Origin of the sequence: Streptomyces sp. C36 (assembly GCF_040932295.1) — a bacterium.
GTDB lineage: Bacteria > Actinomycetota > Actinomycetes > Streptomycetales > Streptomycetaceae > Streptomyces > Streptomyces triculaminicus.
In genome coordinates this window covers 623940-738689 of the sequence record NZ_JBFQGI010000001.1, presented here as the reverse complement: position 1 = coordinate 738689, position 114750 = coordinate 623940, and the positions used below count along the sequence as shown (strand labels likewise).

Below are 114750 nucleotides of genomic sequence, written 5' to 3'. Positions count from 1 at the left end.
GTTGGTCGTCAGGGACGCCAGGGCGTTGGCGGCGGGCAGTTGTTCCTTGGGCAGCAGCCTGGGGATCATCGAGGTGCGGGCGGGGTTGTTCATGGCGAAGCACACCGACTGCAGGGCGACGACGGTGTAGAGCAGCCACACCTGCCGCAGGTCCAGCAGCGCCACCGTGGCCAGCACGACGGACAGGGCCGTCAGGCCCGCCGCGGTCGCCAGGCCCAGGGTCCGGCGGTCGACCGTGTCGGCGACCGCGCCTCCGAACAGGCCGGCGGCTATCAGCGGGAACAGCGAGAACAGGCCGACCAGGCCGACCGAGAACGTCGAGCCCGTGATCGCGTAGACCTGCAGGGAGACCGCGAGCGCGGTCATCTGCTGGCCCACCCACGACACCGTGTGCCCGCACCACAAACGGCGGAAGTCCGCCGAGTCGCGCAGGGGTGTCAGATCGGCGAGCAGGCGTAACCGCCGTGCGGGACGCGGCTGTCGGCGGCCGGGCCGCCGGCCAGGCTGCCGGCCGGGTTCTTGGCCGGGTTGCCGGCCGGAATCGACGGGGAGTGTGGTCACAGGACATCTCCGGTAGACAAGGCGGATGCCATTACGGCAATAGAACCGGTGTACTACCTGTCGCTCGCGGGTGGTGACGTCCAGTGATCATTTTCACGTGATGTTCGCAGCGGACCCGAGGGGACGGAGGCTCCGGGCCGGCTGTCCGCACGCCCGGACCTCCCCCGCCGAACCGCCGCTGTCACCGGACCGGGAGGCCCAGGTCCGCGGCGACCGCGCCGACCTTGGTGTAGACGGAGACCGGGTACGTGTCGTCGCAGAACTTGTTCCCGGTGGAGACCACACCGATCACCTTCCCGCCGGCGACCAGGGGGCCACCGGAGTCACCGCGGCAGACGCTGTCCCGGGTGCCGGCGGTCGGGGTTCCGCACACCCTCGTCGCGTCGGAGTCGCCGGGGTCGGTGAACGGCTCGCAGCCCTTGAGCGGCCCCAGGGTGAGAACGGCCGACTTCAGCCGCGTCGCGAGGGTGCCCGTGGCGGTCAGTCCCCAACCCACGGTCTTCGCGCTCTTCCCGAACGCGTAGAGGGCGGAGTCCTTGGGCCCCGCCACCGGCAGCGTGGCGTACGGCATCGGCGCGGAGAGCGTGATGACCGCGGCGTCGTACCTGAGCGAGCCCCGGTCGAACTTCGGGTGGACCTTGACGGAGGCGGTGTGCCGGACCGTCCCCTTGGTGCTCTTCACGTCCGTGCGCCCGCCGATGACCGTCAGGTCCAGGAGACCGGAGGCGTCGTCCAGGACGCAGTGTGCGGCGGTGAGCACCTTGGTGGGGGCCACGAGCGTGCCGCCGCAGGACTGCCGTCCGTCCGGCGTCTCGAGGAGCATGGCGTACGGGTGGTCCGCCACGGTGGCGCTCTGTCCGCCGTGGATGGCGGCGGCCGGCGCGGCGGTGGCGGCGATGCCGGCCGCGGCGAGAACGGACGTGGTGAGCACGGCAGTTATGGCACGTCTGGTGAACGAGAGCACGAGACCCCCCAGGGCATGGTGCGCGGCCCGGGCGGCCGTGCGTTCTGCCGTACAGGATGCGCGTATCGGGAGAAAGGTTCCCCATCGGGCGAACGACCGCGCGGTCGCGGACGGGGGTGCGCGAACACCTTCGGCGCTGGGTGGCACATGGCCGAGTCAAGCGGTCATCACCCGATGCCGGTGATGACCGCGTCCACCACCTTACGGACGGCTCCGCTCTCCGGCGGAGTGCCCTTCCGGTCGGCGAACAGCATGTGCACCGCCCCGATCAGCATGGGCGCGAGCATGTCGACGTCGGCGTCCGCCGCGACGCGGCCTCGTTCCCGCTCGGCGGTGAGGTAGGAGGCGATCGCGGCGGCGGCTTCCGTCAGCAGGGGGATGCCGGTCGGCGTGGTGCGGCGAAGCCGGGCGCGCAGCTCGTCCCGGGAGGTGACGAGACCGACGATCGCCACGGCCACGGAGCCGAACAGGGCCGTCAGCACGTCGGTGAGGTTGTCGGCGACGGTGCCGGTGCCGGCGGAGTCCCGCAAGGCGGCGCCCTGGTCGTCGAGCCGGGCGATGCGGTCCCGTACGAGGTCGGCGAGGAAGGCGTCGAAGTCGGCGAAGTGCCGGTGCAGGACCCCCTTGGCGCAGCCCGCCTCCGTGGTGACCGCCCGGCTGGTCAGCGCGCTCGGTCCGTCCCGGAGCAGGACACGCTCGGCGGCGTCGAACAGTTGCTCGCGAGCGTCACGCAGAGCCACTCCTGTAGGCACGTCGGGCGTCCCATCTTCCTTGTCGGTCCCGTCCGTTGACGAGTGGGCATGTGCCCACCATAGTGGGCACATGCCCACTGTACCGTCGGGGCCACCGGCCCCTTCCGAGAACGAGCCCCATCGAGACCGCCGGACGGCAGAATCCTTCGGCTCGGACGCCGAACGCTACGACCGGGCCCGCCCTCGCTACCCCGAAGCCATGATCGACCGCATCATCGCCGCCGGCCCCGGCCCCGGCGTCCTCGACGTTCTCGACGTCGGCTCCGGTACGGGCATAGCCGCCCGGCAGTTCCAGGCGGCCGGCTGCCGGGTGCTGGGAGTCGAGCCCGACGCACGGAGGGCCGACCTGGCGCGGCGGCACGGACTCAAGGTCGACGTGTCCACGTTCGAAGCCTGGGATCCGGCCGACCGACGATTCGACGCGATCGTCGCAGCTCAGGCCTGGCACTGGATAGACCCGCTCGCCGGCGCGGCCAAGGCCGCGCGGGTCCTGCGACCCGGTGGCCTGCTGGCCGCCTTCTGGAACGCGTTCCACCTTTCGGACGACGTGGCGGAAGCCTTCTCCACGGCGTATCAGCGGGTGACGCCCGGCTCGCCGTTCGCTCTTCAGGCGATGAAGCGGCCCATGGACGGGTACCAAGTCCTGTCCACCAAGGCCGCCGACGGGATCAGTACGGTGGGCGCGTTCACCGGCCCCGAGCAGTGGCGGTTCGAGTGGGACTGGACCTACACCAAGGAGGCGTGGCTGGACCAGCTGCCCACCTTCGGCCCCCTCACCCGGCTCTCGCCGGACCGGATGGCGGAGGTACAGGCGGGCGTCGGGGACACGATCGACGCGATGGGCGGCGACTTCACGATGCACTACACGACGATCGCGGTCACCGCGGCGCTGCGATAAACGTCGTTCCGCTACGCCGGCCGAACGCCCGGCGCCAGTCCGACCCAGGCGTCCTCGCTGTGCGGAATCACGTAGACCGGGTCGGTGGTGTGGTCCCAGTGGACAGGTACGACGTAATAGCCGTCCCGGCCTTCCACTACGAGCCGGAGGTTGCTGTAGCGGTAGCGATGGCGCAGCCCGGCTCCGAGGTCCTCTTCCCTCGTCGGCGAAGGCAGGCTCAAGCGCTTGCCGCTGAGGATGAGCACGCCCGTCCTTTCCGTGATCCGGCGGGCGTCCCGCTCGGCGTCGCGCACGCCGAGTTGCACGGTCACGAGGCTGAGGGACCAGAACAGGCAGAGCCCCGCGGCGAGAGCGGGCAGAGTCCTGCGGCGCAGGCCTTGCGGGCGGTTGCCCTGCGCGTCGCGGGTCTGGCCCATCAGGAGGCCGATCGCGATCACGAGAGGAATGACCCAGATATAGGGCCCGACCCGTCGAAAATTGATCAGCAGGACCAGCCCGGCCGCCACGACCACCAGATGGAAGCGCGCCAGCGTGTCGCCCACGGCGGACCAGGACCGGGCGAAGCGGTCGGGCAACGGTGAACCCGTCGGCCTGCGCGGAAGGCCGGCGACGATCAGCACGACGACGAAGACCGCCATGACCGGAGTCCTCAGTACCACCGTGCTGCGCATCACGAGATCGGCGAATCCCAGCCCGAGGGCGAACAGGGACAGGTGGAAATAACCGTAGTACTGACTGGTGTAGAGCGCTCCCAGGTAGAACAGGAGCGCCGCGACGAAAGAAGCCTGTGCGATCAGCGTTTTCGCAACCGTCGTCGGGCTTGCCTCGGTGAACCGGTTCGACGTCTTCTCACCGGGCGTGGGCTGCCGGTCCTCCATGGACCGCTCAGGTGTTGAGAGACGTCGGCCCTGGAGGGGTCGGCGTCTCCGGCGGAACGGGCACCAGGCTCCGACCGTCGGTGGGGCCGGTGGCCGTGGGCGGAGGTGGCGGCGGGGGCACGGGTGTGGTGTTTCCGTCGACAGGGGGCGCGGGCGGGACCGTCGAGGTTTCCGAGGGCGACGGGGAAGGCGACGAAGAAGTGGGCGCCGGTTCCGGTCCTTCGTCGTCGTCGGAACATGCTGAGGTGAGGGCCAGGCACACAAGGGTGAGCGAGCCGAGGGCGAGCGTCACGCGTCGTGTCTTCCTGCCCATGGAACCTCCTCGTCGCGCGCAACCCTAACGTCGGCCCGAATTCCTCGGCCGACACCACACGCTCGGGAATCCCGCAATTCACGCCCCTGGTGCCTACGGTCCCTACGGTTCCTTCAGTCGCTACGGAATGCGGAAGTCGTTCGACAGCGCGACGTCGAGCGACAGGTCGAGCTGGCGGTCCATGAAGTCGAAGACGGTTTCGATGATCTCGGCGGCCATGTCGCGCTGATCGGGCGTGACCGGGTCATGGGTGAAATGGGGCGCGGCGACCTGTCGGCGCCCGGCGAGGTAGTCGAGGCGCAGGCCGGTGGCGGCCTCGGCCTCCACCGCCAGGGGCCGGGTGCTGTCCAGGAGTACGTCGGCGGCCGCCGCCATGGCGCCGGTCAGCCAGAGGCGGAGCATCGGGTCGGAATGGGCGGTGGCGAGCTGCGTGGTCGTGACCCGGTGGTGGCGGTGGATGTCCATGGTCCGGCTGAGGTAGTAGAACTCGAGGGTGTCGCCGGCGTTCCAGCCGAGCAGCTCGTCGAGGCCGAGCTGTTTCCAGTCGTTGAGGAAGAGCGCGTTGCGGGCGGTCAGTTCGTCGGCCCAGGCGTTGACGGCGCGCTCCGGTGCGGAGGCGGGCTCGGCGTAGCCGATGGCGTAGCGGTTGAGGTCGCGGTAGCCCATGACGTCGATCGCCCACAGGGGCAGGAAGCGCTGGAGGGCCTGCAGTGCGGAGATCCTGCCGCCTCGGTGGCCGAGCCATGTGTGGAACGGGTGCGCGGCGTGCCGGGCCCTGCGCTCGTGCAACAGGTGGTGCAAGGGCTTCTGGGTGGGGTGGACGGGCCCGGTGGTGGGCGTGACACCGCCGGTGGGTTCGGCCGGCCGGGGGGCGGCGGGAGGGTGCGGGGGGAGGCCCGTCGCGACGTGCCGCAGCGCGTAGGCGTGGATCCCGTCGAGGATCTCTCCGAAGACGCCGACCATGACGTCGGCCAGCTCACGGGCCCGGCGTCGGCGCCCGTCGTCCAGCACCAGCGACTCGAAGACCCCTTCCGCACCCTCCCCCTCCGCCTCGATGTGGTGCGCACCGAAATAGCGCATGGTCAGGCCCGTCCGGTCCGACAGCCTCGAGGCGACGGCGGAGATGTGGGTGAAGAACAGGTCCCGTGCGCACAGCTCGCCGACCTGGGCGTGTGCGAAGCGCAGCAGCGGGTCCCCGCGGTCGGCGGCCGCGATCGACAGGAAGTACATGCAGTGGCCGCGGATCACCTCGTTGGTCTCGGCCTGGAACAGCCACCACAGGGTGTCGGAGGCGTCCCACCCCAGGCGGCGGTCGAGCCCGAGCCGCCTCCAGTCCTCGAGGAACAGCCGGGAGTGGGTCTGGTCCTCGAAGGTGTGGACGTTGATGCCGCGCTCCAGGTCGTCGGCGGCGTGCGGGTAGCGCAGGACCCACTTGTTCACGTCCCGGAAGCCCAGCGCCACGGTGGCCACGCTGGGCAGGATCATCAGGCGTTCCTTCAGCGGCGTCTCGTCCGAGGCCAGCCAGGAGAACAGCGGGTGGCCGTCGAGGGCCGCGACGCGCTGCTCGACGTACGCCAGGAGGTCTTTCACGGTGCCTCGCTCCTTCCGGTCACGTCGGCCGGGGCGGCCAGGTCTGCCGGGTCGGGCAGGCCGGTCACGGGATGTCGAACTTGTTCGACAAGGCGACGTCGAGGGAGATGTCGAGCTGCTCGTCCGCGGCGTCGAAGACAGTCTCGATCATCTCCGCCGCCACCTCGCGCCCGGCCGGGTCCATGGGCCGGTCCTTGAAGCCGGCCGCGAGTCCTGCGGGCGACGCCGGCGGCCGGTGCGCGATCTCGTGGCGGTCGCCGAGGTAGTCCAGGCGTACGTCCGTGCCGGCCTCCACCTCGTCGGCCAGCGCCTTGGTCTGCCGGAAGAACGGCTCGCCGCTGGTCTCCAGGGCGTGCATGAGCCACAGCCGCAGCAGCGGATCGTCGTGGCCGACGGCGAGCTCGGTGAACCGGACGATGTTGCGCCGGTGCACGTCGGTCTGCGGGTCCAGGTAGCAGAACTCCAGGGTCCGGCTGCTGTTCCACCCGAGGATCTCGTCGAGTCCGAGCTGCTTCCAGTCCTCGAGGTAGAGGCTGTTGTGGGTGGTGAGGTCGTCGACCCAGGCGTTGACCGTGCGGTGGAGGTCGCCGGCCGGTTCGGCGTAGCGCAGGGCGTAGCGGTTGAGGTCGCGGTAACCCATGACGTCCATCGCCCACATGGGGATGAAGCGCTGGAGGGCCTGGAGCGCGGAGATCCGGTCGCTTCGGTTCCTGAGCCATAAGTAGAAGGGATGCGTCTCGCTGCGCTTCCGGCGTTCCCTCAGGAGTTTCTCGAGGGATGCCTGGCTGGAATGGACGGGTCCGTCGGTGCGGGGGCGCAGAACCGGAATGTTGTTCGCGACCCGTGTGACCGGCGGGTGGACGGGAGGGCGTGGCGGGTTTCCCGTCGCGATGTGTTCCTTCGCGTAGAGCAGCCACATGTCGAGCTGGGCGGAGAAGATGTCGTATATCGCGTCGGCCAGTTCCAGGGCACGCGCCCGGTTCCGCTCGTCGAGCCGCTGCCGTGTGAAGAGCTCTTCGCAGTCCATATGGCCCGATTCGAGGACCAGGTGAAAGGGCCCCACATAGGGAAGCTCGATTCCGGTCCGCTCGGTGAACCGAATCGCGATCTTGGAGGCGTGCTGGAAGAAGACCGACCCGAGTGCCTCCATCATCTCCGACTGGGCGAAGCGCAGCAGGGGGTCCTTGGCGTCGGCGGTGGCCATCGACAGGAAGTAGACGCCGTGGCCGCGGGCCACCTCGTTGGCCTCGGAAAGGAACAGCCACCACAGGGTGTCGGAGGCCTTCCAGCCCAGGCGCTCGTCCAGGCCGAGCCGCTTCCAGTCCTCGAGGAACAGCCGGGAGTGGGTCTGGTCCTCGAAGGTGTGGACGTTGATGCCGCGTTCCAGGTCGTCGGCGGCCTCCGGATATCGGAACACCCACTTGTTCACGTCCCGGAATCCCATCGAGAACGTGGCCATGGCCGGCAGGATCAGTAGGGAATCCGGCATCGGCGTTTCGTCGGAGTTCATCCATGTGTACAGAGGGTGCCGATCGAGATCCGCTTGTCGTTTCGCCACCAGTCGTAGCACGCTCTCCACAGGAGGACCTTTCTTCTCCGGCCGGTGCGGGGCCTCACGAACTCCAGCCAATTCTCGGCACGTACTCAGGCGGGCGGCATCTTCGCATGTGCGCCCTTTTACCTCCTCTTCCCTCCTGGATCCGGCGCTCGATGGTGCGTATGAGCCGCCGCGTTCGCCCCCACCACGCCCGCCTCCCGTGCGCCGGGTGAGGTCCCTGGGCACGGCCGGCCTGTCCGAGCACCGAGTGCCTCGTTCACCGGACCCACCCGACCCGCCGCACGTGAGGAGATGCCTCCGGTGGGTGGGCCGGATTAACGTCCGGGGACATGCATCCCCGCTACAGGCACGCCGCGTCCATTTACGACAAGGCTTTTCCTGTCTTCTCCTTCGGCGCCGGTCCGAGGATCCACCGGATGGTCGCGCAGGCCGTTCCGGTTCGACCCGGGGCCACCGTCGTCGACATCGGGTGCGGGACGGGTCTGATGCTGGCGATGCTCCGCGAGCGCGTCGGCCCGCAGGGGAAGGTCATCGGAATCGACATGACCGAGCCCATGCTCGACCGGGCGCGGCGGCGCGTGGCCGAGGAGGGCTGGAAGAACGTCGAGCTGTACCGCGCGGACATGACCGGGTTCGATCCGGGCATCGCGGTCGATGCCGTCGTGTTCGCGCTCAGTCTCAGCGCCTCGCGGCCGGCGGAGGTCTTCCACCGCACGCTCCGCTATCTACGGCCCGGCGGGAGCATGGTGATAGCCGACGGTATTCCGGCGCACGGCCGCTGGTACCACCCGGCCGTCAACCTCTACGCGCGTTTCAGGGCCCCGTTGGTGGGGTCGGACCTGGGACGCGCCGCAGAGATCGCCCGGCTGGCGCACGAACACCTCGTGGACGTCCGTACGAACGTCATCTGGGCGGGCCTCTACACGATCGTCAGCGGCCGTGCGCCCAGTGAAGGAGACCGGCATGTCGGTTCATGAGCCGCCGGAGTTGTTCGGCCCAGAATTCACCCGCGATCCCTATCCGACGTACGCCTGGCTGCGCGAGCACAGTCCGGTGCACCGCTTCACGCTGCCGCAGGGCATGCCCGCCTGGCTGATCACCCGTCATGACGACGTGCGGAAGTGGCTCGCCGATCCTCGGCTGGCCAAGAACCTGGAGCGGTTCCTGCCGGAGGAGGCGCTGCCCAGCCGGAACCTGCGCGATGTGCTCACCCGGAACATGCTGGCCAGCGACCCTCCCGCGCACACCCGTCTGCGGCGGCTGGTCGCGAAGGTGTTCACCGCCCGCCGCGTCCAGTCGCTGCGCCCTCGCATCACGCAGGTCACCGACGAGGTCCTGGACCGGATGGGCACGGCCGGCGAGACGGACCTGATCGACACGTTGGGGGCGCTGCCGATCACGATCATCTACGAGCTGCTCGGCGTGCCGATGCGCGACTGGGAGACGTTCCGCAAGTGGTCCGTCCTCGGCTCCGACGAACAGTCCACCGGCAGCGAGGAGTTCGAGACGGCCACCGAGGCGCTGAAGTCCTACACCCAGGACCTCATCGCGGACAAGCGCGTCACGCCGGGCGAGGACCTGCTCTCCGACCTCATCGTCACCCGTGACAACGGCGAAGGCCTCTCCGACGACGAACTGGTCGCCATGGTGTTCCTGCTGCTCCTCGGCGGCCAGGAGACCACCATCAGCCTCATCGGCGCCACGGTCCACCACCTGCTCCGGAATCCGGACCAGCTCGACCTCCTGCGCAAGGAACCGGAGCGGCTGCCGGCGGCGATCGAGGAGGTACTGCGCTACGACGGCCCGGCCATGAACGCGAGCATGCGCTTCGCCGTCGAGGACATCGAGGTGGAGGGCGTGGCCATCCCGGCGGGCGGCGTCGTCTTCCTCGGGCTGGGATCGGCCGGGCACGACCCGGAGCAGGTGCCCGACGCCGAACGCTTCGACATCCGCCGATCCGGCGTCAAACACCTCGCGTTCGGCCACGGAATCCACACCTGCATCGGATCGGCCCTGGCCAGGCTGGAGGGCGAGATCGCGATCGGCCGCCTGCTGGACCGTTACGCCGAGTTGCGGCTGGCCGTACCGCCGGAGGAGCTGAACTGGCGGCCGGGCATGCATTTCCGGGGGCCCGCCGAGCTTCCCGTCGTCTACCGGGCGAAGCCTCGATGACGCTCGACATCACCGTGGCCCCCGAGCCACCGCGGGACGGCCGCCTCGATCGCGACCTGTCGGCCGTGCTCGGCTGGCTGCGCGACGACGTGGGCGAACCCTCGGAGCACATCGGCCGGGCCGGGCCCGTCTGCCCGTTCGTTCCCGGGGCGCTCCACGCCGACGCCGTCCGCTTCAGCTTCCACTACGGCGTCGACGCGTGCGACGTCGACGCGCTGCGGCGCCTGGTCTCCTCCGAACTGCGCGCGTTCCAGCGGACGACGGAACCGCCGAAGAAGTCGGGTATCTCGCTGCACAGCCTGCTGGTCGTCCTGCCGGACGCCACCGAGGAGGGCTGGCGGCGGATCGACGAGAGCTACGGCACGCTCAAGGACCTGGCCGTCGGTGCGGGCCTGATGATCGGCCAGTTCCATCCGGCCTGCGCCGAACCCTCCGTACGCAACCCGTCCTTCCCCGTCTCCCGGTCGCCGCGCGCCCTCTACGCCATCCGGCACATGGCGCCGCACGACGCGCTGTTCCTGCATGTCGAACAGCGATGGTTCCGGACGTACGCGGCACGATTCGCCTCGCACGCCCGGCAGCCACGGACGGACCCGCTCGTCCACGAGCTGTACCGGAGCGCCCGCGAACGCCACGGAAGGAGACAGGAATGAACGTGGAGGGTGAGCAGCCGGCGGCCGTGCTGATGCGGCAGATGATCTTCGGCCAGCTGCTGTCCCGCGCCGTGTGCACGGCCGCCGAGCTCGGTCTCTCCGACCTGCTCGCCGACGGCCCGCTGACGGTCGCCGAGCTCGCCGCGCGTACCGGCGCCGACCCCCGGCGGTTGTCCCAGCTCATGCGCGGCCTGGCGGCGTTCGAGGTCTGCTCCGCCCGCGCCGACGGCTCGTACGAGCTCACCCCGCTCGGAGCCACGCTGCGCACCGGTGTACCGGGATCGGCGCTTCCCACCGCCCTGCTGGCGGCGGGCGAGATCGGTGCCGCCTGGGCGGGCATGGCCGACACGGTGCGTACGGGCAGGACGGCGTTCGACGAGCTGCTGGGCGCGAGCTTCTTCCAGCATCTCGGCCGCGACGGCCGGCTCCGTGAGCTGTTCGACCGGTCGCAGACCCACGACCAGGAGCTCGAGACCGACCACCTGCTGGCGGCCGTCGACTTCTCCGGACACCGCCGGATCGTGGACGTCGGCGGCGGCGACGGCGCGTTGCTCGCCCGCCTGCTCCAGGCCCATCCCCGCGCCGAGGGCGTCCTGCTGGACAGCCCCGAGGTCGTCGCGACCGCGCGGGCCCGTATGGCCCGCATGGGCCTGGGCGATCGCTGCTCGACGGTCGCCGGGGACTTCTTCTCCTCCGTACCGTCCGGCGGCGACCTCTACGTGCTCCGCCAGATCCTGCACGACTGGGACGACGAACACTGCGTCGAGCTGCTGCGCGTCTGCCGGCGGGCCATGCCCGCCCATGCCCGCCTCGTGGTCGTCGAGCGGCTCGCCGAGGACGACGGCACGGGGCAGGACGCGCGCTTCGCCGCGCTCATGGACCTCTACATGATGACCGTGCTCGGCGGCGAGGAACGCTCCGGTCGCGCGTTCGGCGACCTGCTCGGCAAGGCGGGGTTCACCGTCCGGGCCGTCGACCGCCTGCCCACGGCGGTCGCCGTGATCGACGCCCGCCCTGCGTGATCATGCGTGATCCCGGTGTCGCGAGGGGCGAGGGACCGCGGACAGCGCGCGCCTGCCGTAGTACATGCCTTGGGGTGGATTAGGGCCCGCAACTCGGTTGCCGGGCCCCGCGGTGTGCTCTGCTGAGCCCCAGGGCGGCTGTCGTCGCCCTGCTCTCCTTGCCGGACGAAGTCATCGGAGAAAGGGGAAAGTCGTGCGCCGTAAGGGATCCCTCAAGAAGTGGGTCGCCGCCGCCGTCAGCGCCGCCGCGCTGGTGCTCGCACAGGCACCGGCCTCCGCCCAGGCCCCTCAGCGATTGGCAGGCAACTACCTCAACGTGCACCAGTGCGTGTACTACTCGAGCAGCGCCACCGACCACCTCACCACCGTGGTACCGAGCCAGGACGGGCGGTTCGCCACCGGGACGAACACCTCCGATACCGCCGACTCGGGCGCCTCGTGCGGCGCCGGAGACGGGAACTACACGCTCATTCCCCTGCTCTCGGGTGCCAAGGCCCTCGACCGGAGAGCCGGACGCTACCTGAACCTGCACCAGTGCGTGTACTACTCCAGCAGTGCCAACAACCACTTCACCACCGTCGTGCCGAGCCAGGACGGGCGGTTCGCCACCGGGACGAACACCTCCGGCACCGCCGACTCGGGCCCCTCGTGCGGCGCCGGCGACGGGAACTACTCACTCATCCCCCTGCTGTCGAGCGTCAAGACGCTCGACCTGACCACAGGGCGCTATGTGAACCTGCACCAGTGCATGTACTACTCGAGCAGCGCCACCGACCACTTCACCACCGTCGCGCCGAGCCGCGACGGCCGGTTCGCGACCGGCACGAACATCGCCAACACCGCCGACACGTCGCCGTCGTGCGGCGCCGGAGACGGGAACTTCACGGTCGTCCCCATCCTGTCGGGCGCCAAGGCCCTCGATCTGGCCTAGCCCGCCCGCTCTCCCTCCGCACACGGCCGGCCGGGCATCGCGCCCGGCCGGCCGTTCGCGTGCTCGCGTCGTGCACTCCCCGACCACGACGCTGGCTCGAAGTGATCGAACGTCGCGTTGCGGCTGTTGTACTGCGCGCATGAGAGATCAAAAGCAGTGCACGGTCGTCCGTACCGGAGAGTACGAGGGGGTCCAGGGCGGCACGTTCGGTGCGGGCATCAGCGCCCAGTCGGCAGGGGCGGAGCGGCTGTGTCTCCACCGTCTCGTGATGCCCGCCGGCACCCGCGGCCGCCCTCACCTGCACGAGGGCCACGAATCGGCCATCTTCGTCCAGTCCGGGACGGTCGAGGTGTGGCACGGCGAGGGCCTGGCCGAGCATGTGGTCCTGCACGCGGGCGACTACATCCACATCCCCGCCGACACCCCGCACATGCCGGTGAACAGCGGCACGGAGGACATGGTGTGCGTGGTCGCCCGGACGGACCCGAACGAGCAGGAGGGCGTCCGGCTGCTGGAACTCCCGGCCTGGCTGGAATCCCAGCTCGGCCCGCTGCTCGTCGGAGCCGGCTGAGCCACCCGGCTGGGAGGTCGGGGGTCAGGAGCGGATTTCCAGCTGTGCCCGCCCGGTGCTTCCCCGCAAGCCCGAGGTGAGGCATTCCGTGGGCGGCTGCTCGGGGAGCGCGGACACGACCCGCCGCGCGGCCTGCCCCGCGCCCCGTCCTCCGGCGACCCGGCCCGACAGCTCGACGAGGAGGGCGCCAGCGACGCGGGAGGTCGTCACCCGGTCGTAGACGATCGACGACTTGCGGCCGTCGGCGTACTTGACTGTTTCCGTCGCACGGGTGCTGGCCACTGTGAGGCAGGAGGCACCCGGCGACACCGCGTCCAGCGAGCCGGTGGCCGGCAGGTTCACCCCGGTGGCGAGGTTGCACAGGTACCGTGCGTCCGTATGGACGCGGGCCACCCGGGGTTGGAGGGTCAGGGGCGGGTCGTAGGTGCTGTCGCTCCTCCCCACGCAGGTGATGGTTCCTCTTCTGCCCTCGTGGGCCCCGGTGGCCGGGGCCGCCGTCCAGGACGAGCCCACCAGGACCAGGGCACTCAACGCCACCGCCGCACCGCGCCTGCCGGACATACGACCTCCAAGAATCCCGAACCGCTACCGGCCACTACCGGCTCCTCACTACCCCCCGTTCATCCCTGAACGCCCTCGCCGTCCCGGCTTCCGCAGCGCCCCGGCCGCGCGGGCATCGCCCCGCGCGCCGTCGCAGACGGCGCCGGCACCCCCCTCGCGCCACTGGCGACGCAGCGCTCAGCGCACGGCGCCTTGGTCGCAGCCGCATGGAACCGGAAGTTCCGGGTAGGGACAGCCCGCGTTTCCCCTCCCCCGATGTCAGAGCAGGAGAGAACTCCGGTGAACCACTCGACCGCAAAGGGCCGCGTCTTCGTCATGCTGGACGCGGACGGCGACGGGGTCATCTCCCAGCAGGATTACCTCTCCCGGACCGAGCGGGTCGCTCTGGCGACGGGACGCGAGGCCGACGACCCCCTCGTCGTCACCGCCCGGGCGTCCGGGGAGCGGGCCTGGGCGTCGATGGACGCGAACGGCGACGGAAGGGTGACCTTCGAGGAGTACGCGGCATGGGCGGGCGCCGAGGCGTTCGAGAGCGTCTGCAGGGGCACGCTCGCGGCGCTGTTCGACCTCGCCGACGCCGACGAGGACGGCGCGCTGGACCGGTCGGAGTTCACCGCGCTGCGCGAGGCACTGGGCAACCCGGCCGGCAACGCCGACGCGGCCTTCGACGCGCTGGACAGCGACGGCGACGGCCGCGTCGGTCGTGACGACTACCTGGCGTCCATCCGGGCCCATGTCATCGGTGAGGGCTCGCCCATGGGTGACGCCTTGTACGGCGCCGGGAGTTGAGGGCGGCGCCGGGAGTCGAGAACGGCGACACCCCCGGGGCCCCCGGCTCAGGCCTCGCCGCCCGGCATCAGATCCAGCGCGCCGAAGGCGTCCGCGACCCGGGAGCGCTCGCCCGCGTCCAGGGCCGTGCTCAGGCTGTCGCCGCTGTCCAGCCTGCGCAGCCGGTCGACGGCCTCCTCGAGGTGGTAGGCGCCGCCGCCGAGCACGACCCACTTGCCGACCTCCGGGTGCATGACCAGGGCGGCGTCGCGGTTCTCGGCGCCGGTCGTGGGGCGGTCCACCCAGACGTCGCAGGTGCCGGTCACCGCGACCGGCAGGCCGCCGGCCGACCACGCGACCGTCACGGTCACGGTGTGCCGGCCCGGTCGTTCGAGCGGGAATCCGTCGGAGCTCCAGAAGACGCGGTAGTCGGCGGACAGGGAGGCGCCGGGCTCCAGCGGGGCCAGCTTCGCGCCCTCACAGCTGATGACGAACGGGCGGACCGGCCTGTCCTCCCCGCTCTCGTCGACGCTCGACATGGTGGTGAACAGCGCCTCCATGCGCAGGTCGTTGGGGACCGTCAGGGCGGCGCCGGAGGTGTTGGTCAGCTTCCAGGAGACGGTGACGGGTGCGCCCAGCGGGGCGTGGTCGGTCTCGGCGCCGACCTCGAACCGCAGCTCGTTCGGGTAGAAGAGGTTGCGGTCGGATGCCTGCGGGGCGCCGGAGGGGAACCAGGCGCCGAACGGCCAGCCGCCGGGGCGTATCACCGGGTCGGGCATGTGCGCCAGGTGGTTGCGCACGGTGGTGTTGAAGCCGAGGTTGATCTGGTCGGGGAACACCCCGGGTGCGCCGGTCGTGGGTCCCCCCAGGACGTCGGCCACGCTCGGTGTGGTGGTCATGATCGAGTTGTCCGCCGCGGTCTCGGACTCCTGGTGGATCTGGTTGAAGGCGTGGGTCACCTCATGCATGGCCGAGCGCAGGTAGGCGCGCGGGGTGTTGCGCTGCTGCTGGTTCTCCGCGGCCCCGAAGTTCGAGGAGTCGGAGCTGGGGTAGCCGTCGTCGCTGAAGCTGGCGGCCCCCTCGCGCGGCACGCCGATCTGGTCGTACATGACGCCGCGCGAGCAGCCCATGGTCGCCGGGACGACGACGAGGTGGGTGCGCCATTCGGCGTCCAGGTCGGTGCCGGCCTTGCGTACGCTCGTCATGAGCGCGTGCAGGTTGGCGGGCGTCCAGCAGACGTTGGGGTTGACGCCGGCGGGCGCCGGGATGTCCACCTGGTCCTCGGCGCGGTCGATGGTCAGTTGCCAGCCGGCCGTCGCGTAGAGGGTCTCGAAGAACTCCGTACCGGTGCCGGCCGCGTCGGGGACCGGCTGGGGGGCGACGGCTCCCCTGAGGGTGTCGATCTCGAGCACGGCACGGCGCAGGAAGCTCGAGACCCACGTCAGGGTGACGGACCCCCGGTCGGTGCCGCCCTCGAGGACGCGGCCTTCGAACCTCGGCCCCGAGGGGATCGGCGTGGGGAAGGTGCCCGGGACCTGCTGGAGGACGAACGTCAGGGACCGGCTGGGCGAGTCCGGGAAGGAGCCCTGGAACGAACCCGCCGACGGCTGGGTGTAGTCGAACTCGTCCACGTCGACGGTGACCGTGCACGGCCGCCCCGGCACGGTGAACGGCGGCACCACCAGGCGCGTGCCCTTGAGGTAGGAGCGGTACCGGTCACGGGGGAAGACCGGTACCTGTCGCAGGAGGGGGAACGACGAGTCCCCTCGGCTGGCCGCCGCGGCGGCGGATTCGCCGGCGGCGCCGGGGATCACGGGGCTGTCCTGGTCGGGTACGGCACCGGGGGGCGAGGCCGCGCCCGGGCCGCCCGCGAGCGGGTTCGCCACGGTCGGCGGCTGCCGGTACAGGTCACCGCTGACGATCACCCCGTCGGGCCCGGCGGACGGCGCCGCGCGGTCGACGCGCAGGGTGCCGACGGTGCTCTGGAGGGAGGCGGGGCTCGGGCGGATCGTCACCTGGTAGCAGCCGTCGCGGAAGTCCAGGCGGCAGGGCAGGAGGGGTGGGATCGGAGGGAGCGGGGGCGTGGCGGGGGTGTCGGCGTTCACGCCGTGTGCGCCCGGAGGGCCCGGCAGCTCGTTCTCGACCGTGATCGGCGCGGCGACGGGCGCTCCGGCCGGCGCGACGTCGGCACTGTTCGGCAGCAGGTGGGGGTCGACGTAAGGCTGCGGTTCCCGGTCACACATGGTGCCCTCCTGGATCCGATGCACGGGATGGCCCGCTGTACGGGATGGTCCGGTACGCGGGATGGACGTCCCCCCGCCTTTACCGACCCCCCGCAATCTCCCCCGGCCTCCCCCGACCGACCGCCGCGCCCCCGGTTATGCGGGCGGGATGCGCCGGGATCTTCCGCCCGTCCAGCCTGCGCCGGGTGAGGAAGCGCGGCAACATGGAGGGTGCGGGCACCGGGCAGGGGCGATCGGGCCACCTGCCCGACGGGGGCGAACCTGCCGATTGCCCGGCGAGGGCGAGCCTGCCGGTCGCCCAGCGGGGCGGACCTCGACCACCACCGACGATCGGCCTGACTTGACCATGACGGATCCGGGCGCATCGGAGCCCCGCCTCATCGCGGGCCGCTGGCGCCGCGTCTCGCGCTCCGAGTGCGCCCGCACGTACCCGGCCGAGCTCACCGTCGGTCCTGGTTCCCGCTACCTCGGGAGGCGCGACCCCGACCAGGGGTTGCCGGTGTGGGACGTGGGCACGGCCCGGATGCCGGACGAGACGACGTTGGTGATGAGCACCTCCAGCGACGAACTCGTCAGCTACGCGATCGAGGTCGCAGCCGACCGGTTCACGGTGACCGCTCCGGACGGCTGCGTGGTCGTCTTCGAGCGGCAGGCGTGAGCCCAGCCCACCCGCAGCGTTCCATGGTGAGGAAGCGACTCGTCCTTGACGATCTACAGTTGTAACTGAGATTGTTCTTTCAAGGGGGTGTCATGGCCGCGAACAGCAGGCTCACCGTCGCCGTCCACGTACTGGCGTGGATGGCGCTGGTGCACGGGCGAGGCAGGGACCTTGTCACGTCGGAGCAGGCGGCCGACAGCGTGAACACCAACCCGGTCGTCATCCGGCGCAGCCTCGGCGCGCTGCGCGAGGCCGGGCTGGTCGAGGTCCGCCACGGCGCCGGAGCCGGCTGGCGGCTGGCGCGCGAGCCGGAGTCGATCACCTTGCTGGACGTCTACCGGGCGGTCGAGGACGAGCCGTTGTTCGGTCTGCACCGCAGCGAGCCGAACCCCGAGTGCCCGGTGGGGGCGGGTATCCAGCCCGCGCTTCGGCAGGCCTACGGCGAGGTCGAGGAAGCGGCGCGCAGCGCCCTGGGCGGGACGACGATCGCCGACGTGCTGCGCGAGACGCTGTCGGCGTAGCTCCACCCGCGGACGCCCGCCACTCGCGTCGCCGAGGAACCACCCACCTCGTCACTTGCCACACGCTTTGCTGTAACAAGAATTGTTGTCTCAAATGGAGGGGGAACCCGGTGCACGCGATCCAGTACCGAGAGCACGGAGGCTACGACAGGCTCCGCCTGGTCGAGATGGAGGTTCCCGAACCGGCGCCCGGCCAGGCGCTGGTACGGGTGACCGTCGGCACGGTCAGCCCGCTGGACGACACCGTGCGCGCGGGCCGCATGTCACCGTCCCTGCGCAAGCCGCTGCCCATCATTCCGGGCGGAGCCGCCGTCGGCGTGGTGGCCGAGGCAGGAACGAGCGGCTTGGCCGAGGGCACCCGCGTGGCGATCCACGGACAGGGACGCGGTCTGAGCACGGACGGCACCTGGCGGGAGTACGTCGCGGAGTACCCCGAGGCGCTCACGCCGCTGCCCGACGAGGTCGACGACCGGCAGATGGCCGCGATGCTCGCCGGAGCCGGATACTCCACCGCCTATCTCGCGCTCACCGAACTGGTCGGCTTCCGGCCCGGACAGAGCATCCTCGCACCGGGTGTCGGCGGCGCGGTCGGGATGGGAGCCGCGCACGTCGCCGCGCGGCTGGGTGCCTCGACGGTGATCTCCACGGCCGGCCGCACCGAGAAGGCCGAGCAGGCCAGGGCGGCCGGATTCGCCTATGTCATCGACCTGTCGCGGGAGTCCCTGCGCGACGGCGTGGCGCGGCTCACCGACGGCAGGGGCGTCGACGTCGTCCTCGACGGCGTCGCCGGCCCGCTGCTCGGCGACGCCCTCGCCGCCCTGGCCCACGGCGGCGACTACATCGCCGTCGGCTACTCCGGAGGCACCCGCGGCACGGTCGACGTGACCGACCTGATCTGGAAGACCGCCCGCATGCACGGCTACAAGTTCGACATGTTCCCGGACGCGGCGGTGCGCGCCGCACGGCTGACCCTGCTCGACTGGCTGGCCGACAAGCGGCTCGAGCCCGTCGTCGCGAGGGAGTTCCCGCTGTCGCGGGCGGCCGAGGCGCAGCGCCACCTGATGGAGGACAGGCCCTTCGGGCGGGTGCTGCTGACCATGGACGGCGAGGACTGAAGCACCGGTCGGGAAAGGCGGCCCGCAGCGGGTGCGGAGCCGTGGACGCCCGAGCGGGCCGCGAAGCCCTCAGTCGGCCGCCAGCTCCTGCCAGAGGAAGGTGTACATCAGGGCCTCGTTGAACGCGGCCTGTTCGTGGTCGGACGCACCGCTGTGGCCGCCTCCGGGGTTCTCGTGGAAGAGCACCCGGTGGCCCATGTCCCGCAGGCGCGCGGCCGTTTTGCGTGCGTGGGCGGGGTGCACCCGGTCGTCCCGGGTGGACGTCAGGAGCAGGACCGGCGGGTAGAGGTGGTCCGCGCGGAGGTTGTGGTACGGCGAGAGGCGTGCCAGGTGCGCCCGGTCCTCGGGGTCGTCGGGGTCTCCGTACTCGGCGATCCAGCTGGCTCCGGCGAGCAGCCGGTGGAAGCGCAGGAGGTCGAGTATCGGCACCTGGGCGACGACGGCCCCGAAGAGGTGGGGGTAGCGGGTGAGCATGGCGCCCATCAGCAGTCCGCCGTTGCTGCCGCCGGTGACGCCCAGTTTCGAGGGGACGGTGATGCCCCGGTCGACGAGGTCGCGGGCGACGGCGGCGAAGTCCTGGAAGGACCGCTCCCGGCCGGCCTTGAGGGCGCTGCGGTGCCAGCGCGGCCCGTACTCTCCGCCGCCCCGGATGTTGGCGACGACGTAGGTGCCGCCCTGGGCGAGCCAGGCCCGTCCGGTGACGCCGCTGTAGTAGGGGGTCAGCGAGGTCTGGAAGCCGCCGTATCCGGTGAGCAGCGTGGGGCCTTCGGGGGCGTCCGGGCCGACCACGAAGTACGGGACGCGGGTGCCGTCCCGTGACGTCGCGAAGTGCTGGCGCACGGTCATCCCGGCGGTGTCGAACCACGCGGGGGCCCGCTTGACCTCCTCCCTGTCCCGCCCGATCTCGCCGCGGTAGAGGGTGGAGGGCCGCAGGTGGCCGGCGACGTCCAGGAAGTACTCGTCGCCCGTGTCGGGATCGGTGTCGGTGATCGTCACGGCGGTCAGGGGCGGGACGTCCGTCAGCGGCTCGTGGGACCAGTCGCCGTCGGGGCCCGGGGTGCACACGCGTACACGGGTGGCCACGTCCGTGAGGGTTTCGACGATCAGGTGGTTACGGGTCCAGGTGTACCCGACGAGCGAGGTGTGCGCGTCCGGCGTGAACAGGACGGTCGCGGTCCGGTCGCCGGCCATGAAGGAGTCGAAGGGGAAGGCGAGCAGGGATCCCGCCGGGTGCTCGAGCCAGGGCGACTCGGGCGTCACCAGCAGCCATGCGCGGTGGACGTCCTTGCCCGCGTCGTCCGGAACGTCGATCTTCACGGGAACGCCGTGGTCGGTGAGCAGGAACATCTCGTGGTGCCAGAAGTCCGCGTACCGGGCGACGAAGTCGCGTTCGAACCCTTCGGTGGGGTCGTGCCAGGCCGCGGCGCACAGATCCCGCTCCGACACCTCGTACACCGGCTCCGCGTCGGCCAGCGGAACGCCGCGCCGCCAGCGCCGGAACGTGCGCGGATACCCCGACGTCGTCATCGACGCCGGGCCGAAGTCCGTGCCCACGAAGACGTGATCGCGGTCGATCCAGCCGATCTGCGTCTTCGCCTCGGGCACGTGGAAGCCGTCGTCGACGAAGGCCTTGGTGTCCAGGTCGAACTCGCGCACCACGACGGCGTCCGCGCCGTCGCGCGAGAGCTTGACCAGCGCACGGCGGAAGTCCGGCCGGAGCAGCAGGCACCCGTCCCACACCCACGGCTCCCCCTCGGCCTCGGCCAGGGCGTCGAGGTCGAGCAGGACCTCCCACGCCGGCCGCTCCTCGCGGTACTCCTCCAGCGTCGTACGGCGCCACCGGCCCCGCACGGAGTCGGCGTCCTGCCAGAAGTTGTAGAGGTGGGGGCCTCGGCGGCCGGCGTAGGGAATCCGCGAGCTGTCGTCCATGACCTCCCGCAGCCGCGCCGTCAGTCCCGGGAATCCGGGGACGCCGGTCAGCCGCGCGGCGGTTTCCGCGTTGCGCTCCCGCACCCAGGCGAGCGCGTCTTCGCCCGTGACATCTTCCAGCCACTCATAGGGATCGTCTTCCCGCCCCGCGTAAGGATCGTCATCGGCCACGTCGACATTGTGCAGACCGGCGCGGCTCTGGCGGTAGCTCGCCCCCCCATCGCGCCGCGCTCGGGCGGGGCGCGGCGTCGTCAGTAGCGCAGGGCCGTGCCGATCTCGGCGCGGAGGTCGCCCGACACCTTGTGGGTGCCGGTGGCGGTGGCCTTGCCGTCCTGGCCCGCGGCGACGTCGGGGACGGTCACCACGGCCACGTCGAGGAGGTTGCCGTCCGTGTCCTTGAACTGGATCAGGACGGCGAAGGACTTGGCCGAGTCGGCGGTGTTGTGCGCGGTCACCTCGACGGTGGCCCGTCCGTCGCCGCCCGTCGACGGGGTGCCGAGCCTCACCTCGTCCTTGGCGTTGACGCCGTTGTGCACCTCGTCGAGTTTCCGCCGGGCCTCCGCGGTGGCCGATGCCAGTGCCGCCGCGCCCTGCGAGGCGAGGGAGGCGGCGGCGGACGAGGCCGCGGACGCGACCTTGCGCCCCTCGCCGGACGGTTTCCCGGCCTCGTCCGAGCAGCCGGACATGGCCGCGATCAGGACGCCGGTCAGTGCCATGCCCGCCGCGCTCCGCGTCCACCGCGCCGAGCGCTCCACCCGCACCGTCACGTGGTCTCCCTCGAGTTCTCCGGTCGTCACCGCTTTCAGTCAAGAGCCCTCGTGCCCCGTCGTGCGTCATCCCGGACGTGACAGGACGGCGGTTCACCCGGGCGGCCCAACCGCGGCCCGGTTCGCCGAGAGCCCTCCGCGCGGACGGGCGAAGGGGAAGAATCGGCGGCGGGACCATCGGACGGGGTGTGGGCCGGATCGCCCACCGGACCGGGGGAGGCGGCATGAGCGTCCCGGGCAGCGAGATCGTCGTGGCGGTGGTGGGCATCGCCGGCACCCTCCTGTCCGCGCTGCTCACTCAGCGCAGCGCGAACCGCATCAGGCTGCGGGAGCTGGAACAGACCGACCGCCAGCGCGCCGAGGAACGGGAACACACCCTGCTGCAGGCGCGGTTGGAGGCGCGCCGCGCGTGCTACGCCTCCCTCAACGCCGCCGCCCTCGACTACCTGACCGTGCTGTCCAACTTCGGCTACGCCCTGGAGGCGGGCAACGTCTCGGACGAGATGCGGTCGGAGCTCGATCAGGCTCGCCGCGATCACCGGGCACGTCACGCCGACGCGCAGATGGTCCTTTCGGACACGGTGATGGCGGCGGCGGACAAGGCGAGCAAGGCGGCGGGCCTGATCTACGGGACGCTCAAGCGCATGGACGGCGGCACCCCCGGGCCGGATGACACCATCCGGGCGATACGGGACGGCATCACGGTGCTGTGGGACCACCTGTGGGTCATGCGACGTGACATGCGACTGGACGTGGGCGTGGGGACGCCGGGCGAGGACTGAAAAACGGGTGCCGGGCGATGACGGGCCCTGCTCAGCCCACTGCGTGCACAGCCGCGAACAGGCCCCGGGCGCGGGTGCCGTCCGGCAGGTCCCACGAGCCCGCGACATGGCCCGTCGCGCCCGAGGGGAGGAGGGCCTCGCCGTCCGGGCCGGGGCTCAGAACGCGGTGCAGGCGGAGGGTCGCGCCGTGCCGGGCGGGCAGGTCGGTGCAGGTTCGGCCGTCGATGACGGAAGCGACGGCATCCGCCGGGGTCAGGACGTCACCGGTGAAGGAGCGGGTGACGTCCCGGTCGGGGGTGTCGCTGGTGTCCTGGTCCTGGGCCTGGACCCGACCCTCCGTCAGGGCGAACAACTGGGCCACCAGCACCGGGTCCTGGCAGCCGTCGTAGACCCAGCGCCGCCCCAGCACTCCGTGTCGCATCGTCCCGATGAGCGCGTGGTCCGCCCCGTCCAGCGCGGCACCGCGGTAGGTGAGCGGAACCAGATAGGCGGCCGGGCGGGCGGCGGAGCTGTCGGTGACGACCATGAACTCGATCCCGACCTCGCCCCGCGGATCGTCCAGCCGGAAGCCGCCGGCCTTGGCCAGGCGGGGTTCGCCCACGCCGCCGTACCACGGGCGGGAGGGAAGCCAGGAGGTGAGCAGCTCGAGCTTGGTCGGCTGGAGGGTGGTGCGGTGGATGACGGCCATGTGGTGTGTACTCCTTCGCCGCGCGGAGGGGGATGACCCTTCCCACTCTCGCATCCCGCACGTGCCAGGCACGCGAGCGGAATCCGGCGGCCCGACGAACCGCACATGGCTGAAAAACATCCACCCGATTTGGCCACTGAAACATGGCGGAAACACTGCCTCTTCACGGCCTCCCGGATGATCAATATATCCGGAATCCGGGACACCGATCTCTCAACGGGCTTGCGTCACAAGGGAGTGACGCTAACCACAGCGTGCACCACCCCTCATCAAAACTCGTGGTCAGGGGGCTGTTTCTCGAGGTACACCCGAACGCCGTACGGGCTCCGGCGCGGGGATCCGCCCGTCCGTCACTTAAACAGCGCGCTAACTTTCAGGTCATCCTCCCGGCCACCGTTGACCGGTTCATGGCCAGCCCCTACTGTCCTGATCACGTTCTTGATCTTGCACAGGGGGTGCAGGAGTCAAGGGGGTCCATGCCGCTATGCGCGGCAATGCCCTTGAGTCAGCGAATGATTCCGGACCGGCCCAAGTGGACCGGCCATGGAATCTCATGGGTAACCGGGGGATACATGTCTGCATTAATCACGGACGGCACCGATGGGACGTCGCACGCCGCGCCCGACCACGCATCGCTGCCCGACCTGCTCCGGGAGCAGGCGCGGAACAACCCCGACGGCACCGCGGTCTCGTACGGCCGTGATCGTCTGAGCCATCGCGAGCTGCTGGAAGCGGGCGAGGGACTGGCCGCCCACCTGCGGCGACTGGGCGTCGCACGGGACGACCGCGTGGGTCTCTTCGTCGAGCCCTCGCTCGATCTCATGGTGGGCGCCTGGGGAATCCTCTGTTCCGGTGGGGCCTATCTTCCGCTGTCGCCGGAGTATCCGGAAGAGCGACTGCGCTACATGATCGAGGATGCCGGAGTCGGCATCATCTTCTCCCAGGAGCATCTGAGAGGGAAACTGGCGGAGCTGGCTCCGTCGGGCACAAGAATCCTCACTCTGCGGGATGCGGAAGAAGCGCGAGCACAAGACACGCGAGCCTCCGCGGAATACGTTCCGGCCGGCCCCGGAAGCGGGCCTCGCCCCGATGATCTGGCCTATGTCATCTACACCTCGGGAAGCACCGGAAAACCCAAGGGTGTGATGATCGAGCACCGCAGCGTCGTCCATCAGATGCGCTGGCTGCGGACCGCGTACGGACTGGGCCCGGACAAGGTCGTTCTGCAGAAGACCCCGATGAGTTTCGACGCCGCGCAGTGGGAAATCCTCGCCCCGGCCTGCGGCAGCGGCGTGGTGATGGGAAGTCCCGGCGTGTACCGGGATCCCGAAGGGCTGATCGAGACGATCGTCGAGCACGGTGTCACCACGCTGCAATGCGTGCCGACCCTGCTCCAGGCGCTGGTGGAGACCGAGGAATTCGACCGCTGCGCGTCCCTGCGCCAGATCTTCAGCGGCGGCGAGGCCCTGTCGCGGAACCTCGCGACGCAGGTGCTGAACACCCTGCCGGGCTGTGACCTGGTCAATCTCTACGGGCCGACCGAGTGCACCATCAACGCGTCCGCGTTCACCGTCAGCCCCGAACGGATCGGCGAGGGGCCGGGGGCGGTCTCCATCGGCTCGCCCGCCACCGGCACCAGCTACCACATTCTGGACGCGTCGCTGTCCCCGGTCGGCGTCGGGGAGATCGGCGAGCTGTACATCGGCGGGGTCCAGCTGGCGCGGGGCTACCTCGACCGGCCGGAGATGACGGCGGAACGATTCGTCGATGGTTCGTTCGCGGGCGAGGACAGGCTCTACCGCACGGGCGACCTGGCCTCCTGGAACGACGACGGCACGGTCCAGTTCGCCGGCCGGGCCGACAGCCAGATCAAACTGCGCGGCTTCCGGGTGGAGCTGGACGAGATCAAGCTGGCGATCGAGGCCCACGACTGGGTCAAGAACGCGGCCGTACTCGTCAAGGACGATCCGCGCACCGGCTTCCAGAACCTCATCGCCTGCGTCGAGCTGAGCCCGAAGGAAGCGGCGCTGATGGACCAGGGCAACCACGGTGCCCACCATCAGTCGAAGGCGAGCAAGCTCCAGGTCCGCGCCCAGCTGTCGGACGCCGGCGCCCGGGGGGACGCGGAGCTGGCGGGCAAGGACGTGGTCGCTCTTCCGGGCGCGGAGGCGACCCCGGAGCAGCGGCGGCGCGTCTTCGCGCGCAAGACCTACCGGTTCTACGAGGGCGGCGACGTCTCCCGGGAGGACATCCTCCGCCTACTCGGGCGCACCGTGCGCGGCACGTTCTCGCGGGCGCCAGGGGATCTGGACATCGCTGAACTCGGTGCGATCCTGCGGTACTTCGGGCAGTACCGGAGCACCGAGCGGCTCCTGCCGAAGTACGGATACGCCTCGCCCGGCTCGCTCTACGCGACGCAGCTGTACCTGGAGCTCAGCGGAATCGCCGGGCTGCGCGCCGGGCAGTACTACTACCACCCCGCGCGGCACAGCCTGGTGCTGATCCGGGAACTGCCGGACGCGGGCGGCGCGCCCCGGATCCGGGCCCACTTCATGGGCAGGAAGAGCGCGATCGAGCCGGTCTACAAGAACAACATCCAGGAAGTCCTGGCCATCGAGACCGGCCACATGGTGGGCCTCTTCGACGAGATCCTGCCCGGATACGGGCTGGGCATCGGCGAGCTGGAGCTGCGTCCCGCCGTGCGCGGGGACCTGGAGTGCGCCGACGAGGACTACTACCTGGGCACGGCGGAGATCGTCGCCTTCGACCGGCGTGTGGCAGAGGAGCCGCTCGACGTGTGCGTCCAGGCCCACCCGGGGAAGGTCGCGGACCTGGCGGCCGGTCAGTACCGGTACACCGGCGGCGACCTGGAGCGAATATCGGACGACGTCGTCCGTAAGAAGGACGTCATCGCCATCAACCAGCGCGTCTACGACCGGTCGCAGTTCGGCATCACGGTGCTGAGCCGGCCCGAGCGCGGCTGGCTCGCCTACGCCGACCTCGGCCGGGCCCTCCAGCGGCTGCAGATGAACGACCTGGGCCTCGGGTTCATGGCGTCCGGCTACAGCTCCGAGACCGGCCACGACCTGCCCGCGGCCAAGCGCATCGGCGCCGTCCTGCGGGAGCGCGGCGACCGCGTCGGTCCTTCCTACTTCTTCCTCGGCGGCCGGGTGAGCCCCGCGCAGGTCCGCAGCAAGGGGATGAAGGAGGACATCGTCCATATGCAGGGACCGGCCGAAATGATCAAGGAGGACCTGGTCAACTTCCTTCCCGACTACATGGTGCCGAACAAGGTCGTCGTCCTGGACCGGCTGCCGCTCACCGCCAACGGGAAGATAGACGTCAACGCGCTGCGCGCCTCCGACCGCACCGACGTGGACTTCGCCGACCGTCCCTTCGTCCCGCCGAGGTCCCGGACCGAGAAGCGGATCGGGGACCTCTGGAAGAAGCTGATGCGGCGGGACGCCGTCTCGATCCGCGACGACTTCTTCGCCTCAGGTGGCAACTCGCTCATCGCGGTCTCCCTCATCAACCGGATCAACAAGTCCTTCTCGAGCGCGCTGCCGCTGCAGGCCCTCTTCGAGTCCCCGACCGTCGAGCAGCTGGCGCGACGCGTCGACGACCTCGGCGCGGGGGGCCGGGACGGCGCGGTCTCACGGCTGGTCCGGCTGCACGACGCCGGCTCGGGGCGTCCCGTCTTCTGCTGGCCCGGGCTCGGCGGCTACCCCATGAACCTGCGGCTGCTCGCGGGCCGGCTGGACGCCGACCGCCCCTTCTACGGCGTCCAGGCGCACGGCATCAACGAGGGCGAGGTGCCCTACGACACCATCGCGGAGATGGCCGCGGAGGACATCAAGGCCATCAAGCAGGTCCAGCCCACCGGCCCGTACACCCTGTGGGGCTACTCCTTCGGCGCGCGGGTGGCCTTCGAGACGGCGCACCGGCTCGAGCGGGCCGGCGAGACGGTGGAGAACCTCTTCCTCATCGCCCCGGGGTCGCCCGAGGTCAGGGCCGACGACGCGGCGGTGCACGGCGACGAGCCGGACTACCGCAACCCGGCGTTCGTGACGATCCTCTTCTCCGTCTTCACCGGCACGATCAGCGGTCCGCTGCTGGACGCGTGCCTGCGCCAGGCCACCGACGACGAGAGCTTCGCCGATTTCATCGGCACCGCCTACAGCGGCCTCGACACCGAACTCGTGAAGAGGATCGTCCGTATCGTCCGGCGGACCTACGAGTTCACCTACACCTTCCGCGAACTGCGGGAGCGCCGGATCAAGGCCCCCGTCACCATCTTCAAGGCGCGGGGCGACGACTACTCGTTCATCGAGAACAGCGACGGCTTCTCCGCACAGGCCCCCACGGTGGTCACGCTCGAGGCCGACCACTACAGCCTGCTGCGCGACCCGGACATCGACGAACTGCTGCGGGCGATCCGGCACGGGCTGCGGGACCGTGACGAGGCCCGAGGCGAGAACCGGAACAAGGAGCTGATCTTGCCCCACGTGAACATCAAGCACTTCCCCGTCGCGCTCAGCGAGGAACGCGAGTCCGAGCTGGTCGCCGCGGTGACCAAGGCCGTGCAGTCGGCCTTCGGATGCGACGAGGGAGTCGTGTCCATCGCGCTCGAGCCGGTCGAGCAGAGCGCCTGGGACGACGACGTCTACCGACCCGAGCTGGTGGGGCGCAGGGAACTGCTCCGTAAAACGCCCAACTACTGACAGCTCCTGCTGACGGCTCTCACTGACAGCTCCGAAGAACCACGACAAAGATCGGAACACGCATGACCACGCGCCGCCCTCAGCCCGGCGACATTCCCCTGGTGTACAGCGAAGAGGTCGCGGAGGCGGTCCGCTCCGGTGCACCGGTGGTGGCACTGGAGTCCAACGTCATCACCCACGGCCTCCCCTACCCGGACAACGCCGCCACCGCGCGGAAGGTGGAGGCTGCCGTCCGGGCGGGCGGCGCCGTTCCGGCCACGATCGGCGTGGAGGACGGGCGGATCCTCATCGGCATGACCGACGCGGACATCGAGCGCTTCGCCTCGACGCCCGGCATCCCCAAGGTCAGCAGCCGGGACCTGCCCGTCGTCCTGGCGCGGGGCGGCATGGGCGCCACCACCGTGGCCTCCTCCCTCGTGGCGGCGGAGCTCGCGGGCATCCCGTTCTTCGCCTCCGCCGGCATCGGCGGGGTGCACCGCGGCGCCGAGACCACCATGGACGTCTCCTCGGACCTCATCCAGTTCACGCGCTCCAAGGTGGCCGTGGTCTGCGCGGGTGCGAAGAGCATCCTGGACCTCGGTCTGACCATGGAGTTCCTCGAGACCCACTGCGTGCCCCTGGTCACCTATCGGTTCGACGAGTTCCCCGCCTTCTACTGCCGCACCAGCGGCATCCGCAGCCCCCACCGCCTGGACGACGAGGCCGTGATCGCCCGCGCCGTCGAGGCCCACTGGGCCCTCGGCGGCAACGGCTCCTTCCTGGTGGCCACGCCGATCGGCGAGGAGGACGCGATCGACAGCGCCGAGGTCGACGCCGCGATCGCCGACGCGATCGGCGCCGCCGAGCGCGAGGGGGTGCGGGGCAACGCCATCACCAAGTACCTGATGCGTGCCGTCGACAAGGTCACCGACGGCCGCTCGGCCCAGGCCAACATGTCCGTCCTCATCAGCACGGCGGAACTGGCCGGCCGGCTGGCCGTGGCCCACGCCGCTCTGCGCGCCGAGGGCTCCGAGGGCTCCGCGAACACGTCGGGCGGTGCCCGATGAGCACCCTGGCGGTCTTCGACCTCGACGGCACGCTCGTCGACACACCGCGCGGAATCGTCGAGACGTTCACCGCGGCCTTCGCCACCATGGGCCTCGAGGCCCCCCGACCCGAGGAGATACGGGCCACCATCGGCCTTCCGCTGGAGCGGGCCTTCGGCTCGCTCATGGGCGTCGCGGACGACGACCCGCGCGTCGCCGAGGGCGTACGGCAGTACCTGTCCGCCTTCCGCGAGATCGTCCTGCCGAAGGCGGCGGACCTTCTCTTCCCCGGCGTGGCGCGGGGCCTCGCCGCCCTGGAGGACGACGGCGTGATCCTGGCCGTGGCCACCAGCAAGTTCTCCGCGAGCGCCGACGCGCTGCTCACCTCGGCGGGCCTCAAGCACCACTTCCGCATGGTGGTCGGCGCCGACCAGGTCGCCCACCCCAAGCCGCACCCCGAGTCGGGGCAGGTGATCCTGCGCGAACTGGGCATGGACGGCGAGCGTGCCGTGATGGTCGGGGACACCACCCACGACCTGCTGATGGCCCGGGCCTGCGGCATGCGGTCGATCGGTGTGACCTACGGCGTGCACGGCGTGGAAGAGCTGCGTTCGGCGGAGCCGACCTGGCTGGTCGACACCTTCGACGACGTCCTCGACCGCATCACCACCGCCTCCGTGCGCGACTAGGGCGGCGATCGTGTTCGGACGTTCCACCGACTGGGTCCTGGGCATCGCGGCCGGTGCCCTGCTCGCCCTCATGATCCACTACAACAGCCTGCTGGCCGAGCACACCACACCCACCTTCGCCTCCTGGACGGCGCACGGCCTGGGCGCGGTGGTGGCGCTCCTCCTCGTCCTGCTGACCGGCGCCCGGCTGTCCCGGCGGCGACGCGCGGACGGGGAGGAGAGGAGCGCGCCGACGCGGGTGCCCCGCTGGGTCTACCTCGGCGGCATCCCCGGTGCCTTCACCGTCATTCTGGCCGCCGTCACGGTGAACGGAAGCCTGTCGCTGTCGGGCACGATCGCGATGATGCTCGTGGGCCAGATCGTCTTCGGGCTCGTCTCCGACCACTTCGGGCTCTTCAACAGCCCGAAGCGGCGGATCGTGCCCATGGACGGCCTCGTGGCGCTGTGCGTGCTCGCGGGCAGTGCCCTCATCATCTTCGGCGGGTCGTGACCGTGCTCCTCTATGTGTTTCTCGCGTTCCTCAACGGCGCCGTGATCGGCACCAGCCGCGCCCTCAACGGCCGGCTCAGCTCCGCGATCGGCCCCTTCAAGGCCTCCCTGTGGAACCACGTCGTGGGATTCGTCTTCCTCAGCGTGGCCCTGGTCGTGCTCGGCCAGTGGGAATGGGGGGCCTCCGTCCCCTGGGCCGCGTACCTGGGCGGCTTCTTCGGCGCCCTGTTCGTGGCGGTCAACAGCTATGTGTTCCCCCGGCTCGGGGCGATGCAGGCCGCGCTGCTGGTGATCAGCGGCCAGATGATCGCGGCCGTCCTCATCGACTGGCAGGCCGGGGGCGAGTCCCCCACCGGGCTGCGGTGCCTGGGGGTCGCGGTCGTGCTCCTCGGCATCTACCTGTCGCAGACCCGCGGCCGGAAGGAAGACCGGAAGTGAACCCGGAAGTGTCCTCGAACGTGCACCACTCGCCCCTCGTCGAGCAGTTGCTGGACGACCGGAGCCACCACATCGAGTTCAACGGCCACCTCAGCAACCACGTCAAGCACGCCGTGGTCGCCCTGGCCCGTCTCGGAGCGGCCCCGGAGCGCATCAAGGCCTACTACGACGGCTACGCGACCCTGACCACCTATGGCTGCGGCCTGGAGCCCGCCAGGCCGGCCGGGTCGCGGGTCACGGAGGACAACTGGAAGGACTACCTCGGCCGGCGCACCGACTTCACCGCCCTCTGCGAGTTCTTCGACCGCCAGGAACGCGAGCTCGGCATGGACGAAGTGCTGCGGCGCTACGTCCCGACGCTGCTGCCCGGCTGGGTCGGAGCCTTCACCCACGCCACCATCCACCTGGGGTGGGCGCTGGACGCGGGCAACCGGTGGATGACCGTCGAGGGGCTGGCGTACATGGTGTTCTCGTACGTCTCCTGCCACCCCGAGCGGGTCTCCGCGCCCGACGACGGACCGGCGGACGCCTCGCCCCTGGACTCCCTGTTCCGCGTCGCGGGCGCCTGGGACGACGACCGCGACGCGCTGCGCGACTGGGCGCGGGAGATCGGCACCGTCCCCGACGGGGAGCTGCCCGCCGGCATCCACCCCGAACTCGCCCGGTCGGGGCTTCAGTACCGCAACGCCAGGATGCTCGCCGAAGGGCACCCGCTGATCGACGACATCCCGGCATGGATCGCCGGGCAGCCCGTCGCCGCAAGCTGGGAGCAGCTGTACTACGCGGTGACGCTGCTGTACCTGTCCCGTCCGGGCGACTTCGTCCTGCTGCATCTGCTCACGTCGCTGCACGCGATGGAGCAGATCGCCGACCGGCTGCCCGAGGACCTGCGGCGGTACGCCGTCACCTGCTTCTGGACCGGCACGCTCGGCGTGGTCTTCGCCCTCGCGGACTTCCCCGAGGAGAGCAAGCTCAAGGCCCTGCACTCCGCGTTCGGCGAGGCGGTCGACGCGGGCGACCGCGACGTCTGGGCCACGGACTGGCGGCTGACGGTCGCCCGGTCCTTCGAAGAGGCGGAGGAGCACAACCCCAAGCTCGTGTACGTCATGCGGCTGCTGTGGGAGCGGACCTCGGGCAGGTCCGTCTACCGCCACGCGGCCGCGCAGTTCACGGCCACGCCCGCCCTGCCGCCGTCCTTCGAACAACCGCCCACCGAGTGACTCTTCGCGCAGACCCCTCGAGCCTTGGGAGACCGGCCTCCATGCCGACCATCGCACAGCCGTCCACCGACGAGCCGTCGATCGACCAGCCGTCCTTCGACGCGTCGTCCTTCGACATCGACGCCTACCTCGGCAGCAGTGTCCACCTGCTGCCCCAGACCCCGCGGCTGCGGGCCCTGCACACCGTCATGCGGGACCGCGGGGCACGCCGCGACGCGTTCCTCCACGCCTCCGACCTCGTCATCCGCATGCTGATCGAAGCGGGGCTCGACCTGCTGCCGTACGAGCGGCACGACGTCACCACGCCCGTCGGGGCGACGTACGAGGGCCTGCGCCCGGCCTCCCCCGTCTGCGGCGTGTCCGTGGTACGGGCCGGCGAGAGCATGGAGGGCGAGCTGCGCGCCGTCCTCCCGGACGTCCGCATCGGCAAGATCCTCATGCAGCGGGACAAGGAGACCAAGCAGCCCCACCTCTACTACACCTCGCTCCCGGCCGACATCACCGAGGGGCACGTCCTCCTGATGGAGCCGATGCTCGCCACCGGTGGCACGGCGGTCGCCACGATCCGCCTCCTCCTCGACAAGGGCGTCGCCGAGGAGAACATCGTCTTCGTCAACCTGATCACCGTTCCCGAGGGCATCGACGCCGTCTGCCGGCGCTTCCCGAAGGTGCGCATCGTGACCTCCTCCATCGAGGAGCGGCTCAACGAGAACGCCTACATGATTCCCGGCATCGGCGACTTCGGCGACCGGTACTTCGGCACCGACATAGGCCTGCGGTGATCGAGAAGGTCGCGTGGATCCGGCTGGACAACGGCCGGGTTCTCGCCGCGCGTTCACGGGGCAAGGACGCCTACTACCTGCCGGGCGGCAAGCCCGAGCCCGGGGAAAGCGCCCACCAGGCCCTGATCCGGGAGATCCGGGAGGAGCTCGGCGTCGATCTCCTGCCCGGGACGATCACCCCGGCGTTCACCGTCCAGGCCCCCGCCCACGGGGCGTCGGCCGGCACCCAGGTCCGTATGACCTGCTACACGGCCGACTACCGCGGCACCCCGGCCCCCCGGGCCGAAATCGCCGAGGTGGCCTGGCTGTCGCCGGCCGACCGGGCCCGCACGAGCCGGGCGACCCAGGCCGTACTGGACCAGGTCTGGCCCCACCGGGGGGAGTGAGGTCCCGCACAGGCGCCGTGCCCCGCCGCCGGGAACCGTGCCGGGGCCGGCCGTGTCCTGTAGGTCATGATCAATGCGACCGAACCGACCCCCGACCGCCTCGCCGAAGCCTGGCGGCGCGTCAGCGACACCTCCCCGGCGGACGAGGCGGACCCGCTCGTCCTGGACTGCGCCCGCGGGCTCGCCGCCGATCCCGGCGGCGAGCGTGCGCATGTGTGGGTCGCCGGGCTGGTGGCCATGTCGGGCTACCTCGCCTGGCGTCCCGGACGGGAGGCCGAGCGCACCGCCCTCGACGCCCTGCGCGCCGCGGTGCGGGAGCTGGGGGGCCGGCCGTGCCCGCACGACGACCACCCGTACGAGACCGGGATGCGCGCGCTGGAGGACGAGATCTGGCACGGCGACACCGGGCTGCTGACCGGCGAGCTCGCGGCGGGGGACGGTGACGTCGACGCCGAGCGGATACTGTGCCCCCGCAACGTCGCGGGGTGGGCCCGGCTCGCCGTGGACGTGATCGCCCCGTTCACCGTCCGTCGTGTCCCCATGGGAGCGCCGGAGCACCACCACAGCGCCATCAGCACGCTCTCGGGCATCGTGAACGACTACCCCTACGGCGATCCGGCCGAGGACCTGGTCGACGAGGCCGGCAGCCTGCCCGCCCGCCCCACCCGCGGGGTGCTGGCCGGCTACCTGGTGACCATGCACGCGACCTGCTGGTACGCGGCGTCGGAGCGGATCACGGACCGCTCGGTACCGGACGCGATGATCAAGGGGGTCGAGGCCGCCGTCGCGTTGCTGGGCGACGACGAGCCGTGTGCCCACGCTCCCGGCGAGCATCCCTCCACCAACGATCCGGACCACACGAGCCAGGTCGGCTACCTCCTGCGCAGCCCGGGCGGCCGGGCCGAGATCTCCGAGTACTACGGCTGGGACTCGGAGGACGAGGAGGATCAGGAGGACGAGCCCCTGGACGCGTGGGTGTGCCCCGCCTTCCTCCACGGACTGGCGGCGGAGACCCTCGTCGCCCTTGCCTGAGGCCCGGCGTCGCAGGGCCGGCGCAGGGGGCGGGTGACGTCCTGCGGTGTGCAACGGACGTATTCCTCCGCCATTCCCACCAGGTACCGACCGAAAAGACGGCCGACGCCCTCGGTCCACGGAAAGGAGAGCCGGCACAGGCGGGTGAACTGTTCGTTCGGAAGCCGCAGGATCTTTTTTGGGGATATGGAAGAGAATCGTTTTCCCCGGGGTGTCGTCGGCGAACGTGTCGAATGACCGGGAGCTGTCGAAGAAGCCCATGTCACCCCGCTTGAGCAGGCAACTCTGCCGGTACTGCTCGATGCCGCGCCCAGCGGCATCATTTCTGTCCGGGCCCCGAAGGTCGCCGTCTCGAGGAAGTCGACGCGCTGGGTCACCTGCCCGGCGCCATGGTCTCGGACCACGCTTCGGGCCGTTCGTTCACGGGAACTCGACGGTGTCGATGATTATCGAATGCGTCCCTGTTCCCGGCTGTCGACAATGCTGATTCAAGACAGTTGGCAAGGTGCAGGGGCGGCACCAACGCGAGGCCGGCAGGACGTGCGTCACGGCCTTGCGCCTCGACCGGCTCGCGGAAGGCCCCGGCCGGCGCCCGGCCGCCCGGGGACGACCCCGCAAGGCCCTTCGGAGCCAACTCCCGTACGGGCAACCGGATTTGCGCACCCGTCGCAAATAAGCCAACGCAATGTTCCGGCCAATCACGAAATGATCCAACACAATCCGCCTGGTGACAGCCCTATAGTCATGCCCGCAACGTTGTGATCACTTTCGGTCACCGGGCATCACTGGCATGACTTCGGGCCATGTGACGCGCTCTCGGCGGACCGCCAGGTTCCATTCAGCACCTCCATTCAGTGCACTTTTCGGCCTTCGCCTCCACATCAAGGGGATAAGCATGTCCGACCTGGCCCGTAACACCGACTTCGCCCTCCAGGACCTGGAGCTGGACCTCAGCGAGCTCACCGTCACCTCGATGCGCGACACCGCCGCGCTTCCCGAGGGCGGCGCGTCGTGGGGTTCCTGCTCCTGCCAGGCCTCCTCGTCCTGCGCACAGCCGCAGCTCGAGACCGGTATGCCCGACCTGGGCTGACCTCGGGCACACCACGGACGGCGTCCACCGGACGCCGTCCGTCCCTCACTCGTCCGTCAGCAGACCGGCAAGGGAGAACCCCATGTCCGACACCACGGGCGCCCTCGGCTTCGAGCTCGAGGACCTCGACCTCGGTGAGCTCACCGTCACCTCGATGCGCGACACGATCGCGCTCCCCGAGGGCGGCGCCTCCAACGGCGGCAGCTCCTGTTCCTGCGGTTCGTCGTCGTGCGCGACCCCGCAGCTGCCGCACCTTCCGCAGTAGTCCGGGTACGCGTCCTGTGACGCGTACCCGGAGGCACTCGATTCCATGACGCCCGCCGCGGGCCGCGCCCACCGCACCACGGGACGGCCCGCGGCAGGTACACGCCTTACGAAAGGGACGGCGACCCGAATGCCGTACTCCGCGGGCGCCGACCCCGTCGGCCACCTCGTGCGGTCCGCGCCGCACGCGCTCGCGCGCGCGACCGTCCTCGCGTACCCGGCGCAGAGTCCGGCCGCGGCGGAGTTCCGCGCGTCACTCGCCCGTCTGGCCACGCTGGACGGCGAGCTGCTGGAACTCACCGGCCCGCTCTGCGACGACCTGTACGCCGCCCGGGACAGCCACCCGGACGCCTTCCACCGGGACGTCGTCCTCCCCCTGCGCCGCGCCCTGCACAACGGCCGCGCCCCACGCCCCGCCGTACTCGACCGCCTCGGCGACCTTCCCCGGCGCGTGCCCCGGCTCGCGACCTGGCTCGCCCTGAGGGACCGCCGCGACGCGCTCCTCGTCGAGCTCGACCACGCCGCCGGCCGGGCCCTCGAAGCCGAGCGCGGCGCGCTCGCCGCCCTGTGCCGGGAGCCGGCCCTCGCCCGGGCCGTCGCGCTCACCAGCACCGACCTGCTCCGGGCCGTACGACGCGCCGGCACCGGCGCGGACGACCGCAGAGCGCGCAAGGAAGAACCCAACGTGCTGCGCTACGCCCTGCGGGCCAGCACCAAGACCAGCCCGCTGTCGTGGTTCACGGCGGTCGGCTGGGGCCCGCTGCACCAGCCCTCCGCCGCACACCGACACGTGCCGTCATGGGGTGAAGCCGACCTCGTCGACGGCCCGTTGACATCGACGGTCAAGGTCAACCGCACCCTGACGGCCGCGCTGACCGCCGCCCTCCTCGACGCTCCGCACCGCCGCGCCGGACTCCCCCACCGCATCACCAGCACCGCACGGATCGCCGACGGCCGGGCGGCGTACTCGCGCGGCCGGGTCGCCTTCGCCGGAGGCCGCTACCTCGTCGTCGACGAGGACCAGGCGGAGCTTGCCGCGAGCGGACCCCTGCGGCTGGTCACCGAGCGGGCCGAGAACCCGGTCGGACTCGACGAGCTGACGGACGCTCTCGCCGCCGCCCTGCCCGGCACGGACGACGGCCGCGCGGCGGCCCGGGCCTTCCTCGACCGCCTCGTCCAGGCGGGTCTGCTCGTACCCGTCGATCCGGTCCGGCCGCAGGAGGACGACCCGCTGGGCCGGCTCGCCGCATGGTTGCGCACGCTCGGCGGAGCGCACGACGAACGTCACGCCGACGACCAGGAGCAGGAGGCCGGTGGTGAACACGACCGGGCGCTGGCCGGGTGCCTCGACGCGATCGCCCACCTGACGGCCGGCTTCGCATCCGCCGCCGCCGACGAGCGCCCCGCCCTCCTCGCCGACCTCTCGCGGCGCTGGTCCACCCTGCTCGCCGACGCCGGCCGCGCGGTCCCGGCCGGCTCCGCCCCGCTCAACGTCCTGTCCGAGGACGTCGTCGCACCGCGCCCGCTGCGGCTCGACGGCTTCCTGGACGGCGCCGACCACGAGGCGCTCGGCGAGGTCACCGCGCTGGCCGAACTCTTCGACCTCGGCCATCTCATGCGCCGTGTCGTGCGCGACCGCTTCGTCGAGCGGTACGGCAGCGGGGGCCGCTGCCGCCATCCGTGGGAGTTCGGCGACGACATCGCCGAGGCATGGGAGAAGGCCGGCCGGCTCGCGGCCCTGGCCCCTGCGGACCGGGCCGACTTCCCCACCGGCACCGCGGAGCAGGCGGCTCTTCGCCGGGAGCTCGCCGACGCCGTCCGAGAAGGCGCCGCCCGGGAAGACGCCGTCCGGAAAGGCGCTGTCCGGGAAGCGGTCGCCTCCCACGAACCGACCGGCGCCGACGACGTCGTCCTGCCCCCGGACCTCGTCAAGGGCCTGGGCGAGCGGCTGCCGCGCTGGGCCCTGGAACGTCCGCTCTCCTACTCCTTCTTCCTCCAGCGCGACCCGGCCGGCGGCATGCTGTGTGTGAACCGCGTCTACAGCGGCTGGGGCCGGTTCACCAGCAGGTTCCTGGACACCCTCGACCCGCGGGCCGCCGACGAGGTGGCCCGGCAGATCCGCCGCGGTCTGGGCGCGGACGCGCGGGCCGCGCAGATCCGCCCGGTCGGCGGGTTCAACGCCAATCTCCACCCGCTGCTCGTCCCGGACGAGTTCGGACCCGACCGCCGCACCGCGTCGATCGGTGAGCCCGACGTGGAACTCGTCCACGACGAGGCCACCGACCAGGTGCGGTTGCGGCTGCGGTCCACCGGCGAAACGCTCGACGTGCTGTACCCGGGCTTCCTCGCGCCCATCATGCTGCCGCGCCGGATCGGCGCGGCTCTCGGCGACCAGCCCCATGGAGTCGTCGACTTCGGCTCGTTGGCGCCCCGGTACACCCTCCCGGCCCCGGGCGGCCAGGTGGTGCGTACGCCGAGGCTCCGCCACCGCCATGTCGTCCTGCGACGCCGCCGCTGGCTGCTGCCGCCCGGCGTCGCCGACGCGCTGCGTACGGAACTGGCCGCCGCCCAGGGAGTACCGGCCCAGGCCACGGCCCGCTGGCGCGCGCTGCTCGACCTGCCCGAACAGCTCTTCCTGCATCCCGTCGCCACCGCCCCGACCGGGCACGCGGCCGAGGACTTCCTGACCCACCTGCGCCGCCCCAAGCCGCAGTTCGTGGACCTCGGCAACGCACTCCACCTGCGCTGTCTGGCCAAGTGGCTGGCCCGCCACCCCGACGGCGTGGTGTTCGAGGAGGCGCTGCCCGCGCCCGGCGGGCTCACCGCGCCGGCCCGGGCGGTGGAGCTCGTCGTGGAGACCTACCGGGCCGGACGGCCCCGATGACCCGCAACCGGAGAGCCGAGGAACCCGCCGTGCCCGGAGTCGACCCCCACGACGCCATCGTCCGCGACGTGGTCGCGTACTACCACCAGCCGGTCAAGGCGCCGCTGCTGCGCGAGGCCCTGCTGCCGCTCGCCGCGTCGTGCACGGCGCAAGGCCTGGCCGCCCATGTCGAACGGCACTGGCTGCACGGTCCCCACCTGCGGCTCCGTCTCCACGGCCCGGCGGAACGGCTCGAGCCGGCCGCCGAGGACGCCGCCCGCGCGCTGCGCGACTGGATCGGTGCGCACCCTTCCGTCGGCGACCTCACCGAGGCCGAGTTGCTCGACCGGGCCGCCCAGGCCGGGCGCGCCGAGCTCATCGCCCCGCCCTACGGCCCGATCGTGGCGGACAACACGGTACGGATCGAACCGGCCGACCTCTCCTCGACGCTCGGCCTCCTCGGCGCCGACGGCCTGGCCCTGCGCGACGACCTGCTGCGCGCGGGTCTGAGCGCGCTGGGGGCGGGTGCCGGGTTCCTCGGCGCGCACGACGACAGCGCCCAGGCGCGGATGCAGCTCGCCGTGGCCGCGCTCGCCGCGCATGCCTCCGCCCACCCCGAAGGGCTCGCGGGCGGCCACTACTCGTACGTATCGCATCTCGAGGACTTCCTGGTCCACGACGACCCGGACGGACGGCTGCGCGAGGGCTTCGCACGCCGGTGGGACGGCGCGGGCGAGGCGGTGACCGGCCTCGTCGGCCGGATCGCCGACGGCGGTGCGCACGGCTGGGAGCGGGAGTGGGCCGAGTGGTCGGCCGGCGCCTGGCGGCTCGCGCGGAGTCGCTACGACGCCGGGGCCGATCTGCACGGTCTCCCGCTCGAATACCGCGAGCGGGCGGCCGCCACCGGGGACGCGGACGCGATGGAACGCTGGAACCAGGACATCCGCACCCGGTACAGCGAGTTCCACCGGCTCCTGCGCCGCTCCGACCCGCAGGGCACGATGTGGAACCGCCCCGACTACCTGGTGTACCGCGCCTGCACCAACGCCCTGTACCGGCTCTTCGCGATCTGCGACATCCGGCCGCTGGAACGCTATCTCGCCGCCTACCTGGTCGTCCGCACGGTCCCGCGCCTGACCGGCTGCGACTGGCGGGCGCAGGTGGGCGCGGTCATCGACGCGGTGGAGGGAAGATCATGACGTCGGACGCCCCCGAGCCCGGGTCCGAATCCGTGCCCGCGCCCGCGCCCGGGCCGGTGACCGCCTGGCGGCTGCGCCCCGGAGTCGCCGTGACGCTCCTGCGCAACGGGCTTCACCTGCGAGGCAGGCGCGGCAGCGTCACCCTGGAGGGCAGCACCGCGCTGCCCGCCCTGTGGCGGCTGCTCGAAGAGCCGCTGCGCACGGGCGAGTCCACCGAGCTGCTGCGGCAGGCGGAGGCCGGGTCCTCCGTGCGGAAGGCGCTGGACACGCTGATCGCGCAGCTGCGGGCGCACGACCTGATCGTGGAGGCACCCGCCGATCCCACCCCGGACTGGGTGGCGGCGACGGCCGAGCGGCCCGTGGAGGCGGCGTCGGCGATCGCGGCGGCGCGGGTCCAGGTCCTGGCCGGCGCCGTCGGCGGTCCGCTGGCCGAGGCGGCGGGACGGGCGCTGTCACAGGGCGGCGCTTCTGTCTCGTACGCCGCCGGGAGGGCCTTGCCCGCCGGCGCGGTCCTCCTGTGCGCCGGGGAGGGTGAGCCGCGGTGGGCGGTCGCCGCCGGGGTGTGCGGCGACGCCGGATACGTCACGGCCCCGGGCGGCCCGGAACAGGTCCGGGCGGACGCGGCGGCGCTGGCCGCCCGGCTGACGCCCGCCGCACCCCCATCGCCCCCGTCACCCCCGTGGTCCTCGGCCGCCTTCGCCTCGCTACTCGCCGGATCCGCGGCCCACCGGCTGCTGTGCGCGGTCGGCGGGCTGCCGGACCCCGCGAGCGAGGGGGACGACCAGCGGCTGCTGCCCGGACTGCCCGCCGTGCTGGTGGCGGGCGTACGACCGCTGCGGGCCGACTACCACACGTGGCTCGGGCCCGACCGGCTCGACGCGGACCGCCGGGTGGCCCTCGATCCCGCACGCACCCTGGCCGAGGCGCTGGGGCGGGTGTCGGCGCTGGGCGACGAGCGGACCGGGGTGCTCCCCTCGCCGCTGCCGGGAGACCTGCGGCAGTTGCCCGTGCCGCTCGCCGCCTGCGACCTGCCGGACGGCACCGTGCTCGCCGGTGCGCCGCGTCTGGACCTGGCACGGCTCGACGCGTTCTGCCGGGCGGCCGAGGCCCGACTGGGCGGGGCGTGCCGGGCTGTGGGGGCGACCCCTTCGCACGCCTGGGGCCGGGCCCTGCGCCGGTCCGCCGCCCGTACGACCGCGCCCGCCCCGGGTGACACCCCACTGCCCTCGGCACTCTGGTTCGGCCACCCGCAGGCCCGTCACTGGTGGACGGCCCTGACCGTACGTCAGGGAGTCCGTGCCCGCCTGGAGGTGTTCCGGGTGCGTCCGGACGAGGACGCGTACCACGCCGTCGTCCACAACGCCGGGCAGGACGTCGGCCAGGACCTCGGACAGGTCCTCGGGCGGGCCGTCGAGGCGACCCCCGGGGACGCCGCCGCGTTCGCCGCGCTCTCGGCCGTCGCCGCCGTCAGCGCGGCGGGCGAGGAGCTGACCGTCCGGTATCCCTGCGGGTCGGACGGCTCCGCGGCCGCCCTGGCCACCGTGGACGCGCGCACGGCCGCCTGGGAGGACAACGGCTGGACCACCGGCTGGCTGGCGGACGTGGCCCGGCGCGAGCCCGCGCTGCACACCGCCCTGCACCGACTGACCGGGCTGACCGGGCTGACCGGGCCGACCGGGCTGCGCGCCGACGAGACGGCGACGCAGGACCATGAACTCGTCGCGCTGCTGCGCGCGTTCGGCTTCACCGTACTGACCGCCGAGGAGGGCGAACGATGACACCGGCCGTACCCCCTCTCCTCGGCTCCCTGCCCGTGCCCGTGCTCGACGCCGAGTCCGCGTCGGCGGCCACGGAGGGCCCGGCCGTCGTCCTGCTGACGCGATGGACGCTGGAGCTCGCCGAGCGGCTGAGCCGCCATGCGCTCGCGCACCCGGTGGACCTGGTTCCGGTGCGCTTCGACGGGGCGCTGGCCGTGGTCGGGCCCGTGCTGCGGGCGGGCGCGGCCGCCTGTCTGTCGTGTGCGGAGTACCAGCGCCTGGCCACGACCGGCGGCCGCGTGCCGTGGCGGAGCCCGGGGCTCGAGCTGGCCGGTGCACCGTCCCCCGCGCTGGGCGAGGCGATCGGCGCCCTCGCGATGGATCTCCTGGAAGCCGCCCGGACCGAGGCGGCCGGATCCGCTCCGGCGGAGACGGCCACGGTGTACGTCGTGCACACCGCACGTGCCACCTGGTCCACCCACCGCATCCGCCCGGTCGGTGGCTGTGCGGTGTGCCGGCCCCTGCCGCCGGACTCCGCGGAGGCGGTCGCGCCCTTGCCGTCCGGCCCCCGCCCGTTGCCCGACCCGACGCGGCTGCGCGGCGCCAATGCCCGTACCGGCAACGCAGATCTGCGCGCGGCCCTGCACGACGAGCGGTTCGGCCCGGTGCGCGGGCTGTTCCGGTCGGAGGACTCCGCCTTCTGCCTGACGACGGCGCTCGTGACCGACGGACGGCCGCTGGACGACGGCGGATACGGCCGCGCCGGCGACTTCGCCGACAGCGAGCGGGTGGCGCTCTTCGAGAGCGTCGAACGGTACGCGGGCATGCGCCCCGCCGGTCGGCGCACCGCGCTGCGCGCGTCCTTCGCCGCGCTGGGGCCCGACCGGGCGGTGGACCCGGAGCGGCTCGGCCTGCCCGACCCCGCCTACCACGGCCATCCGGCGTCGCGGTCCGTCCCGTACGCCCCCGACCTGGAACTGGACTGGGTGCACGGCTGGTCGCTGACCCGGGGCCGGGCGATCGCCGTGCCCGAGCACGCGGCGTACTGGGACGTGCCGGGCGAGGACCGGCCGCGCGTGGTGTACGAGTCCTCCAACGGCTGCGGGCTCGGCAACAGCCTCGAAGAGGCCGCGCTCTACGGCCTCTTCGAGGTCGCGGAGCGGGACGCGTTCCTGATGGCGTGGTACGCGGCCACACCGCTCCCCCGCGTCGTACCGCCGCCCGAGGACCTCGACACGGCTCTGCTCGCCGACCGGGCGGCCACGGCCGGCTACCGGCTCGTCCTCCTCGACGCGACGAACGACTTCGGCATCCCGGCGGTCGTGGCCGTCTGCCTCTACGAGGGCTCCCACCCGCGGGCGCCCCGGATGTTCCTGGCGGCCGGGGCCCACCACGACCCGCGCACGGCGATCCGTTCGGCGGTCGCCGAGGTCGTCACCAACGTCCTGGAGTCCGCGCACCGCGCCTTCGCCGACGGCCGCCCGCACGATCCCGAGCGGCTCCGCCCGATGCTGGACCGGCCGGAGCTCGTCCTGACCCTCGACGACCACGTGGGCCTGAGCACCCTCCCCGAGGCGGCCGGCCGGGTGGAGTTCCTGTTCGCCGACACGCCGCGTCGCACGGTCGCCGAGGCGTGGCCCGGGGCGCCGGAGCCCGTGGCCGACCTCGGCGCGCTGCTCGAGGCGACCGTGGGCCGCCTGGCGGACGAGGGGCTCGAGGTGATCGCCGTCGACCAGACCGAGCCGGGTGTGCGCGACCGGCTCGGCCTGCATTGCGCGAAGGTCGTCGTGCCCGGGTCGCTGCCGATGACCTTCGGCCACGTCAACCACCGCACCAGGGGCCTGCCCCGGCTGCTCGACGTCCCGTACCGGCTGGGCCGCACCGACCGGCCGCTGCGCTACGCCGACCTGGCGATCCACCCGCATCCCTTCCCCTGACGGCTTCCCCCGCCGACGGCTTCCCCGCCGACCCATCCGACGAACAAGGGCCGCACGTGACGACGACCGACACCTGGCACAGCTTCCACCTCTTCCTGCACTCCGGCACCGAGGACACCGACGGCTTCCTGACCGAGGACGTGGCTCCGCTCCTCGACGGGCTGGTGGCGTCCGGGGAAGCGGCGCGCTGGTTCTTCATCCGGTACGGGGAGGACGGCCCGCACCTGCGGATACGGGTCGCCGGGCTGGGCGCGGCGGCCGCGGCCGAACTGCCGGAGGCCCTGGCCCGGGCGGCGAAGGAGCAGCCGGCGGTGGCGGGTTCGTGGCCGTCGCACCACGGCGAGGTCCGTGCGGTGGCGTACGTCCCGGAGACCCGCCGCTACGGCGGGCCGCGCGCGCTGCCGACGGCCGAGCGGATCTTCGCCGTCTCCTCTCGGGTGGCGGTGGAGGCGCTGCGCGACCTCCGCCGGATGCCCGCCGGCGCGGGACGCCTCACGCTCGCCGCGGACCTGGCCCATGCCACGGCGTACGCGCTCGGCATGGACCGGCTCGCGGCGGCGCGGTGGCTGCGGCGGCAGGCGGCGGGCTGGCGCTGGGTGGCCGAGGTGCCGCTGCTGCCGGGAGCGGCGGTGCACATGCGCGTCAACTCCGTGTACGGCGTGCAGCACGCGGCGCTGGACCGGCGGGCGCGGACCCTGCGGGAGGGGTTGAAGGAGGACGCGGGGGCGCCCTGGCTGGTGGAGTGGGTGCGCCGGGTACGGGACGCCGACGAGGTGCTGCGGGGCGAGGCGGACGCGGGGCCGGAGGTGGAGGTGGAGGTGGAGGTGGCGTGGGTCTGGGCGTCACAGCTCCACATGCTCTTCAACCGGCTCGGCATCACCCCGGACGAGGAGCGCGCGGTGTGCCGGCTCGCCGCCCGGACGCTGCTGGACGCGGGCGAGCCGCCGTCGTTCTTCCCCGACGGGCACAGCGCGCCCGACCTTCGGTATCTGGAGCGCAGCAAGTTCCAGATCGGGCGCAACGAGGACACGGCGCTGCGGCCGTTGCCGGCGCCGACTGCCGCTGCCGCTGCCGCTGCTGCCGCTGTGGAGAGTCCGCCGGAGGTTCCCCTTCCGGCGGACCGCCTGCCGGACGTGTCATTGCACACCGTGCTGGCGAACCGGGCGTCCTTACGCGGTCCGCTCGACGGACCGCTGGACGCCGGCTCGCTCGGCACGCTCCTGTGGAGCGCGCTGTCCGAGAGCAGCCGCTCCGAGCAGCGCCTCGCGGACGGCTCGGCCCGGTCCCTGGTCCACCGCCCGTACCCGAGCGCGGGCGCGCTCTACACGGCCCGCGTGCGCCTGCTCGCCCTGGACGTGGCCGGCCTTCCGGCGGGCACCTACGACTGCGTGCCCGAACGCCGGACCTTGCGCCCCGTCGGCCCGGTGCCGCCCGTCGCGGAGATCAAGCCGCTCTCGACGTACTTCTCCCGCCCGGCGGAGGACCCCGACTGGATCGGCGTCGACCGGGCGCCGGTCGTGCTGGGCCTGTACATCGACCTGGGCCTGCTGCGGCGCCGCTACGGCCTGCGCGCCCTGCGCCTGGCCCTCCTGGAGACCGGCCACCTGGCCCAGACCCTCCTCCTCACGGCCACGGCCCTGGGCCTGGCCGGAACCCCGCTGGGCGGCTTCCACGACGACCTGGCCCACGAACTCTTCGGCCTGGAGGACCTGGACCAGCCCCTCCAGTACCTCCTGCCGCTCGGGCGCCGCGCGGATCGGGGCTGAACGAGGCGGCACCGAACCGTGAGGTGAGCACCGCTCCGGACGACGGAGCGCGGAGGGGCATCACGACGGCCGACGTGTCCGGAGGCTTCCCCGGCTCGTTCTTGTCGCGAGAGCCCCTCACGCCGACGTTCTTCGAAGGAGTCCCGATGCGACCGATGCGACGAGTCCTCACGACAGCCGCCCTGGCGGCCGCGGCCCTGGGCGCGGGTCCCGGCGGGCAGGGTGCCGCCGCGTACGCGGCGGACCTGCCGACGGTTCTCGACCTCGGCGGACTGAGGGCCGTCGATCCCGGCAGCCTGGGCTCGGCGGTGGACGGAGCCGCCCGGAAGGCGACCGCGCTGACCGGTGAGGCCGGGAGCAGAGCGGTCAAGAAGACCGTACCCACGGTGGGCCGGACGGGTGGTACGGCGGTGAAGAAGACGACCACCGCCGTCCAGCGGGTCGGCGGCCACGCGGCGGGGTCGGCCCGCGAGGCCGTCGGCGCGACGGCAAAGGCGGCCACCCGGGACGGCCTGCCCGTCGGCGACCTGCCGCCCCGTGGGCTGAGGCCCCCGCACCTGTCCTGACGAGGGCGCGAGAGGCCTACTTCTTCTCGTTCTGCTTCCCGTTCTCCTTCTCGCGGCGTTCCTTCTCCACCCGCCGCCAGGAGTTCCCGAACCACATCGCGAGCACCACCGGTACCGCGCCCACGAGGGCGATCGTCTGCTCGTACCCCCGGTCCGTCCACGGGACGAGCACCAGCACGACCGCGCACAGCGTGCCCCACAGCGCCTGCGCGACGGGCAGCCGCGAGGGCCAGTAGCGCCGCAGCAGCGACCACACGGTGTTCCGCGCGCCCTGCGGAAGCTTGCGGTAAGCGAAGAACCAGGCCCCCAGGACCCAGGTGACGCTCATCAGCACCAGGGACCACAACCGCGTGTCGAGCGGCACGGGCAGCTCCCTGGGATCGTCGCCCGTCGGGAAGGCCCGTGATGTCAGGGCGGCGATGACGAGGCAGACCAGGGCGAACCAGCGGGTGCGGCGCAGCAGACCGAGAACGACCAGGTTGAGCCGGTGCTCGATGTAACGGGAGTCCGGATTGGAGCCCAGTGCGGCGCTGTACTCACCGGCCAGTTCCGGCAGCTTCATCTGCTGCGCGTCGCGCAGCAGCTCCGCGAGCTGGGCGCGCGCGTCGGCGTGGTCCGGATCCAGGCGCAGGGCGTTGCGGAGCGCCTGCTCCCGGACGTCGAGCCGGCCGATCAACTCCGCGGGGTGGGCCAGGTTGAAGTGCGCCGTGGCGCTCTCGGGGTCGAGCTCGACCACCTTGCGGTGCGCCTCGTAGCAGCCTTGGTGGTCGCCGGCGAAGAGCAGGCACCTGGCGAGAACGCTGTGCGCGGACGCCTCTTCGGGACCGACCCGGACGGCCTCCCGGGCAGCCTCGAGCGCCTCGTCGACGCGCATGAGGAACGGCAGCAGGAAGGCCCGCCGCTCCCACGGGTACCAGCACTCGGGGTCGGCGGCGATGCCCTCGTCCGCCGCCTTCAGGGCGCCCTCGTGGTCACCGGCGTAGAAGCGGCAGTGGGCGAGGTGCGACCACGCCCAGGCGTCCCCGGGCGCGTCCACCAGGTACCGGGCCAGGAGCTCACCGGCCTGCTCGTACCGCCCGATGTCCATGAGGGCGCCGGCGCGTTCCTTCAGCTCCGTGCCGGTGCCCGTCCCCGTGTTCGTGCTCACAGCATCTTCCGCTTCTTGAGGTAGACCAGCAGTTCGTCGTACGCCCCGCCCTCGTTGGCGAACTGGGCGACGTTGCGGGCCGAGGCGAACCACGGGCCGGTGGACGGGCGCACCTGGCCGAGCGCGGCCGTGAAGTCGGCCATGCCGATCATCCGGGCCTCGCCGGTCCGTACGGAGTCCATCAGCGCGCGCTCGGCGGCCGACTCGCACAGGTGCTTGAGGTCGGCGCCGGAGAAGCCGTCGGTCCGCTTGGCCAGTTTGGCCAGGTCGATGCCGGCGACCGGGCGGTCCTTGAGGTGGTGGCGCAGGATCGCCTCGCGCGCGGGCTGGTCGGGCGGCAGCACGAGCAGCATCCGGTCCAGGCGGCCGGGGCGGCGCAGGGCGGTGTCCACGTCCCAGGGGTGGTTGGTGGCGGCGAGCACGAAGACGCCGTCGTCGGCCGAACCGCTCACGCCGTCGAGCTCGGTGAGGAGCTGGTTGACGGTCGTGCGCATGCCGGTGTGCCGTATCTGGCTGCGCTTGGCGCCCAGCGCGTCGAGCTCGTCGAGGAACAGCACGCAGGGTGCGTTGCGGCGGGCCGTCTCGAAGAGCTGGCGGAGGTTGCGTTCGGAGTTACCCATCCACATGTCGAGGACGTCGCTGATGCTGACGGACATGAAGCGGGCGCCGAGTTCGCCCGCCACGGCACGGGCGATGTACGTCTTGCCGCAGCCGGGCGGCCCGTACATCAGCAGCCCGCCGCCCAGGCTCTTGCCGTACAGCCTGCGCAGCTCGGGATTGCGCATGGGGGCGAGGAACGCGGCCTCCAGACGCTCCTTCACCTCGTGCATGCCGCCGACGTCGGCCAGGGCGAGGGTGCCGCTCTCGACGTCCCAAGGGGACGACGCGTCGTCGTCGTACGGACCGGTGGGGCGGTCCTGGGCGGGGAGCGGGCTCTGCGGGCTCGAGGGGCCCGGTGAGGTCTGCGGGCTCTGCGTGCTCTGCGTGCTCTGCTCCGTCCGGGCTTCGGTGGTCTCTTCCGTGACCGACCGTACGAAGCGGGGCGGGACGACGGCCGACAGCTCGTCCTCGGCGCGCTGCCAGTCGTACCTGCCGGAACCGCCGGGGGCGGGCGCCGGGGTGGGGTCCTGCGCCGGTTCCTGAGGCGCCGAAGGTTGCGGGAGCGTGGCCGGAGGCGCGACGGCGGGTGCGACGGCGCGCCCCATCAGGGCCTGCGCCTCGGCGTTGCCCGGCTCGCGCTGCAGGGCGGCGGCGAGCTGGGCGATGGCCTCCTGTTGTCGCCCGTGCCCGAGCAGGAGTTCGGCGAAGTGCAGCCGCAGGGGCACGTCGTCGGGAGCGGCGTCGACGGCGGCGCGCAGGCTTTTGAGGAGGGGGGACTCGTCGGGCATGCGCCAAAGAATAGTTCGGCGGCCACGGCCCACGGCGGGCGGCTTCGGGGCCGGCGGTCGCTACGGGCCGGCACGGTACGAGACGGATGGCGACGGCCCGTCTGTACGTGACGACTCACCAAACGCTTTAGGGTGTGCACCGGAAACCGCACGTCAGCCGATGCAGGGAGATTCCGCGTGGGAGTGTCCGGGATACCCGGGGCATCCGGGAACACGGCCGAAGCCGCGGCCTTCGCGCCGCGCAGGACGCTGAACTCCCTCCTGTGGGCCGTGCTGATTCCGGTGGTCGCCACGGCGGCCGGGTTCCTCGCCCAGTACCCCTACGGCATGCTGTGGGCCGGGATCGTCATCGTCCTCGGCGCGACCGCTGCCGCGGCGATCGTGGCGGGCGGCATGTGGAACCGGGCGGGCGCCGCGACCCTGGCGTCCTTCGCGACGCTGGCGCTCGCGCTCTTCGGCGGACCCACCGTGTACGAGACCTACGTCAAGACGTTCGGCGAGCGGGTCGACGCCCTGGTCGCCGACACCGGGCAGCGGGTCAACGCCAAGGGGACGAAGCTCGACGTCTGCCGTGTGGTCGACACGACGGGCCGGGTCCAGGACGTGTCCGAGCAGCAGAACTGCCACGGTCAGTTCAAGCCGAAACAACATGTGGTCCTGTTCAACGACCCGCTCGGTGGCCTCGACCCATGGGTGGAGGCCACCGGTGACCGCACCCTCGACCCCGTCGGCCCGGCCTGCACCGGCGGCCTCTTCGCCCTGACCGGTGGGGCCCTGTTCTACGCCGGGCAGCGGCGGCGGACGGACCGGCACATGGCACTGCGGCAGCGCCGCGGGTACGGGGCTCCGCGCCGCTCGGAGCCGTGACGGCCGCCCTGACCGACGCCTGGACCGGGCCTCCCGGTGCGCACGCATCTTTTGCCCCGGTTCGCAACGCGCATTAGCCTTTTAGTGAAAGGCTTTTCCCGCGCCTTTCTCCCAGCATGCCGACCGTCACCGGCATCAATTCCCTCACCGGTCACAGCCGCTTCGCGCGGCCGAACCCGGAGGTGCAGCGTGAGTACTCCGACACGCCGGGGCTGCGGCACGATGCCGGTTCACCACCGGCTGATGGCCGAGAACCCCGAATACGCCAGCGCTCGCGTCGAGATCGAGAACATGGCCTTCGCCTACGAGACCGGCGCCGCGACCAGCGACCGCGAAGGCCCGACCCGGATCCCGGTCGTCGTCCACGTGGTCTTCAACACCGCCTCGCAGAACATCAGTGACGCCCAGATCACCAGCCAGATCGACGTACTGAACAAGGACTATCGGGCGCAGAACACGGATATCGGCCAGGTGCCGCCGGTATGGAAACCGCGCGTGGCCGACAGCCGCGTCGAGTTCGAGCTCGCAACGAAGGACCCCGACGGGCAGCCCACCGACGGCATTACACGCACCCAGACCCAGAAACAGAAGTTCAGCACCCAGACCGACGACGTGAAATCCGCGTCCACCGGCGGCCACGACGCCTGGCCGGCCGACAAGTACCTCAATATCTGGGTCTGCCCACGGATCTTCGACCCCAAGGAGCCGACGAACGAGATCCTCGGCTACGCCCAGTTCCCCGGCGGCCCCGCCGAAACGGACGGAGTGGTCATCGGTCACCGTTTCTTCGGCACGACCGGCACCGCGGCGGCCCCCTTCAACCTCGGGCGCACCGCGACCCACGAGGTGGGCCACTGGCTCAACCTGCGGCACATCTGGGGCGACGACGGCGAAGGCTGCAGCGGCAGCGACCTCGTGGCCGACACCCCGAACGCCGGCGGCCCCAACTTCGGCACCCCCACCTTCCCAAAGGTGACATGCATGAACGGGCCGGACGGCGACATGTTCGTCAACTACATGGACTACACGGACGACAAGGGCATGTTCATGTTCACCAAGGGGCAGGTCGACCGCATGGCCGCGACCCTCGACTCCTTCCGCTCATCGTTCAACGGCAGCGGCCCCTGATGAGAACGCGCCCCCCTGAGAGCGCACGTCCGTGAAGCGGAGCCCGGCTCGGGAACCCGGCCGGGCCCCAGGGGGAGACGCTCACCGTAGCCACAAGATCAATTGTATTGATCTTACAGATTCCGGCCGTCGATTCGGTGGGCTGGGGAGAGCAAGGCCGCCCCCAACATGCTGGCAGTGTCACTTTCATGCCGTACGGATCAGGGCCGCGGGTCACCGCGGGCCTTGTTGGCTTTCTACTGACGCAGCAGGCATGGAGGGGCGGAGAATGAGGATGGGCGACGACCGCGAGGTGCTCGTGACCGGCCTGGGGGCGATCACGCCGCTGGGCGCCGGGGTCGCGGCGATGTGGGAGGGGATGCTCGCCGGGGAGTCCGGGGTGGGGCGGCTCGGGGAGGAGTGGCCGGCGGATCTGCCGGTGCGTGTGGCGGGGACGGTTCCTGTCGATCCGTTGTCCATGCTGGGGCGTGTGGAGGCCCGTAAGTGGGACCGGTGCGAGCAATTGGCCATGATCGGTTCGCGCGAGGCGTGGCAGGACGCGGGGCGGCCCGAGGTGGAGCCGGAGCGGCTCGCCGTCGTCATCGGTACGGGGACCGGCGGCATCCTCACCACGCTGGGGCAGGACGACGTCTACGAGCGGTCGGGGGCGCGCCGGCTCTCCCCGTACGCCGTGCCGATGCTGATGCCCAACGGGCCGGCCGCGTGGGTCAGCATGGAACTCGGTGCGCGGGGTGGTGCGAGGACCCCGGTGAGCGCCTGCGCCTCGGGGGCGGAGGCCATCGCCATGGGCCTGGACCTCATCCGGGCCGGACGGGCCGACGTGGTGGTGGCGGGTGGCGTCGAGGCGTCCCTGCATCCGTTCTGCATCGCCGCGTTCGCGCAGATGAAGGCCCTCTCCACGGACGAGGGCGACCCGCGGGCTGTCTCCCGTCCCTTCGACGCCGAGCGCAGCGGCTTCGTCATGGCCGAGGGCGCCGGGGTGGTGGTGCTCGAGCGTGCCGGGTTCGCCCGGGCCCGGGCGGCGCGGGCGTACGGGCGGCTGGCCGGGGCCGCCGTCTCCTCCAGCGCACACCACATCACGGCCTCGGACACGGACGGCCAGGTGCACGCCATCCGGACGGCGCTGCGTGACGCCGGCCTCGAGCCTCGTGACATCGACAACGTCCACGCGCACGCCACGTCCACCGAGCCGGGGGACCTCGCCGAGGCCCAGGCGATCGCGCAGGCCGTGGGCGGGCACGCGGCGGTCACGGCGACGAAGTCGATGACGGGCCACATGCTGGGTGCCTCCGGCGCCGTGGCGGCCGTGGCCGCCCTGCTCACCCTGCGGGACGGGATGCTGCCGTCGATCCGCAACCTCGACCGGCCCGGTCCCGGGATCGACCTGGACGTGGTCCGCGGCCGGAGCCGCGCCGGAAACTGGTCGGCCGGACTGGTCAACTCCTTCGGCTTCGGCGGTCACAACGCCAGTCTGGTCGTCACCCGCGAGGGCTGACATCACGGCAGGCGCTCCAGGAGGGTGCGGGCCGCGTCCAGCATCAGCCGGCACACCTTCTCCGGGTCCGCGCCGGCCAGGGGTTCCTGGCGCACCACGACGCGGGTGAGACCGATGCCGAGCAGCCAGGCGACGACGAGGGCGGCGCGCAGATCGGCGTCGTCGGCGCGGGTGAGGCCGGCCAGCACCTGGGAGTACTCCTCGGTCAGGCGCCGGTTCGTCCGTGCCGCCTCGTCGTCGCCGCCGACGGAGCGCAGGAAGACCTCGAGGGTACGGTCGGCCGACGCTCCGCCGGCGGGTTCGAGCAGGCCCCGCAGGGCGGTCTCCAGCAGTTGCCCGGCCGGGGTGTCCCGCAGCTGTTTGTGGCCGTTGCGCGCCACGACCTCGCCGAAGAGGGCGGTCTTCGAACCGAAGTAGCGGAAGAGCAGGGTCTGGTTGACGCCCGCGCGGGCCGCTATCGCGCGGACGGTCGTCCGGTCGTAGCCGCGTTCGGCGAACAGCTCGGCCGCCGCGTCGATCAGGGACCGGCGGGTCGCCTCGGCGTCCCGCCGGCGTACCGGCTTCTCTGTGGTCATCCCTTACTCCTCACCGGACCGGCCCATCGTGTCAAGGTGGCCGATCTCCGTGCGGACAGGCCCCGTTGACGTCCTTCCTACCCGGTCCTACGGTCGATGTAAGCAGCTGCTTACATCACTCGACCGCTCCGGGCGCGGGTTCCCGCCGCCCCGGCGAAGGGAGCAGAGGTCCGGATGTCCACCTCCCCCAGCGAGCCCACCGCCTATCCCTTCAACGAAGCCGCCGGACTGGCCCTGTCCGGGAAGTACGACACGGCGCGCCGCAGCGAGGGGCTGACGCGCGTGAGGCTGCCCTACGGCGAACCGGCCTGGCTCGTCACCCGCTACGCGGACGCGAAGCTGGTCCTGGGCGACCGGCGGTTCAGCCGCGCCGACGCCGCGGGGCACGACGAGCCCCGCCAGTCGCCCGGACGGGCCGACGGCGGCATCCTCTCCATGGACCCGCCCGACCACACCCGGCTGCGCACCCTGGTGACCAAGGCGTTCACCGTGCCGCGCGTGGAGCGGCTGCGGCCGGAGGTGCGCGCCCTGGCCGAGAGCCTGCTGGACGACATGGTGGCGGCGGGACCGCCGGCCGACCTCGTCGAGGCCTACGCCCTGCCGATCCCCGTCGCCGTGATCTGCCGTCTGCTCGGAGTGCCCGAGGCCGACCGGCCGCTCTTCCGCAAGTGGAGCGACGACGCGCTGTCCACCAGCTCCCTCACCGCCGAGGAGTCGGACGCCAGCCGCGAGGAGCTGCGCGCGTACATGGCGGAGCTGATCGCCGACCACCGGGCCCGGCCCGCCGACGACCTGATGACGGACCTGATCGGGGCCCGCGACAAGGACGACCGGCTGTCCGAGCGGGAGCTGATCGACCTGTGCGTGGCGGTCCTGGTCGCCGGCCACGAGACCACGGCCACGCAGGTCCCCAACTTCGTGCACATCCTCCTCGACCACCCCGGCGAGGTCGCACGGCTCCACGACCGTCCGGACCTGATCCCCGGCGCGGTCGAGGAACTGCTGCGCTTCGTGCCGTTGGGCATGGCGGCGAGCATGGCCCGCTACGCCACACAAGACGTCGAGGTGGGCGGCACCCTGGTGCGCTCGGGCGAGCCGGTCCTGGTGTCCGTGGGGGCCGCCAACCGCGACGCTCTGCGCTTCTCCGCGCCCGACACGCTCGACCTCGGGCGGGAGGGCAACCAGCACGTGGGCTTCGGGCACGGCGTCCACCACTGCCTGGGGGCGCCGCTGGCCCGGCTGGAGCTCCAGGAGGCGCTCCGGGCACTGGTCCTGCGGATGCCGGGCATTCATGTGGCCGGTGACATCGTGTGGAAGACGGAGATGCTGGTCCGCGGGCCGCGTTCGATGCCGGTGGGGTGGTGAGCGTGGCCTGGCGTGTGGCGGTGGACCGCTCGCGGTGCATGGGCTCGGGAATCTGTACGGCCCTGGCGCCCTCGGCGTTCGCGCTCGACGGCGAACGGTCCCGCCCGCTGTCCGAGGAGACCGCTCCGGACGATGCGCTGCTGGACGCCGCCGACTCCTGCCCGGCGGGGGCCGTCACCGTGACCGAGGACGGGCGGGTGCTCGGCCCTCGCGACTGACCCGTGAGCGGAAGGGTGCGGCGGAAGGGTGTGGCGGCCTTCCGGTTCATCGGTTCATCCGTTCCGCAGGGCCCCGGCACCGGCTCCGCGCGCCGCGCGAGGGGCCCTCCGGGGCCCCTCGCGAATGCTCGTCACCCCATTGAGTCGTGTCGTTGTGCGAATTGGCTCAACAGGCGTGTTTCTTATATCGTTTGACTCGCCATCACGAAAGGAATACGTCCAATGGCTGTCAAGTTTGAGCAGGTTGACGAATCGGTAAAGGACGAGCCGGGAGTAGAGCCCGTTCTCGTTCCGCTGGGCGAGCAGGAAATCACAACGTATTGGCGGAAAATGCGCCATGACGACCTGAACCCCGAAGTCACCGACGGTGTGTACACCGTTGAGATTCTGGTGCCGGTAATGAGCACCGAGGAGTACGAGACCGGGGAGGAGCTCGAGGACGGCAGCCAGGAGATCGCCACCCGTCCCTGCCTGACCCACGAGCGGCGGGAAGTCGATCTCGGCAAGGAATCCCTGGAGAAGTACTTCGAGGCGCTCGCGCCCTTCATCGCCGTCGCGCGCGAGGCGCAGGCCGTTCCGCAGCAGGGCCGCAAGCGCCGCGCCAAGGCGGGCAAGCCGGCCACGGACGGTCTCGCGTAAGGGCCTGGGCAATCCCGCGGGGCCCTCGGAACGCAGGGCCCTGACCACAGGGCCCTGAACTCAGGGGCCCGCGCACGACGCCGCAGGGGCGACTACCGAGACCGGTGGTCGCCCTTTTCACGCTCCCGGCGGCGATGCGAAAACGGAAAAACCGCACCCCGGACCCGTGATTCCCCTGATCTTCGGAGGAGATTTTCCGGCTTGCGGAGAATATCCGCCGGGCCGTCGGGACGCGCCCGGTCAGAGCGTCCGTTCCATGCCCCACAGGGGCAGGTGTTCGAAGAAGGCCACGGCCTCCTCGCGCCAGAACGGCCGCCATTCGGCCGCCGCGGCCGAGGCCGCCTCTGCATGGTGGCGCATGGCCGAGCGCAGCCCGTCCTCGACGCCCCGCCGGCGGGCGATGTCCCGGATCCGGTCGACGGTCTCCGGCGCGCAGCCGGGGTCGCCCAGGGCGCTCTCCACCACGGCCCGTTCCGGCCCGGTGGTCGCGGCCAGGACCGCGCTCACGGCGTAGCTGCGGCGGCCGGCGCGGATGTCGGAGCCCGACGGCTTGCCGACGACGCTCTCGTCGCCGAAGAGGTCGAGGTAGTCGTCGCGCATCTGCCCGAGAACGCCGACCGGTGTCGCGTACCGGCGCAACCGCTCGTCGTGGCGGGCCAGGTCCTCGCCTGCGGCCAGCAGTCCCAGGCGCAGGGGCGCGAGGATCGAGTACCGCGTGCTCTTGTACTCGGTGACGGTGTGCAGCAGGTCCTCGCCGGGCAGGGGTTCGAAGTCGCGTTCCAGGTCGACGACCTGACCGACGACCGTGTCCGTCGCGGCCCGCGTCTGCACCTCGAGCAGAGCCTGCCGCAGCTCGGCGGGGGCCTTCGCCTCCAGCAGCACCCGCAGGGACAGGAAGGCGGCGAGATCCCCGGCCAGCACGGCGAGGCCCAGGGCCGTCCGGTCACGGTCCGGGAACTCCTGGAGGTAGGCGTAGTACGTCGACGCCCCGCCGCGCCGCACGGGGGCGTCGTCGATGATGTCGTCGTGGACGAGCCCGTGCGTCTGGAGCAGTTCGAGGCTCAGCGCGGCTTCCTCCAGCCCCGGGACGTCCTCCGTCGTCACCAGCCGGGCCGCCTCGTACATCAGCGCGACCCGCAGCCGCTTCCCGCCCCGCAGGGAGAGGTCCCGCAGGAGTTCCAGGCAGCGGGGGGTGAAGCGGCTGAACGGTGGAGCGCCGAGGTCGCCCGCCAGCCCGTCGAAGTACGCCTCGAAGCGGGCGTCGAACCGGCGCCGGTGTCCGGCGACGCGTTCGATGGCGGCGGTGGCCAGGGCCTTGTCGTTCATGACGACCATTCTCCGGCAGCTACGGAAGACCCCGGACCCGCCCCTCCCCCACACCCAACGGCGCCATCGGACACGCCCTAGGCCGGGGTGCGGTGACAGGTCGTTCTCAGGCGATCCAGCGCGGTCGCCGGGCGGCGGGTGCGAGCGGCAGGCCGTCGGCGAGCGCGGCGGCCATGCGCTGCACGGCCTCGCGCAGCGCGTCGGGGGTCGCGGTGTAGGGGATGCGCATCCGCTGTTCGAAGATGCCGGGGTAGGCGCCGAAGTAGCCGCCGCCCTCGATGCGTACCCCGCACTCGCGCGCCTGCTCGGCCAGCGGCGAGGCGATGGGTTCGCCGAGGTCGACCCACAGGGACAGCCCGCCGGCCGGCGTGCGCCAGGTCCACCGCGGCATGTGCTCGGCCAGGGCTTCGCTCAGGGCGGCGCGCCGCGTGCGCAGCTGTTCCAGGCGGGTGGGCAGCAGCTCCTCGGCCCGGGTCAGCAGGTGCAGGGCCAGCAGCTGGTCGACCACCGAGCCGCCCATGTCGTTGGCCATGCGCTGGCCGGCGAGCTCGGTGACCACCTGCGAAGGGGCGCGCAGCCAGCCGATGCGCAGGCCGGCCCAGTGGGTCTTGCTCATGGAGCCGATCGTGACGATCTGGCCGCTGCCGCCGGGCCCTGCGTGGGAGGCGAAGGGCTGTGGGGCGGGAACGTCGAGGGCGAGGTCGGTCAGCGTCTCGTCGATGACCAGCCAGGTGCCGGTGCGTTCGGCGGCGCGCAGGACGCGCTCGCGATCGTGGCCGGGCATGAGGCAGCCGGTCGGGTTGTGGAAGTCGGGTATGAGGTAGGCCAGTTGGGGCACGACCTGGCTCAGCGTGGACTCGACGACCTCGATGTCCCAGCCGGTGTCGGTCACCGGGACGGACACCGGGCGGAGCCGGGCGCGGCGCAGTGCTTCCAGGGCGTTGGGGTAGGACGGGTTCTCGACCATGACCCGGTCGCCCGGTCCGCACAGCAGTCCCACGGTCAGCGTGAGCGCGTGCTGGGCGCCGGCGGTCACCAGGATCTGTTCGGGCACGGTGGCCAGGCCCCGCAGGGTGAAGCGTTCGGCGATGGCCGCCCGCAGGTCCGGGAGGCCGTAGGGGTGGTAGCCGGGTGTGTCCGCGTGCCGGGCCAGGTGGGGGGCGATGTGGACGAGCGCGTCGGCGAGTACGTGCTCCGACAGGCCGGGGGCGGCCCTGGCCAGGTCGATGGCGGCGTCGGGGGATTCGAGGGCCCGCGCGATGCGACGGGGGGTGCGGCCTTCCGGCATGGCCGTCCAGGTGCCGGAGCCCTGGCGGCTGTAGGCGTAGCCGTTCTCGCGCAGCAGGTCGTACACGGCGGTGACGGTGGCCCTGCTGGTGTTCAGGGCGGCCGCCAGTTCCCGCTCGGCGGGGAGGCGTACGTGCAGTGCGATGCGTCCGTCGAGGATCAGGTCGCCGATCTGGCGGGCCAGGTGGCGGAAGGCCGGCCTCATGCCCGTCGGGTCGGGCAGCATGGCGGCCAGTTGCCGGCTCCCCAGCGTCCGGTCGGAGCGGCCGGCCCTCTCCCCGCGCCGCAGCGGGTCCACCGCGTCCATTCCCACCACTTCCCCGAGATTGGCCATGTTTTCCAGGCCAATCACTGTACAGACTCACCGCCATTGGCCCGTGAGGGCGGATCAGCGCACAGAGACGGGTCGGAATGCGGCAGAAGATCATGGTTGATGACGAGCGCCGGCGGCGGCACTTCCCGGGGAGACGGCCTACGCCCCCGCCCGTGGGGCGCCCGTCCCCGCCGCCCCTCGCCTACCTCCCCCTCGGCGAGCATCCGCTCCGGCGCGTACCCCAGCTGTTCGCCGGTCTCACCCTCTACGGGTTCAGCCTCGCGGTCATGATCCGGGCCTCGCTGGGCGTCAGCCCCTGGAGCGTGCTGTACGAGGGGGTGACGCGGTACACGTCCCTGAGCTTCGGCATGGTCAACGGCCTCTTCGGTGCCGCGGTGCTCCTGCTCTGGATTCCGCTCCGGCAACGGCCCCGGTTCGGCACCGTCGCCAACATCGTCGTCCTGTCGTTCTCGTCGGACCTCGGCCTCTCGCTCGTCCCCGCGCACCTGGACCTGCCCGCGCGGGTGGGCCTCCTCGTCGGCGGTGTCCTCCTCAACGGGCTGGCTGGCGCCGTCTACATCGGCGCCCGCCTCGGCCCCGGCCCCCGCGACGGGCTGATGACGGGTGCGGCCGCGGGTACCGGCCGCTCCATCCGGTTCGTCCGCACGCTGATCGAGATCACCGTGCTCACCATCGGCTGGCTGCTCGGCGGGACGGTGGGCGTCGGAACGGTGCTGTACGCGGCCGCGGTCGGCCCGGTCACCCAGGCCTTCCTCCCCCGGTTCACCTACCGGAGCACCGCCGCCGATCATCCTGGCGGGCGGTAGCCGGGGCCCGGCCGGACCATAGCCGGAGGGGCCCGGTGGCCCGCCCCGCCGTGAGACGGAGAAGAAGCCATCGGGCCCTGGACGGAGGATCAGCTCTCGCAGTTGCTCTCGGTGCCGAGGAAGGGGATGTCCTCCTGACAGATGTCGTTGCCCGGGCCGCCGTCCACGGTGCCGGTGGCTTCGGCGCCTTCGTGGATGTTGTCGTTGCCGGCCCCGCCGGAGACCACGCAGGCGTTGGCGTCGGTGACGTCGATGGTGTCGTTGCCGTCTTCGCCGGCGACCGTGCTGGCGTTGCAGGTGGTGACGGTCAGTTCGTCGGCGCCGTCACCGCCGTGGATGCTGCCGCCGTCGACGCCGAGGGCGAGGACGTTGACGTTGGCGAAGTCGTTGCCGGTGCCGAGGAACGCGTCGTCGGCGAGCACCGTGCCGTGGACGATGAACCGGTCGGCGTTGGCCCCGGTGTTGACCAGGCCGGAGTTGTTGCCGGTGATCTCGACGGTGTCGTCGCCGTCGCCGGTGGATATCGACCGGCCCGCATGGTTGCCGAGGACGCGGACGGTGTCGTTGCCGGTGCCGGTGTCGAAATCGGCCAGGGTGTCGAGAGACCCTGCCGTGACGATGTCGTTGCCGGGGCCGGAGATCACGGTGCCGCCTGCGTCGGCGAGGATGGTGATGGTGTCGTTGCCGCCGAGGCTGTTGACGGTCTGGCCGGGCAGCAGGAACGGGCAGACGATGTTGTCGGCGCCGGCGGTCTCCGCTCCTGTGCACTGAAGCGGCAGGGCGGAGGCGCTGGTGGCCGTCAGGCCGACCACGCCGAGGGACATGAGCGACACGGCGGCCAGCCAGGCCAGGCCACGGCGCAGGGGGATCGCGTGCATGACGGGTCTCCTCTCGGCCCGTCCCCGCGGAGGGCGGGGCGGGCGAACCGGGGGTGTGTGACCGAAGGGGTTTCACCACGCGGACTCCACGACCCGGTGGACCTTGTGCGTCGGCACGAGGGGAGGTCTTCGCGGACTGGGGGCGCGCGGGGCGGGTGAAAGCGCTTTCGCGAGAGTCGGGCGCTGGGAGCGGGATGTTCCGCCGCTGCCGTGCTCCGGCGGCGCCTTCACCGGAGCTTGAAGTGTGCGCGCCGACTGGCCGAAAACAGGAGGCGCGCACAGGGGCGTGCCGTGGTGCGGATCAGCGCCCGGGCCGTCTGCGAGCGCCGGTCACCAGGTGGACTGGCGTGACGTGCGAGGGATGAGCGGGCCGTCCCGGTCGGGCCGGGCCTCTGTGAGCACGTAGGGGGATGGCTGCGAGGATCCGGTGGGGGTGGCGATGTGGGCCATGGGAGAGCCGGCGGAGCCGGAGCCTCACCACGCTGCCGATGCCGAGGAGTTCGTCGCCGCCCTGCGGCATCTCAAGAGACGCTCGGGGCTGACGTACCGGCAGCTGGAGGAGCGGGCGGCGGAGCGTGGTGACGTGCTGCCGCGCAGCACCCTCGCCGACGTCCTCGGCGGGAGGACCATGCCGCGCCCGGACTTGCCTGACCGCCTGCGCGCGAGCGCCGCCTCGCAGGGCAGCATGATTCGTACGCCCATGCTGCCGTCGCGGAACGCCCCTCGCCACGCGCAGGTCAGCGTCGCCTACCGCGAGCTGGAGGCGTACACGGGAAGCGACAACGTGACGAGGGTGAAGCCGTACCCCAGCCGGGACGCCCAGGCCGCCGGCTACGGGCCGCCGAACGGGCGCGCCGGCCGGTTACGCGGCGTGTTCGACCGGCTTCAGGAGGCCTGCTCGGCGTCCTTCTTCTCCTTGATGCGCGCCGCTTCCTTGCGGACCTCGGCCTGGGTGGCGCGCTCCCGGCGCAGCCACTCGGGCATCTCCTGCTTCAGCGCGTCGATCTGCTCCGTGGTGAGGGCGTCCGTGACGCCGCCACGGGCGAGGCCGGCGATGGAGACGCCCAGCTTCGCCGCGACCACGGGCCGGGGGTGGGGGCCGTTGCGTCGCAGCTCCTGCAGCCACTCGGGCGGATCGGCCTGCAGCGCGTTGAGCTCGTCGCGCGAGAGGACCCCCTCCTGGAACTCGGCGGGGGTGGCTTGGAGGTACACACCCAGCTTCTTCGCCGCGGTCGCGGGCTTCATCGTCTGGGTGGTCTTGTGCGACGTCATGGGGTCAAGGGTATTCGAGCATGTGCGCTACCTCTGACCACGACCGGTAATCTGGGCGGGTGACAGGCTCGGAAACACACCCTTCGTTCCGGCTCGCCTACGTCCCGGGAGTGATGCCCACGAAGTGGGTGCGGATCTGGAACGAGCGGCTGCCCGACATCCCGCTGGACCTCGTCTCGGTGCCGGCCGCCGCGGCGGGTGACCTGCTGCGCGACGGCGGTGCCGACGCGGGTCTCGTACGGCTGCCGGTGGACCGGACGGTTCTCAGCGCGATCCCTCTCTACACCGAGACGACCGTGGTCGTGATCCCGAAGGATCACCTCTTCGTGGCGGTCGAGGAGGTGTCCGCGGCGGATCTGGCCGACGACGTCGTCTTCCACCCGCTCGACGACACCCTCGACTGGGAGCACCCCCCGGGCCGGCCCGCCATCGAGCGCCCCGCCACGACGGCGGACGCCATCGAGCTGGTGGCGGCGGGAGTGGGCCTGCTCGTCGTGCCGCAGTCGCTCGCCCGCCTGCACCACCGCAAGGACCTCACGTACCGGCCGATCACGGACACCCCTCAGTCGAGCGTCGCCCTGTCCTGGCCCGAGGAGAAGACCACCGATCTGGTGGAGGACTTCATCGGGATCGTCCGCGGGCGGACCGTCAACAGCACCCGGGGCCGCTCCTCCGCCCAGGCCCCCGCGCAGCCGAAGAGCAAGCGTCCCGACCGCAAGCCCTCGGGAGGCAAGTCCGCGGCGGGCAAGCCGGCCGGCAAGGGAGCCGGCAAGGCGGGCGGCGGCAAGGGCGTACGCGGCGGTTCCGGCGGTGGTTCCGGCGGCGGCCCCAAGGGTGCCAAGCGCGGCAAGCCGCGCCGCCGGCCTTAGCCCGGTCGCACGCCTCGCGGGGCGGTCGTAGACCGGCCGCCCCACCACTGTGACCTGCGAGCCTAGGTCCAAGGGCCGAGGCGAGTACCGACTCGGGGCAGAGGTGCGCGTACGGCCCGTCGCCTACGGTCGTGGTGAAACGATCGACAAGCGGGGGAAACACCATGCACACGGGCCGTACGCACGACTGGAACGGCGACCTGTTGGATCTCGACGCCTACCTGGACCGCATCGGGTACCGGGGGGAACGGGCGCCGACGCTGGAGGTGCTGCGCGCGCTGCACCGCGCGCATGTCACCTCGATACCGTTCGAGAACTTCGACGCCGTCCTCGACATCCCCATCCTCCTGGACATCCCGTCCGTCCAGGACAAGCTGGTGCGCGGGCGCCGTGGCGGCTACTGCTTCGAGCACGTCGTCCTGTTCGCCGCGGTCCTGCAGCGGCTGGGATTCGAGTTCACCGCGATGAACGGGCGGGTGACGCTCGGCGAGGAGAAGATCCTTCCCGCCACGCACGCGCTGCTGGCCGTGACCGCCGCCGACGACGAGCGGCTGTGGCTGTGCGACGTCGGGTTCGGCTGCGGGCCGCTGGAGCCGGTCGAGCTCGCGGACGGCGCCGAGGCCGACTTCGACAGCTGGCGGTTCCGGCTGGAGCGGCGCGAGGGGCCGTTCGGCATCGACGACTGGTGGCTGTACCAGTACGGCGCGGACGGCTGGCGGCACCGGCACACCTTCACGCTGAACCCTCAGTACACGATCGACTTCGTGGTGGGCAGCCACTTCGTCGCCACCCACCCGCGGTCCCCGTTCTCGGCGCGCCTGTTCGCCCAGCGGTTCAGCGCCACGCACCACCACCGGCTCGACATGACGGCCTGGACCACCTTCGGCCCCGACGGCTCGTCCACCGAGCGGAAGATCGAGCCGGCCGAGCTCGGGCGGGTACTGGAGGAGGAGTTCAACATCGTCGTGAGCGCCGAGGACCTCGCGCGGCTCGAGGAGGGGCTCGCCTCGGCCCCGTGATCCACCCGCGTTGCGGGCATATGTCCGCATATTTACTCTGCTAATGCCAGTGATTCATGCCATCAGGGGGCACGCAGAGGAGCACGCATGGGACAGCAGACGATCACTTCCGGCCGGGCGCTTCCCCGTTTCGAGGAAGCCGAGGGCCTGGGCCCTCAGGACAGCGCGTTCGTCCGTGACCTCGTGGCCGTGCTGGAGAAGCACGGCAACCTCGACCGGTTCGGCCTGTGCCTGCTGCACGACCACTTCCCCGTCGCCTCCGACGAGGTCATGGTCGAGACGCACGACATCAAGGCCCGTACGCTCCGCATCGAGGTCGAGAAGGCCGCGACCACTGGCCACACCCAGCCCTCCCAGTGGCGGTTCACGAAGACCGGCGGGAACGGCGACGAGGCCGAGAGTCACGTGTGCCAGGTGATTCTGCAGTGCACTCCCGTCAGTGGATGTCCGGGAAGCAAGAGCGCGACGTCGTGAGCGTGCGCCGGGGGCCCTGCCGCCCCGGCCCGGCCGGGGTCCGCCCCGGCCGCCGTACGCCCCCGTGACCGGCGGCGCGCGGGCGGGGCGGGACGGCGGCCCGGGGCCGTGGCGCCGCTGGGCCGTACTCCTGCTCCTGGGCCTGGCGGCATGGTGGGGCGTGTCCCCCGCTCCGGCGAACGCCGCCGGGCCCGTGGGCGCCGACGACTGCCACACCGCGCAGCTGACCGATGCCCACACCGATGTCGATCTACGGCTCGAGAACCACGCCCGCTCCGTCGCCGAGGCCTCGGGGCTGATGACGGTCCGGGTGCCGACCGCCTGGCTGTACGCCAGCGACCTGCTGCTGAGCGAGAGTTCCGAGCCCCACCGGCGGGCGATGCGCTGCCTGCTGCGGGCCCCGGACACCATGAACCGGCCCGAGGAGTGGCGCACGCACAGCCCACGGGTCAGTGCCCAGGCGTCCTGGGTGGAGGTCCGGTACGAGACGCAGTTCCGGTTCAACAACGGCGGGCATTTCAACGCCGGCCCGTGGGTGATGGACGTCCACACCAAGCAGTGGGGTCTGTCCCTCGCCCCGCCCCCGGCCCTGAGGGGCGCCCACTGGGACCGCGTCCGGATCGACCTGGGAGGGCTCGACGCCTCCCAAGTGACCCCGAGGCCCTCGGGGGCGGACGAAGGGCACCTGATGTGGTCCGGGCTCGGGCGGACCGGGGCGGCGGGCCCCAGGGTGACCGTGCAGGTCATCCCTCCTTGGCAACGCGCCTGGGCGGCGACCAGCGCCAGCAGCGAGCCATGGCTGGTCGCCAACGCCGCCGGCATGACCACCTGGTGGGTGGGCACGTCGATCGTCCTGATCCTGGCCGCCCTGCGCGCCCGGCGTCAGCCGGCCGGCCCCGAGCTCACCGAACTGGAGACGAGCAGCAGCACCGCCCTGTGGTGGTGGGGCGCGCTGAAGGCCGTCCTCGGCGTGATGATCCTGCTGTTCTACAAGGCGCTCATCAACACCGCCGATCTCCTCTCCGACAAGCCGCCGGCCTGGCTGGACTACAGCATGCGCTGGCCCGTGCTCATCGGCGTGGTGGCGGGCTGGCTGCTGGTCGTCTCCGCCCGGCCCAGAAGAACCGTGCTGATGGCCGCCACTCTCCTCGCGGCGGGTGCGGCCCTGGTGGCCGCGGACCCGTCCCTGTTCGGGCTCCCCGCGCCACTGGCCACACCCACCGGCCCGGCCGACGCGGGCTTCGCCGTGCTGGTGGCGGAGGTCTGGGCCCTGCAGTGGCTGTGGCTGGCGGGCACCGCCCTGTGGGCCTGGTCGCTCGCCCGCCAGGGCGGACTGCTCCGCCCCACGTCCACCCCCTGGCGGCTGCGCCGCCTCGGCCCCGCACTCGCCGCGCTCTCCCTCCTGCTCCTGGCGTGGGGCACATGGGCCATCGAACGCAAATGGGAGCGGATCAGCTGGCTGGCCGACCGTGAGATCGCCGCGTACCACACCCAGCACGTGGCCTCCCTGGCACGCGACATGGCCTCCTTCTCCTCCCAGATCCCCACGTGGTACTACACCCACACCTGGGTGCTGACCGGTCTCGCGATCGTCGCGCTGCTACGGGCCAGGGACCTCGCTCCCACCGTGCCGTACGCGAGCCCCACCCCCCTGGACCGCCTCCTGCTGGCCGTGTTCTTCGCCGTCGTGGTCGCCTGGCGCCAGGGGTCCTACGCCGGCAGCCAGGCACTCGCCGCCCTCTGGCTGGTGCTCGACATCGCCGCCCTCTACGGCCTGCTGGCCATCGGGCAGCGACGGGCCGTCCTCACCCAGCACCTCGAGGGCTGCGACGGCTCCCCCCAACTGTGCGAAACAATCACCGAGGCCGAGCGCAACGACCTGATCAATCGCGCCCGCCGCTACCGCGAGCTGACCACGAGCCTGCGCACCATGGATCAGGCGGGAGGCGAGAACGCCCTCAAGCGGCACGCGGTGGAGAAGGAACTGAGCCGGCTGCACCGCTGGCGCCCCGCGCCCGGGGCCGACGGCGCGCCACGGCCCTGGCTGCCGGCCCAGGTCACGGTCGTCGACGTGGCCCTCAGCTGGGGGCCGCACGCCAAGTGGTGGGACAACGCACGCCGCGCGGCCGTCCTGGCGGCCGCCTTCGGCCTTCCCGGCAGCATCCTGATGGTCTGGATGGCCTACTCGCCGCAGGGCGAATGGATGCGCCGGGGCGTGTACATGTTCGGCGCCCCGGAGATGCTGTTCATGTTCGTCTACTGGGAGCTGGTCTGGGCCGGCGCGGGCCTGGTGCTGGGGGCGCTGTGGCGCCTGCTGCCGGGCCGCCGCGGCCCGGCCCGCGCCCTGAGTCTGACGCTCGCATACGCCCTCCTGATCGGGCTTGGCCTCCTCGGCAACCTCATCACCGACCAGGAGATCGGCAACGTCGCCGTCGGCATCTCCCTGATGCTGCTGGTCCTCACCCTGACCAGCCTCGCGATGGACGCCGACACCTTCCGCTCGGAGCGGCGTTTCTGGCCCAACCGCATCGGGCTGCTGCTCTCCATCTACCAGATCCGCAGCTTCTCCGCGCAGGTCGCCTACATCCTGATGCAGCTGGTCGCGGTGCTGACCATCCTCAAGTTCTTCGCCGGCTCCGACACCCGGTGGAAGTAGCCCCCACCCTTGTTGCGCCATGTGGGTGACACCCAAGAGGAGGATCCGACCGGCACGTGCCCAGACTGGGAGGTAATGAGCGGTTCTGTCCCTTCCAAGTAAGGAGACAGCGCATGGCGACGATCGAGTACCTCCCCCGGACGGAGTTCCTGCGGCAGACGGAGCGGGCGACCGAGCGCTACGAGGCACGGACGCGGGAGCGCCAGGCCATCCGGAAGGCACTCGACGACCGCGGAGTGCTGCACGCGGACGCACCCGACCGGGTGACCAAACGGCTGGCGCGCCTGGGGGCGAGCTGGCCGCTGGCCACCGCGCTGGAGCGGACGCCGCGCGAGGCCACCACGGGACGGAGCCTGGCGGGCCTGGCGCCGGACAGCTTCGGCGCGGACGTGCTCGCGCTCGAGCGCCTGATGGGGCGCAATGACCTGGTCGACGTCGGCTTCCTCGAGGCCGGCTCCCTGGCCGCGCGATCCGTCGGGCGGGTGTTCGTCGGTGGCCGTGGGGCGCACTACGGCACGGGCTTTCTGGTGTCCGAGTCGTTGCTGCTGACCAACAACCATGTGCTCCGCGATCCCGAGCAGGCCGGGCGCGGCCTCGTCCGGTTCAACTACCAGGCCGGGGCCGACGGGCGGCCGCTGGAGCCGGTGGAGTTCGATCTCGAGCCCGCCCGGTTCTTCGTCACCGACCGGCACCTGGACTTCACCCTGGTCGCCGTGGCCGACCGGAGCCGCCACGGTGAACCGCTCGGCACCTTCGGCCGACTCGGGCTGAGCGAGGCCCAGGGCAAGGTGATCCTCGGGGAACTGGTGAACATCGTCCAGCACCCGGGCGGAGAGCCGAAACAACTCGCGCTGCGCGAGAACGAGGTGGTCGACCTGCTCGACGACTTCGTCCAGTACGGAGCCGACACCCGGCAGGGGTCCTCGGGAGCGCCGGTCTTCAACGACCAGTGGGAGGTCGTCGCCCTGCACCACGCCGGCGTGCCCGCGAAGGGTGCCGACGGCCGCTACCTCGCGGTGGACGGAAGCGTGTGGACCCCGGAGCAGGGCGAGGAACGGCTGGCCTGGAAGGCGAACGAGGGCGTACGGATCAGCCGGATCCTGCGGGCCGTGCGCGAGGCCGCCGTCTCCGGCTCGGCCCCGGAACTGCGCGCGCAGCTGCTCGAGACACCCACCGGCCTCCCCGGGCCCGTCGACCTGCCCCCGCCGCCGGCCGGCACGGCACCGGCACCGGCACCGGAGATATCCGGCCGGAGCGACTCCGGCGACGTCGTCCACCTGACGGTGCCCCTGCGGATCGCGGTCGGCATCGCCGGCGTCGGCCGTCCGTCGTGGGCCGGTCCGGCGCCCGACGGCGATCGCGGTGCCCCGTCGCCGCCCCTCCCGCTGGCCTACGGCCGGCCGGCGTACGGACCGCCGACGGACGGCCGCGTTCCGTACCCCGAAAGGGAGCTCCAGGCCGCCCTGGTCAACCTCGAGGCCGGCCGCGACCGCCCCTACTACGAGGCCGAGGCCGACCAGGCCGCGCGGCAGGAGTACTACGCCCCCCTCCCGGGCGTCACCGGCGCCCCACTGCGGCAAGCGCTGACCGACCTCCTGGAACGGACCCACGAGAGGCGCCCCGCCTACAAGCCGATCATGCTGCTGTACCCCTGGGTGGACCTGCACCCCGACCTCGAGCTGCGCGGCATCTACTCCGGCGAGAGCTTCAGTCCGGAGGAGTTCATCCGGGCCGACGCCGAGGCCGAGGCCGCCCGCTTCGAGCGCTGGCGGGAGCTTCTGGCCCGTGAGGCCGCGCTCGGGCCGGACGCGGTCGCCGCCGAGATGGACGCCCTGGAGGACGCCGTGCTCTTCAACTGCGAGCACGTCGTGCCGCAGTCGTGGTTCACCAAGCGTGAACCCATGCGCGGGGACCTCCACCATCTCTTCGCCTGCGGCACGAAGTGCAACAGCTTCCGCGGCAACATCCCCTATTTCGACTTCGCCGATGTCCAGGAGGTCATCAAGACCGCCTGCGGCCGCCGCGAGAGCCAGGGGTTCGAGCCCTCGGCCGGCAAGGGGCCCGTGGCCAGGGCGACGTTCTACTTCCTCCTGCGCTATCCCGGCCTCATCGGGGACGCCCCGGGCGAGCTGCGGCGCGAACGGCTGGAGATGCTGCTGACCTGGCACGAGTCGGAAGCCGTCGGCGAGTACGAACGGCACCGCAACGCCGCCATCGCCGAGATCCAGGGCGACCGCAACCCCCTCGTCGACCACCCCGAATGGGCGCGCGACCTGGACTTCGAGCACGCCTGGCCGACGGGCTGAGCGGGCCCCCCGGCCCTGGGCCGGGGGCGGGGGCGGGCCCGGCGTGGGTCAGCCGAGGAGGCGTACGGGTGAGCCCGCGAGGTACGCCTGGATGTCCTCGACGGCCTGGCCGTAGTACGTCCGGTAGTTCGCATCGGTGACGTAGCCGAGGTGCGGGGTGGCCAGGAGACGCGGCGCGGTGCGCATCGGGTGGTCGGCGGGGAGCGGCTCGATGTCGAAGACGTCGATGCCGGCGCCCGCGATGGTCCCGGCGTGCAGCGCGGCGAGGAGGGCGTCCTGGTCGACGATGGCGGCCCGGGAGGTGTTGATCAGGTAGCCGGTGGGTCGCATCAGGCCGAGCTCGGCGGCGCCGAGGAGGCCTCGGGTTCGGTCGCCGAGCGCGAGGTGCACGGAGACGAAGTCGCTGGTGGCCAGCAGTTCCTCCTTCGAGGCGGCCAGGGTCGCGCCGACCTCGTCGGCGCGTTCCCGGGTGAGGTTCCGGCTCCAGGCCACCACCTCCATGCCGAAGGCGAGGCCGACCTGGGCGACCCGGCCGCCGATCTTCCCGAGGCCGAGCAGGCCCAGTCGCCGGCCGTGCAGGTCGGCGCCGACGGTCGACTGCCAGGGGCCGCCCTCGCGCAGGGCGGTGGCCTCGGGCACGATGCCCCGGGCGAGGCCGAGCAGCAGCGCCCAGGTCAGTTCGACGGGCGGGGTGGAGGAGCTGGCGGTGCCGCATACGGTGACGCCGTGCCGCCGTGCGGCCTCGAAGTCGATGACCGAATTGCGCATGCCGGAGGCCACCAGCAGCTTCAGGCGGGGCAGCCGGGCGAGGAGGCCGGCCGGGAACGCGACGCGTTCGCGAAGGGTGACCACGATGTCGAAGTCCTCGAGCGCGGCGGCGAGTTCGTCCTCGGCGGCGAAGTGCCGGGGTATGGAGACGACGTCGACGTCACCGGCGATGGGCGACCAGTCGGCCACCGTCGTCGCGACCTGCTGGAAGTCGTCCAGAACGGCACAGCGAAGCTTCATCTCGGCTCTCCAGGGCTCGTGCGGGTTGCGGTCGTGGCGGCGCCAGGACTCCTGGCCACCATGATCATCCCGCAGCGGGCCGGAGCCGTCCCGCGGTCAGGCCGGCCGGGCCGCCGTGGCGGCCCGGGTGATGTTCTTCGCCATGCCGCCGAAGACGACGGCGTGGAAGGGCGAAACGCTCCACCAGTAGGCGTGACCGAGCAGCCCGCGGGGATGGAAGAGGGCGCGCTGCCGGTAGCGGGTACGGCCGTCGGGGTCGCGGTCGACGGACATCTCCAGCCAGGCCAGGCCCGGCAGCCGCATCTCGGCACGCAGCCGCAGCAGCCGGCCCGGTTCGATCTCCTCCACCCGCCAGAAGTCCAGCGAGTCCCCCACCCTCAGCCGGTGCGCGTCACGACGGCCGCGGCGCAGGCCGACGCCCCCGGCCAGGCGGTCCAGCCAGCCGCGGGCCGCCCAGGCGAGGGGGAAGGAGTACCAGCCGTGCTCGCCGCCGATTCCTTCGATCACCCGCCACAGCCGCTCGGGCGGGGCGTCCACCGCCTCCTCCCGGCAGTCGGTGTAGAGGCTGCCCCCGGCCCAGTCGGGGTCGGTGGGCAGCGAGTCGCTGGGCGCGCCCGGCACGGCGGCGGACGACCAGCGCGTGGCCACCTGGGCGTCCCTCACGCGCTGCTGGGCGAGCCGGAGGGCCTCCTCGACGCCGATGAGGCCGGCCGGCGGGTCGGGAACGTACCTCGCGATGTCGTGTTCGCGGCAGACCACTTCGTGGCGCAGCGATTCGGCGAGGGGGCGGGCGATGGCGCCGGGAACGGGGGTGACCAGGCCGATCCAGAGGCCGGACAGGCCCGGCGTCAGCACGGGTACGGGCAGGACGATCCGGCGGGGCAGGCCGGCGACGGCGGCGTAGGCCTGCATCATGTCGCGGTAGGTGAGGACGTCCGGGCCGCCGATGTCGAAGGCGCGATTGACCTCGGGCGGCAGCTGGGCGCTGCCGACGAGGTAGCGCAGGACGTCCCGCACGGCGACCGGCTGGATGCGGGTGCCCACCCAGCTGGGGGTGACCATGAGCGGCAGGCGTTCGGTGAGGTAGCGCAGGATCTCGTAGGAGGCGGAGCCGGAACCGATGATGACGGCGGCGCGCAGGACGGCGGTGGGCACTCCCGAGCCGAGCAGGATCCGGCCGACCTCGGTGCGTGAGCGCAGGTGGGGCGACAGGCGGCGTTCGTCGACACCGGCCGGGGTGAGGCCGCCGAGGTAGACGAGGCGGCCGACGGCCGCGGCACGGGCCTGCTCGCCGAAGAGCCGGGCGGCCCGCCGGTCGGTGTCCTCGAACGACGCGCCGGTGCCGAGCGCGTGGACGAGGTAGTACGCCACGTCGACGCCCCGCAGCGCCTCGCCCAGCGACTGCGCGTCCGTCACGTCCCCCCGCACCACCTCGACGCGGTCGGCCCAGGGGTGGTCGCGCAGCTTCTCGGGGGACCGCGCCAGGCAGCGGACACGGTGTCCGGCGTCCAGGAGCTCCGGCACCAGGCGGCCCCCGATGTATCCGCTCGCGCCGGTGACCAGGCAGAGCGATCCGCCTCGGGTGCCGTCGTCCTCGCTTCGCATGCGCCGCCTCTTCTTCGTCCACTCCCATGCGCCACATTCACGACGAAATGGATCCCTATTGGTACATGATACGAAAAATCAGGGAACACGGAGCTGGTTTGCGTCCAAAGGGGCAGGGCATGTCAACTTATCCTCATGAGCAACGTGTTCTTCGACATCACCATCAACGACGAGCCGGCCGGCCGCATCGTCTTCAAGCTGTTCGACGACGTGGTCCCCAAGACCGCCAAGAACTTCCGCGAGCTCGCCACCGGCCAGCACGGCTTCGGCTACGAGGGCTCCAGCTTCCACCGTGTCATCCCCCAGTTCATGCTGCAGGGCGGTGACTTCACCCGCGGTGACGGCACCGGCGGCAAGAGCATCTACGGCGACAAGTTCGCCGACGAGAACTTCCAGCTGAAGCACACCAAGCCCGGCCTGCTCTCCATGGCCAACGCAGGCCGCAACACCAACGGCTCGCAGTTCTTCATCACCACCATCGTCACCGACTGGCTGGACGGCAAGCACGTCGTCTTCGGCGAGGTCGTCGAGGGCATGGACCTCGTCAAGAAGATCGAGGGCCTCGGCTCCGGCAGCGGCACCACCAAGGCCAAGATCACCATCGCCAAGTCCGGCGTCGTCGAGGCCTGACCCATCCGATGACCGGCCGCCGGTGACGGCGGCCGGTCACGGCCCGGGCCCCGGCGGACATCAGCCGGAGCCGGGCATCACCCGGAGCCGGGCATCAGCCCGCGGCGGTGCCGACGGCGTAGAAGAAGGCGATGGGCCGGCGCCCTGGTCTCCATCGGGAAGACCTCGCCCGTCCCGACGGCCTCGAGCCCCGCGGCCCGGCCGGCGTTCCTCACTGCTTTCCTGCCAACTCGGGCGCATGCCCGGGGGCCGTGCCACCATCGGTACGGCATGCACAGGACAGGTCGAGTCAGCGTGGGCGTGCGCGCCCACCACGACCCCTCGAGGAGCGTCGTCATGAGCGACCGCACACCGTCACCGCGTCCACCGCACCCCCTCGACCCCACCGGCGCCGGCGCGCACACGGAGGCCGGCCGATTACGGGACGCCGGCGCGGCCGTTCCCGTAGCGCTGCCCGGTGGGGTGGGGGCCGTCGCCGTCACGCGCTACCAGGAGCTGAAGGAGGTCCTCGCCCACCCCGACGTCGCCAAGAACGCCCGCCACTTCACCGCGCTCACCCAGGGCGGGATACCGGACGGATGGCCGCTGACGACCTTCGCCACCGTCGAGGGCATGACGACCGCCGACGGCGACGACCACCGCCGGCTGCGCACCTTGGTGACCAAGGCGTTCACCGCGCGCAGGATCGAGGCGCTGCGCCCCCGCGTCGAGGAGCTCACCGCCGCGCTGCTGGACCGGCTCGGTGAGCGGGCCGACGCCGCGGGCGTGGTCGACCTGCGCCGGCACTTCGCCTACCCGCTGCCGATGGGCGTCATCTGCGAACTGCTCGGCGTGGCACCCGGCATGCGGGACGACCTGCACCGTCTCTCGCAGACGATCGTGCGCACCAGCGCCACTCCGCAGGAGACCCGGCACGCCAACCGCGACATGGCCGCCGTCCTCCAGCGCGTCGTCGCCCAGCGCCGTGCCGCGCCCGGCGACGACCTCACCAGCGCGTTGATCGCCGCCCAGGAGGAGGGCGGGGACCGCCTCAGCGAGGGCGAACTCCTCGGCACCCTCCTGCTGTTGATCGTGGCGGGCCACGAGACGACGCTCAACCTGATCACGAACGCCGTACGGGCCCTGTGCGGCCACCCGGACCAGCTCGAGCTCGTCCGGGGCGGGCGGGCCGGCTGGGACGACGTCGTGGAGGAGACGCTCCGCTACGACAGTCCCATCGCCTTCTTCCCCTTCCGTTACCCCACGAAGGACCTGACCGTCGACGGCACGCTCATCGAGCGCGGCACCGCCGTCCTCGCCTCGTACACCGCCGCCGGCCGGGACGAGCGCGCGTACGGCCCGTCCGCCGCGCGCTTCGACGTGACCCGGCGCCCCGAGCCGCGCCACCTCTCCTTCGGACACGGCCCGCACTACTGTCTCGGCGCCCCGCTCGCCCGGATGGAGGCGACGATCGCGCTGAGGGCCTTGTTCGAGCGCTATCCGGGTCTCGCCCTCGCCGTGCCCGCCGACGAGCTTCCCCCGCACCCGAGCTTCGTCGGCAACAGCACGGACACGCTGCCCGTCCGGCTCGCGGCGGACACGACGCACTGACCTCCGGCGCCCTCCGCCTTGGTGCGTTTGGACGATTTTCCGCGCGATGACGTCCCGACGGTGTGGTGACGCCCGCTCACGGACGGCCCGTATCCCACAGTGAGAGCACAGTGAGAGCCCGGAACACCGACGGGAGAGCAGAGATGTCGCGCAGTGTCGTGGTGACGGGGGCGAGCAGTGGGATCGGACAGGCTACCGCCCTGCAGTTGGCGGGCGCCGGGTACGAGGTGTTCGCGACCGTCCGCAGCGAGGAGAAGGCCGACAAGCTGCGCGCCCGGGCCGAGGAGGAGGGTACGCGGCTGAGGACCATGGTCCTCGACGTCACCGACGGCGCGCGGTGCGCCGACGTCTTCGCCGAGATCGCCGGGCTGACCGGCGGAGGCCCGTGGGCGGTGGTGAACAACGCGGGCACGGCGCTGCCGGGGGCGATCGAGGACGTGGACGAGGACCAGGCGCGCCGGCTGATGGAGGTCAATCTCCACGCGCCGGCCCGTATCGCCCGGCTGGTGCTGCCCGCCATGCGCCATCGCGGCGACGGCCGCATCGTCAACGTCTCCTCGGTCGCCGCCCGGGCGGTCATGCCGTTCGCGGGCTGGTACAGCACCAGCAAGGCCGGGCTGAGCGCGCTCAGCCACGCCCTGCGCATGGAGGCGGCGCCATGGGGCGTACGGGTCGTGCTGGTCGAACCGGGCTTCCACGCCAGCCCCATGCTGGAGAACGCCGCGGACTCCTTCGAGCGGCGCGCCTCGGTCTCCTCCCGGTACGCCGACTGCTACCGGGTGGCCTCCCGGTCGCTGCGGGACTCGTCCCGCTATCCCGGGCCGGAGCGGGTGGCCCGGGCCATCCACCGCGTGCTGGCCACCCCGCGCCCCAGGGCCCGTTATGTGCTGGGGACGGACGCGCGGGTGGGCGGGCGGCTCGACGCCCTGGTGCCCTACGCGCTCAGCGACCGCGTGAAGTCGGCGGCCACGGGGCTGAGCTCCGCCGCCAGGCTCGAGGGGCTGCTGGCACGGGCCGGCGGCGTGCACCGCCGCCCCTGACGGCGGTGCGCGAGGCGGTCGCCGCCGCCGGGCCGGTTCCCCGGGCGTGACCCGGGTGTCCCGGACGCGGCGGCTCCTTCGCGTTCGTGCCGGCGCGTTTGTGCCGGGCCCCAGGGGCAAGCCGGTCACTGTCACGCCTCCGACTCTCGGCAGCGCCGGAAGGAGCCCCCGTGGTCGCAGTCGCCCTGCTCATGCCTCCTCTGCTCCTGTGCCTGGTGCTCGCCCTCGGGCGGTACGAGGAGTGCCTGTTGAAGAGCGGTTCCGCCGAGCAGCCGCGCCAGGGGCTGCCCGGCCGGCCGCTGCGCGTCGTGCCCGATCCGCCCTCGTACGAGCCGCCCTCCGTCCCGGGCGAGGGCGGGCAGGCCGCCTGAGCACGGCACGGCACCACGTCGGCTTCTCGACGACATCGGCGTCGGAGCCGGACGAAACGCACGGAAGACGTACGGAAGGGGACTCCATGTCAACTCACGCACTGATCGCCGTAGCCGTCACGACGGCCGTCATCTTCCTCGGTGTCTCCGTGGCCGTCTGGGCCGTCGGACGCGGCGCGCGTACCGGCGGCGGCACTCTGCGGCGGCGCTTCGGGCCCGAGTACGACGCCGCCCTCGCCCGGCACGGCGGCGAACGCGAGGCGGCCGAGCGGGAACTGTCCGAGCGGCTGGGACGCTACGAACACCTGCGGGTCTCGCCGCTTCCGGCGGCGGCCCGGGAACAGTACGTCGCACGGTGGACCGGCATCCAGGAGCGGTTCGTGGACGCCCCGGCGCGGTCCGTGGCCGACGCGGAACTCCTCGTCGGCGAACTCGCCCGCGACCGCGGCTTCCCCTCGACCACCTGGGACGACATGGCCGACGCGCTGTCGGTCCACGCGCCCCGGAGCGTCCACGGCCTGCGCGAGCTCCACACGGCCTCGGTGGGCGGCCGCTCCCGGGAGGTCCCGACCGAGGAACTGCGCGAGGCGCTCGTCCGGGCGCGCGACCTCTTCGAGGACCTGGTCAGGGCCCGGCCGGAGGACCACCGCCCGCAGCGGCACGCGCGGCGCGGCGGGCCCCGGCCGGCGGTGAACCGGCTGCGGCGCCCGTGACCGTACGCACCACACGAGGCGCCCATCCGCGGCCCGCACGGGCGGGCCGCGGACGCCCTCTCGCGCCGCTCCCCCGCTCCAGGGCACGATTCCGGCAGTGAACGTCGGCTTCGTCGGAGGAGGCCCGTGTGACCGGTCGCGCGGAACGTCTGGAGCAGACGGAGAACCACCTGTTCTCCCTCGTCGACCGGGCCCGGGCCCTCGCCGGACAGGACGGCGTGGCGCCCATCCCGCTCGGGGTGGGCGACTGCGACCTGCCCGCCCCGCCGCATATTGTGCGGGCCATGCGCCAGGCCGTCCGCGACCCGGGCACCCACCGCTACCCGCCCTCCGCCGGCACCCCGGCACTGCGCGAGGCCGCCGCCCGGCACCTGGGCCGCCGGTTCGGACTGCGCGTCGATCCCGCCACCGGCGTCGTGGTCACGCTCGGCAGCAAGGAGGCGATGGCACACCTCACCATGGCGTACGCAGAGGCGGGCGACGTGGTGCTGGTCCCGGACCCGGCCTATCCGGTGTACGCGACCTGGGCCCGGTGGTGCGGGGCGGAGGTGGTCCGCGTGCCCCTGCGGGAGGAGAACGGCTTCCTGCCCGACCTGTCCGCGATACCCGCGGACGTGGCACGGCGGGCCAAGCTGTTCTGGGTCTGCTACCCCAACAACCCCACGGCGGCCCTCGCCACCGAGGAGTTCTACGCGCGTCTGGCGGAGTTCGCGCTCCGGCACGACATCGTGGTCGCCTCCGACGCCGCGTACAGCGACATCTACTACGACTGCGCGCCCCCGCCGTCCTTCCTCCAGGCGCCGGGCGCGATGGAATGCGGCATCGAGTTCCACTCGCTGTCCAAGGCGTACAACATGCCCGGCTGGCGGGTGGGCTTCGCCGTCGGCAACGCGGCGGTCGTGGACGCGCTGCGCACCGTCAAGGCCCATACCGACTCCGGCACGTTCGGCGCGGTCCAGCACGCCGCCGTCACCGCGCTCAACGACACCACGGGCTACCCGGCCCACCTCCGCTCCGTCTACCGCGAGCGCATGCGGCTGCTCTGCGACGGGCTCGAACAGGCCGGCCTGAGGGTGCTGCGGCCCCGGGCCACCTTCTCCTGCCTCGTACGCTGCCCGGAGGGCGACGACAGCGAGGCGTTCTCCAAGCGCCTCCTGCGGGACGCCCGCGTGCTGTCGATCCCGGGCAGCGGATTCGGTCCCGGGGGCGAGGGCTACGTGCGCCTGACCGTGTGCGCCGGCACCGACCTGATCCGCGAGGCGGTGCGCCGCATAGGGGCTTGCCACTGGGGTTAGGGTGCACGTGCACATTGCCGATCGTCGAGGGATGTTCCGTGGTCAACCCGCCGGGGCCGCCGCACCCGTACGCCAGCCCGCCCTACGGACAGCCGGCTTACGGCCAACCCTCGTACGGCCAACCCACGTACGGCCAACCCACGTACGGACAGCCGTCATACGGGCAGCCCTCCTACGGGCAGCCGCCCTTCGGCGGGCCGCCGCAGTGCGAGATATGCGGCGGCATGCCGGCCGTCCACGCCACCGTGCGCGGGCATCAGGGGATGGTCGTCATCATGCGCTTCCTGAAGCGCTCGGGGACGTTCTGCCGCCCGTGCGGAACGGCGCTGCACCGCCGGATGACCGCCGACACCCTCTGGCAGGGGTGGTGGGGCCCGCTCTCCATGGTGATCACCCCCTTCACCGTGCTCGCCAACGTGCTGGGCCCGCGAGGCACGTTCCGCCGCCTCGACCCTCCCTCCGGGGGTTGGCGGCCGCCGCTGGACCCGGGCAAGCGGGTGCTCCTGCGCCCGGCGGCCCTGCTGGTCACCCTCCCCGTCGCCCTCGTCGTCCTGGCGGTGCCGCTGCTGATCCTGATCGGCCTGCTGGTCGGGGACTCGAAGCCGGTGCATCTGTCCGTCGGCGACTGTGTCCGCAACAACGCCGAGTGGCCCCGACAGGACCTGGAAGCGGTCGTCTGCGGCTCCTCCCCCGACCAGTACCGGGTGTCGCAGGAACTCACCGGCCCGGGCGAGAACTGCGCAGCGGACGGCCCGGAGATCCCGTACATCGCCTACGCCGAGTACAGCGCGGAGGGCAACACGCTCTGCCTCGTCAGGGTGCGCTGACCCGCCTCGCGGAACACCGCGACCGGGTCGGCTCGCGGCTGCCGGCAACAGGCCCGCGCGTCACGGCCGGCTGCCGAACCGCAGCACTCGGTGCGCGAGCCGCAGGGACTTCCCGATGGTGCCGAACACCGGCCGGAGCGACCTCAAGCGGGCGGTGGCCCCTTCGACGGCGTTGGCGGCCACGGCGGCGCTCTGCACGATCGTGCGGGTCAACGCCTTGCTGCCGCGTTCGCCGGCGAATGTCTCCTGTGAGACGCGGCAGGCACCGAGCAGCGCGCGGACGTCTTCCGGCGGAACGGGTGCCCGGCCCGTCGGGCCTTGGGTCGCCGTCCTGTACGCGGCCAGGAAGTCGGCGGCGGTGCCGGCGTGTCCGTCCCGCTTGTCGTGTTCGGCCTGCTCGGCGACGCAGGGAAGTTCCTCCGCCGCGATGAGGCCCTGGAGTCCGCTCGCGACCCATTGTGAGGTGATGGGGAGGCTGGTGGGCAGGTCCGTCGCGTCGGGGTCGGAATCCCCGAGAAAGGCCAGTTCGGGTCGGGGGGCCTTGCCGGGAATCGGATCGAACACGCCCGGGGGTGGCGGGGAGCCGGCGATCTTCTCCAGTGCGGCCCTGATGTCCCCCGGTCCCCGGCGGTCCTCCACGACGAGCCGCTTCAGGTGACGCGGGGACAGCAGGACGTGGACGAGCCAGCCGGCACCGTCCAGGCGGCCCCACATCCAGTCGTTGGCGCGCCACGACCTCTTGTAGAACGCGCCGAAGTGGTTGAGCTGAAGGCCCGTGAGCTTCTCACCGGCCAGGCTGCGCGGGTCGAGGTCGGTCCTGGTGTCGGCGCTCATCTGGACGAGTTCCACCGCCTGCAAGGCGGCCGGCTCGTCCGGGAACATCACCTGCTGGGCGGCCTGCAGCTCGAACAGCCGCCGGGCCACCGACGCCGCGTCCGGCCCGGTGGCGGTCGTCGCGCCGGTCGTCCTGCCGGTCAGGTACTCCAGAACGTACCGAGCGTCCGCCGACGTCCTGTCACCCCCGCTCAGCAGGTCCGAGAGCAGCGGGCGAGCCTCCAGGACGACACCGGCGAGCTCACGCCAGCCGGCGCCCAGGTCCCCTGTGGCCTCCGCGGCCAGACGCCCGCGAACGGCGTCCCGCCATGCGTCGGACGCCGCCAGTCCGGCGATCGCACCGGGCGGCAGAGGGCCGGTGTCGGGAAGCCCCGCCTCGAGCCCCGTCGACGGGCTCTCCTCCGCGCGCCGGGGCACCGCGGCGTGAGCGGCGTCGAGGAGAGCGTTCAACGCGCTCCGGGCGTCCGGCACCCACCTGGCGAATCCCGCCCGGAGCAGCCGCACCACGGTGGCCTTCGCCCCGTCCAGAGGCAGCCGGCCGAAGGCCGCGAGCCGGCCGAAGACATCGGCGGAGGCGGAGGCCTCGGGGCTGTCGGGCATCATCCCGGTCAGTGCCTCGGCGGCCGCGGCCGTGAGGATCTCCAGGTCGCTGCCGAAGCCGACCGGGCGGCCGTCGGGCTCGCTGCGGCGGCCGTCGGCGATCAGCCCGCGCAGCGTCTCGTCGGCGGCGTCGCGTGCCAGAGCCCGGGCCCGTACGGCACGGTACTCGGCGTACAGACCGTCCCAGGCCAGGTCGCCTCCCTCGCCGGCGAGGAGAGCCAGGCGGCTCTCGAGGCTCCGTCGGCCGCGGGCCCGTTCGTTGTGGTCGGTGAGGGCGCGCAGCTCGGCGGTGATGGTCTGGGACCGGAGGGCGTTCACATCGGCCAGTAGGGCGGGTCCGAGGCCCGGGATGTCCTGCTGCCGGGGCTCCGCCGGGGCCGTCGGGGTGTCGCCGACGCCGGCGGAGGGCACGACGTAGGCCAGTACTCTGCGTACTTCCTTGTCCGCCCGCCGGTCGAAGATGGCCCGCAGGGCCGGCCCCAGCGGCCGGTTGGCCAGCAGTCCGCCGTCCGCGCAGAACTGCGTGCGGACGCCCTGCGTCATGAAGCCGGCCATGTCGGGGTGCTTCGTGTCACCCGATGTGCCGATCGGCACGTACGCCGGTTCGAAGGCGCCGGGGAAGGAGGCGCTGCTGCGCGCCGCCAGTGCGAGAGCGGGGAGGGCGGTGTCGTACTTCAGCTGGTCGGCCGTGAACGTGTACAGGCCCTGGTGGGTCGTGTCCCGGACAGCGGTCCCGTAGTCGTCCTTGAAGGTGCTCTCGAGGCCGGAGAGAAGAGTGGTGGTGATGAACACGTGCGTCGGGTCGCCCTCCTCGGGCTTGACGACCGGATCGCCACTGTCGAGGGTTTCCAGCGCCGAGCGGAGTCCGTTGAGCAGGACTTCGTCGCCGAGCAGCAGGGACGGCGGATTGCGCACGGAGGGGTCGCGCAGCAGTTTGCCGAGCGATCCCTCGTCGAGCCAGAGATCGCGCAGTTGGCCCAGATCGAGGCGGCGGGCGTTCGCCATGCCCAGGAACGCCGCGTTGATGCCCCCCGCGCTGGTGCCCGACAGCACGTCGATGCTGACGTCCAACCGCAGCAGCTCGAGCAGCCGCTGGTACTTCTCCACCTGGCGGCCCCGGACGGTATCGGTCCTCCGGTCGGACCAGCCGGCCGCCGCCAGGAGATTCATCTCCCGTGCGATGCCTCCCATCCACACGGCCAGGCTCACGCCGCCCGTGAACGTGGCGGCCAGCCGCAATTCGGACTGCGCCGGCCGCCTCGCCTCTTCTGTCCCTGTTTCCTCCACCCCACCATCGGAACGTCGATCGGCAAGGCCCGCATCCCGGGTCGTCCCGACGTGGAAGTCAGCCATCCCCGCTTGCTCCGGATGGCGGACACCCGGAGGCAGCAGGACCTCGCCGACCCATCGGACACGCCCTACGTCCCGAACCGGCGTCGGTACGCCGACGGGGTGAGGCCCGTCTCGCGCCGCATCAGCGCGCGCAGGGTGGCGGCCGTACCCAGGCCGCTGTGCCGCGCGACCACCTCGAGACGGGACTCGCCCCGCTCGATCAACCGGCGGGCGAGCGTGAGCCGTTCGCCCGTGAGCCAGGCCCAGGGCGTCGTACCCAGCTGCGCCCGGAACCGTCGGTGCAGGGTCGCGGAGCTGACCGCCGCGCGTGCCGCGAGGTCGGACACCGTCAGCGGGGTGTCCAGTCGCTCCTGGGCCCAGGCCAGTACGGGGGCCAGGGACTCGTCCGGCAGGTCGGGCACGGGCCGTTCGACGAACTGCCGCTGTCCGCCGTCCCGGTGCGCCGCGAAGACCAGTCTCCGGCTCACCGAGTTGGCGATCTCGGCTCCGTGGTCGCGGCGGACGACGTGCAGGCCCAGGTCGAGCGCGGCCGCGCTGCCGGCGGCGGTGAGGATGTCGCCGTCGTCGACGAACAGCACGTCGGGTTCGAGCCGGGCCGAGGGGAAGCGGGCCCGGAACGCGTCCGCCCACTGCCAGTGCGTCGTGGCCCGTCGTCCGTCGAGCACCCCTGCTTCGGCCAGCGTGAAGGCGCCGCTGCAGAAGCCGATCAGACGCGCGCCGCGCGCGTGCGCCCGCCGCACGGCCTCGAGCACCGCGGCCCGGCGGGGAACCTCGACGTCGGGCCGGTTCGGGACGATCAGCGTGTCCGCCGCGTCGGCGGCCTCCAGACCGGCGATTCCGGTGAGGGTGAAGAACCCGTCCCGCATCAGGGTGCTCGGGTCCGGCGAGCAGAGCCGGAAGTCGTAGAGGTCGCGCCCGAGCTCGGGCCTGCGCAGACCGAATATCTCGGTCGCGCAGCCGAGCTCGAAGGGGTTCGAGTTCTCGTCGACGATCACGACGACTCGATGCGGGCCGACGGCACGCTCCGCGTGCGAGGATCTTTGCGTCATGTGCGATTCCTAGCACTCACGCACGCCGTACGGAACACACGACGATGAGCCGCATGAACGACATGAACAGCACGAACGGCATGAACAACGAGCCCATCGCCCTGGCCGAGGCCCTGGCTTCCTTCGACTCCCTGTGGAGCCCCCGCATCCTCGCGCGGGTGAACGACTACGACGTCCGCATCACCAAGGTCCAGGGCGACCATCTGTGGCACGTCCACGACAACACCGACGAGTTCTTCCTGGTGCTCGACGGCGAGCTCCGTCTCTCCCTGCGCGAAGAGGGTGGGGAGCGTACGGTCGTGCTCCCCCAGGGAAGCGCCTTCACCGTCCCCCGTGGCGTCGAGCACAAGCCGTCCGCGCCGTCCGGCGCCGCGATCCTGCTCTTCGAGCCGGCCGGAACGCCGACCGTCGGCGACCGCCACGAAGAGATCCCGGATCACGTGGACGTGACGACCGGCCACGCCCTGCGGTGACGGCCTCACCTCACGACGACGTCCCCTCGCCCCGCCACCGCCGCAGGTCGGCGCGGACTCCGAGGGTCTCGATGTGGTCGGGCCCCAGCAGCCGCAGGTAGTCGCCGAGCAGTTCCTCGAGGGCGGCGGCCGCGCCCGCCGCGTCCCCCGCGAGCCCCTGGCACCGGGCCAGGCCGCGGCGGGCGTAAAGGGTGTTCGGGTGGTCGGGGCCCAGCAGTCGGAGGTCGTCGGCGAGCAGTGCGCTGTACGCGGCGGCGGAACCCGCCGCGTCGCCGGCCTCGCCCCGCCAGTGGGCGAGGTCGGAGCGGCCGGTGAGCAGAGTGGGGTGGTCGGGGCCCAGGATGCGCAGGTAGTCGGCGAGCAGGTGCTCGAAGGCGGCGGCGGCGCCCGCCGCGTCGCCGGCCGTCCCCCGCCACCACGCCAGCCCGTGGCGGACGTTCAGGGTGTCGGGGTGGTCGGGTCCGAGCACCCGCAGGTGGTCGGCCAGGAGCAGCTCGAAGCCGGCGGCCGCGCCCGCCGCGTCCCCCGCCTCGCCCCGCCAGTGGGTCAGGTTGCCACGGGTGACCAAGGTGTGGACGTGGTCGGGGCCCACCAGGCGCGTGTAGTCGGGCAGCAGTGCCTCGAAGCCCGCGGCCGCGCCCGCCGCGTCCCCGGCCATCCCCCGCCACCACGCCAGGGCGTGGCGGGTGTCCAGGGTGTCGGCGTGGTCGGCGCCCAGTACCCGCCGCGCGTCGCCGAGCAGCTCCTCGTACGCCCGTACCGCGCCGGCCGCGTCCCCGGTCGTGCCCCGCCACCAGGCCAGCCGGCCGCGGGCGCGCAGGGTTCCGGGGGCGTCGGGTCCGAGGGTGCGCAGGGCGGTGGAGCTCAGGTCCTGGAAGTGGGCCACGGCGTCCGCGACGAGACCGGCGTGGCCGAGGCTGTCGCCGGCGCGGAAGAGGACGTCGTGCGCGCCGGGCTGCCACAGGGCGGTGGGGGCGTGGGCGGTCAGCGCGGCGGTGTTGGCGCGAAGGGCCTGGGCGAGGGCGGTGTCGCGTTCGATGCCGGGCCAGACCGCGTCGAGCGCGTCGGCGCAGGTGCGGGCGAGTGCGTCCCGTGCGGCGTCGTCCGGCACGGCCTCCCGGGTGGCCCGTTGGACGAGCGCGTGGACGCGTACTTCCTGATGCGGCGTGCCGGGTGTGTGGTCGGCGAGGCTGAGCCGGTGCAGGCAGCGCAGCGCGGCCACCGCGTCCTCGGGGGTGACGTGGCGTCCGTCGCGGGCGAGGTGGGCCAGGGTCGGAGGCGCGGTCAGGACGACGCCGGGAATGCCGTTGGGGGCGAGCATGGCGACCAGCTCGAGCAGGGGCCGGGCCAGCCCGCGCGGGCGCAGCCGGTCGGCGTGTTCGACGGACAGGGACCAGGTGGCGGCCACGGTGGCACGGTGGGCGTCGGGCAGGCCGCTGTCCTCGGGGACCAGGTCGGGCAGGGTCCGTGCCCGGTCGGCCAGCAGGGCGCGGTAGGCGGCGCAGCCGAGGTGGAGGTCGACGAGGTACGTGGCGGCCTGCGCGAGCGCCAACGGCAGGTGGCCCAGGTCCCGGGCGAGCGCCACGATCTCGTGCGGGTCGTCCTCCCGTTCCCGGGCGGCGAGTTTCGCGGTCAGGTAGGCGGTGGCCTCGGCGGGAGTGAGGAGGCCGACGTCGATGCGGCGCCCGGGCAGGGCGGCGTCCCGGCGGCGGGTGGTGAGCACGGTACGGCCGTACGGGCGCGCCGGCGGCCACAGGCTCAACCGGCCGCCCACACCGCCGAGGTCGGCGGGGTCGGCGACGTCGTCCAGCACGATCAGCCACCGCCGATCGGTCGACTGCGTCCAGGTCAGGAAGCGTGCGGCGGCGCGTTCGGGGTCCTCGAGGCCGGCGCCCGGGGCTCCGTCGGCGCCGGTCACCGTGGCGACGGCCTCCGCGTAGGCGCCCAGGATCGCGTCCCTGCTGGTCGCGGTGACCCATACCAGCAGGTCCACGGCCCCGGCCTCCCACGTGGCGCGGGCGTACCGGGCGGCGAGCTGGGTCTTGCCGACCCCTCCGGTCCCGGACAGCGTCAGCGGCGGCGCGGCCGGGGCGTCCTCGACGACGGGCCGGTCCAGGGCGTCGACGAGGGCACGGTGCTGGAAGCAGTCCGCCTGAGGGGGAATCACCCCGACCGCCCGGGGCCACGCGACCTCCGGCGGTGGCGGGGCGTGGTACTCCAGGCGGCCGATGCTGTGGGCCGCGATGCTGTGGTTCTCGGCCCTGACCGCCGGAACGGCAGGGGCGGGGGCGACAAGCGGAAGCGTCGTGGTGCCGGGCGCGGTCAGCCCTGGTCCGGGCCCGGCTGCGGAGGGTTTCCCAGCGTCACGTCCCCCATGACGGCGGCGGCCGCCGAGCCGTGGTCGGCCCGGATGTCCACGTTCCCGCCGACGGCCAGTCCGCCGTCCCCCGCCGAGGGGCCGCGTGCCGTGCGCCGGGCCTCGGCGAGGAGTTCGCGCAACTGCCCGGCGATCTCCACGCGCCCGGCCTCGTCCAGGTTCTCCAGCAGGTCCTCGAACCGGGCCTGCCAGGACGCGCCGAGACGGAGGCGTATCCGGTCGGTCTCCGCGGGTCCGGCCTCCTCGAGCGCGGCCGCCGTCCGGTCGAGCCGCGCCACGACCGCCCCGGTCTCCGTCCCCGGCGCCCGGCCGAAGAGACGGGCCACCCGCTCGCGGAGCCCGTTCCAGGCGTCCGTTCCCGCCGCCGAAGCGACCGCCGTGCCCGCCGCCGAGGCCAGATCCATCAATGCCTGGTCCACCGCGTCCCCCTCGGCGTCGGCCCGCGCCCGAGCCGGGCGCGGCATTCGCGCCATCAGCGTATCGGCGCCGCACCGGAGTGCGCCCGTGGTTGCGGCGGGATGCGCTGGGCGCCGCACATGCCCGTGCCCTCCGGGATCACCCGGAGGGCACGGTGTGGAACAAGCCGTTCTTCAACGGTGGTAGTACAGGTGCCACTGGTAGTCGTACTGGCCGGGGTGCCGTTCCTCACGCTTGCAGCGGTACTCGCTCCACTTGTTGTCGTGCTTGCCCTTCTCTCCGGCCTCCTTGCAGGACTTCTCGTCGTCGTACCAGGCGCCCGGCTTCCAGTCCGCCTTCGCCTCCTCGCCCGCGGGGCTGCTCGTCGCGTTCGGAGTCTCCTCCGACGGAGCCGCGACGGCCGTCCCCGCCGTGCCGGCGAACAGCATCCCGACGGTGGCCGCCACCACCGCCGGGGCAAGGCGGAAGTTCCTCGATTTCACGGGGGTTCCCTCTCTCGTTCGAGCGTTTGCCCTGATAGTGGGCTCGGAACGGACCCCTCGGAAGCCGATGCCCCGGGCGCGTGGGAGTGGGGTTCCCGGCACGTCCCGCGCGGGCGGGTTCGAACCTCACGCGGCGTGAGGAGACGGGGGCGGAGGCCGAAACCCGGAGTGCGGCGGAGGGGCTGCCACCGGGAGCTACGGCCGGGCGGGCGCCGGCCGCCGGTAACGGGTTCGCCCACCGATGCGGCAGACTGCCCGCGTGACCACAGCACCCGCCCAGCCGCCCCGCGACCGCGCTCTCGGCCGGGGCCTCGAGGCCCTCATCCCGAGCACCGGCGTCTCCCCCGCGAACGTCGCCACCGCCCTGGTGGCACTGCTGCGCACCGTCGAAGTCCCCGCCGGGCTGCTCGAGGCCGCCGCGGCGGCCCTCGACGCGGCGGTCGCCGGCCCGCTGGACGATCGGGGCCGGGAGTCGGCGGCGGCCGTCACGGAGCTCCTGCGCAAGGCGGTGGACGAAGCGGCGGGCTGACGCTGCCGGAGACGTCCTAGCGGCGCAGGTCCTTGCTGCGTACGTACCGCAGCCCGCAGCCGTCCTCGTACGGTTCGCCGTCTTGGCCGAGCCAGTTCCAGATCGGCTGCATCGGGAGCCAGGTCAGGCCGAGAAGCCAGCGCTGCACCGCTCGCCAGAAGCGCGGCCGCCCCGCGTCGTCCGCGCGCACCACGCGTGTGAAGAGCAGGAACTTGCCCACGGTGGCCCGGAACAGCACGGCTCCCAGCACATGGTGGACGAAGGACACGCCGAAGAAGCAGATGGCGACGTAGGTCCAGTAGGTACCCGTGGTCTTGTCGTCCGCGAGCCGCATGGCGATGCCGAAACCACCGAAGACCGTGATCGCGGCGTCGATCCCGGCGGCGAGCATGCGGCGCTCGTCCCCGACCTCCTGAGGCACGGCGGGGGGCTGCGGCGCGTGAGGGTGCTGCTGAGGGTACGGATGCGGCTGAGCGTAGGGATGTGCCTGCGCATGCGGCTGGGCCTGCGCGTACGGATGTGCTGCCTGCGCGTACGGATCTCCCTGTGCCGGCGGGTAGGGCTGCGGGTACGGGGGCTGCGGAGCGTACGGTTGCTGCTGAGCGTACGGCTGCTGCGGCGCATAGGGCTGCTGTGGGGGGTACGGCTGTTGTTGGGCCTGGTACTGCTGAGGATCGATCACAGGGTGTCATCCTGCTGCACGCAGATGACAATTGATGCACAGAATGATCTACGAGCGGTAACTCGCGAGCGTCCCCCTCCGACCCGGTGCCGAAGGCCGGTCACGGCAGGGGCATCAGGCGGTAGAAGACCGTGGCGACGAGGTCGCGTGCGTACTGGGCGTCCAGGAGTCCGGGACGGAAGAGGACGCGGTACATCATGGGGGCGACGACGTGGTCCATGACGACGTCGGTGCCGGGCACGTGCTCGCCGCGCTGTGCGGCGCGCGCGAGGATGGTCTCGACCTGTTCGACGGCGTAGGCGGAGCACTGCCCGGCGTTGCTTCCGTCGGGGTCGCCGGCGAGGGCGTCCCGGATGTAGGCACGGCCGGCCGGGGAGGACATCTCCTCGAGGAAGGACGCCGCCCAGTGCTCCAGGTCCTCGCGCAGGCTGCCGAGGTCGGCGGGTGGTTCGTCGGGGCGCAGGCGTTCCACCGCGACGTCGGCGAGGAGTTCCTGGAGGTCTCCCCAGCGGCGGTAGACGGTGGAGGGGGTCACGCCGGCCCGGGAGGCGATGAGGGGGACGGTGAGGCCGGTCCGGCCGTGCTCGGCCTGGAGCTCCTGGACGGCCGCGTGCACCGATCGCTGCACGCGGGCGCTTCGTCCTCCGGGGCGGACCGCTGGTCTGGGGCTCATACCGACACCTTAACGCAAAGGAATTGCGTGCCGTGGAACGACCGCCGAAAGCGGTGGAGCGCGATCACGACGCGTACACCGCGGGGAGCGGGAGGACGCCCCGGGCGTCCTCGTAGGCGCGGCCCATGCGCAGCAGTGTCGCCTCGGCCGACGGTGGGCCGATGAGCTGCATGCCGATGGGCAGCCCCGCCGTGTCGAGGCCGACGGGGAAGGACAGCGACGGCATCCCGGTGATGTTCGCCGGTACGGAGAGCCTGACGTAGGCGTCGGAGACCGATTCCGTGGTGCCGTCGGGCCATTCGATCCTGTCCTGCCCGGTGCGGGTGGCGGTGGTGGGCACGGTCGGGGCCGCGATGGCGTCGACCTCGTCGAAGAGCCGTCTCCACGAGGCCCGCATGAGCGTACGGGCGCGCTGGGCGCGCAGGTAGTCGCCGGCCGGCACCTCCCTCCCGGCTTCCAGCAGGACGCGCACGTCCGGACCGTAGAGGTGGGAGGACGAGCGCAGCGTCGGCTCGTGGTACGCGGTGGCTTCGGGGACCATCAGCCCCCAGTGGACGGCATGGATGTACTCGGTCATCGGGATGTCGACGTCGACGAGGTCGGCGCCGAGTTCGCGCAGGTGGGTGAGGGCTGTCCGTACCGCCGCCTCCACCTCGGGCGTGACGTGGTCGAAGTAGTAGGTGCGGGGGACGCCGACGCGTATCCCGGTCAGGCCCGCCGTCGTCACCTGCCGTTCGCCGAGGCCCGGTCGATAGTCGGTGAGGGCCGCGAGTACGGGCTGGGCGTCGCGGACGGTGCGGGTGATCGGCCCCACGTGGTCCAGGGACCACGACAGCGGGACGACGCCGTGCCGGGGCACGAGGTCGTAGGTGGGTTTGAGGCCCACGACGCCGTTGAGCGCCGCCGGGACGCGGATCGACCCGCCGGTGTCGGTGCCCAGGGCGAAGGTCGCGCCGCCGGAGGCGACCGCTACCGCCGAGCCTCCGCTGGATCCGCCGGCCACCCGGTCCGGGGCCCAGGCGTTGCGGGTCTGAGGGGTGATCAGCCCGTAGGCGAACTCGTGCGTGTGGGTCTTGCCCAGCACGATGGCACCGGCCTCGCGGAGCCGTGCGGTGACCGTCGCGTCGGTGGCGGCCATGTGGTGGGCGCGGACGCGGGAACTGGCCGTGGTCGGCAGGCCGGCGGCGTCGACGAGGTCCTTGAGCGCCACCGGGATGCCGTGCAGCGGGCCGCGGTACCTGCCTGCCGCGATGTCCTCCTGCGCCCGCGCGGCGGCGTGGAGCGCGGCGTCCGCGTCGAGCGTGACGTAGGCGTTGAGGTGTCCGTCGACCGCGTCGGCGCGGTCGAGGACGGAGGCGGTCAGTTCCAGGGGTGACAGTTCGCCGGCGGCGATCGCCTCGGAGGCGTCGGCGAGGGTCAGTTCACAGGGCTTCATCGGTCGCCTCCTGCCGCGTCGTACGTCGGGGCCGGAGGGGTGTCCCCCAAGTCGAGTGCGTGCAGGGCGCTGATGACCGTGCGGATGTGGCGGGCCGTGGCGGCGACCTCGTCGGGAACGGGCGGGCCGGCGGGTGCGGGCGGGGATGCGTCCACGGGACGTCCTTTCGGGCGCGGGGCGTACGGGCCTTGGGTGTGCGTGCGTGGCAGCACGCTCTCCGGCCACGCAAAAGCGAAGAGTTTGCGTTAGTGGACTCTAATGGCCCACCGTCCGCTAAAGCAATGAAACTGCGTTAACGGAGGTGTGCGCATGAACCAGCCCGCACTCTCGGGCCCTTCACCGGTGCCCGTGCCCGTATGAACCGTGGGCGAACCCGTCCTGGTCCCGCAGGGGACCAGGACGGGCCGTCGTCAGCCTGCCGTCCTCACCCGGCCGTCCTCACCGGCCGGCCTCACGCCCACTGGTCGGCGAACGTCCGGCCGGGCACCGGCTTGACGATGAGGGCGATGGGGACGAAGAAGTTGACCTGCCCGATCGCGATGGTCAGAGTGACCAGCGCCTTGGTGTCGTAGTGCTCGGACACCTGGGCGTACAGCTCGTCCGAGACCCGCTCGCCGTGCGCGGACGGCTGGAGGACGGCCTCCACCAGAGCCAGCGCGGCACGCTCGGCTGCGGTGAAATACGGGGCGTCCTGCCAGGACGCCACCGCGGTGATCCGCTCCTCCGACTCCCCCGCCTTGCGCAGGAAGCCCGTGTGCAGGACGGTCAGGTAGGTGTTGCCGACGATCTGGCCGGCGCGCAGCTGGATCAGACCGATCGTGCTCCGCGGCACCGAGCGGTTGCCCGTGGCCTTGAACAGCGCCGCGGACACCTCCGCCAGCTCGGGAACGGCCTCCTGAGGGTCGGACATCCGCGAAGCCATGGGTACCTCAGCAGTGATCGAACGTGCTTCCATCGCCGTATTCCTTTCGCGCTTTCACATCGCTTTCACTGCCCTGACGGATCACGGCGCACGAATGTGACAGGCGACCGCCGGAAAAACGACGCGGTGGCGCCGGCACGAGAACCCGGCGCCGCCCGGCGCCCCGGCTCACCGCTTGGGCCAGTACCACAACGGCTCGTCCAGCGGTCCTTCACGGCCCGCCACCACCGTCTGGGCGCTCGCGTCCTTGACGAGGGTGATGGAGTTGAGGTCGAGCCGGTGGCGTGCCGAGTTCCGGGCGAGTTCCGCGGCCAGCTCCGGGGCGTGGGTGACCACCACGATCTGGGTGTGCCCGGCCGCGGTGAGGATCAGATCGGCGAGCGGGGGCAGCAGGTCCGGATGGAGGCTGGCCTCCGGCTCGTTGAGGACCAGGAGCGCGGGCGGGCGGGGGGTCAGCAGTGCCGCCGCCCACAGCAGATAGCGCAGGGTGCCGTCGGAGAGCTCACCGGCACCCAGCGGGCGCAGCAGGCCCCGCTGGCGCAGCCTCAGCTCGAACCGGCCGCCGTGGCTGTCGATCTCCACGCGGCTGCCGGGGAACGCCGCGTCCACGGCGTCGTCCAGCGCCTGGCCGTCGCCGATCTCCCGGATGGTCTCCAGAGCGGCCGCCAGGTCGGAGCCGTCGTGGCTGAGCACGGGAGTGCGGGTGCCGACCTGTGCGCCGCGGGCGGGTGCCTGCGCGTCGGTGCGCACGTGGTCGTAGAACCGCCAGGACCTGATGAGTTCGCGCAGCCGCAGCAGGTCGGGGGCGAGCTGGGGGTCGGCGAGTTCGCTGAGCATGCTGTCGTAGGGGCGGAGGGCGTTGACGGTGCGGTGCCAGCCGCCGTCGGCGGTGCGGGTGCGTACGGCCGGTCCCGACCGGTCGCAGAGCAGCGTGGCCGGCCTCAGCACGGGGCCGGTCCATGTGCACTCGCGCTTGACCTCCGGGTCCAGGTCGAAGAGCGAGCGGTCGGGGATGGGGTGCCCGAAGTCGACGGCGTAGCCGAAGTCGGTGCCCGCGAAGCCCAGCCGCAGGCCGGCGGGCTCGCCGCCGCCCGTGCCGCGGGCCGGTTTCTCGTGTCCCGCCCACAGGGTGGAGGGCAGCCCGCCTTCACGGGCCAGCGCGGTAGAGGCTGGACTTGCCGGTGCCGTTCGCGCCCGTGACCACGTTGAGTCTGTCCAGCGGCACGACCAGGCGGCGGAGGGAGCGGTAGTTCTCGATGGCGAGGGTGGTGATCATAGGTCTCACTGACGCTCGGGGGTCCTGTCCCCGCCAGTGTGCTGGGTGGGTCTGACAGTGAAGATGTACGTGGCACCGCTCGGGGGGTCTGACTCCGGGCCTGACCTGCGCTCACGGCAGCCATCGCACCGCGGACGCCTCACGGAAGTGGATGAGCACGTCGAACGCGTCGGCGAGGGAGGCGACGGCCGTGTGCGCGGTGGCGTCGCGGGAAGGGTCGTAGACACCGCCGATGACGCGGAGCTTCGCCGGTCCGTCCCAGCGGCGGCGGACGTCGTCGTGGCGCAGGTCCAGCCAGTGGGCGGGCAGGTCCACCTGTCCGAGCGTCGCGTCGATCAGGTCCGCGCCGGACTCCGGGACGACGGTGACGCCGAGGTCGCCGTGGTGGAAGCCGATGGCCACGGAGACGTACGCGTCGCCGTAGGCCTCGCGCAGCATGCCGCCGACGCTGGGCCGCGGACCGTTCTCGGGGGCCATGCCCAGGGTCGTCGCGGTCGCCGACGTGTGAGCGATGCCGTCCCAGTAGACGACGCGCGTGCCGGTCCGTCGCTGGTGGTCGCCGATGGCCTCGGCCCATGCCGCGGCGTCGCCGGCGTAGTCGCTTCGCCCGGCCACGCTGCGTTCGTGGTAGTCGACGATCCCGCGCATCCGGGCCAGGACGTCGTCGTGGCCGAGGCCGGGCAGTGACCGGACGAGCGCGAGCGCGTCGCGGGCGTGCTCGGCGAAGGGGCGCCCCGGGTGGGTTCCCTGGTGGCGCTGCACGTGTTCGTCGGTGTGGTGGGCGGTCCGGATCGGGTCCAGGTGGGAGGCCAGCTCCTCCGCCAACTCCGGGGCCGACCGGCGGACGTGGTCGAGGACGGCGTCGTAGTCCTCGAGGCGCGTCTGCGCGGGCTTCACGCCGAGGATCCGGACGGGGTCGTTCGGGTGCTCCCGGTTGAACGCCCTGACCCACTCCAGCGTCGTGGCCATCTCGACGGTGCGCCAGGGGCGCCAGGCGCCGTCGAGGGCGGATGCGGCCGAGCCGCCGCCGGAGCGCACGTACCGGTCGAGGGCGTCGCCGGCGGCGACGGTGTCCTGGATGGCCAGCGCCCGGAATCCGTGGTGGTGCACCAGCCGGTGCAGGAGCCGGTCCTGCACGCCGAAGGTCTCCCGGGAGAAGCGCGTGGACTCCCCGATGCCGGCGACCAGTGCCGTCTCGGAGATCTTCCGGGCGATCGTGTCGAGCGCGGCGTCGGACAGGGGTCGGGCGTCGGCGTGCCGCGGGTCGGACGGAGCCACGGACGAGCGGAAGGGTGCCTGAACAGCGGTGGAGGTGTTTTCCATGCGCCAAGCCTCACACCTGAAGTTTGGTTGAGGTCAAGACGGTTGAGCCGGCCGCGCCGGGCGGGGGTGGTGTCTCCCCCGCCTCAGGCGGGTTGCCGGGGGTCAGGGCCGCGGGGTGGGGCCCTGCAGGTGCTGGCTGATCCACTCCATGGGGCCCATGCCCATGCCGCGGACGTATGTCTCGGCGTTGTGGAGGCCGCCGGGTATCTGGGTCAGATGGGTGTGGACGGGGCCCTTGTCGCCGTACGTCTTGATGAACCCGTTGACGCCGTTGATGGTGATCGGGTGCTCGGCGGTGCCGTACTGGAAGGCGAGGTAGACGTCGGGGCCCTTGGTGTCGATGAGCTGCTGGGCGAGCTTCTGCGGGTTGTTGGCCTGCCGCTCGGCCTCGTGGCCCTTCCAGTGGGGCGAGTCGGGGACGATGTCGGGGCCGGAGGCGATGACGGCCTTGAAGCTGTCCGGGTGCTGCAGGACGGTCTTCAGCCCCGCGAAGCCGCCGCTGGAGGAGCCCATGAACGCCCAACCGTCACGGGACTTCAGGGTGCGGAAGTTGGCGCGCACGAAGTCGGGGACGTCCTCGGCCAGCCAGGTGCCCATCTTCGGGCGGCCGGGGATGTCACTGCCGTCGTGGTAGTCCTCCTTCTTGTCGGTGCCCGGGTTGAGCACCGGCATCACCACGATGAACGGCTGGGCCTTGCCCTCCTGGGACCACTTCGCGATGGACGACTGCAGCTTGAGGTTGGTCCCGATCCAGTAGTTCCCGCTGGCCCCCGGGCCGCCCGGCAGCGCGACCAGCACCGGGAACCCGCTCTTGCGGTACTGCGGCTCCTTGTACTGCTTGGGGGCCCACACCCACACCTTGCCGGTGAAGCCCGACTTCGCGCCCTGCAGCGTGGTCTTCGCGATGACCGTGCCGTCCGCCAGCCTGCTCTCCTCCCTCAGGTCGGCGGCCGGCCCCGTGGGCATCCGGGTCTCCGGCGCCTCGTCGACCGGATCGCTGCGATGCGGCGCGGCACCGGCCTGGCGGGGGGAGCCGGCCGCGTCGTCACCGAAGGTGACCGGATCGCCCTTGCCGGAGAGCACGCCGGTGTACTGCAGGACCGCCCAGGATATGAGGCCCAGGACGAGGACGACGGCCGCCGCCGTCCACCAGCGTCTGGCGCGGCGGAACCGGAATCCCCGGCGTGGCGACGGGGCGGGGTACGAGGGCGAGGGCATCGGTGAGCTCCAACAGCTGAATCAGGCATGCCGACGAGGACGTAGCGGCGGGGTGGGGAGCGCGCCGGAACCGGCGCGCCGTGATCACTTATTGTGCGCCCTGCCTCCGCGGGCCCGGGCAGGGGCTGCCGGGGTGACGGGAGCGGCCCCTCTCCGTCCGGTCCGGGCCGGACGGAGAGGGGCCCGACGACCTGGGGGAAGACCCCCGGTACCGTACCTGGACGATCTTGTTGTCGTCAGCGGGACGACAACGGCAGCGGCACGGAGGGAACCCCATGCAGACGGCGTCCGCCGACGAGGCCCACGACGAGTTCTTTCCCGTCGTCCCGGCGCCGGAGGACGGCAGTCGCTGGCCGGCGCCCACCGATCTGGAGCAGTACCTGTACCGGATGTGCCGCACCGGCAACGCGTACGGCTACCTGCGCACCCTCGCCGTCGAGGGCGTGTACTACCCCGTGCGGCTCGACGAAGCCCAGGAGGCGGGCGAGGACGAGCACCCCATGCTCACCGTCCCGCTGCCCGACGGGCGCACCGCGGCGCAGGTGTACACCTCGGGGCTGCTGCCGCGGCCGCATCCGCACCTGGTCTACGAGTACGCGTCCCTCGGCGCCCTCGCGGGGATCCTGCCCGACGGCGTGGACATCCTCGCGGTCAACGCCGCCACGCCCTGCGAGGAGTACTTCTCCACCACCGACGACGAACGCGAGACCTGGCTGGACCTGCACCACGAGCTGTTCGAGCCGGACGGGCTGGGTGACCGCGTGGTCACCCGCCGGACGGGCGCCCCGCCGGCGGGCCCGCTGCTGCACGGCCTCGCCTGCGGCGCCCACCTGTGCTTCCAGAACGGCGACGCCTGGAACACCCCGCACTGGCACGGCATGGGCTATCGCGGCGAGGTCGAGCGGATCGCCGACTCCTGGGGCGTCCACGGGCGCGACGACTGGCTCACGATGCAGGAGCGGCTGCTCACCCGCGACGTGAGCCCCTGGTACTGGGACTTCGTCCTCGGGGCCCGTGCCGCGCTCGCCCGTGTCCGCGGTGGCCGCGTGGACCCGCGGGAGTGGCGCGACCTCGTCCGGTCGGAGCTGCGGGAGCGGGCCCGGGAGAGCGGCGACGCCGTCGACGACCCGGAGTTCACCGGGTTCGTGGAGCACCTGTGCGCGCTGGTGGGCGAAGTCCTGCGGTACGAGGCGCGGTTCCGCGCCGACGGGCTCCTGCCGCCGGACGGCTTCGTCCGTACGGTCGCCGCCTGGGACATCGGCCGTGGCTCCAAGATGGCCCGCTGGGGCCGGGGCGCCCGGTACGCCACGGAGGCCGAGATGCTCGCCGCCCTCGAGCGCGCGTCCGAGGCCGCGCGGGAGGCGTACGGCTCGTGGGAGGAGTTCTCCGCGGGCTATGTGCTCGGACGGTGCCTGCACTTCGACGAGGAGCATTTCGGCACCTGGTACACCGACGTCCTCGACGCCCACCACGCCCTGGCCGTCGACCCCGAGAGCCCTTGGCGGACGGTGCCGTTCACCGCCGCGTGAAGCGGCCTTCCGGGCGCCGTGCCGGTCGTCACGCCCGTGGCGGCGTGACGACCGGGGCGTCGGACCGGGGCGTCGGACCGGAGCCGGGGCGGTCACATGTCCGGCCCCACCGACGGCAGGTAGCGCGGTGCCCGCCAGGCGTCCAGCCGGTGCTCCACGGCGGCACCCAGCGTCAGCAGCCGGGCGTCCTGGTGGTCACCGCCGATGAGGAGCAGGCCCACGGGAAGCTCGCCGACGAATCCGGCGGGCACGGACAGCGACGGGTAGCCGGCCACGGCCGCTGGGGTGGACGACGGGATCACGTCGTTGTCGCCCCGCGCGCAGTCGGTCGTCCAGGCGGGCGGGTTGGCCGGCGAGGCGATGGCGTCCAGGTGGTGGGCGGCCATCGTCTCGTCGATGGATCGCCGGGACAGATCCTTCAGCTCGGCGCGCATCGCCCGGTACTCCGGGCTGGTGGTGGGCGGCGCGGCCAGGGCCTGCTCGAAGAGCTCCTGGCCGGCGAAGCAGGTCCGCTCCGCCGGGTGGGCGCGGTTGAACTCGATGAGTGCGGCGAGGTCGCGGGGCCCCTCACGGGTGGCGAGATAGGCGTCGATGTCCCGGTGGAACTCGCTCAGCAGCGCCGGGAACTCGAGTGCGGCGAGTCGCTCCTGGTGCGGTGGCGTCACCTCGACGACCTCGGCTCCGGCGGCGCGCAGCTTCTCCGCCGTACCGGTCATCACGGCGTCCACCCGCGGCCCGAGCGAGGGCAGGCGCCACAGTCCGATCCGCCGGCCGCGGAGGCCGTCGGCGTTCGCCGGCCGGTCCGTGGGACCGACGGAGCCGCCGGGGCCCGTGGGCCGGCCGCCGCTGAGGACCGCGAGGGTGAGCGCGGCATCGGTCACGTTGCGCGCCATGGGTCCCGCGGTGTCCTGCTCGGCGGAGATCGGCACCACGCCGGCCTGGCTGACGAGTCCGAGACTCGGCTTGTGCCCGACCACTCCGTTCATCCCGGCCGGGCACACGATCGAGCCGTCCGTCTCGGTGCCGATCGCCACCTGCGACAGCGACGCGGCGAGCGCGGCGGCCGAGCCGGAGGAGGAACCGCACGGATTGCGGTCCAGTACGTACGGGTTGTTGGTCTGCCCGCCCACCGCCGACCAGCCCGATGTCGGCCTGGCCGCGCGGAAGTTCGCCCACTCTGACAGGTTGGTCTTGCCCAGGATCACCGCTCCCGCGTCCCGCAGCCGGGTCACCAGGGCGGCGTCGGCGCCCGGCGGGCGCCCGGCCAGCGCCAGCGACCCGGCGGTGGTCGGCATGTCGCGGGTGTTGACGTTGTCCTTCAGCAGTACGGGGATGCCGTCGAGCGGGCCACGGGTCTCGCCGCGCCGATGCCGGGCATCGCTGGCGGCCGCCTGGCGCGGGGCGGTCGGGTCCGTGCGCAGGACCGCGTGGATCCTGGGATTGACGGCCTCGATGCGCTGCAGATAGGTGGTGGTCAGCGCCGACGAGGTCAACGAACCGTCCGCCATGCGACGCTGCAGCTCCGGGATCGTCACCCTGTCGAGATCCACGCCCAGCGTCCGGAGCGAACCGGCCGGCGGCGGGCCGCCGGTGCCGGGCACCTCGGCTCGCGCGCTCGGGCTCGGCGCGCCGCCCACCAGGGACGCCGCCACGAGGGCGACGGTCATTGCGGCAGTACTCCTCTTCCCCATGAGGAGCAGCGCACTACATGCGCGCCTCGGGCGCAAGGGTGCCGCAACGGCCACTCGCACACCGGGCCATGGGGCCCCGACCCGTCAAGTCCCCGCATGCGGAGGCCCGTTTGGGGCGCGGCGGCCCCGGCGGCTTTCGTCAGCCGCTGACCACGTCCCGTACCGCCGCGAGGAATGCGTCCGTGTGCGGATGCGTGGGATGGGCGGGGCGGGCGAGGTAGACCGTGGCGGCGGGGGCGTCGGCGACCGGGACGAAGCGGACGCCGGGGTGGCCGTGGCTCTCGGCCGTACCCGCCGCGCCGACGCCGAAGGCTCCGCCCGTGGCGATGAGATTCAGCCACTCGTCCACGTTGCGCACGTCGACCGTCCTGGCGGGGCGCCGAGCCGGGGGCCACAGGTCCACCGAGGCGGTGCCCGTGTCCGGCCACAGGGCGAGCGGCAGGTCCGGGCCGGCGGTGAGGTCGGCGAGGCGCACGCGGTCGCGGTCCGCGAGCGGGTGGTCGTCCGGCAGGGCGGCGACGCGGTCCTCGGTGTAGAGGGCCTCGGTACGGATGCGTGGGTCGTCGGGCACGGTACGGAGCACCGCCACATCGGTGTCGCCGGTGGCGAGGCCCGCGGTGCGGTTGTCCTGGCGGACCACCTCGAGCGGCGCGTGCGGGTGCGCGCGGCGCCAGGAGCGCAGCAGCGGCACGGTCTGCTGCCCGAGGACCGCGCAGGTGTACCCGAGGCGGAGGGGGCGGGAGACGGCCCGGGTGTCGGCGAGCGCCGCGTCGAGGTGGGCGAGGATGGCCTGCCCGTGCCCGAGGAGGGTCGTCCCGGCCGGCGTGAGGGCCAGCTGCCGGGAGGACCGGTCGACCAGCCGTACCCCGACGCGCGTCTCGAGCTGGGCGAGCGTGCGGGAGAGGGCGGGCTGCGTCATGTGCAGCCGGGCCGCCGCGGCGGTGACGGTGCCCGCCTCGGCTATCGCGGCCAGGGCCTTGAGGTGACGCAGTTCCACATCCATGCGCGCCAAGCATAGTCACTGCCCAGACGGCATTTCCGGGGACGGAGCGCGATCCGTAGCGTCTGATCTGCCCGGGCGGTTCCCCCGGGTTTCCTTCCCAGGTATTGGACGTGTGTTGTGAGGATTCTTCTGGTCGGCGCGGGCGGCACGCTGGGCGGCGCGGTGAACAGGGCGCTCGTGGAGCGGGGGCACGAGGTGATCGGGGTGGGCCGCTCGGGCGGCGATCTGGTCTGCGACGTCACCGACCCCGAGGCGGTCGCGCGGATGTACGGGCAGGCCGGCCCGCTGGACGCGGTGGCGGTCGCCGCGGGCGACGCCGTGTTCGGGCCGCTGACGGAACTGTCCGCGGACGACTTCGCGGCGACGTTCCGCGGCAAGGCCCTCGGCCAGATAGAGCTGGTCCGTCAGGGCGCCCGCCACGTGGCCGAGACCGGCTCGTTCACTCTGGTCAGCGGCATCCTGACGGAGGAGCCGATCGTCGCCGGCTCGGCCGCGTCGGCGGCGAACGGCGCGGTCGAGGCGTTCGTACGGGCCGCCGCGATCGAGCTCCCGCCGCGGCGGATCAACGCGGTGAGCCCGACGGTGGCCGAGGAGTCCCTGCCCGCCTACGGGCCGTTCTTCGCCGGCATGGAGCCGGTTCCGGCGTCCCGCGTGGCCACGGCGTACGTCCGCTCGATCGAGGGCGCGCAGACGGGGCAGGTGTACCGGGTGCGGTAGGGCGAGCCACCGCCCGCCCCGGAGTCGGGGCCTGGCCGGAAGGGCCGCCGCTTCGGGGGGGGGAGCGGCGGCCCGTCCGGCCACTCGTCGTCGTGCGAAGGCTTCCGATGTCATGGTTCGGGGAACGGCTCTGGGCATCGGGGATCCGGTGAGCCGCGTCGTGCTGGGCGTGATGGGAGGGGCCTGTGGTGTCGGAGGCGTCAGGAGATCGACTGCTGGTCGTGTCGGACGAGGTGCGGCAGGCGCTGGACCGTGGCCGGCCGGTGGTCGCCCTGGAGTCGACGATCATCGCCCACGGCCTGCCCCGGCCTCGGAATCTGCGGGTGGCGGAGGAGTTGGAGGCCCTCGTACGGGCCGGCGGTGCCGTTCCCGCGACCATCGCGGTGCTGGACGGGCGCCCCCACATCGGCCTGGACGCGGCGCGGTTGGCGCGCGTGGCCGGCGAGGACGGCTTCCGCAAGCTGGGGCATCGGGACCTGGCCCCGGCGGTGGCGGCGGGAGCGAGCGGGGCGACGACGGTCTCCGCCACCGCCTTCCTCGCCGCACGGGCCGGTATCCGTGTCTTCGCGACGGGCGGCCTGGGCGGCGTCCACCGTCAGTGGGAGCAGTGCCAGGACGAGTCGGCGGACCTGCGCCTGCTGGCGAGGGTACGGATCGCGGTGGTCTGCGCGGGGGTGAAGTCGGTCCTGGACGTACCGGCGACCCTGCAGCGTCTGGAGACGCTCGGCATCGGGGTGCTGGGCTTCCGGACGACGGAGTTCCCCGGCTTCTACCTCAGCGGTTCCGGCGAGCCGGTCGACTGGACGGCCGGGACGGCGGCGGAGGTGGCCGGCGTCCTGCGCGCCCAGGACGCGCTCGACGGTCCGCCCTCGGCCCTGATCGTCGCGAACCCCGTGCCCCCGGCGCGGCAACTGGACCCGGTGCTGCACGACCGGGTGCTGGCCCAGGCGTTGGAGGCGTGCGCGCGGGACGGCGTGACGGGCCAGGCGGTCACGCCCTTCCTCCTGGACTACCTCGTCCGGCACACCGACGGCGCTTCCCTGGAGGCCAACGTGGCCGCGGTGCGGGGCAACGTACGGCTGGCTGCCGAGATCGCCGTGGCGTACGCCTCATGACCGGCTCCGGCGGTACGGCGCTGCTCGTCGTCGGCGACGTGGTCACCGACGTCCTCGCCCGCCACCGCACCCCGCTCGCCCCCGCCACCGACACGGCGGCCCGCATCGTCACCCTCCCGGGAGGCGCCGGCGCCAACGTGGCCTGCTGGGCCGCGTACTCCGGCGTCCAGGACGTACGTCTCCTGGCCCGGGTCGGCGCGGACGCGGCGGACCGGCACGACCGCGCCCTGCGCGCGGCGGGCGTCCGGCCCCACCTGGTGACCGACCCCGAGGCTCCCACGGGCACGGTCATCTGCCTGGTCGGCGCGGACGGCGAACGGACGTTCCTCACCGACAGCGGAGCGGTGCTGCGCCTGTCGGCCGCCGACTGGAGTGACGACCTCCTCGCCGAAGTCGGCCATCTGCACGTCTCCGGCTACCTCTTCTTCGCCGATGCGAGCCGCACGGCCGCCCGGCTGGCGATGGAGGCGGCCCGCGCCCGCTCCGTGCCGGTGAGCGTCGACCCGGCCTCCGCCGGCTTCATCGCCCGTTACGGGGTGGACCGTTTCCTCACGGCCCTGGCGGGGGCGGACGTCCTGCTGCCCAACCACGACGAAGCCGCACTCCTGACCGGTCTGCCGGACCCGGCGGACGCCGCGGCCAAGCTCAGCCGTCACTTCCCGCTGGTGGTCTGCACGCAGGGTCCGCGGGGGGCTCTGGTGGCCGCGTCCGGCGCGATCACCGCCAGGGTTCCGGCCGAGCCGGCCACCGCCGTGGACACCACCGGTGCGGGCGACGCCTTCACCGGGGCCTTCCTCGCGGCCCGCCTGGCAGGACACGACCCGGCCGCGGCCGCGCGCCACGGCTGCCGCGCCGGCGCCCGAGCCGTCACCGTCATCGGCGCCCGCCCCTAGTTCTCGCCGGATCCGTTCCGCCAACTCCTCCAAGGAGAGCCGAACATGAGCCAGGACCACTCCGCCCCTTTCGTCAGCTACCCCACGGTGATCCTCGACGTGCTCTCGCGCGACCCCGGCCGGCCCGTGCTGACCGCCGCCGACGGGCGGCGGGTCACCGCGGGCGAGCTGCGCGACAGCACGTACCGGATGGCCAGGGAACTGGCCGAACGGGGAGCCGGCCGCGGCGCGACCGTCGCCCTGCTCACCGGCAACACCCCCGAATCCCTCGTCGCACGCTACGCGGCCCACGTCGCCGGCGCCCGCGTGGTCCACCTCTACGAAGGGATGGCCCCCGCGGTGCTCGCGCGCATCGTGCGGACCGTCGAGACCACGATGCTGCTCGTCGACTCCACCCGGCACACGGCCGCGAAGGAGCTGCTGTCCCTGGTCGAGCCTCCCGTCGTACTGGGCCTGGGGCCCGGCCCCTTCGGCGAGGACGCCCTGGCGGTCTCCTCCCGGCACGAGGCGCTCCCTTTCACGTCCGGGGTCCGTCCCGAGGACGACCTGTCCATCGCGTTCACCGGGGGCACCACGGGGATCCCCAAGGGGATCCGTACGACCCATGGCCCCTACAGCCGGGGACTGGAGCACCCGCTCCCCGACGCGGGCGACCCGCCCCGCTACCTCGCCTGCACACCGCTCGCCCGGCTCTCCGGCCCCCTCACCGACAAGACCCTGTGCCAGGGCGGCTCCGCCGTCCTGAGGCCCGGCTTCGACCCCGGCGACGTCCTCGCGACGATCGAGCGCGAACGGATCACCCACATGTGGCTCCTGCCGCCTCTGCTCCACCGGCTGCTCGACCACCCCGCGCTGGCCGGCACCGACCTGTCGAGCCTCACCCGGATCACCTACGGCGGCTCCCCCGCCTCCGCCACCCGCCTGCGCCGGGCCATCGACGTCTTCGGCCCGATCCTCTACGGCTGGTACGGCCAGACGGAGGTCCCCGCCATCGCCGAAGCACGCCCGCACGAGCACACGGTGACCGGGCGCGGAGGCCGGGTCACCACCGGCCGCCCGCTGCCCTGGGTCGAGGTCGCCATCCGCGACGGCGGCGGCCGGACCCTGCCGCCGGGCGCGGAAGGCGAGATCCAGGTGCGCTCCCCCGGCGTCATGCCCGGTTACTGGAAGCGCCCCGACCTCACCGCCGAGGTCCTGCGGGACGGGTGGCTGCGCACCGGGGACATCGGCTACCTCGACGACGACGGCTACCTCTTCGTCGTCGACCGCCTCAAGGACCTGATCATCGTGGTGGGCGGCCACGTCCACCCCACCGAGCTCGAGGAACTTCTCCTCTCCCACCCCGCGGTCGCCCGGTGCGCGGTCTTCGGCACCCGGGACGCCGACGCCGGCGAGCACGTCCACGCGGCCGTCGTCCCCCGGGACGGCCACGCCCCCGACCTCGGGCGGATCCGCGACTTCGTCACCACCCACAAGGGCCCCATGTACGCACCCGAGGCCCTCCACCTCCTGCCCGACATCCCTCTCACCTCGGCGGGCAAGCCCGACAAGGAACTGCTGCGCAGGACACTGGGCGGCTGACGCGGAGGGCGGGGCGGACGCGCCGCGGCGCCGGGCGGCGAGGCGGGGAAAGGCGGTTCACGAAGTGCAGCTGCCACGGACATAGCTGAATCCGTCGAGGAACAGCATGTCCCCGACGACAGGGTCCGCCCTCACCTCCCACGTCGAGGCGACGGGAGCCTTGAGACCGGTGGAATGGAATTCCATGACGTGCCCCGAGGTGACGACATAACCGGAAAGGCTGCCGATCCGCGCGTTCTGCATGCCGAACCTGCCGTCCCTGGTGAAGGCGTAGGTCCAGTGCCCTTCGGGGGCGTCATTGCGCCCGCCGCACCAGACTCCCACCACTTGCGGGGGAACCGAGGGGTCCGCGGCACTGCCGGAGCCCGACGCACCGCGAGAACCCGACGCACCGGAAAATCCCGGGACGCCACCGGAAACCGTCGCGGCCACGGAGCCGGACGCGGCGACAGAGCCCGAGGTTCCGTCGGGAGCCGATGTGCCGACGGAATCCTTGGCGGCCGAGGAACGCGACACGTCCGCGGAACCGCTCGCTTTCGAGTCTCCGGATCCACAGGCGCTCGAACCCATCAGCAGGAGCAGGCCCACTGTCGCACTGGAGACGAATCGGGCACAGGATGTCTGAGAACGCATGCGATTCCCCCGGACAGCAGCGTCGATTGCCGCACCATCGCCGAAGGGGCGCCCGCAAGCCGCCCTCTCTGGACTGATCACGCGGTAATTCACGATTATATCAATGGAGTTGGCGTGATCGCAGCCGGAGAAGGCGCCTGATTCCCGGGGCCGGGGAACCGACCGGCGACCTCCGCCACCGCCGCCGCAGCCCCGCCGCGCGGAGCGTGCCCGTGGGGCTGCCGGGCAAGATCCTCCGGAGCCTGCGGGCAGGCGCCGATCTCCGCCCCGGTGACCGAAACGCGCCCCGGGGGCCGGGGGCGACGAGTGGAACATCGAGGCTCCTCGGGGGAACCTGTAAGCATGCGGTGGCCCCTCCGCCCACCTCCTCGGCCGGGAACGGGCGTCCTCAGCCGGCGCCTCTTCACCGCGGCAGAGTGCGTACCGTTCGTGATCGCCTTGCTGGTGGTGGGCATCGAGCTCTCGCCCGCGCACTTTCTGTACACGGGCCCGCTCCTCACGGCGACGCCCGCGCTGGCCGCTGTGACGATGGGCCCCAAGGGCACTCTGTCGGCGGCGGCCGTCGCCGTGCTCGTCAGCGTCATCACCGCGACCCACAACCACGCCTGGGGCGGCCAGCAGGTCTACACCAATTTGATAGCGCTCTTCCTGGTCTCCCTCGCCAGCGTCACGACCAGTAGCGCCGTGCAGTCGCGCCGGTCCAGCGAGCTCGAGCAGATCCGCCGGATCGCCGCGGCGGCGCAGGACGTCATCCTGCGGCCCGTACCCCGGCGTCTGGGGACGGTCCGGGCCGCCAGCATGTACCTCGCGGCCGAGACGGGCGCGCAGATCGGGGGCGATCTGTACGAGGCCGTACAGACCCGGTACGGGGTCCGCATGATCGTGGGGGACGTCCGGGGCAATGGACTGCCCGCCGTGCGCTCGGCCGCCGCCGTGCTGGGCGCGTTCCGGGAGGCCGTGCACTACGAGGACGACCTCGTGGAAGTGATCCACCACTGCGTGGCCGCGCTGCGACGGGAGTGCGCCGTACCGGGTGCGGTCGATCAGGAATCCCTGACGGAAGGATTCGTCACCGCCCTGGTGGCCCAGGTACCGGAGGGAGCAGTCGTCGAAGTGGTCAACCGGGGGCATCCGCCTCCACTGGTGCTGCGCCAGGGCAAGGTCCTGGCCTTGGCGCCCACCTCCGCGATGCCGCCCATGGGCCTGGAGGACCTCGTCACCGGCCTTCCCGACACGGCCGAGAGCTACCCGTTCGCGGCCGGTGACCGTCTGCTGCTGTACACCGACGGCGTGATCGAGGCCCGCGGCCAGGACAACGGCTTCTTCCCGCTGGCCGAGGCCATGGAAAGGGTGAGCGCCCACACCCCGCAGGACTACCTTGAACAACTGCACGAGGAGCTGATCCGGCACACCCACGGCCACCTGGCGGACGACGTGGCGATGCTTCTCGTCGAGCGGTCGGCATAGCGTCGGCATAGCGGTCGGCTCAGGCGTACGTCAGCACGACCACCACCAGGATCAGTACGATCACGGCCGCCGCGATCAGCACCGCTCGCAGCCCCCATTCCTGCTCCGGAACGGGTGTCCCGTCGGGAAGGGGTGTCGCCCCGAACGTGTCCACGCCGGTGGCGGCGAGGCGCGCGCACCAGGGGCAGGCGTCCAGGTGGGATCCGTGGCTGTGGAGCGGGCGGGCCGCGCAGGTGCGTACGCTCGGCCGTTCCCGCGTCAGGGCCACCAGCCATTCCCGCGCGGAGGGCCGGGCCGACGGATCGGTCACCCCCGGCCCGAAGGCGCGGTGGGCGAGGGCGAGCAGCGCGGGCGGCAGGACGCCCGGGTCGATGACGCCGCGCGGGATGACCACGCGTTCGGGCCGTACGACGTAGGAGCAGCTGGCGGCGATGTTGTCCTTGACCGTGGCCTGCGAGTCGCTGTCGTGGAGCACGCCGCCGAAGGGGTGGTTGCCCGCCGTGAGGATCTGGTAGATCAGCACCGCCAGCGCGAAGTCGTCGCTCGCGCGGGTGGCCGGGCCGCCCGCCTGCCGTTCGGGCGCGGAGTAGTCGGCGGTGTGCATCTCGCAGGGGAAGGCTTCCCCCGACACCGGGTCGGTGAAGGCGATGGAGTCGCAGTCCAGGAAGGTGATGAACCCGTTCCGGTCGACGACGACGTTGTTGCTGGAGAAGTCACCGATGACGAGGTCCTCGTCGTGCATCCGGGCCGTCATGAAGGCCAGGTTCCAGCTCACCCCGAGCAGGAACTTCCAGTCGGCGCGATCGGGGAACATGCGCAGTCGCTGGGCGCGGGAGAACAGGGCCACGAGCTGTACGTGCTCGGGTTCGCCGAACGTGCGCATGGCGTAGCCGACGAACTCTCCGCCGGGGTCGCGCGCCGGCGCGGTGGGCCAGGCGAGCTCCGGCTGCTGGGTGAAGTCCACGGGCCGGCCGCCCAGCGGCGCCATCTTCAGCATGCGGCACAGCCGTCGTTCCTGCTCGGCCCCGGGCGGCTCGTGGTAGATCTTGACGACGGATCCGGGCTGTCCCTCGACCTCGAACACGGCGGCCTGTCCTCCGCTCTTGAGGGGGTTCTCGGCGAGCACGACCCGCTCGCCGCCGATGAACACGACACGACCGCTCATGCCCGCACCGCCCTCAGCAGCGTCTTGTCGTCGGCGTTGAAGGCCGTCAGCCGATCGGAGCGGAGCAGTTCGGCCAGCGCCCGGTCGTCCGCGCGCGGATCGGGTCCGGGGGCATCGAGGGAACGCAGGACGGCCGAGGCGAAGGAGGCGTTGGCGCCGCGCGGCCGTCCGGGCGGCCGGGACAACGCTGCCTGCGTCAGCCCGTCCGTGGACAGCAGCACGCCGTCGATCCCCTCGTCGCGGACGCACTCGGTGTGGACCCAGTGCTCGGCGTCGGCCGAGGTGAGGAAGACGGTCTCGTTGCTGTACTCGCTGACGGCGTCGGGCTGAGGAAGCAGATGGAACTGCCGCTCCCTGCCCTCGGAACCCGACCGGACCACGACGAAGCCGTCGCCGACGCTGAGATGGCCCAGCCAGGTGGGAGCGAGCACCACCACGGTGAGCGTGGACGCGAAGTCGTCCGGGTCTCCCTCCGTACGGCTCACGAACTCCTCCCGTACGTCGATGAAGGCGTCCAGCAGCAGCTCGTGCACCTCCTGGGCGGTCTGTGGCCGTGCCTCGGCGCGCTGCCCGAAGTGCGAGGTCGCCAGTTGGACCGCGAATCCGGCGCCCTGGCCCGAGTGGGGGCGGCTGCCGGCGCCGTCCGCGACCGCCAGCACCACCACGGCGGCCTCGGGCGGACCCACCACCGCGGAGTGCCAGGCGTCCTGGCAGGGGATGTTCTCCCGCCGGTGGCGGTACCCCTCGACGCTCATTCCGTGGATCCGCCATCCCGGCCGCGCCGGTCCGTCGTTCCTGTCGCGCCGGTCGCGGCCCTCGTGCCCGTCCGGTCCGTCGGGCCGGTCGCGCCGGTCCGGTCCGTCGCGCCGGTCCAGCCCGTCGTACCAGCCGTACCTGTCCTGCCTGTCCACGATGCCCGGGCCCCGGTCAGGATTCCCAGGCCGGGCGCTGGGTCTTGAACTGGCTGAATATCTTCTCGAACACCTCGTCCCCGGCGCCCTTCTGCTCGGCGGTGGCACTGGCCGACATCATCTGGAGCAGCTGGCGGAACGGGAAGCCGTTCAGCCGGGCGTTGAACTTCGGGGCGAAGGCCTGCAGCACTTCCTCGCCGCGTGGCGTGATACCGCCCACGCCGATCGCGTACAGCCGGAAGTGCCTCGCCTGTTGCTCGGCGGCCAGCACGGGAACCACCCGCTTCCAGTTGTCGGTGGGGTGTCCGGTGCCGTCGGTGGGCAGGCCGTCGGTCACCAGGCAGATCTGGGGGCGGTAGTACTGCAGCCCGGACCTCCGCAGCTCGGTCTTGCGTGCCGAGACGATCCACATGGCCAGCTCCAGGGCCTCGGTCATCAGCGTGACGCCCTCCGCGAAGAGCAGCGGGGGCCGGAAGGCGTGGGCCGGCACGAAGGGGCTGTCCGGTGACTGCGGAGGCAACTGCCGCGATCCCTGCCAGGTGCTCACCCCCTGCTGCCCGAACGTGACGACGGCGACGTCGACGCTGTGGCTGAGGCTCACGTCGTCGTGCAGTTCCCTCGCCCATTCGCGCAGTGCCTCGTTGAGCGTCTGTATCGGGGGGCCTGACATGGAGCTGGAGGTGTCCAGGCAGAGCACCAGGGGCAGGCGCTGGGCGTTGTTCTCGAACTCGATGTCGGCGTATTCGGTCCGCACTGTCCTGGCGCGGGCACGGTTGTGGCGCATGGCTGCTCCGGAACTCCTGACGGGATGCGGGCGGTGAAGGGTGCGGGTGGGCGCGAGGTGAGGGGTACGTGGTCCGGATGCCGTCGCCTACCGTCCCGCGTCGTGCGGGAAGGCGAGGAGGACGCCGGGTTCGTTCCCCGCTCGTGCGTCGGCCTCGAAGACGTCGACGACCTCGCCGAGGGCGGGGGCCGGCTCACGGGGATCCGCCCAGGCGGCCCGGTACAGGCAGCGCCCGAGCTCCACATAGCCCTGCGGGTGGAGACCCGTGCGGACGGTGGCCGAGCGCGGCGGGCCGGACGGTACGGCCACGGGTTTGCGGCGCCGGGCGGCCATGGCGGGGCGGCCCGGGGGGGCGTCGGGACGGGGGGCGGGGCTTGGACGGGGTGGGCCGATGGCGGGCGGACCGGTGGCGGATAGGCCGGTGGCGGGCTCCCAGCGCTTGCCGGAACGGACGATGAGGACGCCGAGGATCGCCAGCAGCGCCAGGAGTCCCCCGCCGGTCACGGTGAGGAGCCACCGTGAGTCGTCCGTGTCGTCCGCCTTCTTCGTGCCACCGGGGCCGCTCGCGGCGGGGGCGCTCACGCCGGGGCCCTCTCCCCTGTCCCCGCCACCGTTCTTGGTGCCGAGGGTGATGTCGCTGTCGATCGCTCGGGCGAGTTTCGCCTCGATCAGTTGCTGTCCCTTGACGCCCTCTTTGGACTCGCGGTTCTTCTTGCACAGGGGGTCGCAGGCGCCGAACCGTTCGAGGAGGGCGTGGGTTTCGTCGTCCAAGCGGGTGAGTTCGGTGTCCGGGGCCACGAACCGGTCCGTGTCCGCGGCGAGCACGAGGAGCAGTGTCCCTCCGGCGCCCGTGCGGACCCGGCCCGCCGCCCACACGATCAGCTTTCCGCCGCGGTCGCGGGCCTCCTTGAACGTCTTGAGGTCCTTTTCGGAAGGCGGCTTCCTGTCCTTCGAGATGCCGCTCGGATCCACGGGCCCCTCGAGTCTGACCATGACGGACCTTCCCGCCTGGAGCATCTCGGTCCAGCAGGCCAGATCGGCATCCGTGCACGGCGTGGAGTCGGCGGCGGAAGCGTTCGTACGCGGCACCGCCATCAGCAGCCCCACGAAAAACATCGCAAGCAGCGACCGGCCCATGGCACCCCCCTCAGCCCCGGGCGAAGTGCGGTAATTCTAGGGACCGTTACCGGCCACCGTCAGGGCATGCACAGTTTCCGCGCATACTTATTAAAGTCTGAACACCTGATGGCACCGGGTGAACATCTGGACGGCCGCCTCCACCCATTCGCCGGCGAGCACATGGAAGTCCGTAGCCGCGATCCGGCAGGTCAGCGGCAGAACGCATGATCCGGCGAGACAGGGGTGCGGCCCGCGTACGTCCCAGACGGACAGCACGGGGATCAGCCGCTCGACATTCCAGGCGTTCGCGGCGGCCGCCCCCAGCGCCAGCTGGTCCTTCGACAGGAACCGGCCATCGGTCATAAAGGCGACGAGAAGTCTCGCCGTCGCCATGAATCTCACGGTCATCACACGCCCCACCTCTGGAAGATCGAATTCCAGCGATATGGATGTGGCGTCCGGGACGGAATGGAAATTGCTGTGCGTCGCCCAGTCGCTCACCAACCAGCGCCAGTGAGCGCCCACTTCCCTCTCGTCCCATCCCGAACTCGCCGTCTCACCATCCGCCACGGCTCACCGCCTCCACGACGCCTCGACGACCATGCCGTCGGTCAGCCCGGCATCGAGCAGGGCCTGGGCATGCGACAACAAACGGGAGGGCACGGAAGCACCGGGCGTACCGGTCGACCCCCGCGCCTCCACCTCACCGGCACGCTCGCGAATGGTCTCGGCGACCCCGGGCGGCGGCCAGCACTCCTCCGCGACCTGGGCGGACCGGGCCGCGAACTCCTCCAGCAGGGCCTCGGTCGTGGGCCGGGCCCCCGGCGGCTTCGCCATGCACCGTGCGACGAGGCTCCGCAGCCCGGCCGGCACCGCGTCCAGGCGCGGCTCCTGGTGCGCGATGCGGTAGAACAGCCCCTCCCCGTGGCCGAAGGGCGCCCGGCCGGTCGCCGCGAACACCAGCACGCCCCCGAGCGAGAAGACATCGCTGGGCGGCCCGACCCGCTCGCCCATCACCTGCTCCGGCGACATGAACGGCGGTGTGCCCATGACCACGCCCGGCAGCGTGAGCCCGTTCCGGCCCTCGACCAGCGAGATCCCGAAGTCGATGACCCGTGGGCCGTCCTCCGCCAGCAGGACGTTCGACGGCTTGAGGTCCCGGTGCACCACATGCGCACCGTGGATGGCCTGCAGCGCCTCCACCAGGCCCGCGCCCAGCTGCCACACCTGCTCCTCCGGGAGCGGCCCGTCGGCGCGCACGGCCTCCGTGAGGGAGGGGCCGGGCACGTACACGGTCGCCAGCCACGGCGGATCGGCCTCGGCGTCGGCGTCGACGACGGATGCGGTGAAGGCACCGCCCACGGCTCGAGCGGCCTCGACCTCGCGCGCGAACCGCTTCCGGAACGTCCGGTCGGCGGCCAGTTCCGGGCGTACCACCTTCACCGCCATCAGCCGGCCGCCCGGCGAACGGGCCAGGTACACCCAGCCCATGCCCCCGGATCCGAGCCGCCCCACGATGCGGTAGCGGCCGACCCATCGGGGATCACCCACCGGTAACTCCACCATCACCACCCCCGTCGTATGGCTTCGTCCCACTCACACGGCGCGCGCGGCTCCGGCCGCACCGCCATGGACACGTGGACGTGCAGAGTGTCCCGCGAATCGCCCCGTCCGATACCTGCCACGCGCATATCGGCGGACGACGGTCACGCGTGACGGGGCGCCACCGGCCGCCGGGGAGAACGGGTGCCCGCGGAAAATCATGTGCGAACCGGGAATCCGCTTGACAGGGTGAGCCCATGAACACCCAGCTCAACGACGTCCCCGAGCCGGAGCGAGCCGGCACGGCGACCGACTGGATCACGACGCCGATCGAATCCCGCATCCTGCGTGGCGCCCTCGACGTGGAACGCACCACGCACGGCCTGCTGCCGCACCGGCTGCCCGCCTGGGCGCGGAAGCAGTTCCCCGACTCTTTCCTCGCCATGATGGAGGCCCAGCCCTCCGGCGTGCGGCTGGCCTTCCGCACCCGGGCCACCGCCCTCGAGCTGGACGTACTCCCCACCAAGAGGCTCTACCAGGGCGCCCCCGCCCCCGCGGACGGCGTGTACGAGCTGCTCGTCGACGGCCGCCCGAGCGGACGGGCCAGTGTGGCCGGCGGCAATGTGCAGGTCATCGACGTGACCACCGGGGCCATGGAAACCCGCCCCGGCCGGCCCGGGACCGTACGGTTCACCGGGCTGTCCGCCGGCGCGAAGGACGTCGAGATCTGGCTGCCGCACAACGAGACCACCGAGCTGGTCGCCCTGCGCACCGACGCGCCGGTCGAGGCCGTACCGAACTCCGGCCGCAGGGTGTGGCTGCACCACGGCAGCTCCCTCAGCCACGGCTCCAACGCCGACCGCCCGACGGCGACCTGGCCGGCGCTCGCCGCCCTCCGGAGCGACGTGGAGCTGATCAACCTGGGATTCGGCGGCAACGCCCTGCTCGACCCGTTCACCGCACGCACCATGCGCGACACCCCCGCGGACCTGATCAGCGTCAAGATCGGCATCAACCTGGTCAACACCGACCTGATGCGCCTGCGCGCCTTCGCCCCGGCCGTGCACGGCTTCCTCGACACCCTCCGCGAGGGACACCCCACCACGCCCCTGCTGGTCGTCTCCCCCGTCTTCTGCCCCATCCACGAGGACACCCCGGGTCCCGCCGCACTGGAATTCGACGGCCAGAAGCCGCGGTTCCGGGCCACGGGCGACCCGTCGGACCGCACCCGGCTGACGCTCAACGTCATCCGGGACGAGCTCTCGCGCATCACCGCACTACGAGCGGCCGACGACCCCAACCTGCACTACCTCGACGGTCGTTCGCTGTACGGCGAGCCCGACTTCGCCGAGCTGCCCCTGCCCGACGAGCTCCACCCGGACCCCGCCGGCCACCGCCGTATCGGCGAGCGCTTCGCCGAACTTGCCTTCGGCGACGGCGGCCCGTTCGCCACCGGAAGCCGCTGAGCAGCACGACAGCGGCCGAGCGCGGGGATTTCAGCCTGAGGATTCAGCCCGGGGACTCAGCCCGGGGATTCAGCGGAACGACGTCGGCATGGACGCTTCCGGCGGAACCGACGGGCCCTTGGGGCCGGTCCGCCAGGCCGTCGCCAGCTCCGCGGGGAAGCGGCGGCCGCTGCGGGTGAGCACCACGCCGGGCGCGAGCTCCACCTCGTCGCCGGGGCCGAAGCGCCGGTCCTTGTCCCGGGTCAGCCGCTCCCAGGGGCCCAGGCGGCCATGGCGGTCGGCGGCGCGCATGCGGGTGCCGTACGTGCTGACGTCCCGGACCCGGAGGATGCCGTCGGTGCTGGAGACGACGACGTGCTCACGGCTGACGCGCGCCGCCACCTGCGGGGACAGCAGGGCGTACAGGGCGATGCCGCCCTCGGGGTTGCGGCCGACGGCGGTGCGCGAGCCCTCCTCCACGGTGTAGCGGGCCGCGCAGCCGCCGTTCACCATGGCCTTGAGCTGGGCCATGGCCGGGCGGGGCCCCGCGTCGGCCAGAGGCGTGCCGTGCACCTCGCAGGTGGGGACACCGCCCCGCATACGGGGCAGCAGCACGCGGCCGCTGCGGGGATCGTAGAGGGAGCAGCGCCGCTCCGGACAGCGCCAGAACCGGTTGATCACGGCGGAGATCGGCTGCTGTGAGCTCTTGAGCAGCCCCTGCTTCTTGAACGCCGCGAGCTCGTCGTTCCGGGAGATCTCCGCCTGCGTACGGAAGCCCATGTCCAGTGGAACGAGCCGTACCGAGCCGGACGGTCCCGCCACCGGCTTGAGGAACCGGTCGGTGTTCCCCTGGATCCAGGGGTGTTCGCGGCGGTGGCCGACCAGGAGGTCGCCGGTCACGGTCCGGGTATGTGCGGCGCTGGTCATCTCCATCAGTTCCAGGATGCGCCGGTCGGCGTCGCCGACCTCCTCGACCAGGCCCTCCTCGACCCAGCGCCGGAGCGTCGCCACGTCGCCCGGGTCGGTGAACTCGCGGGCCCCGCCGAGCAGGCTCGCATCGGCCACGGGGTAGACGGGCACGTCCGGATCGCCGGTGAGGCGCGCCAAGGCCTGCACGACGAGCCGGAACCGGTGCAGGGAGCGGGCCCCCGGGGCGCCGAGCGACCGGTCGCGTACCACGTTGGACAGGTCGACCAGATAGTCGGCCTGGTCCGCCGCGCCTGGCAGGTTGTGCTCCATCGGCCCTCCGGCCCTCCGTGCCGCCACGTCGGCGTGCGGGTATGCCGGCGTGTTGACGTGTTGATGTGTTGACGTGTTCGTGTGGCGGGCGGGCCTGTACGAGGCAGGCGTGCCGGATGTGCCACAGCCCGTCGGTCATCCGGTTTTCGGCCACCGTGGCGCGGTGCCGCCGCTAGCATCGCACCCCTCAGAACGACCGGGGAGGGATTCTCATCGAAATCTCGTGGAAGCAGGGCCACTTGAGGCCGCTGCGAACGGAAGACCCGCGAGAGGTGGCGGGTTACCAGCTGCTGGCCAGGATCGGCGAGGGGGGCATGGGGTCGGTGTTCCTCTCCCGTACCCGGGGGAACCAGCCGGTGGCGCTCAAGCTGATCCGAAGAGAGCTCGCGGACGAGGAGGAGTACCGTCTGCGCTTCCAGCAGGAGGCACGCGCCGCACGGCAGGTGCGCGGCTATCACGTCGTGCCCGTCGTCGACCACGACACCACCGGCGCCAGACCCTGGATCGCCGGCACCTACATCCCCGGGCTGCCGCTGAACACCGCGCTCGACGACTTCGGCCCGCTGCCCGCCCCTGCCGTCCTCCACCTCGTCGGCTGTGTGGCGGAGGCGCTGCGCGCGGTCCACGCGGCCGGGATCATCCACCGCGACCTGAAGCCGAGCAACATCCTGCTCGGGTCGGAGGGCCCGTGGGTGATCGACTTCGGCATCGCCCGAGCCGCCGACTCCACCCAACTCACCCGCAGCGGAGGTGTCGTGGGCACCCCGCAGTACATGTCCCCCGAGCAGGTCGCCGGACTCCCCCTCACGCCGGCCGCCGACCTGTTCTCGCTGGGGCTGGTGGCGGCCGTCGCCGCCACCGGTCACCACCCGTTCGGCGAAGGGCAGGCGACCACGCTGGCCCACCGGATCGGCAACACCGTCTCCCACCCGCCCGACCTGAGCCGCTACCCCCGTGAACTGCGCCCGCTCCTGGACCGTTGCCTCGACGGCGACCCCGGACAGCGGCCGGGGCCCGAGGAGCTGGCGGCGATGTGCGAGGAGGCGAGCGGCCGCAGGCTCCGCGACTTCGACGGCTGGCTACCCGCTCCGATCGCCGCCGAGACGACCCGCAGGGAACAGGCGGTCGGGGCGCTCCCCGACGCACCGCTCGCGCCGGAAGGCGAGCCCTCACAGACCGGGTCCGCGCAGACCGGCTACGGGCAGACCGGCTACGGGCACTCCGGCCGCGGGGCGGCGGCGGGACCGGACGCCTTCGGGCCCGACGGCCCGACCCGGCCGCCGTACACCGGCGGCTTCCCCGGCCAGAACTCCGGGAACGCCGCAGCGCACCCCCCGACCGGCACCGGGCCGGGCCACCCCGCCGACGCTTCGCCCTCACCGACGTCACGCCGCCGCCGTCTTCCACTGCTCGCCGCGGCCGCCCTGACCGCCGTCGCCTGCGTGAGCGCGGTCGTGTACTGGTGGCCGGACGGCCACGACGCGCCATCCTCGTCGCACAAGGCCGTGACGGGCGCGGCCGCGTCGGCCTCACCGCCCGCCCGGACCCCGCCCGCCCAGAGGTCGTCCCCGACCCCCTCGCCGGGCGCCGCCGTCCTCGCGAGCCCCGCGGCGGGCGCGGCCCCGGACACCGGAGGCACGCCGGGCGCCCTCGTCTTCTCGGGCAGACAGCTGACGCTCCGGCCGCCGAGCAACGGTTACCTCTTCGCCGACCTCGACACGCCGCAGAGCAGCACCGACAACACCAAGTCGACGAGCGCGGAACTGCGGTACGAGGCCGTGGACGGGGCGTCCGATCTCTTCCAGAGGGTGCACTTCAACACGACGACGGGCGTGAGCAGCGGCACCACGTACCAGCAGTGCCTGGCCGGCGCGCAGACCAACGTCCTGCCGGCGGACGTCAACAAGAAGGACCTGGTCGACCACACCACGCTCCACAAGGGCATGGTGCTCTGCACCATCACCACGGAGCACAACCTCGCGATGATCGAGATCAAGGACGTCGTCGGCCAGAACGAGCTCCCCTCGTTCGACACGCTGCTCACCCTCTGGAGGTACTCCGGCTGAGCCGGCACGCGCGAGGGGCGCAGCTCCCGTGCGGGTGCTGCGCCCCTGGCGCGTTGTGCGGGTCGCGTCCGGATCAGTACGCGGAGTTGACGTTGTCCATGGAGCCGTACTTGTCGGCCGCGTAGTTGCAGGACGCGGTGATGTTGGCGACCGGGTCGTAAATGTTCCAGGACGTGCCCTCGACGTGATACGCCTTGAACGTCGGGTCGATGATCTGCAGCAGACCCTTCGACGGCACACCGTTCACCGCGTTGACATCCCAGTCATTGATCGCCTGGGGATTACCGGTCGACTCACGCATGATGTTGCGCTTAATACCGTCGTAGGAGGCCGGGATGCCCTTCGAGCGCAGGATGTCCAGGGACTCGCTGATCCAGCCGTCCAGGTTGTCGGCGTAGGCCTTCTTCGCCGGGGCGGGCTTGGCCGGGGCCGGCTTCGCGGCCGGCTTGGCGGCGGGCTTCATCGGCTTACGGGCCTCGGAACGGCTCGCACGCTCGGCATCAGCCTTCGCCTTCGCCTCGGCCTGCACCGCGGCAGCGGCCTTGACCTGCGCCTGACCAGCAGCATCATCCGCAGCCTTCGCCAGCTCGCCGTCCTGCGTCACACCGAACTCCTGAGCACTCAGCGACACCGTCTTCACGCCAGCCGACTGAACATCCGCGGCCTGAGCCTGGGGCACCAGAGCGAACGTCAGAGCGGCGGCACCGGCCACGGTCACCAGACCGGCAGCGGAGAACTTATGAGCCTTGGACAGAGCGGAATAACCGGAGACGGTGGAGCGCATAACGAGCTGAACCCTTCCAATCGCTTACGTCGCAATGGCCGTCAATGGCGCAAAAAGAGCGCCGTTTCTCGGTCGACGGCGCCGTGCGACTCAGCAATTGTTAGCGGCCCGAAAACCCCCTGGCAAAGATGTGACCTACGGCGGAACGCCGTACCCCCGCACCCCCGACGTGAGATCAAATACCGGAATTCCGCCGCCATTCCAGTACGGCCCTCTTTCGTATGTGAGCCACGCCCCATGAGCGCCCTCACATCCCCGGCCCCCTTCGCTCGCTCGACGTGAGCGAACGGACACGGTCCGCGGCACCGCACTCGCAGAACGGACGCTAGAATGAGACGTTTGTTCGATACTAGGGGTGGGGACCAGAGTGAGTGCGGAACTGAGGGAAGTCGCGAGCGAGCTGGCCGGCGTGCTGTGGCAGGAGCACACCGTCTATCGCGACCGGGCCGGTCAGGTGGTCATCCGAGGCGAGCACGTCCAGCGCTGGATCAGCCTCGCTTCCACGGGCGGCAGCGACGAGGCCCTCCTGCGGGCAGGTCGCATTCTCGACGGGGGCACCACCGCACCGGCGCGCGCGGAAGCCGTGGTCCCCCTCTCCGCCGGGACGGCCACCCTGGCCGCGGCCTGCCGCCGGCTGCTCGCCGAGAGCACCGGCGACGCCACGACGCCGGCGCCCCGTGGACCCCGGCAGCGACGCGAGCCCCGGTCGCGGCGCGACGGGCGCGGCCCTCACACCGGGCTCACGTCGTGGATCGTGATCGTGTGCGTGGCGGGGTTCCTCGGCCTGTGCGCGTACAGCACCTGGGCGAACGGCATCTGAGCCACGGCGGGCCGGCAGCCACTGCGGCTGCCGGCCCGCCGCTCCCGGGCGATGGCCGGGTGGGTCAGCAGGCGTCGACCCAGTCGTGCGAGGAGACGTTGTCGTTCACCTTCTCGCCCTGGCCTCGGCCAAAGGCGGTGAACACGGTCCCCGCGGCGTTCAGGTCGGGAATCGACTGGCCCTGCTGGAGGCAGACCCATGAGCCGGTCATGGCCAGGCCGTAGAAGAGGCGGACGTTCGCGAGACGGCCGGGGAATCCGTTGTTCCAGACGTCGGAGACCTTGTTCCGGCAGCCCGCCCAGTTGGCGTTCTCCTTGTTCCAGCGGCAGTGCGCGCCGCCGGCGTGGTGGTGCTCC

At 72.2% G+C, this 114750-nt stretch carries 105 protein-coding genes (2 of these 105 running past the window's edge); 59 read left to right on the top strand and 46 right to left on the bottom strand.

Annotated features, from left to right (window positions below; genetic code table 11):
* The 3 genes from AB4K12_RS03250 to AB4K12_RS03240 form a co-directional block, all read right to left on the bottom strand.
* A protein-coding gene (locus tag AB4K12_RS03250) for an MFS transporter (RefSeq protein ID WP_368433137.1) crosses the window boundary here: on the bottom strand, positions 1-453 show its 5' end (the start). It extends 777 nt beyond the left edge of the window; 453 of the gene's 1230 nt are visible here — the first part of the coding sequence; it begins with the start codon at positions 451-453; the stop codon falls past the left edge of the window.
* A gap of 289 nt (positions 454-742) precedes the next feature.
* Entirely contained in the window at positions 743-1492 is a 750-nt protein-coding gene (locus AB4K12_RS03245; protein ID WP_368432695.1) for a trypsin-like serine protease, read from the bottom strand.
* 200 nt (positions 1493-1692) lie between these two features.
* Complete coding sequence (locus tag AB4K12_RS03240; protein WP_368432694.1) at positions 1693-2277, bottom strand: TetR/AcrR family transcriptional regulator; 585 nt, start codon at positions 2275-2277, stop codon at positions 1693-1695.
* Between the two features lie 70 nt (positions 2278-2347).
* Between AB4K12_RS03240 and AB4K12_RS03235 the strand changes: the two genes are divergently transcribed.
* Positions 2348-3175: a class I SAM-dependent methyltransferase gene (locus AB4K12_RS03235; RefSeq protein WP_368432693.1), complete on the top strand. Its 828-nt coding sequence runs from the start codon at positions 2348-2350 to the stop codon at positions 3173-3175.
* A gap of 11 nt (positions 3176-3186) precedes the next feature.
* Here AB4K12_RS03235 and AB4K12_RS03230 read toward each other — a convergent pair whose 3' ends face one another.
* From AB4K12_RS03230 to AB4K12_RS03220, 3 genes are all read right to left on the bottom strand, one after another.
* Positions 3187-4053: a hypothetical protein gene (locus tag AB4K12_RS03230; protein ID WP_368432692.1), complete on the bottom strand. Its 867-nt coding sequence runs from the start codon at positions 4051-4053 to the stop codon at positions 3187-3189.
* 433 nt (positions 4054-4486) lie between these two features.
* Positions 4487-5956 carry a hypothetical protein gene (locus AB4K12_RS03225; RefSeq protein WP_368432691.1) on the bottom strand — a complete coding sequence of 490 codons (1470 nt, stop codon included), beginning with the start codon at positions 5954-5956 and terminating at the stop codon, positions 4487-4489.
* 64 nt (positions 5957-6020) lie between these two features.
* Positions 6021-7415: a hypothetical protein gene (locus AB4K12_RS03220; protein WP_368432690.1), complete on the bottom strand. Its 1395-nt coding sequence runs from the start codon at positions 7413-7415 to the stop codon at positions 6021-6023.
* Positions 7416-7843: 428 nt separating this feature from the next.
* Here AB4K12_RS03220 and AB4K12_RS03215 point away from each other — a divergent pair, with 428 nt between their 5' ends.
* The 6 genes from AB4K12_RS03215 to AB4K12_RS03190 all read left to right on the top strand — a co-directional run bounded on the left by AB4K12_RS03215 (position 7844) and on the right by AB4K12_RS03190 (position 12863).
* On the top strand, positions 7844-8491 hold the full coding sequence (locus tag AB4K12_RS03215) for a class I SAM-dependent methyltransferase (RefSeq protein ID WP_368432689.1): 648 nt from the start codon (positions 7844-7846) through the stop codon (positions 8489-8491).
* Positions 8478-9686 (top strand): cytochrome P450, encoded by a 1209-nt coding sequence (locus tag AB4K12_RS03210; RefSeq protein WP_368432688.1) that lies wholly within the window; start codon positions 8478-8480, stop codon positions 9684-9686. Before AB4K12_RS03215 ends, AB4K12_RS03210 begins: the two co-directional genes overlap by 14 nt.
* Complete coding sequence (locus AB4K12_RS03205; RefSeq protein ID WP_368432687.1) at positions 9683-10339, top strand: DUF6875 domain-containing protein; 657 nt, start codon at positions 9683-9685, stop codon at positions 10337-10339. The genes AB4K12_RS03210 and AB4K12_RS03205 overlap by 4 nt, the downstream gene beginning before the upstream one ends.
* A complete protein-coding gene (locus AB4K12_RS03200) occupies positions 10336-11361 on the top strand; it encodes a methyltransferase (RefSeq protein WP_368432686.1) in 1026 nt (341 codons plus the stop codon). The genes AB4K12_RS03205 and AB4K12_RS03200 overlap by 4 nt, the downstream gene beginning before the upstream one ends.
* 193 nt (positions 11362-11554) lie before the next feature.
* The gene (locus AB4K12_RS03195; protein ID WP_368432685.1) at positions 11555-12292 is read left to right on the top strand and encodes a hypothetical protein; all 738 of its coding nucleotides are present in this window, start codon (positions 11555-11557) and stop codon (positions 12290-12292) included.
* A gap of 139 nt (positions 12293-12431) precedes the next feature.
* Positions 12432-12863 (top strand): cupin domain-containing protein, encoded by a 432-nt coding sequence (locus AB4K12_RS03190; RefSeq protein ID WP_368432684.1) that lies wholly within the window; start codon positions 12432-12434, stop codon positions 12861-12863.
* 24 nt (positions 12864-12887) lie between these two features.
* Here the strand turns inward: AB4K12_RS03190 and AB4K12_RS03185 are convergent, their stop codons facing one another.
* Positions 12888-13424, bottom strand: a complete 537-nt coding sequence (locus tag AB4K12_RS03185) for a hypothetical protein (protein WP_368432683.1) — start codon at positions 13422-13424, stop codon at positions 12888-12890.
* A gap of 279 nt (positions 13425-13703) precedes the next feature.
* On the opposite strand from AB4K12_RS03185, the gene AB4K12_RS03180 reads away from it, so the two are divergent.
* On the top strand, positions 13704-14213 hold the full coding sequence (locus AB4K12_RS03180) for an EF-hand domain-containing protein (RefSeq protein WP_368432682.1): 510 nt from the start codon (positions 13704-13706) through the stop codon (positions 14211-14213).
* A gap of 47 nt (positions 14214-14260) precedes the next feature.
* Here the strand turns inward: AB4K12_RS03180 and AB4K12_RS03175 are convergent, their stop codons facing one another.
* Entirely contained in the window at positions 14261-16435 is a 2175-nt protein-coding gene (locus tag AB4K12_RS03175; RefSeq protein WP_368432681.1) for a hypothetical protein, read from the bottom strand.
* Between the two features lie 340 nt (positions 16436-16775).
* On the opposite strand from AB4K12_RS03175, the gene AB4K12_RS03170 reads away from it, so the two are divergent.
* From AB4K12_RS03170 to AB4K12_RS03160, 3 genes are all read left to right on the top strand, one after another.
* Positions 16776-17093 carry a hypothetical protein gene (locus AB4K12_RS03170; protein ID WP_368432680.1) on the top strand — a complete coding sequence of 106 codons (318 nt, stop codon included), beginning with the start codon at positions 16776-16778 and terminating at the stop codon, positions 17091-17093.
* A 92-nt stretch (positions 17094-17185) separates the two neighbouring features.
* Positions 17186-17614 (top strand): Rrf2 family transcriptional regulator, encoded by a 429-nt coding sequence (locus AB4K12_RS03165; RefSeq protein WP_368432679.1) that lies wholly within the window; start codon positions 17186-17188, stop codon positions 17612-17614.
* 110 nt (positions 17615-17724) lie between these two features.
* Complete coding sequence (locus AB4K12_RS03160; protein ID WP_368432678.1) at positions 17725-18729, top strand: zinc-binding alcohol dehydrogenase family protein; 1005 nt, start codon at positions 17725-17727, stop codon at positions 18727-18729.
* 69 nt (positions 18730-18798) lie between these two features.
* On the opposite strand, the gene AB4K12_RS03155 is transcribed toward AB4K12_RS03160, so the two are convergent.
* Positions 18799-20829 (bottom strand): prolyl oligopeptidase family protein, encoded by a 2031-nt coding sequence (locus AB4K12_RS03155; protein WP_368432677.1) that lies wholly within the window; start codon positions 20827-20829, stop codon positions 18799-18801.
* 80 nt (positions 20830-20909) lie between these two features.
* Positions 20910-21455 carry a hypothetical protein gene (locus AB4K12_RS03150; RefSeq protein WP_368432676.1) on the bottom strand — a complete coding sequence of 182 codons (546 nt, stop codon included), beginning with the start codon at positions 21453-21455 and terminating at the stop codon, positions 20910-20912.
* Positions 21456-21649: 194 nt separating this feature from the next.
* Here AB4K12_RS03150 and AB4K12_RS03145 point away from each other — a divergent pair, with 194 nt between their 5' ends.
* Complete coding sequence (locus AB4K12_RS03145) at positions 21650-22207, top strand: hypothetical protein (protein ID WP_368432675.1); 558 nt, start codon at positions 21650-21652, stop codon at positions 22205-22207.
* 31 nt (positions 22208-22238) lie between these two features.
* Here the strand turns inward: AB4K12_RS03145 and AB4K12_RS03140 are convergent, their stop codons facing one another.
* Positions 22239-22895 (bottom strand): 1,4-alpha-glucan branching protein, encoded by a 657-nt coding sequence (locus tag AB4K12_RS03140; protein ID WP_368432674.1) that lies wholly within the window; start codon positions 22893-22895, stop codon positions 22239-22241.
* 572 nt (positions 22896-23467) lie between these two features.
* Between AB4K12_RS03140 and AB4K12_RS03135 the strand changes: the two genes are divergently transcribed.
* From AB4K12_RS03135 to AB4K12_RS03055, 17 genes are all read left to right on the top strand, one after another.
* Positions 23468-27616, top strand: a complete 4149-nt coding sequence (locus AB4K12_RS03135) for an amino acid adenylation domain-containing protein (protein ID WP_368432673.1) — start codon at positions 23468-23470, stop codon at positions 27614-27616.
* A 62-nt stretch (positions 27617-27678) separates the two neighbouring features.
* The gene (locus AB4K12_RS03130) at positions 27679-28662 is read left to right on the top strand and encodes a pseudouridine-5'-phosphate glycosidase (RefSeq protein WP_368432672.1); all 984 of its coding nucleotides are present in this window, start codon (positions 27679-27681) and stop codon (positions 28660-28662) included.
* Entirely contained in the window at positions 28659-29330 is a 672-nt protein-coding gene (locus AB4K12_RS03125) for an HAD family hydrolase (RefSeq protein WP_368432671.1), read from the top strand. The genes AB4K12_RS03130 and AB4K12_RS03125 overlap by 4 nt, the downstream gene beginning before the upstream one ends.
* 10 nt (positions 29331-29340) lie before the next feature.
* On the top strand, positions 29341-29820 hold the full coding sequence (locus tag AB4K12_RS03120) for a DMT family transporter (protein WP_368432670.1): 480 nt from the start codon (positions 29341-29343) through the stop codon (positions 29818-29820).
* Positions 29817-30257 carry a DMT family transporter gene (locus AB4K12_RS03115; RefSeq protein ID WP_368432669.1) on the top strand — a complete coding sequence of 147 codons (441 nt, stop codon included), beginning with the start codon at positions 29817-29819 and terminating at the stop codon, positions 30255-30257. The genes AB4K12_RS03120 and AB4K12_RS03115 overlap by 4 nt, the downstream gene beginning before the upstream one ends.
* Positions 30254-31477: a questin oxidase family protein gene (locus AB4K12_RS03110; RefSeq protein WP_368432668.1), complete on the top strand. Its 1224-nt coding sequence runs from the start codon at positions 30254-30256 to the stop codon at positions 31475-31477. Before AB4K12_RS03115 ends, AB4K12_RS03110 begins: the two co-directional genes overlap by 4 nt.
* A gap of 41 nt (positions 31478-31518) precedes the next feature.
* A complete protein-coding gene (gene upp / locus AB4K12_RS03105; RefSeq protein WP_368432667.1) occupies positions 31519-32259 on the top strand; it encodes a uracil phosphoribosyltransferase in 741 nt (246 codons plus the stop codon).
* A complete protein-coding gene (locus AB4K12_RS03100; RefSeq protein ID WP_368432666.1) occupies positions 32256-32645 on the top strand; it encodes an NUDIX domain-containing protein in 390 nt (129 codons plus the stop codon). Before upp ends, AB4K12_RS03100 begins: the two co-directional genes overlap by 4 nt.
* Before the next feature lie 66 nt (positions 32646-32711).
* A complete protein-coding gene (locus AB4K12_RS03095) occupies positions 32712-33677 on the top strand; it encodes a hypothetical protein (RefSeq protein WP_368432665.1) in 966 nt (321 codons plus the stop codon).
* Positions 33678-34572: 895 nt separating this feature from the next.
* Positions 34573-34767, top strand: a complete 195-nt coding sequence (locus AB4K12_RS03090; protein WP_368432664.1) for a thiazolylpeptide-type bacteriocin — start codon at positions 34573-34575, stop codon at positions 34765-34767.
* A gap of 82 nt (positions 34768-34849) precedes the next feature.
* Positions 34850-35032, top strand: a complete 183-nt coding sequence (locus AB4K12_RS03085) for a thiazolylpeptide-type bacteriocin (RefSeq protein ID WP_086573075.1) — start codon at positions 34850-34852, stop codon at positions 35030-35032.
* A gap of 129 nt (positions 35033-35161) precedes the next feature.
* Entirely contained in the window at positions 35162-37915 is a 2754-nt protein-coding gene (locus tag AB4K12_RS03080) for a lantibiotic dehydratase (RefSeq protein WP_368432663.1), read from the top strand.
* Positions 37916-37944: 29 nt separating this feature from the next.
* A complete protein-coding gene (locus AB4K12_RS03075) occupies positions 37945-39093 on the top strand; it encodes a lantibiotic dehydratase C-terminal domain-containing protein (RefSeq protein WP_368432662.1) in 1149 nt (382 codons plus the stop codon).
* Entirely contained in the window at positions 39090-40871 is a 1782-nt protein-coding gene (locus AB4K12_RS03070) for a hypothetical protein (RefSeq protein ID WP_368432661.1), read from the top strand. The genes AB4K12_RS03075 and AB4K12_RS03070 overlap by 4 nt, the downstream gene beginning before the upstream one ends.
* The gene (locus AB4K12_RS03065; protein WP_368432660.1) at positions 40868-42787 is read left to right on the top strand and encodes a TOMM precursor leader peptide-binding protein; all 1920 of its coding nucleotides are present in this window, start codon (positions 40868-40870) and stop codon (positions 42785-42787) included. Before AB4K12_RS03070 ends, AB4K12_RS03065 begins: the two co-directional genes overlap by 4 nt.
* 56 nt (positions 42788-42843) lie before the next feature.
* Positions 42844-44553, top strand: coding sequence for a thiopeptide-type bacteriocin biosynthesis protein (locus AB4K12_RS03060; protein ID WP_368432659.1), 1710 nt, complete (start codon positions 42844-42846; stop codon positions 44551-44553).
* Between the two features lie 155 nt (positions 44554-44708).
* Positions 44709-45119: an ATP-binding protein gene (locus tag AB4K12_RS03055; protein ID WP_368432658.1), complete on the top strand. Its 411-nt coding sequence runs from the start codon at positions 44709-44711 to the stop codon at positions 45117-45119.
* Positions 45120-45135: 16 nt separating this feature from the next.
* On the opposite strand, the gene AB4K12_RS03050 is transcribed toward AB4K12_RS03055, so the two are convergent.
* Together AB4K12_RS03050 and AB4K12_RS03045 are read right to left on the bottom strand one after the other, a co-directional pair.
* Entirely contained in the window at positions 45136-46266 is a 1131-nt protein-coding gene (locus tag AB4K12_RS03050; RefSeq protein ID WP_368432657.1) for a tetratricopeptide repeat protein, read from the bottom strand.
* Positions 46263-47654: a 26S protease regulatory subunit gene (locus AB4K12_RS03045; protein WP_368432656.1), complete on the bottom strand. Its 1392-nt coding sequence runs from the start codon at positions 47652-47654 to the stop codon at positions 46263-46265. The genes AB4K12_RS03050 and AB4K12_RS03045 overlap by 4 nt, the downstream gene beginning before the upstream one ends.
* A 177-nt stretch (positions 47655-47831) precedes the next feature.
* Here AB4K12_RS03045 and AB4K12_RS03040 point away from each other — a divergent pair, with 177 nt between their 5' ends.
* The 3 genes from AB4K12_RS03040 (at position 47832) to AB4K12_RS03030 (ending at position 51144) form a co-directional block, all read left to right on the top strand.
* Complete coding sequence (locus AB4K12_RS03040) at positions 47832-48521, top strand: hypothetical protein (protein ID WP_368432655.1); 690 nt, start codon at positions 47832-47834, stop codon at positions 48519-48521.
* Between the two features lie 189 nt (positions 48522-48710).
* Positions 48711-49649 carry a zinc metalloprotease gene (locus AB4K12_RS03035; RefSeq protein WP_368432654.1) on the top strand — a complete coding sequence of 313 codons (939 nt, stop codon included), beginning with the start codon at positions 48711-48713 and terminating at the stop codon, positions 49647-49649.
* Between the two features lie 268 nt (positions 49650-49917).
* Positions 49918-51144: a beta-ketoacyl synthase gene (locus AB4K12_RS03030; protein WP_368432653.1), complete on the top strand. Its 1227-nt coding sequence runs from the start codon at positions 49918-49920 to the stop codon at positions 51142-51144.
* 2 nt (positions 51145-51146) lie between these two features.
* On the opposite strand, the gene AB4K12_RS03025 is transcribed toward AB4K12_RS03030, so the two are convergent.
* Entirely contained in the window at positions 51147-51719 is a 573-nt protein-coding gene (locus tag AB4K12_RS03025) for a TetR family transcriptional regulator (RefSeq protein ID WP_368432652.1), read from the bottom strand.
* A gap of 174 nt (positions 51720-51893) precedes the next feature.
* On the opposite strand from AB4K12_RS03025, the gene AB4K12_RS03020 reads away from it, so the two are divergent.
* The 3 genes from AB4K12_RS03020 to AB4K12_RS03010 all read left to right on the top strand — a co-directional run bounded on the left by AB4K12_RS03020 (position 51894) and on the right by AB4K12_RS03010 (position 53941).
* The gene (locus AB4K12_RS03020) at positions 51894-53084 is read left to right on the top strand and encodes a cytochrome P450 (RefSeq protein ID WP_368432651.1); all 1191 of its coding nucleotides are present in this window, start codon (positions 51894-51896) and stop codon (positions 53082-53084) included.
* A 2-nt stretch (positions 53085-53086) separates the two neighbouring features.
* Complete coding sequence (locus AB4K12_RS03015; protein ID WP_368432650.1) at positions 53087-53302, top strand: ferredoxin; 216 nt, start codon at positions 53087-53089, stop codon at positions 53300-53302.
* Positions 53303-53524: 222 nt separating this feature from the next.
* Positions 53525-53941 (top strand): hypothetical protein, encoded by a 417-nt coding sequence (locus AB4K12_RS03010; RefSeq protein WP_368432649.1) that lies wholly within the window; start codon positions 53525-53527, stop codon positions 53939-53941.
* A gap of 240 nt (positions 53942-54181) precedes the next feature.
* On the opposite strand, the gene AB4K12_RS03005 is transcribed toward AB4K12_RS03010, so the two are convergent.
* Positions 54182-55267, bottom strand: coding sequence for a polyprenyl synthetase family protein (locus AB4K12_RS03005; RefSeq protein WP_368432648.1), 1086 nt, complete (start codon positions 55265-55267; stop codon positions 54182-54184).
* A 106-nt stretch (positions 55268-55373) separates the two neighbouring features.
* Positions 55374-56888, bottom strand: a complete 1515-nt coding sequence (locus tag AB4K12_RS03000) for a PLP-dependent aminotransferase family protein (RefSeq protein ID WP_368432647.1) — start codon at positions 56886-56888, stop codon at positions 55374-55376.
* Between the two features lie 152 nt (positions 56889-57040).
* Between AB4K12_RS03000 and AB4K12_RS02995 the strand changes: the two genes are divergently transcribed.
* Positions 57041-57694, top strand: a complete 654-nt coding sequence (locus AB4K12_RS02995) for a YitT family protein (RefSeq protein WP_368432646.1) — start codon at positions 57041-57043, stop codon at positions 57692-57694.
* An 89-nt stretch (positions 57695-57783) separates the two neighbouring features.
* Here the strand turns inward: AB4K12_RS02995 and AB4K12_RS02990 are convergent, their stop codons facing one another.
* Positions 57784-58572, bottom strand: a complete 789-nt coding sequence (locus AB4K12_RS02990; protein ID WP_368432645.1) for a hypothetical protein — start codon at positions 58570-58572, stop codon at positions 57784-57786.
* 885 nt (positions 58573-59457) lie between these two features.
* The gene (locus tag AB4K12_RS02985; RefSeq protein WP_368432644.1) at positions 59458-59844 is read right to left on the bottom strand and encodes a DUF5997 family protein; all 387 of its coding nucleotides are present in this window, start codon (positions 59842-59844) and stop codon (positions 59458-59460) included.
* Between the two features lie 59 nt (positions 59845-59903).
* Here AB4K12_RS02985 and AB4K12_RS02980 point away from each other — a divergent pair, with 59 nt between their 5' ends.
* The 5 genes from AB4K12_RS02980 to AB4K12_RS02960 all read left to right on the top strand — a co-directional run bounded on the left by AB4K12_RS02980 (position 59904) and on the right by AB4K12_RS02960 (position 67168).
* Positions 59904-60713 carry a LysR family substrate-binding domain-containing protein gene (locus AB4K12_RS02980; protein WP_368432643.1) on the top strand — a complete coding sequence of 270 codons (810 nt, stop codon included), beginning with the start codon at positions 59904-59906 and terminating at the stop codon, positions 60711-60713.
* 164 nt (positions 60714-60877) lie between these two features.
* Complete coding sequence (locus AB4K12_RS02975) at positions 60878-61732, top strand: arylamine N-acetyltransferase (protein WP_368432642.1); 855 nt, start codon at positions 60878-60880, stop codon at positions 61730-61732.
* Positions 61733-61819: 87 nt separating this feature from the next.
* Positions 61820-62206 carry a hypothetical protein gene (locus AB4K12_RS02970; protein ID WP_368432641.1) on the top strand — a complete coding sequence of 129 codons (387 nt, stop codon included), beginning with the start codon at positions 61820-61822 and terminating at the stop codon, positions 62204-62206.
* Positions 62207-62270: 64 nt separating this feature from the next.
* Positions 62271-64862 carry a DUF6185 family protein gene (locus AB4K12_RS02965; RefSeq protein ID WP_368432640.1) on the top strand — a complete coding sequence of 864 codons (2592 nt, stop codon included), beginning with the start codon at positions 62271-62273 and terminating at the stop codon, positions 64860-64862.
* Between the two features lie 113 nt (positions 64863-64975).
* Positions 64976-67168 (top strand): endonuclease, encoded by a 2193-nt coding sequence (locus AB4K12_RS02960; protein WP_368432639.1) that lies wholly within the window; start codon positions 64976-64978, stop codon positions 67166-67168.
* A 48-nt stretch (positions 67169-67216) separates the two neighbouring features.
* Here the strand turns inward: AB4K12_RS02960 and AB4K12_RS02955 are convergent, their stop codons facing one another.
* Together AB4K12_RS02955 and AB4K12_RS02950 are read right to left on the bottom strand one after the other, a co-directional pair.
* Positions 67217-68176 (bottom strand): D-2-hydroxyacid dehydrogenase family protein, encoded by a 960-nt coding sequence (locus AB4K12_RS02955; protein WP_368432638.1) that lies wholly within the window; start codon positions 68174-68176, stop codon positions 67217-67219.
* 96 nt (positions 68177-68272) lie between these two features.
* Positions 68273-69781, bottom strand: coding sequence for an SDR family oxidoreductase (locus tag AB4K12_RS02950; protein ID WP_368432637.1), 1509 nt, complete (start codon positions 69779-69781; stop codon positions 68273-68275).
* A 135-nt stretch (positions 69782-69916) separates the two neighbouring features.
* Here AB4K12_RS02950 and AB4K12_RS02945 point away from each other — a divergent pair, with 135 nt between their 5' ends.
* The 7 genes from AB4K12_RS02945 (at position 69917) to AB4K12_RS02915 (ending at position 76247) form a co-directional block, all read left to right on the top strand.
* Positions 69917-70411 (top strand): peptidylprolyl isomerase, encoded by a 495-nt coding sequence (locus tag AB4K12_RS02945; protein WP_368432636.1) that lies wholly within the window; start codon positions 69917-69919, stop codon positions 70409-70411.
* A gap of 336 nt (positions 70412-70747) precedes the next feature.
* Positions 70748-72001, top strand: coding sequence for a cytochrome P450 (locus AB4K12_RS02940; protein ID WP_368432635.1), 1254 nt, complete (start codon positions 70748-70750; stop codon positions 71999-72001).
* Positions 72002-72144: 143 nt separating this feature from the next.
* Positions 72145-73041: an SDR family oxidoreductase gene (locus AB4K12_RS02935; RefSeq protein WP_368432634.1), complete on the top strand. Its 897-nt coding sequence runs from the start codon at positions 72145-72147 to the stop codon at positions 73039-73041.
* Positions 73042-73211: 170 nt separating this feature from the next.
* Positions 73212-73412 (top strand): hypothetical protein, encoded by a 201-nt coding sequence (locus AB4K12_RS02930; protein WP_368432633.1) that lies wholly within the window; start codon positions 73212-73214, stop codon positions 73410-73412.
* An 86-nt stretch (positions 73413-73498) separates the two neighbouring features.
* Positions 73499-74125, top strand: coding sequence for a hypothetical protein (locus AB4K12_RS02925; RefSeq protein ID WP_368432632.1), 627 nt, complete (start codon positions 73499-73501; stop codon positions 74123-74125).
* A gap of 128 nt (positions 74126-74253) precedes the next feature.
* Positions 74254-75420, top strand: a complete 1167-nt coding sequence (locus tag AB4K12_RS02920; RefSeq protein ID WP_368432631.1) for an aminotransferase class I/II-fold pyridoxal phosphate-dependent enzyme — start codon at positions 74254-74256, stop codon at positions 75418-75420.
* 38 nt (positions 75421-75458) lie between these two features.
* Positions 75459-76247 (top strand): hypothetical protein, encoded by a 789-nt coding sequence (locus AB4K12_RS02915; protein ID WP_368432630.1) that lies wholly within the window; start codon positions 75459-75461, stop codon positions 76245-76247.
* A 60-nt stretch (positions 76248-76307) separates the two neighbouring features.
* Here the strand turns inward: AB4K12_RS02915 and AB4K12_RS02910 are convergent, their stop codons facing one another.
* Positions 76308-79034 carry a patatin-like protein gene (locus tag AB4K12_RS02910; RefSeq protein WP_368432629.1) on the bottom strand — a complete coding sequence of 909 codons (2727 nt, stop codon included), beginning with the start codon at positions 79032-79034 and terminating at the stop codon, positions 76308-76310.
* Between the two features lie 65 nt (positions 79035-79099).
* Positions 79100-80083, bottom strand: a complete 984-nt coding sequence (locus AB4K12_RS02905; protein WP_368432628.1) for a helix-turn-helix domain-containing protein — start codon at positions 80081-80083, stop codon at positions 79100-79102.
* Positions 80084-80163: 80 nt separating this feature from the next.
* On the opposite strand from AB4K12_RS02905, the gene AB4K12_RS02900 reads away from it, so the two are divergent.
* A complete protein-coding gene (locus AB4K12_RS02900) occupies positions 80164-80556 on the top strand; it encodes a cupin domain-containing protein (RefSeq protein WP_368433136.1) in 393 nt (130 codons plus the stop codon).
* A gap of 10 nt (positions 80557-80566) precedes the next feature.
* Here AB4K12_RS02900 and AB4K12_RS02895 read toward each other — a convergent pair whose 3' ends face one another.
* From AB4K12_RS02895 to AB4K12_RS02885, 3 genes are all read right to left on the bottom strand, one after another.
* Positions 80567-82723, bottom strand: a complete 2157-nt coding sequence (locus AB4K12_RS02895) for a tetratricopeptide repeat protein (RefSeq protein WP_368432627.1) — start codon at positions 82721-82723, stop codon at positions 80567-80569.
* A 155-nt stretch (positions 82724-82878) separates the two neighbouring features.
* The gene (locus AB4K12_RS02890) at positions 82879-83397 is read right to left on the bottom strand and encodes a hypothetical protein (protein ID WP_368432626.1); all 519 of its coding nucleotides are present in this window, start codon (positions 83395-83397) and stop codon (positions 82879-82881) included.
* 126 nt (positions 83398-83523) lie between these two features.
* Complete coding sequence (locus AB4K12_RS02885; RefSeq protein WP_368432625.1) at positions 83524-83832, bottom strand: hypothetical protein; 309 nt, start codon at positions 83830-83832, stop codon at positions 83524-83526.
* A gap of 259 nt (positions 83833-84091) precedes the next feature.
* Here AB4K12_RS02885 and AB4K12_RS02880 point away from each other — a divergent pair, with 259 nt between their 5' ends.
* Complete coding sequence (locus AB4K12_RS02880; protein ID WP_368432624.1) at positions 84092-84361, top strand: hypothetical protein; 270 nt, start codon at positions 84092-84094, stop codon at positions 84359-84361.
* Between the two features lie 16 nt (positions 84362-84377).
* Here the strand turns inward: AB4K12_RS02880 and AB4K12_RS02875 are convergent, their stop codons facing one another.
* The 9 genes from AB4K12_RS02875 to AB4K12_RS02835 form a co-directional block, all read right to left on the bottom strand.
* Positions 84378-84782 (bottom strand): RDD family protein, encoded by a 405-nt coding sequence (locus tag AB4K12_RS02875; protein WP_368432623.1) that lies wholly within the window; start codon positions 84780-84782, stop codon positions 84378-84380.
* 361 nt (positions 84783-85143) lie between these two features.
* The gene (locus tag AB4K12_RS02870; protein WP_368432622.1) at positions 85144-85716 is read right to left on the bottom strand and encodes a TetR/AcrR family transcriptional regulator; all 573 of its coding nucleotides are present in this window, start codon (positions 85714-85716) and stop codon (positions 85144-85146) included.
* Between the two features lie 64 nt (positions 85717-85780).
* Entirely contained in the window at positions 85781-87151 is a 1371-nt protein-coding gene (locus AB4K12_RS02865; protein ID WP_368432621.1) for an amidase, read from the bottom strand.
* Positions 87148-87306: a hypothetical protein gene (locus AB4K12_RS02860; RefSeq protein WP_368432620.1), complete on the bottom strand. Its 159-nt coding sequence runs from the start codon at positions 87304-87306 to the stop codon at positions 87148-87150. Before AB4K12_RS02860 ends, AB4K12_RS02865 begins: the two co-directional genes overlap by 4 nt.
* A 296-nt stretch (positions 87307-87602) precedes the next feature.
* The gene (locus AB4K12_RS02855; protein ID WP_107430964.1) at positions 87603-88106 is read right to left on the bottom strand and encodes a carboxymuconolactone decarboxylase family protein; all 504 of its coding nucleotides are present in this window, start codon (positions 88104-88106) and stop codon (positions 87603-87605) included.
* Between the two features lie 135 nt (positions 88107-88241).
* Entirely contained in the window at positions 88242-89021 is a 780-nt protein-coding gene (locus AB4K12_RS02850) for an AAA family ATPase (RefSeq protein WP_368432619.1), read from the bottom strand.
* A 199-nt stretch (positions 89022-89220) separates the two neighbouring features.
* Entirely contained in the window at positions 89221-89349 is a 129-nt protein-coding gene (locus AB4K12_RS02845; protein WP_368432618.1) for an AAA family ATPase, read from the bottom strand.
* A 111-nt stretch (positions 89350-89460) separates the two neighbouring features.
* A complete protein-coding gene (locus AB4K12_RS02840; protein WP_368432617.1) occupies positions 89461-90672 on the bottom strand; it encodes an erythromycin esterase family protein in 1212 nt (403 codons plus the stop codon).
* A 102-nt stretch (positions 90673-90774) separates the two neighbouring features.
* Complete coding sequence (locus AB4K12_RS02835) at positions 90775-91890, bottom strand: alpha/beta hydrolase (protein WP_368432616.1); 1116 nt, start codon at positions 91888-91890, stop codon at positions 90775-90777.
* A gap of 275 nt (positions 91891-92165) precedes the next feature.
* Here AB4K12_RS02835 and AB4K12_RS02830 point away from each other — a divergent pair, with 275 nt between their 5' ends.
* On the top strand, positions 92166-93419 hold the full coding sequence (locus AB4K12_RS02830) for a DUF1266 domain-containing protein (protein ID WP_368432615.1): 1254 nt from the start codon (positions 92166-92168) through the stop codon (positions 93417-93419).
* Positions 93420-93511: 92 nt separating this feature from the next.
* On the opposite strand, the gene AB4K12_RS02825 is transcribed toward AB4K12_RS02830, so the two are convergent.
* Together AB4K12_RS02825 and AB4K12_RS02820 are read right to left on the bottom strand one after the other, a co-directional pair.
* Positions 93512-95110, bottom strand: a complete 1599-nt coding sequence (locus AB4K12_RS02825; protein ID WP_368432614.1) for an amidase — start codon at positions 95108-95110, stop codon at positions 93512-93514.
* Positions 95111-95249: 139 nt separating this feature from the next.
* A complete protein-coding gene (locus AB4K12_RS02820) occupies positions 95250-96113 on the bottom strand; it encodes a LysR family transcriptional regulator (protein ID WP_368432613.1) in 864 nt (287 codons plus the stop codon).
* Between the two features lie 117 nt (positions 96114-96230).
* Here AB4K12_RS02820 and AB4K12_RS02815 point away from each other — a divergent pair, with 117 nt between their 5' ends.
* The 4 genes from AB4K12_RS02815 to AB4K12_RS02800 all read left to right on the top strand — a co-directional run bounded on the left by AB4K12_RS02815 (position 96231) and on the right by AB4K12_RS02800 (position 100419).
* Entirely contained in the window at positions 96231-96830 is a 600-nt protein-coding gene (locus AB4K12_RS02815; RefSeq protein ID WP_368432612.1) for a short chain dehydrogenase, read from the top strand.
* A 188-nt stretch (positions 96831-97018) separates the two neighbouring features.
* Positions 97019-97945 carry a pseudouridine-5'-phosphate glycosidase gene (locus tag AB4K12_RS02810; protein WP_368432611.1) on the top strand — a complete coding sequence of 309 codons (927 nt, stop codon included), beginning with the start codon at positions 97019-97021 and terminating at the stop codon, positions 97943-97945.
* A complete protein-coding gene (locus AB4K12_RS02805; RefSeq protein WP_368432610.1) occupies positions 97942-98838 on the top strand; it encodes a carbohydrate kinase family protein in 897 nt (298 codons plus the stop codon). The genes AB4K12_RS02810 and AB4K12_RS02805 overlap by 4 nt, the downstream gene beginning before the upstream one ends.
* Before the next feature lie 45 nt (positions 98839-98883).
* A complete protein-coding gene (locus tag AB4K12_RS02800; RefSeq protein WP_368432609.1) occupies positions 98884-100419 on the top strand; it encodes an AMP-binding protein in 1536 nt (511 codons plus the stop codon).
* A 57-nt stretch (positions 100420-100476) separates the two neighbouring features.
* On the opposite strand, the gene AB4K12_RS02795 is transcribed toward AB4K12_RS02800, so the two are convergent.
* Positions 100477-101007 carry a hypothetical protein gene (locus tag AB4K12_RS02795; protein WP_368432608.1) on the bottom strand — a complete coding sequence of 177 codons (531 nt, stop codon included), beginning with the start codon at positions 101005-101007 and terminating at the stop codon, positions 100477-100479.
* Positions 101008-101481: 474 nt separating this feature from the next.
* Here AB4K12_RS02795 and AB4K12_RS02790 point away from each other — a divergent pair, with 474 nt between their 5' ends.
* A complete protein-coding gene (locus AB4K12_RS02790; RefSeq protein WP_368432607.1) occupies positions 101482-102519 on the top strand; it encodes a PP2C family protein-serine/threonine phosphatase in 1038 nt (345 codons plus the stop codon).
* A gap of 19 nt (positions 102520-102538) precedes the next feature.
* Here AB4K12_RS02790 and AB4K12_RS02785 read toward each other — a convergent pair whose 3' ends face one another.
* From AB4K12_RS02785 to AB4K12_RS02760, 6 genes are all read right to left on the bottom strand, one after another.
* Positions 102539-103684 carry a hypothetical protein gene (locus tag AB4K12_RS02785; protein WP_368432606.1) on the bottom strand — a complete coding sequence of 382 codons (1146 nt, stop codon included), beginning with the start codon at positions 103682-103684 and terminating at the stop codon, positions 102539-102541.
* Positions 103681-104595, bottom strand: a complete 915-nt coding sequence (locus tag AB4K12_RS02780; RefSeq protein WP_368432605.1) for a PP2C family serine/threonine-protein phosphatase — start codon at positions 104593-104595, stop codon at positions 103681-103683. The genes AB4K12_RS02785 and AB4K12_RS02780 overlap by 4 nt, the downstream gene beginning before the upstream one ends.
* A 16-nt stretch (positions 104596-104611) precedes the next feature.
* A complete protein-coding gene (locus AB4K12_RS02775) occupies positions 104612-105379 on the bottom strand; it encodes a VWA domain-containing protein (protein ID WP_368432604.1) in 768 nt (255 codons plus the stop codon).
* An 87-nt stretch (positions 105380-105466) separates the two neighbouring features.
* Positions 105467-106516 (bottom strand): hypothetical protein, encoded by a 1050-nt coding sequence (locus AB4K12_RS02770; protein WP_368432603.1) that lies wholly within the window; start codon positions 106514-106516, stop codon positions 105467-105469.
* Between the two features lie 90 nt (positions 106517-106606).
* A complete protein-coding gene (locus AB4K12_RS02765; protein ID WP_368432602.1) occupies positions 106607-107068 on the bottom strand; it encodes a hypothetical protein in 462 nt (153 codons plus the stop codon).
* A gap of 3 nt (positions 107069-107071) precedes the next feature.
* A complete protein-coding gene (locus AB4K12_RS02760; protein ID WP_368432601.1) occupies positions 107072-108049 on the bottom strand; it encodes a serine/threonine-protein kinase in 978 nt (325 codons plus the stop codon).
* A gap of 248 nt (positions 108050-108297) precedes the next feature.
* Between AB4K12_RS02760 and AB4K12_RS02755 the strand changes: the two genes are divergently transcribed.
* A complete protein-coding gene (locus AB4K12_RS02755) occupies positions 108298-109506 on the top strand; it encodes a GDSL-type esterase/lipase family protein (RefSeq protein WP_368432600.1) in 1209 nt (402 codons plus the stop codon).
* A gap of 69 nt (positions 109507-109575) precedes the next feature.
* Here the strand turns inward: AB4K12_RS02755 and AB4K12_RS02750 are convergent, their stop codons facing one another.
* Positions 109576-110724, bottom strand: coding sequence for an FHA domain-containing protein (locus AB4K12_RS02750; RefSeq protein WP_368432599.1), 1149 nt, complete (start codon positions 110722-110724; stop codon positions 109576-109578).
* A 272-nt stretch (positions 110725-110996) separates the two neighbouring features.
* On the opposite strand from AB4K12_RS02750, the gene AB4K12_RS02745 reads away from it, so the two are divergent.
* Positions 110997-112790 carry a protein kinase gene (locus AB4K12_RS02745; protein WP_368432598.1) on the top strand — a complete coding sequence of 598 codons (1794 nt, stop codon included), beginning with the start codon at positions 110997-110999 and terminating at the stop codon, positions 112788-112790.
* A gap of 73 nt (positions 112791-112863) precedes the next feature.
* Here the strand turns inward: AB4K12_RS02745 and AB4K12_RS02740 are convergent, their stop codons facing one another.
* Complete coding sequence (locus AB4K12_RS02740) at positions 112864-113574, bottom strand: transglycosylase SLT domain-containing protein (protein WP_368432597.1); 711 nt, start codon at positions 113572-113574, stop codon at positions 112864-112866.
* Positions 113575-113941: 367 nt separating this feature from the next.
* Between AB4K12_RS02740 and AB4K12_RS02735 the strand changes: the two genes are divergently transcribed.
* Entirely contained in the window at positions 113942-114394 is a 453-nt protein-coding gene (locus AB4K12_RS02735) for a hypothetical protein (protein WP_368432596.1), read from the top strand.
* Between the two features lie 64 nt (positions 114395-114458).
* Here the strand turns inward: AB4K12_RS02735 and AB4K12_RS02730 are convergent, their stop codons facing one another.
* Positions 114459-114750, bottom strand: the 3' portion of a protein-coding gene (locus AB4K12_RS02730; protein WP_368432595.1) for a peptidase inhibitor family I36 protein. It continues 170 nt past the right edge of the window; 292 of the gene's 462 nt are visible here — the last part of the coding sequence; its start codon lies beyond the right edge, outside the window; the stop codon is at positions 114459-114461.

Bases quoted from the DNA above. Each gene is read 5' to 3' on its own strand.
- AB4K12_RS02960 (WP_368432639.1), top strand. From the start codon at position 64,976: ATGGCGACGATCGAGTACCTCCCCCGGACGGAGTTCCTGCGGCAGACG.
- AB4K12_RS02950 (WP_368432637.1), bottom strand. From the start codon at position 69,781: ATGCGAAGCGAGGACGACGGCACCCGAGGCGGATCGCTCTGCCTGGTC.
- AB4K12_RS02800 (WP_368432609.1), top strand. From the start codon at position 98,884: ATGAGCCAGGACCACTCCGCCCCTTTCGTCAGCTACCCCACGGTGATC.
- AB4K12_RS03095 (WP_368432665.1), top strand. From the start codon at position 32,712: ATGATCAATGCGACCGAACCGACCCCCGACCGCCTCGCCGAAGCCTGG.
- AB4K12_RS02840 (WP_368432617.1), bottom strand. From the start codon at position 90,672: ATGGAAAACACCTCCACCGCTGTTCAGGCACCCTTCCGCTCGTCCGTG.
- AB4K12_RS03210 (WP_368432688.1), top strand. From the start codon at position 8,478: ATGTCGGTTCATGAGCCGCCGGAGTTGTTCGGCCCAGAATTCACCCGC.
- AB4K12_RS03000 (WP_368432647.1), bottom strand. From the start codon at position 56,888: ATGGCCAATCTCGGGGAAGTGGTGGGAATGGACGCGGTGGACCCGCTG.
- AB4K12_RS02990 (WP_368432645.1), bottom strand. From the start codon at position 58,572: ATGCACGCGATCCCCCTGCGCCGTGGCCTGGCCTGGCTGGCCGCCGTG.
- AB4K12_RS02785 (WP_368432606.1), bottom strand. From the start codon at position 103,684: ATGAGCGGTCGTGTCGTGTTCATCGGCGGCGAGCGGGTCGTGCTCGCC.
- AB4K12_RS02830 (WP_368432615.1), top strand. From the start codon at position 92,166: ATGCAGACGGCGTCCGCCGACGAGGCCCACGACGAGTTCTTTCCCGTC.
- AB4K12_RS02845 (WP_368432618.1), bottom strand. From the start codon at position 89,349: ATGATCACCACCCTCGCCATCGAGAACTACCGCTCCCTCCGCCGCCTG.
- AB4K12_RS03205 (WP_368432687.1), top strand. From the start codon at position 9,683: ATGACGCTCGACATCACCGTGGCCCCCGAGCCACCGCGGGACGGCCGC.
- AB4K12_RS03140 (WP_368432674.1), bottom strand. From the start codon at position 22,895: ATGGCCGTCATCCACCGCACCACCCTCCAGCCGACCAAGCTCGAGCTG.
- AB4K12_RS02870 (WP_368432622.1), bottom strand. From the start codon at position 85,716: ATGAGCCCCAGACCAGCGGTCCGCCCCGGAGGACGAAGCGCCCGCGTG.
- AB4K12_RS02770 (WP_368432603.1), bottom strand. From the start codon at position 106,516: ATGGGCCGGTCGCTGCTTGCGATGTTTTTCGTGGGGCTGCTGATGGCG.
- AB4K12_RS02985 (WP_368432644.1), bottom strand. From the start codon at position 59,844: ATGACGTCGCACAAGACCACCCAGACGATGAAGCCCGCGACCGCGGCG.
- AB4K12_RS03070 (WP_368432661.1), top strand. From the start codon at position 39,090: ATGACGTCGGACGCCCCCGAGCCCGGGTCCGAATCCGTGCCCGCGCCC.
- AB4K12_RS03090 (WP_368432664.1), top strand. From the start codon at position 34,573: ATGTCCGACCTGGCCCGTAACACCGACTTCGCCCTCCAGGACCTGGAG.
- AB4K12_RS02925 (WP_368432632.1), top strand. From the start codon at position 73,499: ATGTCAACTCACGCACTGATCGCCGTAGCCGTCACGACGGCCGTCATC.
- AB4K12_RS02935 (WP_368432634.1), top strand. From the start codon at position 72,145: ATGTCGCGCAGTGTCGTGGTGACGGGGGCGAGCAGTGGGATCGGACAG.
- AB4K12_RS03215 (WP_368432689.1), top strand. From the start codon at position 7,844: ATGCATCCCCGCTACAGGCACGCCGCGTCCATTTACGACAAGGCTTTT.
- AB4K12_RS03005 (WP_368432648.1), bottom strand. From the start codon at position 55,267: ATGAACGACAAGGCCCTGGCCACCGCCGCCATCGAACGCGTCGCCGGA.
- AB4K12_RS02905 (WP_368432628.1), bottom strand. From the start codon at position 80,083: ATGACGCAAAGATCCTCGCACGCGGAGCGTGCCGTCGGCCCGCATCGA.
- AB4K12_RS02855 (WP_107430964.1), bottom strand. From the start codon at position 88,106: ATGGAAGCACGTTCGATCACTGCTGAGGTACCCATGGCTTCGCGGATG.
- AB4K12_RS03230 (WP_368432692.1), bottom strand. From the start codon at position 4,053: ATGGAGGACCGGCAGCCCACGCCCGGTGAGAAGACGTCGAACCGGTTC.
- AB4K12_RS02865 (WP_368432621.1), bottom strand. From the start codon at position 87,151: ATGAAGCCCTGTGAACTGACCCTCGCCGACGCCTCCGAGGCGATCGCC.
- AB4K12_RS02755 (WP_368432600.1), top strand. From the start codon at position 108,298: ATGAACACCCAGCTCAACGACGTCCCCGAGCCGGAGCGAGCCGGCACG.
- AB4K12_RS03125 (WP_368432671.1), top strand. From the start codon at position 28,659: ATGAGCACCCTGGCGGTCTTCGACCTCGACGGCACGCTCGTCGACACA.
- AB4K12_RS03165 (WP_368432679.1), top strand. From the start codon at position 17,186: ATGGCCGCGAACAGCAGGCTCACCGTCGCCGTCCACGTACTGGCGTGG.
- AB4K12_RS03185 (WP_368432683.1), bottom strand. From the start codon at position 13,424: ATGTCCGGCAGGCGCGGTGCGGCGGTGGCGTTGAGTGCCCTGGTCCTG.
- AB4K12_RS02820 (WP_368432613.1), bottom strand. From the start codon at position 96,113: ATGGATGTGGAACTGCGTCACCTCAAGGCCCTGGCCGCGATAGCCGAG.
- AB4K12_RS02975 (WP_368432642.1), top strand. From the start codon at position 60,878: ATGCACACGGGCCGTACGCACGACTGGAACGGCGACCTGTTGGATCTC.
- AB4K12_RS02740 (WP_368432597.1), bottom strand. From the start codon at position 113,574: ATGCGCTCCACCGTCTCCGGTTATTCCGCTCTGTCCAAGGCTCATAAG.
- AB4K12_RS02910 (WP_368432629.1), bottom strand. From the start codon at position 79,034: ATGGCTGACTTCCACGTCGGGACGACCCGGGATGCGGGCCTTGCCGAT.
- AB4K12_RS03220 (WP_368432690.1), bottom strand. From the start codon at position 7,415: ATGGCCACGTTCTCGATGGGATTCCGGGACGTGAACAAGTGGGTGTTC.
- AB4K12_RS03080 (WP_368432663.1), top strand. From the start codon at position 35,162: ATGCCGTACTCCGCGGGCGCCGACCCCGTCGGCCACCTCGTGCGGTCC.
- AB4K12_RS03145 (WP_368432675.1), top strand. From the start codon at position 21,650: ATGAGCGTCCCGGGCAGCGAGATCGTCGTGGCGGTGGTGGGCATCGCC.
- AB4K12_RS03025 (WP_368432652.1), bottom strand. From the start codon at position 51,719: ATGACCACAGAGAAGCCGGTACGCCGGCGGGACGCCGAGGCGACCCGC.
- AB4K12_RS03010 (WP_368432649.1), top strand. From the start codon at position 53,525: ATGGCTGTCAAGTTTGAGCAGGTTGACGAATCGGTAAAGGACGAGCCG.
- AB4K12_RS02890 (WP_368432626.1), bottom strand. From the start codon at position 83,397: ATGCCGCGCCCGGCTCGGGCGCGGGCCGACGCCGAGGGGGACGCGGTG.
- AB4K12_RS03135 (WP_368432673.1), top strand. From the start codon at position 23,468: ATGTCTGCATTAATCACGGACGGCACCGATGGGACGTCGCACGCCGCG.
- AB4K12_RS02775 (WP_368432604.1), bottom strand. From the start codon at position 105,379: ATGCGCCACAACCGTGCCCGCGCCAGGACAGTGCGGACCGAATACGCC.
- AB4K12_RS02805 (WP_368432610.1), top strand. From the start codon at position 97,942: ATGACCGGCTCCGGCGGTACGGCGCTGCTCGTCGTCGGCGACGTGGTC.
- AB4K12_RS02825 (WP_368432614.1), bottom strand. From the start codon at position 95,110: ATGGGGAAGAGGAGTACTGCCGCAATGACCGTCGCCCTCGTGGCGGCG.
- AB4K12_RS03055 (WP_368432658.1), top strand. From the start codon at position 44,709: ATGCGACGAGTCCTCACGACAGCCGCCCTGGCGGCCGCGGCCCTGGGC.
- AB4K12_RS03235 (WP_368432693.1), top strand. From the start codon at position 2,348: ATGCCCACTGTACCGTCGGGGCCACCGGCCCCTTCCGAGAACGAGCCC.
- AB4K12_RS03045 (WP_368432656.1), bottom strand. From the start codon at position 47,654: ATGCCCGACGAGTCCCCCCTCCTCAAAAGCCTGCGCGCCGCCGTCGAC.
- AB4K12_RS03190 (WP_368432684.1), top strand. From the start codon at position 12,432: ATGAGAGATCAAAAGCAGTGCACGGTCGTCCGTACCGGAGAGTACGAG.
- AB4K12_RS03020 (WP_368432651.1), top strand. From the start codon at position 51,894: ATGTCCACCTCCCCCAGCGAGCCCACCGCCTATCCCTTCAACGAAGCC.
- AB4K12_RS03130 (WP_368432672.1), top strand. From the start codon at position 27,679: ATGACCACGCGCCGCCCTCAGCCCGGCGACATTCCCCTGGTGTACAGC.
- AB4K12_RS02900 (WP_368433136.1), top strand. From the start codon at position 80,164: ATGAACAACGAGCCCATCGCCCTGGCCGAGGCCCTGGCTTCCTTCGAC.
- AB4K12_RS03065 (WP_368432660.1), top strand. From the start codon at position 40,868: ATGACACCGGCCGTACCCCCTCTCCTCGGCTCCCTGCCCGTGCCCGTG.
- AB4K12_RS02955 (WP_368432638.1), bottom strand. From the start codon at position 68,176: ATGAAGCTTCGCTGTGCCGTTCTGGACGACTTCCAGCAGGTCGCGACG.
- AB4K12_RS03085 (WP_086573075.1), top strand. From the start codon at position 34,850: ATGTCCGACACCACGGGCGCCCTCGGCTTCGAGCTCGAGGACCTCGAC.
- upp (WP_368432667.1), top strand. From the start codon at position 31,519: ATGCCGACCATCGCACAGCCGTCCACCGACGAGCCGTCGATCGACCAG.
- AB4K12_RS03030 (WP_368432653.1), top strand. From the start codon at position 49,918: ATGAGGATGGGCGACGACCGCGAGGTGCTCGTGACCGGCCTGGGGGCG.
- AB4K12_RS02750 (WP_368432599.1), bottom strand. From the start codon at position 110,724: ATGGAGCACAACCTGCCAGGCGCGGCGGACCAGGCCGACTATCTGGTC.
- AB4K12_RS02945 (WP_368432636.1), top strand. From the start codon at position 69,917: ATGAGCAACGTGTTCTTCGACATCACCATCAACGACGAGCCGGCCGGC.
- AB4K12_RS02940 (WP_368432635.1), top strand. From the start codon at position 70,748: ATGAGCGACCGCACACCGTCACCGCGTCCACCGCACCCCCTCGACCCC.
- AB4K12_RS02970 (WP_368432641.1), top strand. From the start codon at position 61,820: ATGGGACAGCAGACGATCACTTCCGGCCGGGCGCTTCCCCGTTTCGAG.
- AB4K12_RS03175 (WP_368432681.1), bottom strand. From the start codon at position 16,435: ATGTGTGACCGGGAACCGCAGCCTTACGTCGACCCCCACCTGCTGCCG.
- AB4K12_RS02835 (WP_368432616.1), bottom strand. From the start codon at position 91,890: ATGCCCTCGCCCTCGTACCCCGCCCCGTCGCCACGCCGGGGATTCCGG.
- AB4K12_RS03200 (WP_368432686.1), top strand. From the start codon at position 10,336: ATGAACGTGGAGGGTGAGCAGCCGGCGGCCGTGCTGATGCGGCAGATG.